Origin of the sequence: Methylobacterium sp. Leaf106, assembly GCF_001422895.1 — a bacterium.
In the GTDB taxonomy this organism is placed as follows: domain Bacteria; phylum Pseudomonadota; class Alphaproteobacteria; order Rhizobiales; family Beijerinckiaceae; genus Methylobacterium; species Methylobacterium bullatum.
In genome coordinates this window covers 114,498-228,542 of record NZ_LMNB01000033.1, presented here as the reverse complement: position 1 = coordinate 228,542, position 114,045 = coordinate 114,498, and the positions used below count along the sequence as shown (strand labels likewise).

Genomic DNA, 114,045 nt, shown 5'->3' with positions numbered 1-114,045 from the left:
ATGAGGAACACCACCGGCGCCAGGGTCCAGACGCTCTCCACCGCGAACGGGTAGAGGGCGAGAGCCGCCGCCGCCCAGACCAGGGTCAGCCCGGCCGCCGGCATCAGGGCGCGGTCGGCGGCCCAGGCGCAGACGAGGTTGCCTGCCGTGAGGCCGAGGCCGAACACGGCGAGCACCAGCGGGATCGCCACCGGCGCGGCATGGGTGACCTCGATGAGCGTCGAGGCGAGATAGGTATAGACCGAGAACAGGCCGCCGAAGCCGATGGCGCCGACGGCGAGGGTGAGCCAGACCTGCCCGCGCCGCAGCGCCCCGAGTTCGCGGAGCGCACTGGCGCCCGACGCCGGACGGCCGAGGGGCGCCAGGACCCGCACCGCCACCGCCGTCAGCAGCGCCAGGACGGCGACGAGCCCGAAGCTCCAGCGCCAGCCCACGAGCTGGCCGATCCCGTTGGCGAGGGGCACGCCGGCCACCGTGGCGAGGGTGAGACCGAGGATCACCCGCGAGACCGCCTGGGTCCGCCGCTCCCGTGGGACGAGGGAGGCGGCGACGAGAGCGGCCACGCCGAAATAGGCGCCGTGCGGCAGGCCCGCCAGGAACCGGAACAGCAGCATCCCGTGATAGTTCGGGGCCAGGGCCGACAGGACGTTGCCCAGCGCGAACAGAACCATCAGCCCGACGAGGAGCGTCCTGCGGGCCATGGTGGCCGCCAGCACCGCGATGACCGGCGCGCCGACGACGACGCCGAGGGCGTAGGCGCTGATGACGTGGCCGGCCGTCGGTGCGTCGATGCCGAGATCGGGCGCGAAGGCCGGGAGCAGGCTCATCGTGGCGAATTCGGTGGTGCCGATGGCAAAGCCGCCCATGGCCAGGGCGGTGAGGACGAGGCCGGGATGCCGGCTGGGCGCCGCATCCGGCAGGCTGAGAGTGCCGGAACGGGTATCGAGGGTGGTGCCGGTCATCGGGCCGCTTTCAAGTCTCGTTCGCGGTCGCCACGCAGGGAACAGGCCGCGTGAAGCAGGGCGAGATGGCTCAGGCCCTGCGGTGTGTTGCCGAGATGGTCGCCGGTGTCGGGATCGACCATCTCGCTCATCACGCCGACGCCCCGGGTGACGGCGCTCAGCGTGCCGGTGAAGACCGCCTCGGCCTCGTCCTGCCTTCCGAGCTCGGCCAGGGCCTCCACCAGCCAGAACGAGCAGGCGACGAAGGCGCCCTCCTCCCTCTCGGCTCCCGAATAGCGATAGAGAAGCGGGCCGCGCCCGAGTTCCTCGCGGATCGCGTCGAGGGTGGAGGACAGGCGGTCGCGCCCGTCGAAGCCGAACCGGACCGCCAGGGTCAGGGAGGCGTCGAGGCGGTCGGTGCCGGGATAGAACGTATAGGCTCGGCGCGTCTGCGACCAGCAATGCTCCTCGATCCAGGCCTGGATCCGATCCCGCTCCCGCGACCAGCGCGGCACGCAGGTCGCCGAGATATGGCCGGCCTCCGCCAGTTCGACGGCGCGGGCCAGCGCCTGCCAGGCGCTGATCTTCGACATCGTGTAATGCTGCGGGACTTCCAGTTCCCAGATCCCGGCATCCTTCTGGCGCCAGCGGTCGGCGCATTCGTCCGCGAGATCCGCCAGGACCGTCGCGCTCTTCTGGTCGAGGATGTTGCCGTCGGCGACGAACAGGGTCGCGGTCTCGAAGATGTCGCCGTAGATCCCGTGCTGGTGCTGGCGGGCCGCCGCGTTGCCGACCCGGACCGGGCGCGACCCGCGATAGCCGGCCAAGTCGAGGGAGGTCTCCTCCGGCACCTTCCCCCCGCGCAGGGTGTAGAAGACCTGCGCCCCATGCGCGCCGAGATGCTTCATCAGCCAGGAGAAGGCGGCCTTCGCCTCCGGCATCGCGCCAATGCGCAGGAAGGCGTTGACGGTATAACCGGCATCGCGGATCCAGGCGTAGCGGTAATCGTAGTTCTTCGGCCCGCCGATCCGTTCGGGCAGGGAGGTGGTGGCCGCCGCGGCGATGGCACCGGTCGGCGAGTAGAGCAGCAGCTTCAGGGCGAGGCCGCTGCGCCGCACCTCGGAACGGTGCGGGCCGTCGTAATGCAGCCCCTCCGCCCAGTGCCGCCAGGCGTCGTCGCTGACATCGATGCGCTCGTCGATCTCCGCGATGGTGGGGATGCCGAGCGGCTCGTCCTCACCGGCCAGAAGCGCCACCAGCGCGCGCTCCCCCTCCCCCAGCGTCACCGTCGCGGCGATGGTGCGGTCCTCTTCCTCGAGGATGCGGATGTTGTCGCTGAACCGGATCACCCCGAGCACCGGTCCCACATGGAAGACGCAGCCGTTGGGGTTCGGCTGGAGCCAGGGCGAAAGCGAGTCGCCGCGCGTGCCGAAGACGGCGCGGATCCGGAACGTCACCGTGCCGGAGACGCCTTCCAGCCGGCGCGCGAGTTCGCACCAGGGCAGGCGGCCGGCGCGGCTGCTGTTGAGGGATTCGGTGATCCGCGCCGTGCCGGTCGCGGTGGTGACGATCGTCTCCAGCACGTTGCTGTCGGTGCGGTAGCGCCGCTCCATCGTGAACGCACCCTCGGGGCGAACCTGGAAATAGCCGCCGCTATCCGGCTCCAGGAGCCGGTCGAACAGGGGCGGCGAATCCATTTCGGGGACACACCACCACGCCACCGCGCCGTCCGGGCCGACGAGGACGACGGAACGGCCGTCGCCCAGGGCGGCATAGTCCTGGATCGGGTGTTCCGTGCCGTCCGGGTCGACGCGCCGGGCATCGACGGTGAGGTCGGTGCCCGCCTGGGCTCGGTCATTCATCGCGAGAACTTGTGGAGCGAGGGACGGGAACGGTCTCGAAACGGAAGTGCTAGTTCAGCGGAACCTTGTCCTTGCCCTTGCCGGGATTCGACGTGTTGACGAGCTCCGGCGCCTTCTGTGCCGGGAGCGTCTGCTCCTGGGCCTTCGTGTCGATGCGCTTGGTGCGGGTGAAGGGTTCGAGCGTCTGGGACGTCCCGGTCTGCAGGGCGCGGACGATGCCTTCGATCACACGAAGATCGGCCAAGCCTTCCTCGCCATCGGGCTCGGGCTCGCGGTCATGAAGGATGCAATCCGAAAAGTATTTCAGCTCGCCGCCGAAATGATCGGTGTTCTTGAAGCTGGCGTGGCTCTTGTCCTCGCCGATGGTGACGGTGTGCTCCAAAGGCTTGCCGTACATGTAGGCCGGGTTGACCTCGACGCTGCCTTTGGTGCCGACGACCGAATAACTGTCGAGGGTATTGCCGTAATAGGACAGCACGAACTGCGCGATGCGGTTCTGCGGGAACCGGAGCGTCACCGCGACGGTATCGTCGAAATCGCCGAGGCCGGCTTCGGGGTGACGGACGCCCACGGCCGAGACCACCTCCGTCGGCTCGTCGCCGAAGATGTAGCGGGCGGCATTGATCGGATACGGACCCATATCGAAGATCGGGCCCGCCTCGATGCCGCTCGTCGCCCGATGGTTCTCGGGCGAGACCATCTGGGTGAAGGTCGAGGAGAAGGTCAGGAGGTCACCGAGCTGGCCGGAGCGGATCAGGTCGATGGTCGCCAAGGTGCAGGGCTCGAAATGCAGCCGGTAGGCCACCATGAGCTTGGCGCCGGAGGCTGTCTGCGCCGCGATGATCTCCTGCGACTTCTCCGCCGAGATTTCCAGGGGCTTCTCCACGAGGACATGGATGCCGGCCTTCAGCGCCGGCACCGCGAACTCAGCGTGGCGCCAGTTCGGCGTGGCGAGATAGATCGCGTCGATCGTGCCCGAGGCCAGCAGCGTGTCGAACTCCTCGTAGCCGTAGGTATCGGTGACGCCGTATTGCGCGCCGACGCCGCGCGCCTTCTCCGGATCGCCGGTGACGAAGGCGACGATCTCCGAATTGCCGGTGTGCTTCACGCCGGGCAGCATGGCTTCCTGCGTGATGTCGCCGAGGGCGACGAAGGCGTAGCGGACCTTTTTCGAAGAGGTCAGGCCGAGGGCGGAGGCGATGCTCATGGGGATGTCCGTATCGGGCGGGCGTCGTTCGGTGCCGGCCTGGAATGCGCGGGAACCGGGCGAGGCGGCGATGACGGGCCGTGCGGCGACGACAGACGTGCCCCATCGCCCCGGTGACCACGCGCCGGCTTTCATGAGGAGGGAACGTTGCACTGCAACAGAGGTTGCCGCGTCGCCCGGTCGCGCCCGCTTGGCGGGCCGCGTCAGCGCGAGACGGCGAGCCGCAGGATGCGCGACAGGTCGGCCACCGAATAGGGTTTCCGCAGGAGCTCGAACCCATGGCTGCCCTCCTCGGCGAGGACGTGGCTGTAGCCCGAGGTGAGCACGATCGGCAGGTCCGGCCATGTGCGGCGGATCGCGTGGCCGAGATCGATGCCGTTCATGCCCGGCATGACCACGTCGGAGAAGACCACCTCGAAACCGGCGGAGTCGCGCGCCAGGGCGTCGAGGGCCTGCTGCGCATCCGTCACCCAATGCGTGACGTAGCCGAGTTCCTGCAGGGCCTGGGTCGCGAAGGCGCCGACTTCCGCGTTGTCCTCCACCACGAGCACGCGGGTGCCGTGCCGCTCGGCCAGGGGCGGGGGCTCGCGCACCGGCTCGGCCGCCACGGCCTCGCCCGCCGCGCGAGGGAGATAGAGGGTGAAGGTCGTGCCCTGGCCGAGGCGACTTTCCACCACGACTTCGCCGCCCGATTGCTTGGCGAAACCGAAGACCTGAGACAGGCCGAGGCCGGTGCCCTGCCCCACGCCCTTGGTGGTGAAGAACGGCTCGAAGATCCTGTCGAGCACCTCCGGCGCGATGCCCGAGCCGGTATCGGCGACGGAGACGGCGACGAAATCCCCCCGGATGCGGGGATGCGCGCGCACGGCCGGGATGATCGACGCGCGGCGAACCCGGATGGTGAGCCGGCCTTCGCCGTCCATGGCGTCGCGGGCGTTGACGACCATGTTGACGAGGGCCGTGTCGAACTGGCTCGGATCGGCGTCGATGAGGCAGGCCAGCGGCTGTCCCGCATCGTCCCGACCGGTCTCGATCTGGGTCACGACCTGGATGCGCGCACCGGTAAGGGTGCCGACCATGTCGGCCACGGAGGCCACGCCCTTGGCGACGTCGAAGACCTCGGGCGTCAGGGATTGCCGACGGGCGAAGGCCAGGAGCTGGCCGGTGAGCTTGGCCGCGCGCGTCACCGTATCCGAGATGGCGTCGACATAGCGCCGCCGGCGCTCCTCCGGCAGGTCGGGACGGCGCAGGAGGTCGGTGGAGGACCGGATCACGGTCAGCAGGTTGTTGAAGTCGTGGGCGACGCCGCCGGTGAGCTGGCCCACGGCTTCGAGCTTCTGCGATTGGCGGAGCTGCTCCTCCAGGGCCTTGCGCTCGGTCACGTCGCGGCCGGCGGCGTAGAAATGGTCGCCCTGGGGAATCGCGTTCCAGGAGATCCAGCGCTCGCTGCCATCGGCCGCCATCTGCCGGATGTCGAGGTTGTCGAGGATGGCGCCGCTCCGCAACTGGTCCATGGCCTGCTCGGCCGCCTTGCGGTCGTCGGGATGCACGAAGGCGTCGAAGCGCGCGCCGACCAGGGAGTCCGCGGGCCAGCCCAGCATCTCGTTCCAGGCCGGATTGACCGACCGGTAGAGTCCATCGAAGCCGCAGATCACGAGGAGGTCGCGGCTCGCGCGCCACACGAGGTCGCGCTCCGTGGTCCGCTCGCGCGCCGTCGTCCTCAGCACGGTCTCGGCTTCGCGCCGGTCGGTGATGTCGTTGAACAGGATGGCGACGCGCCGCTGGACGGGTTCTCCGATGCGCAGGGCGTGCACGTCGAACCAGCGGCCCAGCGTCACCGCCCCGCTCTCGAACCGCACGGGATTGCCGCTCAGCGCGACCTCGCCATAGGTTTCGAGCCAGCGGGGCTCGATGCCGGGAATGACCTCGCTCACCCAGCGGCCCTCGACGTCGCCGAGGCCGGCCTGCCGTTCGAAGGCGGGATTGACCTCGATGAAGCGGTAGTCGATGGCCTGGCCCGTGGCGTCGAACCGCATCTCGACGATGCAGAACCCGGCATCGATGGCGTCGAACAGCGTCCGGTAGCGGGCCTCGCTCTCGGCGAGCTTGCCCTCCTCGGTGCGAAAGCGGGTGACGTCGAGCTGGCTGCCGAAGAAGTAGCGCAGGCGCCCGTCCCGGTCGAAGACGGGGCTGACATAGAGTTCGTTGCGGAACGGCGTTCCGTCGCGGTGATAGTTGATGATCTCGACTACAACGTCGCGCCGCGCCGCGATGGCGTCGCGCACGCGCGCCACGTCGGCCTGGTCGGTTCCCGGCCCCTGCAGGAACCGGCAATTGTGCCCGACGAGTTCCTCGGCCGAGTAGCCGCACAGGTCCTGGAAGGCGCGGTTGGCGAAGACGATGGGATTGTCGGGCTGGTTCGGGTCGGTGATGATCTGCGGCATCCGGGTCTTCTCCGCCGCCGTGAACAGCAGTTCCGGCCCCGCCGCCGAGGTTTTCTGGCCGCTGTCCGGGGAATGGATGCCGGACGCGATCTCCGCCTTCAGCCGCGCGATCTCGGCTTCGAGATCGGCCTCGCGCTGCCGCAGCCGATCGATGTCATCCTCCATACCGCCCGTTCCCCTCCGGCCGCCGCGTTCATCCGGGCTCGAGGGAGCCCAACGGTCGAGACTGCGGTCGGCTCCCTAACCCATCGGGCGGGCGGCCGTCGCGCATCCGAAGGGTCCCCGTTCCGCCCTCACGATCGGGCGTCGCTCGCGACGAAAGTGCTGCCTCAGCCGTCCCGGTGACGCCATCGCGCGGAACGACGCAGAGGACGTCCGGAGCGGGGCCGCGATCAGCCGATGACGTCGTCGTCCCATTCCACCCGCGGATAGGAGACCGGCGGCTCGCGCAGAACCCAGAGCCCCAGGCATCCCACGGCACAGACCGAAGCGCTGATGTAGAGGATGAAGTCGAGCACGGACGAGGCCCTCGCGGCAGGCTGATGATGGGCCATTCTCCCGTGGCACGGCTAAGAAAGCCTGAACGTCCGCCAGACGACGGCCCGCGCCGTCCCCTCGTCATGTCGAAGCACCCACCAGGGCGCGTCCGCGTGGATGTGCGCCGGCGCAACCCGTCGGCCCGCCTCCCGGCGTAGAGCCTTCCTCTCTCCCCCGAGAAGGAAAAGGGCGATGTCCGCCAAATGGGTCCTCGCGTTGACGGTCCTGGTCTTCTTGACCACCGGCCGGGCGCCGGGAATGCGTGAGCTGCGAAATCCCGACGCCGAGTCCGGCCATTCCCGCATCGTCCACATGGTCAAGCGCGTGTCGGAGTGAGGATGCGCGGCCCGTCGTCCGCCACCCCATTCGCCGGCGCGGTGAGTGCTACGGGACGGCGGACCGCCGGGTGGCGGCGAGGGCCGCCGCCTTGCCCCCGGCCGCGTAGAGGTCGAGCCGGGAATACAGGCCGAAGACCGAGCCGTCGTCGAGGAAGCCGCCGGCCGGGCCGAGGGTGTCGGTGAGGATGGCGTTGGCCTCGGCAAGCGTCACCGCCGGATAGGCGGCGGTGAGGAGGTGTCCGGCCTCCGGCGCGACCCGCGCGACATCCACCGCCTGGCCCGACCGGTCCCGATGCACCACCGGCAGGCCGTAGGTCTGGGTGGAGGCGTAGAAGGCCCCGTTGGCGGCGGCATCCTTGAACCGGCTCCGGTCGGCGGCGGCGCAGGCGGCCACCGTGTCGCCGCAGCCCTCGCGAAGGAAGGCCTGGAGTTCCGCGCGCGCAGCCTTCAGGGCCTCGGGATAATCCGTGATGGTCACCGCGCCGTCGGTGGCGCGGCTCATCTCGTTGTCGATGGCCGGGTTCGCGCGGGTCTGGCCCACATAGGCGGGGTCGTTGGCCAGCAGATGGGCGACGGCGTGGAGCGCGACGCTCCGGCCTCCGAGCACGTCCATGGCGTAATGGGCGCCGACCACGATGCGGTTGTTGCCGTACTCGGCGCCGCGCGCGATCATCTGCTGGTAGCGCTCGGGCACCAGCAGGGCGAGGAGCAGGGATTCCGTGTAGCCGTAGGTGGTGTGCCCGCTCGGATAGGACGGGCTGTCCGTCAGGTTCTGTTTCGGCCCCCGCAGCCAGTCCATGCTGTGCGAGGCGGCGCCGAAATAATCCTCGCCGCGATAGGCCAGAAGGCTCGGCTCGGTCTGGAACGGGCGCGAATTGCCGAAGGCGTCGGCACCCGGCGTCCCGGCGGGACGGCCATAGGCCTTGCCGAAGACATCCGTCGTACCGCCGATCCTGGTCAGGATGGCGCGGGCGGGTTCGGAGACGGGGGCCTCGCCATTCGTCGTCGCATTGGCGAAGAAGTACTTCCCCGCATTCGAATCCGACTTGGTGATGTTGTTGGTGTAGCCGATCAGGCGGGCGAGGCTGCCAGAGACGCTGGTGAAGGTCTTGAAGTCCTCGTAGCGCGCCTTGGCCTGATAGGCCTCCCCGAGGGCGGTGCCGAGGCCGTCGGCGAGCTGCGCGGCGTTGCCGTCAGTGATGAAGCAATCGCGCAGGGCGAGGCGCTGCTGCTCGGGAAAGGGCAGCAGCAGCGGCTGGTCGTGCCGCCCCATCTGGATGTCGCCGGTGACCGTGAGGTTCGCCGCCAGCGCCGCCTTGCCCTCCGGCGTCGCCGCCAGGGCGCTCACCGGCGCCAGCCCGCGCAGAGCTTCCAGATTCGTCGCCGATTGTGCCAGCGCGTGAGCGGGCGCCAGGGCGAGGCATGCGATGAGCCCGAGCGTGCGGGCCGTGTTCGTGCGTGGTCTGGTCATGGCACCGGAATCAGGCTGTCGTGGCGGTGGCGCAGGCTAGCAGAGTGCTCGGCCCGCCGCCGCCGGATTTCGCGGCGGATCACGCGCATCATTCCGTGACGCCCGCGTGACCGTTCTCCGGCGGCCGGTCGAGGACCGCCCCTGGCGGCATGTTCCTCCAAGACATATCGGCGCTTGGCGCCAATGGTGCATCTCGGCTCCCACTGAGCCAAAGCCCATCGGGACCGATGACCGCCCAAAAGTCGCCCTCTACGTCTTGCTGCACGATTCCTTGCCGCAGAATTCCCCGCCGCACGATCCCCCGTCCTTGCCGGCCGTCGCCCGCCGCGCGCCGGTCATGTCCGTTCGGCGCCTGCGTCCAGCGTGGTCCGGCACGAGGGGAATCGGCGTGAGCGAGCTCGACGGCTGGGCCGAACGCCGCCGCATCGCCGAGCAGGCGCGCGGCGAGCGCGCATGGTCCCTGTGGGGGCCGTATCTCGCCGAGCGCCAATGGGGGACGGTGCGGGAGGATTACAGCCGCGACGGCAATGCCTGGCGCTCGCTGACGCATGAGGAGGCACGCTCGCGCGCCTATCGCTGGGGCGAGGACGGGCTCGCCGGCATCTGCGACGAGCGTGGGCAGATGTGCCTGTCCCTCGCCCTGTGGAATGGCCGCGACCATATCCTGAAGGAACGGCTCTTCGGCCTGACCAACGAGGAGGGCAACCACGGCGAGGACGTCAAGGAGGTCTATCACTACCTCGACGCGACCCCGAGCCATGCCTACCTGAAGTTCCTCTACCGCTATCCGCAGGCCGCCTATCCCTATGACGAGCTCGTCCGCGAGGGGCTGCGCCGGGGCCGGGACCAGCCGGAATACGAGATCGAGGACACGGGCGCCTTCGCCGAGGACCGCTTCTTCGACGTCACCGTGGAATACGCCAAGGAGGAGATCGACGACATCCATGCGGTGATCACCGCGACCAACCGTGGCCCGGAGGCGGCGGATCTGCGCCTCGTGCCGCAGCTCTGGTTCCGCAACATCTGGTCGTGGCGCGAGGGACCGCCGGAATCGCGCCCCAGGATGGCAGTGCAGCCCGATGGGAGCATCGCCTGCGAGCATCCGCGCCTCGGCCGCTACCGGCTCTCCTATGACGGCGAGCCGGAGGTGCTGTTCTGCGAGAACGACACCAACCTGCGCCTGCACGGCTACCAGCCCGACGCCCCCGGCCCGTTCAAGGACGGGCTCCACGCGGCCATCGTCGGGGGCGACGAATCCGCCGTGCGGCGGGATCGGGGGACCAAGCTCGGCCTGCATTACGCCTTCCGCCTCGAGCCCGGCGAAACCCGGCGGGTGAACCTCAGGCTGTCGGCGGGGTCGCGGCCCCGTCCGGTCGACCACGAGGGCGCCATCCTGCTGCGCCGGATCGCCGAGGCGGACGCCTTCTACGACGCCCTTCAGGACGGCATCGCCGATGCGGATTCGCGCGCCATCTTCCGCCAGGCCGCCGCCGGGCTGATCTGGTCGAAGCAGCTCTATTGCTACGACGTGCGGCTCTGGCTGAAGGGTGACCCGCTCCAGCCGGCCCCGCCGCGCGAGCGCGACGGCGGGCGCAACGTCCACTGGCGTCATTTCGCCGGGTCCGACGTGCTCTCGATGCCGGACAAGTGGGAATATCCCTGGTTCGCGGCCTGGGACCTCGCCTTCCACTGCCTGCCGCTAGCCCTGCTCGACCCGGATTTCGCCAAGAAGCAGCTCCTGCTCCTCACCCGCGAATGGTACATGCACCCCAACGGCCAGCTTCCGGCCTACGAATGGGAGTTCGGCGACGCCAACCCGCCGGTCCATGCCTGGGCCACCTACCGGGTGTTCGAGATCGACCGCGACCGGCGCGGCGGGCGCGGCGACCTCGCCTTCCTGGAAGGCGTCTTCCACAAGCTCCTGATCAACTTCACCTGGTGGGTGAACCGCAAGGACGCCGACGGCCGCAACGTCTTCCAGGGCGGCTTCCTCGGCCTCGACAATGTCGGGGTGTTCGACCGGTCGCGCCCGCCCCCCGGCTTCGGCCGCATCCATCAGGCCGACGGCACCGCCTGGATGGCGATGTATTCGCTCAACATGATGCGCATCGCCCTCGAACTCGCGCTCCACAACGACGTCTACGAGAGCACCGCCTCGAAGTTCTTCGAGCATTTCCTCCTCATCGCCGAGGCGATGACCGACATGGGCGGCGAGGGTTTCGGCCTGTGGGACGAGGAGGACGAGTTCTACTACGACGAGGTCGACATTCCCGGCGGCGGGATGCTGCCGTTGCGGGTCCGCTCCGTGGTGGGGCTGGTGCCGCTCTTCGCCGTCGAGGTGATCGAGCCCTCGGTGCTGCAGCGGCTGCCGGATTTCGCCCGGCGCCTGAACTGGCTCCTCGAGAACCGCCCCCACCTCACCTGCCTCGTCTCGCGCTGGGACGAGGGCGGCGTCGGCGACCGCAAGCTGCTGTCGCTCCTGCGCGGGCACCGGATGAAGGCGCTGCTGCGGCGCATGCTCGACGAGGCCGAGTTCCTCTCGGACCACGGCGTCCGCTCCCTGTCGAAGGCGCATCTGGAGCGGCCCTATTCCCTCAACGGGTTCGGCGACGCGTTCACTGTGCGCTACGACCCGGCCGATTCCACATCGAACATGTTCGGCGGCAATTCGAACTGGCGCGGCCCGGTCTGGATGCCAGTCAACTACCTCGTCGTCGAGGCGCTGCGGCGGTTCCATTCCTATTACGGGGACGACTTCCTGGTGGAATATCCCACCGGATCGGGCACGTTCCTGACCCTCAACGCCATCGCGGACGCCCTCACCGACCGCCTGATCTCCCTCTTCGCCAAGGGCGAGGACGGTAAGCGGCCGGCCTTCGGCGATCGCCCGCCCATCGCCTCGGCCCCCGGTGCCGACGACGCCCTGCTGTTCCACGAGTTCTTCGACGGCGATACCGGCCGCGGCCTCGGCGCCTCCCACCAGACCGGTTGGACGGCGCTGATCCTCAACCTGCTGCACCAGAAGGCGCGGCGGACGGAGGTGGAGACAGGTGAAACGGCGGCGTGACGGGCCATGTGATGGGCGACCTGCGGTTCCCGGGTAAGGTGGCATCCCGTTTGCCCGAGCTCGGAACCCTGATAGCTTTGAGTAATTGTCTGATCAGCATAACCCGACGTGCAACTCGATATTGAGCGGAGCGGGATCTCCCCTGGGTCTCGTGTTTGGCCCTGAATGGCGCTGTCATCCACACAGGGCAGCAACTGGTCGCTACGGCGAACGCTCAAGCCCTGCCAGGTTGGGCACGTCTCGGTCTTGGACTCCGCTGCTCGGCCTTATTGGAAGGGGGCCGCATAACGTTCCGCGCCAATGTATTGAATGTGGCGGGGCGAATTACTGGAACTGCACAGCTTCTCTACCGATCGTAGGATTTGCCGCGAGTGCTGATGCCGTACAGCATTGAAGAGTAGGGCAGTCGGGCAATGATGGTTGCCTGGCTCGCTACCCTACCGGCGACCATGCCTCGGCAAAGGAGGTTCACATTCCCCATTTCCCGCTCACAGAATGCATCTGGGCTGTCGATGAAGTTCAGATTCGTCAACCGTGAGATGATGACGGTTCGCCCTTCAGGTATGGCGCCGATAGGCTGGATGACGAAGATCGTGACGAACTGTGCAGCGATGACAAGCGCGACAGCCATAATAGCGAGGGTGGCTAGCGCTTTCTTCAAGAGACCGCTCCTCGAAGCATGGTCTCTAAGTCCTCACGGTTTTTGAATTTAATCGTTCGGCCATTGACGATTGCCACCACGCCACCGTCTGGCTCATTCCGGTAGGGCGTGCTGCCAATCACACCATCGGCGGCAAAGTCCACTGCTGACTCACGCACAGGGGTGAACCCCTTGCTGGCCAATTGAAGTGCTTTCTGCTTGTTGGCCTCTTCGCTCCCCTCGGCAGGTTTCATAATAAGCGCATGAGGCAACGCAACAATAAAGAGGGCCGCACCGTAGATCCACCACAGCGCGAACGACTGCCCTTTTTTCTGAGCAATGAAAGCTGGGATCAACCCAATTAGGGCTGCGATTACAAGGATTTCCACTTCCCGCCCCTAACTGCCTTCACCCGCATTCTACCGAAGGTGGTGGTATCCGCTAGGTACAAAGGCAGACAGACGGCTTGAGGGAATATATCCTATGGCATTAATGTCACAGGGTCTCGGCTCTGTTGTCGATGTTGATCGACCTCTCATCGGCAACTGTGCGTCCCGCGCGAGTACCGGTCGGGACAGGAACGCATGCCCGTTCCGATACTCTGACGGCTTGCCGTCGGGCTCGTCCCCTGGCAGGCGTGTTCCATGCCGGAAACCTCGCCCGCCCGCCGTCCCCTCTCCGCCCTGCGCAACGCCCTCCGGAGCGAGGCGAGCGGCGGATTGATCCTGATGGCGAGCGCCGTGCTCGCCCTGATCGTCGCCAATTCCCCCCTCGCGCCGAGCTATTTCGCCCTGCTCGGCGCGTATGTCGGCGGCCTCAGCGTGCTGCATTGGGTCAATGACGGCCTGATGGCGCTGTTCTTCCTGCTCGTCGGCCTGGAGATCAAGCGCGAGGTGCTCGACGGGCGCCTGCGCACCTGGCCGGACCGTGTCCTGCCGGGGGTGGCGGCGTTGGGGGGCATGGTCGCCCCGGCGCTGATCTATGTCCTCGTCAACCGGTCCTCGCCCGAGACCCTGCGCGGTTGGGCGATCCCCACCGCCACCGACATCGCCTTCGCGCTCGGCGTCCTCGCCCTGCTCGGATCGCGCGTTCCGGTCTCGCTGAAGGTGTTCCTCACCGCACTCGCCATCATCGACGATCTCGGCGCGGTGCTGATCATCGCCGCCTTCTACACCGCCGACCTGTCGCTGCCGATGCTGGCGGGGGCCGGCGTCACCGTCGCGCTCCTGGTCGGGCTCAACCGCGCGGGCGTGAGCCGCCTCTCGCCCTATCTCGTCCTCGGCGCGGTCCTGTGGTTCCTCGTGCTGAAATCGGGCATCCACGCCACCATCGCGGGCGTGCTCCTCGCTTTGACCATTCCCCTGCGCCCGAGCCCCGCCAGACCCGACGATCCGGCCTCGCCGCTCCACAAGTTGGAACATGCGCTCCATCCCTGGTCGGCCTATCTCGTCCTCCCCGTCTTCGGCTTCGCCAATGCGGGCGTGTCGTTCAGCGGCATGTCGCCGGCGATGCTGTCCGATCCGGTGACCCTCGGCGTGGCCCTCGGCCTCCTCGTCGGCAAGCAGATCGGCGTGTTCGGCGCGGTCTTCGCCGCCGTGAAGCTCGGCCTCGCCCAGCGCCCGGCCCATGCCGGCTGGTGGCAGATCTACGGCCTGTCGCTCCTCTGCGGCGTCGGCTTCACCATGAGCCTGTTCATCGGCCTCCTCGCCTTCGCGGACAATCCCGGCCTGGAGACGGAAACCAAGATCGGCGTGCTCCTCGGGTCGGTGTCTTGCATGATCGCCGGAGCTATCGTTCTATTTCTCGCACCGCGTCCGGTGCGGGAGGCTGGCTCCGCGGCGTGAGGACGCGCCCCCGGTCAAAAACCCGCGGGGCAAGACAATCTTAATCGGAGCATCCTACGCTGCGCAGTCGGAGAGCGGGATGAATCGAAAGGCAGGCTCGGCGTTCGGCAAGGCGGCATTGACGGTTTCCGTGGCGGCAGCTGTCGGCTCGGGCCTCTTCGTCACCCATGGCATGACCGACGACGCCACCGCCTGGCGCAGCGCCTTCGCGCGCCCGTCCGCATTGGCCGTGCCCGACGGCATTCCCGATACGGAGGCACAGGTCGAGCTCGGCCGGACACTGTTCTTCGATCCGGTCCTGTCGCGATCCCGCTCCATCTCCTGCGCCACATGCCACGAGCCGTCGCGCCATTGGGGTGACGGGCGCATGCGCGGCATCGGCGAGCCCGGGATCGAGCTGAAGCTGCGCACGCCCACCCTGCTCAACGTCGGCTGGATCGCGCCGCTCGGCTGGGACGGCAAGTTCCCGGACCTCGAATCCGTCGCCTTCACGCCGATCACCGGCCCCAACCTCATGAACCTCTCGGAAGAGGAGCTCATCGCCCGCCTGCGCGCCGACCCGGATTACGTCGCCGCCTTCGCCGCGACCTTCGAGGATCGCGAGATCACGCGGGGCGGGATCGAGCGGGCGCTGGCCGCGTTCCAGCGCACCATCGTCTCGGGAAGCGCGCCGTTCGACCGCTGGCGCGACGGCGATGCCTCGGCGATCGGAGCCTCCGCGAAGGCGGGGTTCGCGCTGTTCAACGGCAAGGCCGGATGCCACGAATGCCATGGCGGCTGGGCGTTCACCGACGGGTCGTTCCACGATATCGGCGTCGGCCGGGACGACGATATCGGGCGGGGACGCCTGTTCCCCACGTCGAAGAGCCTGCAATACGCCTTCAAGACCCCGACCCTGCGCGATGTCGCGCAGCGCGGCCCCTACATGCATGACGGTTCGGTGGCGACCCTGCGCGACGTGATCGATCTCTACGATCGCGGCGGCATCGAACGCCCGAGCCGGTCGCCCAAGATCAGGCCGCTTCATCTCTCCGAGACCGAGAGAGCCGATCTCCTGGCGTTCCTGGACACGTTGACGGCTGCGGAGCCCAAGCAGAAGGCCGCATCGAAGTGAGTCTCCGGCGCGGACTTCGCCGTCTCGAAGCGCGCCGCTGAAGTCGCCGACGGGTTGCCGCTTCGGTTCTACCGGAACAGCGTCAAGCCGACACCGGCGAGCGACAGGCCCACGATCATCAGCGATCCGCCCCAGGTCTCGTAGGCCGCGGCCCGCGCCGCCACCCGCGTCGACGCATAAGCGAAGCTGCCGCCCGCGATCAGGGTGGACAGGCTGAGTGTTGTAATCACGCGAGAGCCTTTCTGCTTGATGCGAAGCGAGGGCTTGGGCGCCGCCCCTCCATGACTATCAGAGTTTGCCGAATGATCCCGTCGATAATCCCATCGATGATCTCGACGCACGGCGACGCTGTTGCTCGGGGGTGACGCTGTGGTCCCTCTTCAGCCAGAACGCATACGCCGACCGGGCTTCATCCGCGAGAGTCCACCGGCGGCCGGCACCGGAATCATGGCAGGAGCGACACATCGCCGACCATGCTGACGCTGCTGAAGATTCATTAACGAAATCCTTTCAGGATCGCCAGAAACTACGTAGAACAATGTCGCTGCCGCCGGCCGTCGGCGTTTCAGCTTTCGCCGAGGCTTCATCACATGAGTCTGCGTTGTCGGTTGCCCGGCCCCCGTGCATTGTCCGCCGCCCTGTTTGTGCTCGTTACGGGCTCCACTGGGGCCAGTGCTCACGTCAAATGGTTCTGTGCTTTCGACGTCGCTGGTTCGCCAGTCGGTCTTGCCGAGGTACTGTGCGATAGCTTCGAGCAACTCGTCATCGTCTCGCTCCTGGCCCTGTTCGTCGGCGCGCTGCTCGAGCGGACGATCCTCGGCGAGGCGATGATGCGCTCCCTCGACCGGGTCACGGCCTGGGCGCGGGAGAACACCGAGCTGATGTTCCGCGCGGTCTGCGGCGGCTTCTTCGTCTCGCTCTGGACGCTCGGCGGCGTCATCCTCACGCCCGAGCTCACCACCACCAGCACCGCCCTGCCCTGGTTCCAGCTCGCCATCGCCGCCGGATTCCTGTGGCGGCAGACGATGCCGCTCTCGGCTCTCGGCATCGTCGTCCTGTTCGGGATCGCGGTGGCGAATTACGGCGTGTTCCACCTGGCCGATTATCCCGTCTTCCTCGGTGTCGCCGCCTATCTCGCCCTGACGGGCCTCCGGCGGGAGCTGTTCGGGATCCGGCCCCTCGACATCGTCCGCTACTCGGCCGCCGTGACGCTGATGTGGGCCTCGGTGGAGAAATGGGCCTATCCGCAATGGTCCTACCCGCTCTTCATCGACCGCCCGGAGCTGACGATGGGGTTCGACGGCGCCTTCTTCATGAAGGCCGCCGGCGCGGTGGAATTCGCCCTCGCCTTTGCGCTGATCTGCACGCCCCTGGTGCGCCGCCTGGCGGCGATCGTGCTCGCGGCGGCCTTCGTCTCCGCGATCTTCGAGTTCGGCAAGGTCGACGCGATCGGCCATTCCCCGATCATCGTGGCGATGGTGGCCATCGCCGCCGACGATGTCAGGGTCCCCCTGCGGGTCCGCCAGCTGGCGACCCTCCCCTTCGGATACGGGGCCGCCCTCGCGAGCTTCATCGGGCTCTATTACGGCGCCCATGCCGCGCTGTCGGCGGCCGGCGCCCTGTAGCCCGGGCCGGCATCCGGGACGCGTCGCGGTCAGTTGCCGTCGACGCGGACCGCCAGCTTCATCTTGGGGTGGATGCCGCACAGGACGGCGAAGGTCCCGCTCACGGGGAAGACGATCTCGGCCTTGCCGCCCGGCTCCTGATCGCCGGAATCGTAATGGAACGTCGGCGAGTCGACATAGGCGTGATGCAGGAGATCGCCGTCGTCGTTGACGATCTGGACGGTCTCCCCCTTCTTGATCACCAGGGCGCTCGGCTGGAACGCCCGGCCCTTCTGCGAGACGCGGTAGACCTGTCCGGCCGCCGAGGCATGGAGGGCGAAGGCGGCGACGCCGGTGGCAACGAGGGCGAACGCGAGACCGAGTGAAGTGATGCGTCTCATGCCGTCCGCCGATACGATTTCGTCCTTTTGCATCCTTGCCGGTGCAAGTAAACAGGCTGTTAATTGGCCAAAATTTACAAAGATTTCAAGCCCGACTTAACTATTGCAGGCGAAGAATTTCCGATGGCCGGATGAGACGAACTGGATGAAATCTATCTACGGTTGGAAATCTGCCAAGGCTGGCGAGAGGAACTGGCCGAGGCCCATCACCGCGGTCGCCTCTTTCGCGGGCACCATCCGCGGCCGGATTCTGGTCGCCTTTCTCATCATGAGCGCCATCACGGGCATCCTCGGATTGTCGGCGGCGTCAGGGATTCGCCGGGCCGACGAACTCGTGAGCCGGACTTTCGATCAGTCGCTCATGTCCATCAACTATGCGCGGGCCGCCGCCGCCGATTTCGCCAACATGCGCTCCCTGGAGGCCCGGCGGCGGATGAGCGCCGACCCTGGCGCGAAGGCGCAGCTCGAAGGCAGGCTCGACAGCCTTCGCCATGTCTTCGCGGAGGATCTCGCCGTGGCGGTCGAGCGCGCCCAGTCGAGCCGTGCGACCCAGGCGGCCCAAGCCGTGGAGCGGGCGGTGAAGGATTGGGACGCCGCCCGCTCCGTCCTCGCCGGCCGCGACACCCGGGATCCCGATTGGGACGCGGTCGACCGGCATGCCGGCGCCGTCGAGGAGCATCTCGACCTCTTCATCAACCACACCGCCGGCGACGGTTTCATCTACCGGCAGCAGGCCCGGGCCATCGTCGCCCGCGAGACCCAGATCAACCTCTTCGGCACCCTGCTGGCGCTGCTGATGTCCGCCTCCGTCGCCTTCCTGCTGGCCCGGCGCATCATGCGGCCGGTGGCGGACGCCTCCATGGTCGCCTCGCGGATCGCGGCCGGGGACCTCAGCGTGACGATCCCGTCCGGCAGCGCGGACGAACTCGGCGCCCTCCTCGCCTCCATGGGCGTCATGCGCGACAACATCCGCCGGGCGATGGAGCAGGAGGTCGCCCAGCGCATCTCGGCGGAGGCCCATCTCGCCGACGCCCTCGAGACCTCCCTCGAAGGCATCGTCGTGGTCGACGAATCCGGCCGGATCGCGCTCATCAACGGGCAGGCGGAGGATTTCCTCGGGTTCGGTCACGAGCCGCTGCCGCGGGACACGTCGATGGCCCGCGTCGCGTTCGAGGGCAACGCGCTCGCCCGCACCCTGCTCTCCGAGGACGACGACTGGACGGCGCCGCGCGAGACCCAGCTCTTCGACGGGCGCTGGCTCCGGATCAGCCGCAGCCGCACGCGCTCCGGCGGCTTCATCGCGGTCTGCAGCGACATCACCCTGCTCAAGGTCCAGGAAGCCCATCTCCAATCGACCAATCTTCGCCTCGACACCGCCCTCGACAACATGTCCCAGGGCCTGTGCCTGTTCGACGCCGAGGGGCACCTCACCGTGGTCAACCGGCGCTATTGCGAGCTGTTCGACCTCTCGCCGGACGACCTGCCCCTCGGCACGCCCTACGAGGACGTGGCCTCGCTCTATCTGGCCTCGGCCGAGGAGGGCACGGTCTTCGAGATCGAGGGCCGGCAGATCTCGGCCGCCGGTTCGGGCTTCCGCCAGATGGGCAACGGACGGGTCCTCGCCGTCACGCACAAGCCCGTGGCCGGGGGCGGCATGGTCTCCACCTACGAGGACGTGACCGACCGGCGCCAGGCCGATGCCCGCATCGCCTACATGGCGCGCCACGACGTCCTCACCGGCCTGCCCAACCGGGCCATGTTCGGCGAGCGGATCGAGGAGGCCCTGGCCCATCTCGGGCGCGGCGGCATGTTCGCCGTGCTCTGCCTCGATCTCGACCGGTTCAAGGAGGTCAACGACACCCTCGGCCACCCGGTGGGAGACGAGCTCCTGAAAGCGGTGGGCAACCGCCTGACCGCCTGCCTGCGCGAGGTCGACACCGTGGCCCGGCTCGGCGGCGACGAATTCGCCATCATCCTGGCGGGCGTGACCTATCCGGAAGAGGCCACCATCCTGGCGCGGCGGATCGTTGACGTGGTCAGCAACACCTACGAGCTCGACGGCCAGCAGGTCGCGGTCGGCGTCAGCATCGGCATCTGCCTCGCCCCCGGCGACGGCACCAGCTGCGACAAGCTCCTCAAGAACGCCGACGTCGCCCTCTACCGCGCCAAGGCCGACGGGCGCGGCACCTGGCGCTTCTTCGAGGTGGAGATGGACATCCGGCTCCAGGCCCGCCGCGCCCTCGAACTCGACCTGCGCGAGGCGGTGGCCCAGGGCGCGTTCGAGATGTTCTACCAGCCGATCTACGATTTCCGCGGCCGCCGCGTCGGCGGGTTCGAGGCGCTGATGCGGTGGCGCCATCCCGAGCGCGGGCTCGTCTCGCCCGCCGAGTTCATCACGGTCGCCGAGGAGATCGGCCTGATCGTGCCGCTCGGCGACTGGGCCCTGCGCACGGCCTGCAGCGAGGCCATGCGCTGGCCCGACGGCATCCGGGTCGCGGTCAACGTCTCGGTGGCCCAGTTCCGGGACGGCATCGTCATCCAGTCCGTCAAGGACGCGCTGAGCGTGAGCCGCCTCCCCCCCGCGCGCCTGGAGCTCGAAATCACGGAATCGGTCCTGCTCAGGGACAACGCCGCCACCCTCGCCACCCTGCACGCCCTGCGCCGCCTCGGCGTCCGGATCGCCATGGACGATTTCGGCACGGGCTACTCGTCGCTGAGCTACCTGCGCAGCTTCCCCTTCGACAAGATCAAGATCGACCAGTCCTTCGTCCGCGACATCACCGCGGCCGACGAATCCGCCTTCATCGTCCGCGCCGTCATCGGCCTCGGCCTCAGCCTGCACATGCGCACCACCGGCGAGGGGATCGAGAACGAGATCCAGTTCGAGCGCCTGCGCCAGGAAGGCTGCGACGAGGGCCAGGGCTACTATATCGGCCGCCCCGATGACGCCGGGAGCATCCCCGATGTGCTGGACCGCTGGTCCGGACGGCGCGGAGCCACCAAGCACGCCGTGGCGTGAAGGGTTGGTCGGCGACCACGCCTACGCCTCTCCCCGCCGGGCGGGGAGAGGACGTCGTCCTCCCCTTGCCGGGAGGCGACGTGAGCCCGTCAGGGCGAGGGTGAGGGGGGCTCTCCGGGTGTGGCTCCACCGGCCGCGCCCCCTCACCCCCGGCTGCCGCCTCGCCGCGCCGACGACGGGGTCGTCGCGGCCCTCTCCCCGCGCGCGGGGAGAGGGGAATGCGCGCAGGCCTTCGGGGCCGAGAGCCGGAGGACACTTTCCTATTCGAAAAAGGCTGGTCCCCCTCTCCCCGCCGGGCGGGGAGAGGACGTCGTCCTCCCCTTGCCGGGAGGCGACGTGAGCCCGNGCCGAGAGCCGGAGGACACTTTCCTATTCGAAAAAGGCTGGTCCCCCTCTCCCCGCCGGGCGGGGAGAGGACGTCGTCCTCCCCTTGCCGGGAGGCGACGTGAGCCCGTCAGGGCGAGGGTGAGGGGGGCTCTCCGGGTATGGCTCCTCCGGCCGAGCCCCCTCACCCCCGGCTGCCGCCTCGCCGCGCCGACGACGGGGTCGTCGCGGCCCTCTCCCCGCGTGCGGGGAGAGGGAGTGCGCGCCTGCCTTTCGGAACAGAACCCGTAGGGCATAGTCTTCNGGGGGCTCTCCGGGTATGGCTCCTCCGGCCGAGCCCCCTCACCCCCGGCTGCCGCCTCGCCGCGCCGACGACGGGGTCGTCGCGGCCCTCTCCCCGCGCGCGGGGAGAGGGAATGCGCGCAGGCCTTCGGTGCCGAGAGCCGGAGGACACTTTCCTATTCGAAAAAGGCTGGTCCCCCTCTCCCCGCCGGGCGGGGAGAGGACGTCGTCCTCCCCTTGCCGGGAGGCGANCGCGGGGAGAGGGGAATGCGCGCAGGCCTTCGGTGCCGAGAGCCGGAGGACACTTTCCTATTCGAAAAAGGCTGGTCCCCCTCTCCCCGCCGGGCGGGGAGAGGACGTCGTCCTCCCCTTGCCGGGAGGCGACGTGAGCCCGACAGGGCGAGGGTGAGGGGGGGCTCTCCGGGTGTGGCTCCACCGGCCGCGCCCCCTCACCCCCGGCTGCCGCCTCGCCTCGCCGCGCCGACGACGGGGTCGTCGCGGCCCTCTCCCCGCGCGCGGGGAGAGGGGAATGCGCGCAGGCCTTCGGTGCCGAGAGCCGGAGCACACTTTCCTATTCGAAAAAGGCTGGTCCCCCTCTCCCCGCCGGGCGGGGAGAGGACGTCGTCCTCCCCTTGCCGGGAGGCGACGTGAGCCCGACAGGGCGAGGGTGAGGGGGGNCCCCGCCGGGCGGGGAGAGGACGTCGTCCTCCCCTTGCCGGGAGGCGACGTGAGCCCGACAGGGCGAGGGTGAGGGGGGCTCTCCGGGTATGGCTCCTCCGGCCGAGCCCCCTCACCCCCGGCTGCCGCCTCGCCGCGCCGACGACGGGGTCGTCGCGGCCCTCTCCCCGCGTGCGGGGAGAGGGAATGCGCACCGATTTCTATTGCGGCGCGGGGGTCGGCGCCGGGTCCGCGGGTACGGGATCCGCCGCGCTCGCCGTCTCGGTGGATTTGGCCAGTTCCGGATAGGCCTCGATCATCGATGCGCCGTTGAGGGGCTTGCTCTGGCCGTTGTGGCAGGTGGTGCAATTCACCTTCGGCACGTCGCCCAGCACGCCGAGGCGGGCGGTGGGGAAGGTGGAGGTCAGCGGCTCGAGGAAATTGCCGTTGATGTCCCGCACCATGCGGATGCCGTGCCAGGCGGTGGTGCGCTGGGGCGTGCTCTGCGACCAGTTCGAGATCGCCCGGGTGTTGTGGCAGAAGGTGCAGTTGACCCCGAGACCCTCCGACATGTGGATCATCAGGCCGTAGGTCTTCTCCGCATCCTGGATCGGCTTGCCCTTGGTGGTGGGAAGCGCCGTGGTGGCGTTCACCCGGATGGCGTTGTTGTCGATGGTCTTGTCGGCGAGGTATTCGGTCAGGGTGTCGTAGGGCAGCGAGGCGAGGCCCACCGAGGCCTTGGCCAGGTTCTGCCCGTTGTTCCGGGCGGTGAAGCCGCCGGGCCGGTTCGGGCCGGGATCGGTGAACCAGACATGGGCCGGCACCGGCTGGCCGCGATGGCAGGTGAAGCAGGTGACGCCCGTGGCGCCCACATGCTTGTCCTTCCAGCTCTCGTTGATGTGCTGGGTCATCTGCAGCATCCGGCGGGCGACCTTCTTCTGGTAGAGGCTGTCGTCGGCCATGTTCTCGGTGTTGTGACAGTAGGTGCAGCCCTGTTCGGGGCTGACCCATTCGGTCATCGAGACCATCAGGCGGTTGAACTCGTTGACGCTGACGTTCTTGAGGACCTGGACGTTCTCGTAGGTGGCGCCGGCGAGTTCCTCGCCGGGCTCGGCCGGGTCGGCCGGCGCCGGCGCGACATTGGCCGCCTTCGTCTCGGCCGCCCCGGCGCGGGTATGGATCTGGTCCATCGCCGTGCCGCGAAAGCCGCTCTGATGGACCGCCAGGGGCGGCCGGTCCCAGTCGGTCAGGCCGAACATCGCGATGGTGAGGAAGAAGGCGATCGAGGCGCCGAGAACTGTGACGAACGTCTTCATGGGACCGCCCCCGGCATGCTCAAGGGATCGACGACCGGCGCATAGACCTGCGGATAGGACGGGGCGACGCCGTGCTTGACCGCCCAGAGGTACCAATTGTCGACCACCGTGCCGGTGAGCAGGATGCCGATGCCGCCGGTGAGGGTGGTCAGCACCGCGAACCACCAGGCCCAGCGGTGGATCGATTCCATCGTGGCGTTGAAGCCCATGGTCCAGCGCCAGAACAGGGCGGCGCGTTCGGTGGCGGTGCCGCGATCGACGATCTGGTCGATCTCGCGCTCACCGCCGAAGCGGCTCACCGCCAGGATGGTGGCGCCATGCATCGCGAAGAGCAGCGTCGACCCGTAGAGGAAGACGATCGAGAGCATGTGGAACGGGTTGTAGAAGAGATTGCCGTAGCGGAGCGAGAAGGCGGCGGTCCAGTCGAGATGCGGGAAGATGCCGAAGGGCACCGCCTCGCTCCACGACCCCATCAGGACCGGCCGGATGAAGCCGAGGACCAGGAACAGCCAGATGGCGGAGGCGAAGGCCCAGGGCACATGGGTGCCGAGGCCGAGCGCCCGGGCGCGGCGATAGAGCCGGACCCACCACAGCAGGATCGAGGCGGTGAGGAAGAAGCCGGCGATCAGCCACCACCCGCCCTCCTGCAGCGGCGGCAGGATCTTGAGCCCGTATTGCGGTCGCGGCGGCTCCAGAGCGAGCCAGGGCAACTGGCGCACGAACTGGACCGGGTCCCAGTTCACGCTCGCCCACATGTTGAGGCCGACGATCTCGAAGGCGATGAGGAAGCACACGCCCGAGAGGGCGCCGAGATAGCCGATGTAGATCGGACCCACCTGGGCGTTGCCGAACAGGCCGAACAGGTAGCTGTGGAACGGCGTGCCCCAGCGCCGGTCGACATCGACGGGAACGCCGAGTTCCGGAATGGTGGAGCGGACTTGGACCTCGGTGAAGATGTTCTGATAGTAGGCCATGGTCGTGCCCCCCTCTAGCGCCAGACCGGGAGATTGAGCCACCAGCCCCACCATTCCGGCCAGCCACGGGTCCAGAACGGGCCACTGATGATGATGCAGACGGCGCTCCAGAAGCCCGCCGAGAGGGCGAGGAACAGGCCGAGCCGGTGGATGCCCAGCGTGCCGATCGAGTAGCCGATCGTGTCGCGGAAGAAGGTGTCCTCGTGCTCGGGCGTCTTCACCACCTGGCCCTTGCCGGGATTGGTGGCCGAGAGGATCAGGGCGCCGTGCAGGGACAGGGCGAAGGTGGTCGTGAAGAAGAACGACACCGCCAGCATGTGCGCCGGATTGTAGTGGAAGTGCAGGTACTGGTAGCCGGTGTTCGAGACCCAATCGAGATGGGAGAGGATGCCGTAGGGAAAGCCGTGGCCCCAGGCGCCCATCAGGAACGGCCGGATCACCACCAGCGAGACATAGGCGAAGATCGCCACCGCGAAGGCGAAGGGCACGTGGTAGCCGATGCCGAGCTTGCGGCAGATCTCGACCTCGCGCAGGGCCCAGGAGACGAACGACCCGATGGCGCAGAAGGTGATGATCTGCCAGAGGCCGCCCTCCTTGAGGGGGGCGAGCGCCAGCCCGTATTTGAGGTCGGGCGGCGCGATGTTGATCTGCCAGATGTTCCAGGTCGGCCCGAGTGCGGCGCCGTAGATGATCAGCGCGGTGCCGAGCACCGAGAAGAACAGCGTCGTGACGCCGAAGAACCCGACATAAAACGGCCCGACCCAGAAATCGAACAGGTCTCCGCCGAGGAGCGTGCCGCCGCGGACGCGGTATTTTCGTTCGAAACTCAGCATCGCCATCGCGAATACCTCCCGGCTTCACAGGTCACGATTCTTGATGGATGCGCGCATCCGCCCTTATCGGCAGAGCGCGTCCCTCTCCCCCTTGTGGGGAGGGGCTAGGGGTGGGGGTGGCGCCGCCAGCCTCCGCAGCAGGAGGGTCGCCCGACCACCCCCACCTCCAACTCCTCCCCGCACCCATCTCGGGCTTGCCCGATATGGGCACCGGAGATGCGGGTCTCGGGCGAGCCCGAGACCCGGAGGGGGAGGAGAGTGATCCGCATCCCGCCGGTCAGGCGGGCATCGTCGGCAGGACCAGCGTCTGCGCATTGGCGGCGCGCGGGGCCTTGGGGCCTTCCAGCCAGTTGAACCGGTCGGTGCTGAGCAAGATGAAGTGGATCAGCAGCGCCAGAATGAACAGGAAGGTGAAGAGCGCCACCAGCGTGCGGCGCGGATCGAAGAGAAGCCAGACCTTGTGCATGGGTGCGTTCCTCCTCAGGAGATCATCGAGACGAGGCCGTGCGCGGCGCTCGTGACGGTGTCGAGGGCGGCGTAGCCCTTCGGGCCGGGCAGCCACGGGCGCCACATCCAGACGAGGATATGCGCGACCACGGCGATGGCCGTGAAGATGATGAAGCTCGTCAGGAAGATCGCGTGGAACTCCTTGGCTTCGGGTTCGGTCAGCCCGGACAGGCTGCTCGCTTTTTCGATTCCACTGGACATGATGTGAGCCTCCGCTTTCGTCTGGCCGTGCGTGCTCCACGCGCGGCGGGTGAGGTCGCGGGGGCCGGCAGCGGCGCTCGCGACGGTCGTTCCCCCCTCGTCGGACGGGAGGTCGTTCGGGTTCCGGATCGGGCGGGCATCGGCCCGGGGCGATCCGGCCCCGGAAAGCGTCAGCCCATGAAGACGAAGGGGATCGCCGACACGGCCATGGCCTTGGCCTCGCCGAAGACCGAGCGCCGGGCGATGAGCCCGTGGCCCGCCGGAGCCCGTGCCGGGACGAGGCGCTGGAGCGCCGCCGCCGCGAGGAAGAACGGGTAGGTCGCCACCAGGAGGAGGCGGAACTGCAGCTCGTGCCGCTGCAGGCGCGACGGGGCGGGACGCGACAGAGCCTGGCGGGAGGGCATGGTCCGGGGGAACATGGTCATCGACTGCATGGCGGAGATCTCCTGTCCGCGATCCGCGGCGGTCGGCCTCGCGAGGAGGCCGGTTCTCGACGGAAACGGCGCCGCGCCGCTCCAGCCGGAAAGAGGGTGTGGGGCGGGGGCGCTCATGCCGCCGCTCCGAGGGTCAGGTCCGCATGGGCGCGCTCGACCTCGGCCGGGGAGACCCGCTCCTGTCCGGCATTCCGGGTCGCCCGTTCGGCGGCGTCGCGCAGGCGCTTGGCCACCGAGATCCGCACCAGCACCGGATGGGCCTCGACGAGGTCGTCGAGGAGGGTGCGGGCGGCCTCGTCCCAGGGCAGTTCGCGATGGATCCGCGCCGGCGTCGCCTCGACCCGGTCCATGTCGCGGGCCAGGGGCAGGATGTGGAAGAGCATGTCGAACAGGGCGTTGCAGACCTCCTGGATGAGGTAGGTCGCGCCCGAGAAGCCCATGAACGGCGTCCCGGTATGGCGGCGGATGATGGCGCCGGGGAAGGAGGCCGGCACGAACACCGCCCGCGATCCGCATTCGGCCGCGTACATGCGCTCGTTGAACGAGCCGAACAGGACGAGGGGCGGGTTGGCCTTGATCGCCTCGCGCACCGCCGCGTTGTCGGTCTTGGCGCCGGGCCGGCGCGAGATCGCGAAGGTGCAGGGCAGGCCCATCTCGTCTTCGAGGAAGCGGCGGACGCCCCGCGCATAGGTGTCGGAGGCGACGATGCCGAAGCTCGCCGTGCCGAAGAAGTCCTGGGTCACCGAGCGCCACAGATCCCAGACCGGCTTGATCGTGGTGTGCCGCTCGCGCTCGATGAAGGGCTCCGGATCGAGGCCGAGGATCTCGCCGAGCTTGCGCAGGAACTTGGTGGTGGCGTGAAGCCCGATCGGCGCCTGCAGGTAGGGCCGCTCCAGGGCTTCGCAGAGCAGGCGGCCGAACTCGCGGTAGAGGCAGATATTGGCGTCCGCGTTCACGAGTTTCGGCACGTCGGCGAGATGCGAGCCGAGCGGAAAGGCGAGGTTCACCTCGGCCCCGATCCCCTCCACGAGGCGGCGGATCTCGGCCAGATCCGAGGGCATGTTGAAGGTGCCGTAGGCCGGGCCGATGATGTTGACGCGGGGGCGCTCGCCCTCCTTGCGGGGAGGCCGTGCCGGGATGCCCTTCTTGGCGAATTTGCGCGCGCCGTATTCCTGCCAGAGCCAGGACATCGCCCGGTCGGCGGTCTGCCACTGGTCCTCGTCGATGGTGCGCGGCAGGAAGCGCTGGAGGTTGGTGCCCTCCGGGGTCACGCCGCCGCCGATCATCTCGGCGATGGAGCCGGTGACGACCACGCTCGGCATGCCCGGATCGAGGGTGGCGTGCGCCCGCTTCATCGCGGCCTCGGTGCCGTGGCGGCCGAGCTCTTCCTCGGCCAGCCCGGTGACCACGATGGGCAGTTCGTGCGGCGGCAGCGCGTCGGTGTAGTGGAGCACCGAGGTGACCGGTAGGTTTTCGCAGCCGACGGGACCGTCGATGACGACCTGCAATCCCTTGATGGCGGTGAAGACGTAGACGGCGCCCCAGTAGCCGCCGGCCCGGTCGTGATCGAGGACGAGCATCAGGCCATCTCCCCGATCGGGTTGTGGGAGGGTTTTCCGCGCGTCGCCGAGGCGACGTTCTGGCGGACCTTCGGCACCTCTTCCCAGATGCCGGCGGCATGTCCCTCGCCGACCCCGTCGAAGAAGTCCCGCATGGCGTCGAACCGGTGGCGGTTGCCGAGCGCCGTGTTGATGACCTTGGCCAGCGACCCGGCGCCGGCGACGCCCATGAGCGGGCGGGCCGAGATCAGGTTGGTGAAGTAGAGGGCGGGGATCGCCCGCTCCTTGGCCGCCTGCACCACCGGCGTGGTGCCGATGGCGAGGTCCGGGCGGAACTCGCGCATGGCGGAGAGGTCGTCCTCCAGCGAGGCGCGAAAGCGCACCATGACGCCGCGTGATTCCAGCCAGTCGCGGTCGGCCTCCGAATAGGGCGTGCGCGGGCAGGCGGTGCCGACATAGGCCAGATCCGCCCCGCTCTCGACGAGGAGCCGGCCCACCAGCAGTTCCGAGCCCTCGTAGCCCGAGAGCGTGATCCGGCCCTTGATCGGCGTGGCGGCGAGCGCCCCCCGGATCATCGGGAGGAGCCGGTTCTTGGCGGCCTCCACAATGGCGCGGGGCACGGCGCAGGCCTCGCCGATCCGGTCGAGCCAGTCGGCGGTGCCGTCATGGCCCACGGGGGCGGAGCCGACGATGGGGCGGCCGGCGAGTTCGAATTCGCGGATCGAGGCGGTGTAGAACGGGTGGATCGCCGCCACCGCCGCGCAGTCGAGGGCCGCGTAGAGTTCGCGCCATTCGCGGGTCGGCACCACCGGGCCGGCGCTGAGGCCCAGCGGCTCCAGCAGGCCGCCGATCACCACCGGGTCGGCCGGGAACATCTCGCCGAGCAGCGTCACGCTGGGGCGCTCGGAGCGGCCGAGACGCGGGGCCTGGACCGGACCCTGCTCGGCCTCGGAGCGGGCGAATTTCAGCATGGCCCCGGCGAGCACGTCCTTGGCTTCCGCATGGGTCGGCACGCCGAAGCCGGGCACGTCGATGCCGATGATGCGGACCCCGTCGATCTCCTTCGGCAGGAGGCGCAGCGGCACGCCGGAGGCGGTGGGGACGCAGAGGTTGATGACGACGACCGCGTCGTAATCGGCGGGCTTGGCCACGTCGAACACCGCCTCGCGGATGTCCTCGAACAGCTTGCCGGTGACCAGGGTCTCGGAATTGAAGGGGACGTAGCCGACGCTGCGCTTGGCCCCGTAGAAATGCGAGGTGAAGGTGAGGCCGTAGACGCAGCAGGCCGAGCCCGACAGGATCGTCGCCGTGCGGCGCATGCGCAGGCCGACGCGCAAGGAGCCGAAGGCCGGGCACATGCTCTGGGGCTGGTCGTGCGGCCCTTGGGGGTAGTCTTGTCTGAGCTGCTCCAGCGTCTCCGACATCCCGGCGGCTTCGGCGGCCGCCCGCATCGCGTCCTTGCCGGAATGGCAGCCGAGCCCGTCGGTCTCGGTGGCGGCGAGATTGACCGCCTCCGCGGGCAATGCGGCGGGAGCCAGGGTCGAGGCGGGGCGCTCCTTGCGGGCGCGCAGATCGGCGATGTCGAGGGAGACGGCCATGCGCGTCAGACCTCGTCGTAGACGACTTCGAGGGACGGCTTCACGACCAGGGCCGTGCCGCACATATCCTCGAAGGTGGCGGGGACCAGGGTGACGCCCCGGCCGACGGCCTCGCCCTTGAACAGGCCGAGGAGGCCGTCCTGGGAGAGCGGTGTCGGATGGTTGGCCGCCGCGTCGTGGACGTTCTGGGCCAGATCCGCGAAGAGCGAGCCCCATTGGCTCTCGGGCCTGCCGATGATCTCGTAATTCGCGCTCTTCTTGCGGATGTCGTCGTCGGCCGGGATCGAGGCCAGGACCGGGATGCCCACGGCGGCGGCGAAGGCCTGGGCCTCGCCGGTTCCGTCGTCCTTGTTGATGACGAGGCCGCCGACACCGACATTGCCGCCGAGCTTGCGGAAGTATTCCACCGCCGAGCAGACGTTGTTGGCCACATACAACGATTGAAGATCGTTCGAGCCGACGACGATGACCTTCTGGCACATGTCGCGGGCGATCGGCAGGCCGAAGCCGCCGCAGACCACGTCGCCGAGGAAGTCGAGCAGGACGTAGTCGAAGCCCCATTCGTGGAAGCCGAGTTTCTCGAGCAGTTCGAAACCGTGGATGATGCCGCGTCCGCCGCAGCCGCGCCCGACTTCCGGTCCGCCGAGCTCCATGGCGTAGACGCCGTCGCGCTTGAAGCAGACATCGCCGATGGCGACCTGCTCGCCGGCGAGCTTCTTCTTGGTGGAGGTCTCGATGATGGTCGGGCAGGCGCGGCCGCCGAACAGGAGCGAGGTGGTGTCGCTCTTCGGGTCGCAGCCGATGAGCAGGACCTTCTTGCCCTGCTGGGCCATCATGTAGCTGAGATTGGCCAGGGTGAACGACTTGCCGATGCCGCCCTTGCCGTAGATCGCGATGATCTGCGTCTCCTTGGTGGCGGAGACGGGGGCCGCATCCGGCTCGATGGCGGCTTCGGCGCGCAGGAGTGCGGCTCCGTTCAGCTGCATGTTCATGAAGCGGCTCTCCAATCGAGGATCATCTTCAGGCATTCGGGCTCGCCGAACGCCGTGCGATAGGCGGACGGCGCGTGCGCCGCCGGTTCACGATGGGTGATCAGGCCGTCGAGGGAGAGACGCCCCCCCTCGATCAGGGTGAGAACCGCGGCGAGATCGTCCGGCCGCCACTGGGCGGCGACGCGGATGCGGGCCTCGCGCAGGAAGGCGGGCGGGAAGGCGAAGGAGAGCGGCGCCTCGTAGAAACCGGCGAGCACGATCTCGCCGCCGGGCCTGAGCCGCCCGATCAGCGTGTCGAGGATCGCGGCGTCGCCGCTGACATCGGTGATGGCGCCGTAATCGCGGGTCTCGTCCGCATCCGGATGCAGGACCTCGTAGCCATGCGCGCCCGTGGCCCGCACCGGGTTCGTCTCCCACACCACAGGCTCGCCGCCGGCGATCCGTGTCAGGCGGGCGAGAAGCCGCCCGAGGACCCCGTGGCCGACGATGAGCGAGCGGCCCTCCGGGCGGGCGTGGAGAGCGTGGTAGGCGGTGGCCGCCAGGGCGATCAGGATGCCGTGTTCGCGCAAATCCGCATCGATGGGAACGAGGCGGGCGCCTTCGCTCACCAGGCGGGAGGCCGCGCCGCCGAACAGGCCGCGCACCGGGCCGAAGCAGCGGGCGCCGGGGACGAAGACCCGCTGCCCGACCGCGAGGCCGGAGGCGGGGCCGGCTTCCACCACCTCTCCCACCGATTCGTAGCCGGGGACCAGCGGATAGCCCATGCCCGGGAAGGGCGGCATCCGGCCCGTCCAGAGCAGGCGCTCGGTGCCGGTGCTGATGCCGCTCCACAGGGTCTCCACCACCGCGTCGGCCGGGCCCGGAGCATCGAGGGCGAGTTCGGCGAGCGACAGGTGTTCGGGGCGTTCGAAGAGGACGGCCAGCGCGTGCATCGTGTTCGACCCTCCCCTGTCTCGTGCCTCGACCCGATGGCGACGGGTGCGGCGCTTGTTCGATGTGTCATCCTAGATTGACACTTTTATTCGTCAAGCCTTACTTGCGCTGCAGCGTGTCAATTCGTCTGGACACCAGCAGGCGGGTCAGGAGCGGGCGCCGCGTCGGGATCTCGCGGCAGTCGCGGAAACCGGCCTCCTGGAGGAGCGCGGTCAGCTCGGCGGGGCGGCGGCAGCGGCCGCTTCCCATCGCCAGCAGGTAGAAGCCGAAATAAGCGTCGGTGACCGGCTCGGCCCCCGCCGTCCCGGCCATCGGCTCGGCGATCAGGAGCGTGCCGCCATCACCGAGCGCGTCGTAGGCGGCGCGCAGGAGCAGGCGGACGGTGTCGTCGTCATGGTCGTGGACGACCCGGACGAGGGAGATGACGTCGGCACCCGTCGGCAGGGGCGCGGTGCGAAAACTGCCGCCATGGGCTTCGGCGCGGTGGGACAGGCCCTCGGCCGCGAAACGCTCCGTGGCGCGGGCGGCCACCGCCGGCAGGTCGAACAGCCGGACGGCGAGACCGGGCGTCGCCCGCATGGCCGCGCGCAGGAAAGCCCCCTCGCCGCCCCCCACATCCATCAGCAGGCGGTGCCGGTGCATGGGATAGGCGTCGAGGATGTCCTCGGCGATGAGGGATTGGGAGGCGGCCATGAGGGCCGAGTACTCCGCCACCGCCTCGGCCGGGATCGCCGCGTCGCCGGCCGCTCCGGCATAGGGCCAATAGGCGGCGAGCCGGCTCGTGCCCCCCTCCCCGCGCAGGAGCGCCACCGGGTCGCGCAGATCCTCGTAGAGGAGCGCATGGTGCTCGATCATGGCGGCGATGGAGGGGTTGCCGATCAGCGCCGCGCCGAGATCGGCCAGGGCGAAGCGCCCGTCGGGCAGGCGCCGCAGCAGGTCGAGCGAGGCGGCGGCGTCCAGCAGGCGCAACGCCCGCTCCGGCCTCAGGCGGGTCCGCTCGGCCAGGGCCTCGAGCCCGAGCGGGCCGGGGGCGAGGATGGCGAACAGGTCGAGCCTGATGCAGGCGAACAGGGTCTGCGAATAGACGAAGCCGGCGCAGAGATCGAACAGCGCGCGGGTGTTGCGCCGCGCGATCCCCCGCGTCAGCGGAAACGCGGCGGCCCAGCGCTGGAAGGCCGGGTTGGCGATGGTGCGGTTGCGGAAGGCGAGCCAGCGCTCTTGCCCGGTCGCGCGCTGTCCCCCTCCCCCCTCTGCGGGGGAGGGTGGTCGCGGAGCGACCGGGAGAGGGGGCGACCTCTCCGGAGACGGTGCTCCCCTCTCCCGACCCTCGCTGACGCGAGGGCCACCCTCCCCCGCACCAAGTCGGGCCTGCCCGACTTGGTCAGCCAAAGACGGATCTCGGGCAAGCCCGAGGTCCGTGGGGGGAGGGTTCGCGGCTGGCCTTACACGCGATGCGTTATCAGTTAGCGACACGGGTCTGCCCCGCTCACGCCAATTCCCGCGCCAGGCTCGCCGGCAGGAACAGGCGCGTCTGCGCCTCGATCTCGGCGCGGAGTTGATCGGCGCCGGGGCAGGCGGGGATCACCTCCACGGCTTCGCGCACGAGGCGCTTGAGCCGCGCGAGCGCGCCGGCCATGCCGAGCAGGGCGGCGGCGTTGGGCCGGCCCAGCGTGGCGTCGCGGCCCACCGGCTTGCCGATCTCTTCCTGGCGGCAGGCAACATCCCGCAGGTCGTCGGCGACCTGATAGGCCTCGCCGAGGCATTCCCCCAGCAGCCGCCACGGCAGCGCCTGCGCGCCCGCCGCCGCCGCGCCGGTGACCGTGGCCGCCGCGAACAGCGCGCCGGTCTTGGCCTGCTGGTACTCGGTGAGCCCCACATGCCGTTCCGATTCCCAGGCCTGCCCGGCGGCGATACCATTGGGCGAACCGGCCGCACGGGCGACGAGGCCGACGAGGGCGGCGAGCCGGGCCGGCGAGCGCGCAGCACCCCGCGCCAGGGTCTCGAAGGCCGAGACGATGAGCGCATCCCCGGTCAGCACCGCCAGGGGCTCGCCGAACGCGGCATGGACCGAGGGCTTCTGCCGCCGCATCGGCGCATCGTCGAAACAGGGCAGGTCGTCATGGACCAGGGAGGCGCAGTGGATGAGTTCGATCGCCGCCGCCGCCGCGTCGGAGGCCGCCGGATCGTCGTCGCCGCAGGCCCTCGCCACCGAGAGGCAGAGCCGGGGCCGGATGCGGTGGCCACCGGGAAAGACCGCGTAGCGGATGGCCTCGGCCAGGAGCGGCGGCGCGCCGGGCGCCTCCGCATGGGCGACGGCAGCGTCGAGAGCCTGCTCGATCCGGCGGTTGGCATCCATGGCGCCACTCCCTGGTGTCTTTTCGTATTGCCATTGCAAAGTGTCAGATAATATTGACACTCGTCAAGGCAGAAACGGGTGACACAGTGGCGGCAAAGCGGGTTGCGGTGATCGGAGCGGGGATCGGCGGGCTGGTGGCGGCCCTGCGCCTCGCCCATGCGGGGCTCGACGTCACCGTGCTCGAACGCGCGGCCGCGCCCGGCGGCAAGATGCGCAGCGTCGCGGCGGACGGGGCGCGGGTGGAGGCCGGCCCCACCGTCTTCACCATGCGCTGGGTCTTCGAGGAGATCTTTTCGGAATGCGGCGCCGACCTGTCGGACCGCGTGGAGCTCCGCCCGGCCTCCATCCTCGCCCGCCATGCCTGGGGGGCGGGGGAGCGCCTCGACCTGTTCGCCGATCCCGAAGCCTCGGCGGCGGCGATCCGCGCCTTCGCCGGCCCCCGCGAGGAGGACGGCTATCGCCGTTTCCGCGCCCGCGCGGCGGAGGTCTACGGCACGCTGGAAGGGCCGTTCATCCGGGGCGAGCGGCCGAGCCCGGTCGATCTCGGCCGCCGCGTCGGCCTGTCGGGCCTCGGCGGTCTGCTGCGCATCCAGCCCTTCACCACCCTGTGGGGGGCGCTCGGCGAATATTTCCGCGATCCTCGCCTGCGCCAATTGTTCGGGCGCTACGCCACCTATTGCGGCTCCTCGCCCTTCGAGGCCCCGGCGACGCTGATGCTGGTGGCGCATGTGGAGAGCCAGGGCGTCTGGCACGTGGAGGGCGGCCTCAGCCGCCTTGCCGCCATCATCGCCGATCTCGCCGAGGAGCGTGGCGCCCGCATCCGCTATCGCGCCGAGGTGGCCGCCATTGCGGTGGAGAACGGGCGCGGCATCGTCGGTGTCGACCTCGCCGATGGCGAGCGGATCGCGGCCGATCTCGTGGTGGCCAATGCCGATGCGGCGGCCCTCGGCGCGGGCCTGTTCGGATCGCGCGCGGCGCGGGCCGTGGAGGCTGTGCCGTCGAACGCCCGCTCCCTCTCGGCGGTGACGCTCTGCGCGAAGGCCAAAACTTCCGGCTTCCCGCTGGTGCGGCACAATGTGTTCTTCTCGGGCGATTACGCGAACGAATTCGCGGAGATCCGCGCCGGCCGGCTGCCGTCCGACCCCACGGTCTATGTCTGCGCGCAGGACCGCGCCGACGACGATTCGGCCCTCGACCGACCCGAGCGCCTGCTCTGCCTCGTCAACGCCCCGGCTCTCGGCCGGGAGCGCCCCCTCGCCCCCACGGAGATCGCCACATGCGAGACCAATCTGCGTCGCAAGCTGACGGAATGCGGGCTGACGATCGAGGCGACGCCCGGGACGGTGACCACCGATCCGGCGGGGTTCGAGCGGCTGTTTCCGGCGACGGGGGGCGCCCTCTACGGCCGGGCCTCGCACGGCTGGATGGCCTCGTTCAAGCGTCCGGGCGCCAGGACGGCGCTGCCGGGGCTGTATCTGGCGGGGGGCAGCGTCCATCCGGGGCCGGGGGTGCCGATGGCGGCGCAATCGGGGCGGATCGCGGCGGACAGCCTGCTGGCCGATCTCGCCGCGAAGGGCCGCGCTTCGACACGCCGGTGGCCCGGGACGGTTACGTCTGGTGGTATGTCGACGCCCTGAGCGAGGACGGCCGCCAGGGGCTCACGATCATCGCCTTCATCGGCAGCGTGTTCTCGCCCTATTACGCCCTGGACCTCAGCCGCGACCCGTTCGACCACTGCACCATGAACGTCGTGCTCTACGGGGAGCGCGCCAACCGCTTCTGCATGACCGAGCGCGGCCGGGATTCCCTCAGGCGGGACGCGTCGCAGATCCGGATCGGCCCGAGCGGTCTTGCCTGGGACGGCACCACCCTCACCATCACCCTCGACGAGGTGACGGCGCCGATCCCCTCGCGGGTGCGCGGCACGATCCGCCTGCGCCCCAACGGCTTCACGCGGGACACCTTCACCCTCGACGCGGAGGGCCGGCACCGCTGGTGGCCGATGGCGCCCTCCTCCCCCGTGGAGGTGACCCTCGACGCCCCGAGCCTGTCCTGGCGCGGCACCGCCTATTTCGACACCAACCACGGCGACACCGCTTTGGGCCGGGATTTCAGCGATTGGACCTGGTGCCGGGCCGACCTCAAGGACGGATCGGCGATCCTCTACGACGTGCACCGCCGCGACGGCAGCCTCCAGAACCTCTCCCTGCGCTTTGCCGCCGACGGCACCCGCCGCGACATCCGCCCGCCGCTCCCCGCCGCTCTGCCGCCGACGCGGTTCTGGCGCATGCCCCGCACCACGCGGAGCGACGACGGGACGTCCAGCATCGTCCGCACCTTCGAGGACACGCCGTTCTACGCCCGCTCGCTCCTCGCCTCGATCCTCGACGGCGAGCCCGTGCGCCCGGTCCACGAGAGCCTGTCCCTCGACCGATTCCGCAACCCGCTGGTGCAGTTCATGCTGCCGTTCCGGATGCCGCGTCGGGTGGGGTGATGAGGGAGGCGGCCCTCCTGCGTCGGGTTGGCCTCGAACATTGTCCCCATCGGAGAGGTCTCTCAGGCGACGGCCACCCCGCCATCCGCCATTCGGGTCACCGGCCGGACTGTGTCATTCGGGCAACACGCGCCTTGCTATGATACATGTCTGGAATGTTTCCAGGATTAAAATCGGAAACAATTTTTCCAAATGTTAAGAGAGCATTGGCTGCTTGTTTCGATTCATTCTTAGAATCAATAAAAAATAAAGACCAGGAAAGGTTAGTTCGCCCGCTTGCTATTCCGTCGACCGGTCATGAAGGGACTGTGCATGCCCATAATCTGAATTGAGGGCATAAAATCAGTACAACACGAACCCTCGATCGGGCGACACGACAATGAACACCGGAGCAGCATCGCGGTTCCTTGCAACCCTCCTGTGTAGCACGGTGCTGGCCCCGGCCGCGCGGTCGCAACCGGCCGTCCCCGCAGGTGACACCGCGGTGACCCTCGACCAGCTCAGCGTCGAGGGCCTGCGCGGCAACACGGTGGGCTACCTGAGCCGTTCCAGCCGCAGCGCGACCAAGACCGACACGCCGCTCATCGACACGCCGCAATCCGTGACGGTGATCTCGCAGCAGCAGATCCGCGATCAGGGCATGCAGTCCATCGGGGAGGCCGTCCGCTACGTTCCGGGCGTCATCCCGCACCAGGGTGAGGGCAACCGCGACGACGTCGTCATCCGCGGGCAGCGCTCCAACGCCGATTTCTACGTCAATGGCGTGCGCGACGACGTGCAGTACTTCCGCGACCTTTACAACACGCAGCGCATCGAGGTGCTGAAGGGTCCGAACGCCCTCGTGTTCGGCCGTGGCGGCGGTGGCGGCGTCATCAATCGCGTCCTGAAGGAGGCCGACGGCGTTCCGGTCCGCGAGATCGTGGCCCAGGGTGGTCAGTTCGGCAACAAGCGCGTCGCGGTCGATGTGGGCGACCGGGTCAACGAGAACGTCTTCTTCCGCCTGAACGGCATGGTCGAGGATACAGGCACTTACCGCGACTTCGTCGACGTCCGGCGCTACGGCGTCAACCCGACCATGACCTTCCTCCTGAGCCCGGTCACGACGCTCAAGCTGTCCTACGAGTATTTCCACGACGAGCGGAACACGGATCGCGGTATTCCCTCCCAATTCGGGCGCCCATACCGCTACAAGCAGAACGTGTCGACGTATTTCGGCAATCCGGACCTGAGCTACGCCCACATCGACGCCAATATCGCCACCGCGACCCTCGACCACCTATTCGAATCCAGCGTGGCGCTCCACAGCACCCTGCGCTTCGCCGATTATCAGAAGTTCTATCAAAATGTGTTTCCGGGCGGCTCGGTCAATGCCGCGGGCACGGCCGTCAACATCACGGCGTACAACAACGCGACGCCGCGGACGAACTACTTCAGCCAGAACGACTTCACCTACAAGTTCGAAACAGCGGGCTTGCGGCATACGCTGCTGGCCGGGTTCGAACTCGGTTATCAGGAGGGCCGCGCCTTCCGCGAGGAGGGGTTCTTCGCCAACGGGACGCAGACCCTCGTGGTCAACCCGCTCAGCCCCGTCACCCGCGCACCGGTCAGCTTCCGCAACACCACCGGCAACAACACGCGCTACGACCTCGGGCTGGCGGCGGTCTACGCCCAGGACCAGATCGAGATCGGACCGCACCTGCAGTTCATCGGCGGCCTGCGCTACGACCATTTCGACTTCACGTCGAACAACCTGAACGCGCGGGCTCCGGTCCCGGTGCAGACCAACCGCATCGACGACCTGCTATCGCCGCGCGCCGGCGTGGTGGTGAAGCCCTTCGAAAATCTCGCCATCTACGGCAGCTACAGCGTCTCCTACCTGCCCTCGGCGGGGGACCAATTCGGCTCCCTGTCCCCGGGCCTCGCCATCGCGCAGCCCGAGCGGTTCGAAAACGCCGAATTCGGCGTCAAGTACGATGTCTCCCCCGTGCTCCAGCTCACGGGCGCCTTGTACAACCTGGACCGCTACAACCAGCGCATCGCCGATCCGAACCGGCCCGGCTTCTTCCTCACGTCAGGGCAGACGAACACGAAGGGCGCGGAGATCGGCGCCAACGGCTTCGTTACGGATTGGTGGCAGGTCGCGGGCGGCTACGCCTTCACCGATGCCCGCATCGTCAGCAACGTCTCGAGCACCATCGTGTCGGGCAACACCGTCGGCCTGGTGCCCTTCAACGCCTTCACGCTCTGGAACAAGTTCGAGGTCTCGCCGGAATTCTCCTTCGGCATCGGCTACATCCAGACCGGGCACGCCTTCGCCTCGTCGGACAACAGCGTGCGGCTTCCGGGCATCACGCGGTTCGACCTCGGCCTGTTCTACCGGGTGAACGAGTTCTGGCGGGCGCAGATCAACATCGAGAACCTGTTCGACCGGCACTACATCGCCACCGCCGACGGCAACAATAACATCAGCCCCGGCGCGCCGCGCCTGATCCGGGCGCAGATCATCGCGCGGTTCTGAGCGGACATAGCGTCGTCGACCGATGTCGTCGACGCTATGCGCTCGCAGGTCCGCTTGTAACGTGCGATTCCGCCGTATCCGGTAAGGTCCCCGGTGCGGTGGCAGGCGAGAGACCCTCGTTCCCGAAGGCCCTGAGTTCGTATGAGAGCTCGGGTCTTCGCCGGCCGTTCCGTCGCATCCGAACAATCGCTTGGGCCGCGCTTCGCGAAGCCCATTTGGCGAGGATGAACGGTATCGTCGTCGGGATCGACGAATTCAAGAATCGGCTGGATGGGATGTTGGGGGGCCCTGCAGCGCGAGCGCGCCGGTCGCTTCGACGTCGCGACAGAGCGTCTCGCCTGCGCCGCCAGCCTCATGGGCGCCAATGCCCTCGATGGGCGCCAATGCCCTCAACAATCCGGGACGAGGATAGGATCTCAAACAGGCTTCGACATAATGACGACCCAGCGTTCCGGGTTCTGGTTGGCCTTCGGGCCGTCGTTCTTGCCATTCTCATGGTGAACCGACCTACCGAAAGACGGGCCGTCGCTCACGGTCCCGCCAGCGAGGCCGGCCCACTCACCCCTTCCCCATCGAACCGCACCCGCGCCGCCTCGATCTCCGCATGGCTCCGTTCCGCCCAGCGGACGAGGGCCGCCAGGGGCTCCATGAGCGTGCCGCCGAGAGCGGTCAGGCGATACTCCACGCTGGGCGGCTTGGTCGGGTAGACCGTGCGGGCGATGTAGCCGTCGCGTTCGAGGTCGCGCAGGGTCTGGGTCAGCATCCGTTTCGAGAGGTCGGGGATCAGCCGGAGGATCGCGCTGAACCGGTGTGGGCCGCCGGCAAGCGCGGTGAGGATCAGGATCGACCATTTGTCGCCGGTCCGGTCCAGCACGTTGCGGACGGGGCAACGGGCGGCCTCGAACGCTTTCGTCCGCCAGCCCGCGAAGGTCTGCGCCAATTCGGCCTGAGCCGGTGCGGGGGCGGTTCCCTCGGCGTCACCTTGTCCCAAAATCCTGCCTCCTTCACAGCCGATGCGGTCTCAACTAGTTCCCTTGTACCGAAAGTGAACCCTGGGTAAGCCCGCCATGTCCGACACCCCTCATCCGACGATCTTCGTCACCGGCGCCTCCGGTCAATTGGGGCGCCTCGTCATCGCGGCTCTGCTGGAGCGTGTGCCGGCCGGCGCCGTCGCCGCCGGTGTGCGATCCCTGGAGAGCGAGGCCGCTCAAGGCCTGCGAGACCGGGGCGTCGTCGTGCGGGTGGCCGATTACGCGCGGCCCGAAACCCTGGCCGAGGCCTTCCGGGGCATCGAGCGCCTGCTGCTGATCTCCTCGAGCGAGGTCGGCCGGCGCGTCGCCCAGCATGGGAACGTCGTCGCGGCGGCGAAGGCGGCCGGGATCGGCCGGCTCGTCTATACCAGCCTCCTGCATGCCGACACCTCGCCGATCAATCTGGCCGGCGAGCATCGCGCCACGGAGGCCGCCATCGCCGCATCAGGCCTGCCGGCGACGATCCTGCGGAACGGCTGGTACACGGAGAACTACACCGCCTCGATCCCCGGCGCGCTCGCCGGCGGCGCGTTCCTCGGCAGCGCCGGTGACGGCCGGATCGCCTCGGCCGCGCGGGCCGACTTCGCCGAGGCCGCCGCCCTCGTGCTCACGGGCGACGGCCATGAGGGGCGGACCTACGAACTGGCGGGCGACGCGGCCTATACCCTGGCCGATCTCGCCGCCGACCTCTCCCGGCAGACGGGCCGCGACATCCCCTACCGGGACCTGCCGCAGTCGGACTATGCGGCGCTGCTCAAGGGCTTCGGCCTGCCGGACATCCTGGCCGAGGGGCTCGCCGCGTGGGATGTGGACGCCGCGCACGGCGCCCTGTTCGACGAGGGCCGCCAGCTCTCGACGCTCATCGGCCGCCCGACGACGCCGCTGTCGGCCAGCATCGCCGCCGCGCTGGTGTGAGGCCGGCCTCGGGCCAGACCATTTCCGAAGGATCGCTACGGTCTCCGGCGGGCGCGGGTCCCCTCTCCTTACAGGAGAGGGAACCTGTCGCGCTTCGTGCCGAACCATTTCGGATAAAGACCGGCCGTCCAGCGGATGAATGAATCAAGTCGCCTTGTGGGGAGGAACTGGATAGGAACGCCCTCACCCGGCGGGATCGTCCGGCGGGCGGCGGGTGGCGGCGTCCCGGTCCTTGGCGATGCTGCGCCGGACGACGATGAGCTGCCAGAGCGCCAGCCCCAGCGCGAGGGCGAAGACGAGGCCGATGTCGAAGGCGGCGAAGAGCCGGTCGCTCACGAGGGGGCGGGCGCGCGGCCGAGCGCCTCACGCTCGCGCAGGGTCTCCACCAGGTCGAGCACCTGCGCCACCTGCGCCGGCACGTTCCACCAGGGCGGAATCCGGGGCGCCATCGACGGAAGCGCGGCCACCGCCTCGATCAGGAACAGGATTTCCGGCAGGGGTGTTTCGCGCAAGGCCGCTCGGTCGTCCGTCGAGACCAGGGCGCGGGCGAGGAGCGTGAGTTTCCGGCGCCCGTCCACGCGGGCGCGGCGGGAGACCGAATCGTAGCCCGCCCGCTCCACCTCGCGGCCGATCTCGGCATAGATCAGCCGCGCCGCGCGGATCGCCGGGCGGCAGGCGGGGGGCAGGCCGGCGATGCCGGATTCCGAGCGCGCGTAGAGAAGCTCCGCCGCCGCCAGCAGGCGCGCCACGACGCCGCCGAGGGCGGGGGTGAAGGCGGGCTGGCGCAGGAACGCATCCGGGTCGATCCCCGCCTCCCGCAGCCAGGCGCGCGGCAGGTAGAGCCGGCCGGCCCGCGCGTCCTCGCCGACATCGCGGGCGATGTTGGTGAATTGCATGGCGATGCCGAGGTCGCAGGCGCGGGCGAGCACGTCGGGGTCGCGCACGCCCATGACCAGGGTCATCATCGCGCCGACCGAGGCGGCCACCCGCGCCGCATAGGCGGTGAGGTCGGCAAGCGTCTCGTAGCGGCGGCCGCCCGCATCCCAGGCGAGGCCCTCGATCAAGGCGGCGGGCAGGGCCTGGGGGATGGCGTGGTCGGCGACGATGTCGGCCAGCGCCCGGTCCGCCGGGGCGTCGCAGGGCTGTCCGTCATAGGCGCGGGCGAGGCGCATCCGCAGCCGCGCCACGGCGGGGCGGCGTCCGCTTTCGGCGACGTCGTCCACCGCGTCGTCGGAGAGGCGGCAGAAGGCGTAGAGCCCGTAGGCCGGCCGGCGGATGGAGGGCGGCAGCAGGGCGGAGGCGGCAAAGAAGCTGCGCGACCCGGTGCGGATCGCCGCCCGGCAGGCGGCGTGGTCGGCCGCCTCCGCATGGGGGATCGCCCAGAGGGGCGGCCGAAGTAAGTCAAGCCGGGAAAGGTTAGGCGAAGACGCGCGCATCCGGCACCACGGTATCGAGAATTCGGGCGGAGGAGAGGACGCCGGGCAGGCCGGCGCCGGGATGGGTGCCGGCCCCCACGAGGTAGAGCCGCGCCACGTCCTCGGAGGCGTTGTGGGGCCGGAACCAGGCCGATTGGGTCAGCACCGGTTCGAGGCCGAAGCCCGAGCCGCGAAAGCTCAGGAAATCGGCCGCGAAATCCCCCGGATGCGTCACCTTGGAGGTGACGATGCTCTCCGACAGGCCCGGCATCACGGTGGCCTCGAGATGCTGCGCGATGGCGCGGCGATAGGGCTCCGCCTCTGCCGTCCAATCCTGGCCGCCGGCGAGGTTGGGCACCGGGGAGAGCACGTAGAACGCGTCGCAGCCCGGCGGCGCCAGCAGCGGATCGGTGGCGGTGGGGCGGTGCAGGTAGAGGCTGAAATCCTTCGACAGAACCTTGCGCCGGAAGATGTCGTCGATGAGCCCGCGATAGCGCGGCCCCATCAGGATGGTGTGGTGGGCGATGTCCGGAAAGGTCCGGTTCGTGCCGAAATACCAGACGAACAGGCCCATGGAGGAATGCGACCGGTCGAGCCGGCGGTCGGTCCAGCGCCGCCGCACCCCGTCGGGCAGGAGGGTGCGGTGGGTGAAGGCGGAATCGGCGTTGGAGACGACGATGTCGGCGGCGATGCGCTCGCCCGAGGCGAGGGCGACGCCGGTGGCGGCCCCGTCCTCCACGAGGATGCGCGAGACCTCAGCGCCGCAGCGGAGCGCCCCGCCCTGCCCCCGGATCAGCCCGGCGAGCCCGTCCACCAGGCGGCCGGTGCCGCCCAGCGCGAAATGCACGCCCCAGCGCCGTTCGAGATGGGCGATGAGACAGTAGATCGCGCTCGCCCGGAACGGGCTGCCGCCGATGAGGAGCGGGTGAAAGCTGAAGATCGTCCGCAGGCGCTCGTCGCGGATGTAACTCGCCACCACGTCGTAGACGCTGCGATGCCCGCCCAGCCGCACCAGATCGGGCATGATCCGCAGCATGTCGGCGACCGACGTGAAGGGCACGTGGCCGAGCCGCTCGAACCCGACCTCGCAGATCGCCCGCGAGCGCTCCATGAAGCGCTCGTAGCCGGCCACGTCCCCGGGCGAGAACCGCGCGACCTCCTTGCGCATGGCGTCGAGATCGCCGCTGTAATCGAAGGTCGCGCCGTCCTCGAAGCGGATGCGGTAGAACGGCAGCATCGGCGCGAGCACGACGTCGTCCTCCATGCGCCGCCCGCACAGGGTCCAGAGTTCCTCGAACAGGAACGGCGCGGTGACGATGGTCGGCCCGGCATCGAAGGTGAAGCCGTCCTGCCGATGCACCCGCGCCCGCCCGCCGGGCTGCTCCAGCCGCTCCAGCACCGTGACCCGGTAGCCCCGCGCCCCGAGCCGGATCGCGGCGGCCAACCCCCCGAAGCCACTGCCGATCACCACCGCATGGGGGCGCTTGGCCGGCCGGGACGAGGAGGTCGGCACATCGCTGAGTGTCAACATAGGGTGACACTATCAGGGGTGAAATTGGGGATGCAAGTGGTGATTCACCGGTGGAGCCTTCAAGCTCGCGATTGGGCGCTCATGGCCCTCCATGGCACCAACCACGATCCAGGCCGCTGGCACGCGCCGGAGCGCTTCGACCCGGACCGGTTCCGCGATGAGGCCATCGATCCGTTCGACCTGATCTCCCTGGCGGCGGCTCAGCCACGGACGGACATCGCTGCCCCGGCGAGGGCCTCACGCAGACCCTGCTCGTCACCGCCGCCCACCTCCTGGCGACGTCGATGCGCTACGGACTCCCCCCTCAGGACCTCACCCTCCACCTCGCCGACATCCCCGCCCGCCCCCGGAGCGGATGCGTTCTGCGTGGGGTGCGGCCTGTTTGAGGGTGCGGCTCGGGGGCCGGAACTCCTCGAACGGGAACGGCGCGGTGATGAAGGTGAAGCCTTCTTGGTAATGCACCCGCGACCCAAGGTGATGGCGACGACAAGACCTCCGAAGCTGCTGCCAATCACCATCGGATGAGGCGGACAACCGGCCGGAGCAAGGGGGGCGCCATTCGGATGTTAAGCTATTTTGATGCCTTCTTTCGAGCAAGCTCGAAGTTTCTCGTAAGAAGCGCAATCTATGCACGCGATCTGGAGGGGGTGGTCAAAATAAACTCGAATTAAAACTTGCTATATATCACAAATTTATTAAATTATAAATATAACCTGCTTTCTTTGTTTGGCGACTGTGTTGGTTTGCTTGCAATTTTAATCACCAACACAGTCGAAAAAGAATTTATCTATATATAGTTAGGGAAGCGTACGATAATGTTTTGCTATTATGTGTAATCATAGTAATAGATGCGCGACGGCTATGCTTGGTCGACGATTGTCTTGTTAACCTGAGATAAATTCATCTGCAGCATTCTTAATGATCCTTGACCGTACGTCCTTGATATATGGAACTACCATTAGTTCGCTCCTTTTTGCCTGCACAACTGCGCCGACAGTTGGAAAGCGGGCTCTAACACGGTCCCTCAAACGTTCACTAAGCGAAAGTGAGTCGACAGATTCTTCTAGAAGGGAACTAACAATCGATTTTTTTACTACAAGGGCGCCACACTCAGAGCAATATTTAGCATCTGCTTTAAGAGATGCCGTGCATTCCATGCATGTTGATGTCGGAGAAAGCAATTCACTCAAATAATTATCAATCTGACTATCGGATGATGAAAACTCGCGATAATCAGTTAAGCTTAAGCGTGATATAGCATCTGAAACACGTGGAGTATCAAAAGCTTTCTCTGTAGCCATTACACTAAGATTAACTAAGTACCTCGGGCCAGTGTGACCGCCGGCGATCTTTACGGTACCCATCTGAGAAGTCATTCCCGAATAGCATAGTATATCTAGGGCAAGTTTCAAATTTGGCGACATATCCCGTTGAAGTGTAAAGAAAGCAGACTGGTACTCACTCTTGGTCTTGCGATGATTTTTTGCGCGAATCTCTGGAATCAAATAACCCCGAAGCAAATCAAGTCCAACGCGGATATGCGCGGCATACGTCGGCAAGCGCTTAGACAAACTCTGATGATATGGTAATAGAGCTTGGTCAACATACTCTTGAACCGCGAGGTTTACAGAACGGTCTGACAATGATCCACTACTCAAGGCACTATTAATAATATGTAGTAGGGCTCGCGGATTGCCGTTCGAAAGATCAATGCAGAGATCAAGTTCTGCCCCTTTAGTGAAGATCTTTTTTCTTACGCCGCTCGTTTTGGGCAGTCTTTTTTCAAGAATAGCCCGAAAATGCTCTCGATTCTCTTTTCTTCCTGCCTCCCCAGGATCGAATCGAAAAACCGATAGTATAATTGCGTCTTGACCAACCTCAAAATTACGCCCATAATGAGTAACGGTGGGATAAACGGCCGCCTTGCAAGCTATTTTTCCTCCATGAAGTAGTTTGAATATTTCAAAAAAGATCGTTTGCTGTTCAGGAATGAACGTATGTGCAGCTTCGTCAAAAAAGAATACTATTTTATTGAGCTTAAATCGCTCGCACGCATCCCTAAATACAGTAGCTAGAAAGCTTGTGTCTTGAGCCTTAGAAAGAAAATCAGATCCTATTTCGGTGATAACTTCTGCTTTATCTTTGCTGAATGCGAGTTTTTGAAGTAAATGGATTTTATCCTCAATGAGTGACTTTGTCTCCTCTACGGAGGCTACTCCAAAAACTCGATAGTATGGATCTTGTGCCCCACCTTTTGCTATAAGCTTAAGTGACAGCAGTTTTTCGTGGAACGCTTCCAATAGTTTTATATTTACCCATATTTGAAATGCATCTCTTTCGTCTGCCTTTACGCCTTCCAGCAACGTGCTCGTTTTAAAGTTTACATAGACTGCGAGTTTACGATCCTTTGAGAACGCCGCATCCAATTCAATTTCGGCCATGCGTAGAAGCATGGATTTTCCGACGCCGCGCGCGCCTTCGAGTAGATTTGCCCCACTTCCTTTTAGCGCATCGATCAGCTTTCGCTCAAAGTCTCCAAGTACAGAAACTTGACTGATTTGCTCGTATAGTAAATCTTCGCACCTTGCGGTCTGAAGTAAGTCTTCACCAGTTAGCGTATTTGACATAAATAGGTCCTATCCGTCTTTATTCAAGAAGCGCGGAATGTTGGAACGCGCGACGACCATGCAGCAGTGATCATTTTTAAGACAGTCTGGATGTCGCCTAATTCTTTAATAGTTTTTGTTTTTTCGGCATCAAAGCGGGCGGGAGAGAGCATCGGCAGGTCTGAATGCTTGCCATGAACGGTATTGCTCAGCTGTCTATAAAGTTTTTGACATTCTTTTATTGACAAAGGGGCGGCTGCACTGGCGCCTTGTTGCGATCGTAGTAGTTCCATGTAAGGTTCTGACGATAAGTGAGCTATCATTTCTGAAAAACTAAAATCCGCATCACATTTGATCCACCCCCAATATGCGTGAGGTAAATCCCAAATGTAGACGCTGGCAATCCCAAGTTCAAAAGCCCTGCGTGTAGACATGCGGCCTGGTACAACCAAGCCAATACATTGCAGGTACATTGCCTGACTTAAATCAGAAAAAGCTTCTCGTAGTAAGCTTGCTCCGCCCTGGCGGTGAAGATCCCCACTATTTATGTCAATTTCCAGAAACTCTGCCAGTCTTGCCAGAAGTCTTAAATCTGTATCGATATTGTCAAGAACTTCAACAACTTCCGTATTCAAAGATCGTAAATTGCGTCCGAACTTCTCATGTAAGGCCTTAAGTAGGCCTGGCATTGTCTGTCTTAAAGCATGCGACATCGTTAGCCAATCGGGTGCTCAGTATGGTATGGTTAGGTCAGAGACGTGCCGAAGGGCTCTCTCGCTGGTCTACCATACTTTTGGCTTGTACGGAGTGACTTGGACACCATCAAGAGGCCCTTCTTGCATCTCGGATGCCAAAAGGGATTCTGGACGCAATTTTTTATTCGATCCCAGCTTTTTTCCATAGATTACAGCTCAAAGTGCTCATCGCGTGCCCAGCGCTGACTCAACGGCCTAGTTGAGAACCAAAAACCAGCAGCCCGTCTTCACGTCGGCACGATCGCCTTCACATCCTGTCCTATCGCCGCAAAAATCACCTCTGCCACCTTCTCCGGCGCTTCCTCATGGGCGAGGTGGCCGAGGCCGCGCAGGAGTTCCACGCGGGCGTGGGGCAGGCGCTTCTTCAAGGCGAAGGCGGTGTCGGGGGAGATGGCCTTGTCTTCGCTGCCGACCACGAGGAGCGTCGGGGTGGCGAGGCGGGGGATGGCGCGGTCGAGGGTGGCGAGGTCCCAGTTCGCCATCATGCCGAGCGCCCCGGCCACGTGGCCGGGTGTGCGGAACAGGCGTCGGTAGAGATCGAGCCCCTGCGGGTCGAGGCGGGAGCCCGTGCCGCGAATCAGGCGCTCCACCGCCGGGCGGTCGGCGGTCCAGGCGAAGAGTTTGGGGGTCACCGGGTTGAGGAAGAGCAGCCGCGCCATGCTCGGGAACAGCACCGAGGCGAGGCCGGGAAACGGGGTGAGCGCGCCGTTGAGCGCCACCAGGAGATCGGGCGCGATCCGCCCGTCGAGGCAGAGCCGGACCAGGAGCGCCGCCCCCGCCGAATGGCCGACGACCAGGCTCGGGCGGAGGGCGAGGCTGTCGAGGAGGTCGCCCACGGCGGCGGCCATCCCCGGCAGGGAGAGTTTCGCGGCGGGGAGCGGGTCGGTGAAGCCGTGGCCCGGCAGGTCCGGGGCGACGATTCGGAAGCGCGTCGCCAAGAGGGGCATCAGCCCGCGCCAGGAATGGGTGGCGGCCCCCGTGCCGTGGAGGAGCAGCACGGTCGGCGCCCCGTCCTCCCCCATCTCCTGGATGTGCCAGTTGAGGCCGGAGGCCGTGACGAAGCGGCTCGCCTCCCGGTGCGGCCAGTCGGCGCCCTCGCGTTCCCAGCGGGGTCGTTCGGCGGGCGCGCGCATGCTGGAACCCTTTATTCCCTCGCCGACCGGATCGCGGCGCTCATTGCCCCCGCATCGGCATGGGGCAGGGGCAGATAGCGCGCGCCCATGGCGGCGGCGAGGCGGCGCGCCGAATCCTGCGGGCGCTGGGCGGTGTCGATGAGGATGGCGCGGACATCCGCCTCGCGGAAAAGGCGGGCGGCTTTCAGCGAATCCTCGCCCGCGCGCTCCCGCCCGGCGATGCCTGAGCGGGCGACGTTGGCCCGTCCATCGGTGAGCATCACCACCACCGGCGTCCCGCCACCGCGCCTGACCCCGAGGGCCACCTGGCCGGCGGCGTCGATGCCGGCGGCGAGCGGCGTCCCGCCGCCTCCGGGCAGGGCCGCGAGCCCGCGCCGCGCCCGCACCAGGGAGCGCGTCGGCGCGAGGACCAGCTCCGCGCCCGCACCCCGGAACGCCACCAGGGCGACCTTGTCCCGCCGCGTATAGGCCTCGGCCAGAAGCAGTTCGACGGCGCCCTTGGCCTCGGCCAGCCGCTCCAGGGCGGAGGAGCCGGAGGCGTCCACGGTGAAGATCGTCGTGGTCTCGGTCCGCTGCCGGAACCGGGTGATTCGGATGTCGTCGGGGCGGATCATGAGACAGGTGCCGCCCCCCTCCGCTCGCCGGCGGAGGCCCTGCCAGGGGGCGGCGGCGCGCAAGGTCGCGATGAGATCGAGTCGGCCCCGTCGCGGATCGCCCGGCCGCGCGCCCATGGGCCGGCCGGAGCGGGCGGAGGCGGCCTTCGCCCCGGCCTTGCCGGCCCTCGGCATCCGCAGGCGCGGGCCGTCCCGCAGCAGCATCGCCAGGAGCCCGGCGGGAATCGCCGCGCGGGCGGCCTCGACGATGCGGTCGTCGGGGGTGGACGCGGTGCCCTCCTCCGGGTCGGGGCGGGGGGCCGCACCGTCCGGGGGCGGCGGCGTCTCCGGCGCGCCCTCGCCCCGCTCCTCCTCCTCCTCGGGGGACGACTCGCGTTCCGGCAGGCGGGTGGCGCGGTGGCCGAGGACGAGGCGGGCGGCCTCCCGCGCATCCGCCTCGGCGATCTCGGCGCGCCCGTCGAGGCGGGCGAGGAGGCGGGCCACCCGGAGGGCGAGGAGCGGCGCGCGCAACGAGGCGATGCCGAGCCGGGCCGCGACCTCGCTCAGCTCGGCGACGGGATCGTGGTCGCCCCGCCCACCGCCATGCGGCGGCTTGTCGGATTCCGGCGAAAGGCCGTCGCATGGCGGTCGAAGCACCCCTCGCATGGCGCTCGGCGGAACGGTCGTGAGGTCGAGATGGAAGGCCAGCCGATCGGCGAGAGCGGCCGGGGCGGCCTCGTCCTCGCCGATCCCCTCGTCGAGGAGGATGAGCCCGAACCTCGCCGGCCGGGTCTCCGCCAGCCCGTCCCGCTCCACCCTCAGCCGCCCGGTATCGAGGGCGGCGGCGAGATGTCCGGCGGTGCCCTGCCCCATCCGCTCCGCCATCGCGGCCACGAGAAGTCCCCCATCGGCCTCGGCCAGCAGCCCGGCCTGGGCCACAGGCCGCCCGGCGGCGAGCGTCGCCGCGAGGTCGAGCCCGCCGACGAGCCGGTCCTCGGCGATGCCCGCCGGCATCCGCCGTAACGGCTTGCCGGGGTTGAGGTTTTCGCGAAGGATCTCGAGCCAGCGGTCGCGCACCGGGCCGGCCCCGGCACGCACCACCACGCCGCCGCAGCCATGCGGGTCGGCGGCCAGGAGCCGGGCGACAAGCAGGGCGTCGGCCCAGATCGCCGGACCCCCGCTCACGCGCCCAGCACCTCCTCCACCGCTCGCGCGACGCGGGCGGTGGAGCCGGATTCGTCGAGCGGGTTGCGGCGCAGGCGGTGGCGCAAGGCCGATGGCGCGACCTGCCGGAGATGGTCGATCCCCACGGTGTCGGCCCCCTCATAGGCGGCCAGCGCCCGGGCGGTGCGCATCAAAGTCAGCTCGCCGCGCAGGCCGTCGGTGCCCAGAGCGAGGCAGAGCCGGGCCGCGGCCTCCAGGGTCGCATCGGGCATGTCGAGCCCGGCAAGGCGCGCCCTGGCGGCGGTGAGGCGCTTCTGCAGCGCCCGGTCGGCCTTGGCATAGCCGGCGCAGAACCCCGCGGGGTCGCGCTCGTAGGCGTCGCGCCGGCGCACCACGTCGATGCGGGTGGGCAGGTCGGTGGGCGTCGTCACCTCCACGGCGAGGCCGAACCGGTCGAGGAGCTGGGGCCGCAGCTCGCCCTCCTCCGGGTTGCCGCTGCCCACCAGAACGAACTTCGCCGGGTGCCGGACGCTCAACCCCTCGCGCTCCACGGTGTTGATCCCGGAGGCCGCCACGTCGAGGAGGAGATCGACGAGGTGGTCGTCGAGGAGGTTGACCTCGTCGATGTAGAGGAAGCCGCGATTGGCCCGGGCCAGCAGGCCGGGCTCGAACGTCTTCTCACCACGGGTGAGCGCCCGTTCGAGGTCGAGGGCGCCCACCACCCGGTCCTCGGTGGCGCCCAGCGGCAGGTCCACCACCGGCACCGGCGCGAGGTGGCTTCGCCTCGCATCGGTGCGGCCGGAACAATGCGGGCATTCGCCGGCGGGTTTGCCGGGGTCGCAGGAATAGGGACAGCCGACCACCGCCTTCATCGGCGGCAGCAGGGCGGCGAGGCCCCGAATCGCGGTGGACTTGCCGGTGCCCCGGTCGCCGAAGACGAGGACGCCGCCCACGGAAGGGTCCACCGCCGCGATCATCAGAGCCCGCCGCATCTCGTCCTGGCCGACGATGGCGGAGAAGGGGAAGGTGATGGGCGGGGCCGTGAAGGACGGTTCGGGGTCGCCTCGGGGCCTCCGGAGGGCCTCGTCGAGGCCCTCCTTGCGCTCCTGCGCCTCGGGACGAGAGCGAGGATGGGAGGCTGATCCGGGAGACACCGTTCGGGTCGTTCCATTCAGGACCATAGGCCGTCTCCCGGTGTCTCGACATGGTGTGGGCCTCTCCCTCTCCCCTCTGCGGGAGAGGGTGGCCCGCGACGCGGGTCGGGAGAGGGGAGCCCCGGTTCCGGAGGGGGCGACCCCTCTCCCGCCTGCTCCGCAGGCACCCTCCCCCGCGGAGGGGGAAGGGTTCTTGCCTTCACTCCGCCGCCGCCTGCTCCACGCCCATCCGCGTCCAGATGGCGGACAGCGCCCCGACGAGATGGTCGATGTCGGCGTCCGAATGCAGCGGCGACGGGGTGATGCGCAGGCGCTCGGTCCCGCGCGGCACGGTGGGGTAGTTGATCGGCTGGACGTAGATGCCGAACTCGTCGAGCAGCGTGTCGCTGATCGCCTTGCACAGGACAGGGTCGCCGACCATGACGGGCACGATGTGGCTGTCGTTGGGGAGGTAGGGGATGCCGGCGGCGTCGAGCCGGGCGCGGACCTGGGCGACCCGCTCCTGGTGCCGGGCGCGCTCGGTGCCGCTGGCCTTCAGGTGCTTGATGCTCGCAGCGGCCCCCGCCGCCACGGCGGGCGGCAGCGAGGTGGTGAAGATGAAGCCGGAGGCGAAGCTGCGGACGAAATCGCAGAGCTTGGCCGAGCCGGTGATGTAGCCCCCATGCACCGCGAAGGCCTTGCCGAGGGTTCCCTCGATGACGTCGAGGCGGTGGGCGAGGCCCTCCCGCTCGGAAATGCCGCCGCCGCGCGGGCCGTAGAGGCCGACCGCGTGGACCTCGTCGAGATAGGTGAGCGCGCCATGCGCTTCGGCGACGTCGCAGATCTCCGCGATGGGAGCGATGTCGCCGTCCATGGAATAGACCGACTCGAAGGCCACGAGCTTGGGCCGCGCCGGGTCGATCATCCGCAGCTTGCGGTCGAGGTCTTCCGGGTCGTTGTGGCGGAAGATGTGGCGCTCGGCGCGGGACGCCTTGATGCCTTCGATCATCGAGGCGTGGTTCTCGGCATCCGACAGCACGACGCAGCCCGGCAGCTTGCCGGCGAGCGTGCCCAGCGCCGCCCAGTTCGAGACGTAGCCGGAGGTGAAGAGCAGGGCCGCCTCCTTGCGGTGGAGGTCGGCGAGCTCCTGCTCCAGAAGCACGTGGTAATGGTTGGTGCCGGAGATGTTGCGGGTGCCGCCCGCCCCGGCGCCGCAGCGGTCGAGCGCCTCGTGCATGGCACCGAGCACGGCCGGGTTCTGGCCCATGCCGAGATAGTCGTTGGAGCACCACACCGTCACCGGGCGCTGCCCGCCCGGGCTGTGATGGGTGGCGTGGGGAAAGCGGCCGTTCCGGCGCTCCAGATCGGTGAAGACGCGGTAACGGCCCTCGCGGTGGAGACCGGACAAGGCATCGCCGAAGAAGTCTTCGTAGTTCATGGCCGTCCCCTTCCCTATGGATCGCGATGTTTCGCGTTGGCTGCTTGAGACTCGTCGTGCTGGAGCGTCAGAGAGCGCTCCCTCCGCCCTCTGCGGGGGAGGGTGGCCCTCGTGTGAGCGAGGGTCGGGAGAGGGGAGCCGCCTCTCCGGAAAAGCCTGTGCCGACCCCCCTCACGCCCGTTCCGCAGGCACCCTCCCCCGCATAGGCGGGAGGGTTCGGGGTGCCCGCAGCCTTCGGCAGGCTCCAGGCCCACAGGGCCGCCGAGGGCAGGGGCAGCATCAGGAAGCCGTGTTCCAGGGTCGCCAGCGCCATCAGCGTGGTGACGATGGTGAAGCCGGCCACCTCGTGGGCGCCGATCCCCTCCCCCATCGCGGCCCACGCGAGCAGGATCGTCACGAGGGCGGCGATGCCGACCGAGAACGGGAAGAGCGCGTTCATGCGCCGGTTCCTGAGGAAGCAGGCGAGGTAGCCGAGGCGTTCGGGCAGGAACTCGGCGTTGAGGTTGCGCACGCCGAGGAACATGTTGAGCCGCGCCGAAAGGTTCATTCCCCAGAGGATCAGGTAGGTCCACAGGGCGAATTTGTTGGGCTCAGCCCAGGTCAGGGCGAGAATGCCGGCCATCCCGGCGACGATGGCCGCCTCGTGCCACAGGCTCGTGGCCGCCGCCGCCCGGAATAGGGCGAACCCGGTCGTCGTGGGAGGGCAGCCGGTTTTGCGCGGCCCCGCGACGTAGCCCATGTAATAGCTCATCTCCTGCCAGCCCCAGACGAGGAGTGAAGCCGTGAACGCCGTGTAGGCGCCCGCCTCGCTGGTGTCCCCGGCGCTGGCGCCGATGGCGTAGAGCGCGGCCACCAGCACCAGGGTGCCGGCCGCCATGCTCCAGGGATGGGTATGGCGGGGGCGGTGATCGAGCAGGATGATGAGACCGGTGGAGAACCACCAGATCAGCACGGCATAGAGCGCGGGAACGGCGTGGGCGGCCATCCTCCCGCTTCCTACCAGACCGGCTCGAGGCGGATTTCGGCGGGCATCGGGTTGTCGATGGTGGGCAGGGCATAGAGCCGGACGAAGTTCACCGCCGAGGCCGCGATCCAGGCGCCCTGTTTCAGCCTACCCACGATCCCGCCCTGCGCCTTGGCGTCGGCGAGCTTGTTGGAACAGACGAGAAGCCGGTCGAGAGCCGCCTTGAACTTCGGATTGTCGAGATCGAGGGTGAGCGGGAAGGTCTGTTTCGAGATGTCGGAGGTGATCCGGAAGACCTTGAAGTCGTAATCGGTCGGATCGACCCCGAGCGCCTTGTGGAAATGCGGCCGGCAGTGATCGCGCACATACATGGTCGCGAAGACGGCGAGCAGGAAGAACTTGATCCAGTAGCGGTTGATCCCCGTGGTCAGCTTGGGGTTGGCGCGCATCAGCAGCGCGAAAGCCTCGCCGTGGCGGAACTCGTCGTTGCACCACTTCTCGAACCACTTGAAGATCGGGTGGAAACGCCGGTCTGGGTTGCGCTCCAGCTCCCTGAAGATCGTGATGTAGCGGGCGTAGCCGATCTTCTCGGAGAGATAGGTGGCGTAGAAGATGAACTTCGGCCGGAAGAAGGTGTACTTCTTCGACTTCGTCAGGAATCCCAAGTCGACGCCGATACCGAAATCCTTGAGCACGTCGTTGATGAAGCCGGCATGGCGCGCCTCGTCCCGGCTCATGAAGCCGAACAGCTCGCGGATGTCTGGGTTCTTGGCGCGCTTCCTCATCTCCGCATAGAGCACGCAGCCCGAGAACTCGGCGGTGATCGAGGAGACGAGGAAATCCATGAATTCCTTGCGCAGGTCCGGGTCGAGGCCGGACATGTCGAGGTCGAACTCCTCGTTGCGGGTGAAGTGGCGCTTGTTCGGGTCGGCGCGTAGTTCCGCGATCAGGATGTCCCATTGCTTGCGCACGGGCTCCACATCGGTGCGGTCGAGTTCCTCGAAATCGGTGGTGTAGAAGCGGGGTGAAAGGAAGGTCGTCTCCTGGGCGGCCTTGGTGCCCTCGTTCATGGGCAGCTTGGGCGTGACGCCCTTCGGGCCTTGGTGCTGGATCGAGACGTTCACAGGCGCCTCCTCTCTGAGAAGCTGACTTCGTAGAGTTCGGTGAGCTCGAAATGGCCGGTGAACTTGGTCCAGAGCCGCTCCAGGATGCCGGCACGGGTGACCGTGGCGGTGCGGCGGACCACGAGGCGCTCGCCGTAGGGCACGGATGTCGGCGCGTCGTGGACCTGGACCTCGTCGCCCGGCTCGATCTCGAACGCGGCGTCCAGGGTCACATGGGCGTGGAGCGTCTCGGGGGTCTGCTCGATCTCGACGGTGCAGGGCACCTCGACAATGCGACGTCCGAACGACGCGATCATCGGACCGCTCCGCTGTCGGTGAGCCTCGTCTCGGGGAGGAGCCTCGTGAAGGCGACGAAGTTCGACGGGCCGAAGGCGCCGAGATTGACGGCGCGGCCCGTCGACGGGTCGGAGAGTTCGAGGCCGCCGTCTGTCAGGCGCGTCAGGCGGAAGGGCTGCTCCCGGCCGAGGCCGGCGCGCAGGCGGGCCTGGCCGAAACCGCGCAGGGTGGCGCGGACGAAATTGTCCTGGCCGGGCTCGACGGTGGTGATGACGTCCTGGGTCCGGGCATCCCGGATGACGATGGCGCCGTCGGCACGGTCCTCCGGGGTCAGATCGACGGAGCGGACGATCCGGGCCGGCGGCATGTGCGAGAGGCCGATCCCCTCGCTGCGGCCGACCCCCACCACGACGGTCACGAACCCCATGAGCCCGAGCGCCCCGATGACCAGCGGTCGCGGAATCCGGGCGGCATCAGCCTTCGCCGTCATCGCGTCTCCTCCCTGATTTCAACTCGCGTTGGCGAGGCGCGGCGGGCGAACGGGCCGTTGCCGCGCGATAACCATAGGAGTCCCAGTTTCCTCGGTTGTGTCAAGTGTGCTTGACAGTGCGCGGGCAAGGATTTCGGCGGCGCGCTTCGCATCCGCCACCGATCGCATCATCGGTTCGGGGTTGGTGACGGCCCAGGGACGGGCGTGAGGCCACAGGTGAAGGTAGGCGACGCGGTTGCCTCTGCGCAGGCGTAAAGGCAGGTCACCACTCCCGTCCGTAAAGACCTTGCACCCCGCACCCTCGATCAGGCTGAAGGGCAGGTTGAGGGTCATCGGCAGGGCGATGCCGAGGCGCATCACCACCCGGCGGTTGGTGATGGTGTAGGTGGTCGAGCGCGCCGAGAGCCAGCCGAGGAGGCCGAGGAGCGCGACCGCGCCGGCACCGACGAGGAGGGTGGGACCGGCGAGAAGCACCGCCTGTCCGAAGGCACCCTCGCTGAGGGGCGGGATCGCCGCCCACAGGGCCAGCCCGACGAACCAGAGGCCGACGAGGCGGGCATGCAGCGCCCGCGCGGCGATGCCGAAGGCGCAGGGATGACCCTGCCAGAGGATATGTTCTCCGGGAGGCAGCGGCGCGGGCAGGCCGGGCGGCGCGTCGAAGGCGTTGGCGGGCACGCCGAGGGGGGATTTCGCGGCGCGGCTCACAGGAACGGCTCCTGGCGTTCGGCCGTGGCGTAGAGGGTGCCGGCGCCGAAGAAGGCCATGATCCGCTCCTCCTCGTAGAGGGTCACCGAATCCGGGTCCTTCTGGCCGGGGATGTCGGCGAACTGGTGGGCCAGCAGGGCCTCGGTCTTCACCGTGCGCGAGAACCGCCCGGTCCGGCAGAAGGTGTTGGGCATCAGCACCCGGCGCCCGCCCGAGCCGAGCTCGACCTCGATGTAGCGGACCATGGATTCGCCGCGGTCGATCCAGAGATCGGTGACGGTGCCGGCCACCTGCCGGTCGGCGCCGAACACGGTCATGCCGATCGGGTTCGGGCCGTCCTCGTGGACCACGAAATGCTCGGCGACCCGAAGCGGAACGATCCGCTTCTCGTCGTCCCAGGTGCGGTCGTGGTGATCGTCGCGATCGGCGTAGGAGCCGGGGCCGATCTGGTCGTGCAGGCCGTCGCCGTCCGGCTCAAGCGGCGAGCCGGGCCAGACCTCGCGCTTGTGGCCCTTGTAGTTCCAGGCCGGCTGCATGTCGGTCTGGGGGGCGGTCTTCACCAGGCCGTTGGAGAGCAGGAACTGCTTCGGGCTCGGGATCAGGATCGGGTCGGGGCGCTTGAGGCGGCCGGCCGCTTCGCTCTCCAGGGGATAGCCTTCGCGGCGGTCCTCCTGGCGCAGGTAGAAGACGAGGCCGGCGAAGAAGATCCAGAACGCGTAGAGCACGACCTGGGCGACATCGACATAGCCCGTGATTTCACCTCTTGGCATGATCAGGCTCCTTGACCGGGAACAGGGGACGGCAGGAGGGCGCGTGCCTCCCTGCCGCGTGTGGCGGTGTCACGACTGCCGGTGTCGCGGACCAGCGGTCCGATGGCGACGAGGGTCGCGAACAGCAGGGCGATCTCGATGTGGTAGACGATGAGGTAGCCGACGGACGGATCGCTCATGGCCTCGCCGAGCGCACCTGATGCCGAGAGGCTGGAGCCCACGTCCCGCAGGATGCCGCTCGCGGCGATGGCGATGCCGGCCGCACTGGCCTGGACCGCGCCCCAGGCGCCGAGCGCCAGGCCGGTATCCTCCGGCCCGGCCTTCGCCATGGAGGCGGTGAGCGTGCCGTGGGCGAACAATCCGCCGCCGAGGCCGATGAGGGTGACGCCGGTGGCGAAGAGCTGGGCCGAGGCGAGGGGGGCCGCGAAGATCACCGCCGAGAAGGCCATGATGCCGACCCCGCTGCCGGCGGCCGCCACCCGGAACGGATCGCCGCCCCGGTTGAGCCAGCGCGCGGCCAGAAGCAGGCCGACCCCACCCCCGGCCGCGAGCATGGCGGTGAGCGCCGTGGTGGCGGCGACCGGCAGGTGCAGGATCTGGCCGCCATAGGGTTCGAGCAGGATGTCCTGCATCGAGAAGGCGGCGGTGCCCAGCCCCGTGGCCACGAGGCGCCGGCGGGCGAGGCCGCTGCCGGCATAGGCGGCCCAGGATTGCGAGAAACTCGGGCGCGGCAGGTCCGTCGCCGTGCGTCCGGGCCGTCGCGCCTCCTGCTTCCACAGGGCGATGCCGTTGAGAACGATGGTCACGACGGCGGCGCCCTGGATCACCTGGATCAACCGCAGGGCCGAGAAGTTCGCCAACAGCAGACCGAAGGCGATGGCGCTGACCATCATACCGGCCAGCAGCATGGCGCAGAGGAGCGCCACCACCCTCGGCCGGGCATGGGCGGGGGCGAGATCGGTGGCGAGCGCCAGCCCGACGGTCTGGGTGGTGTGGAGGCCGGCCCCCACCATGACGAAAGAGAGCGCCGCCGCCACATGGCCGGGCCAGACCGGACCGGTGGTGTCGCCCGACAGGATCAGAAGGGAGAACGGCATGATGGCGAGCCCGCCGAACTGCAGCAGCGTGCCGAACCAGATGTAGGGGACGCGGCGCCAGCCGAGCACCGAGCGGTGCCTGTCCGAGCGGAAGCCGACCAGGGCCCGCAGGGGGGCGAAGACCAGGGGCAGCGACAGCATCACGGCCACGATCCAGGCCGGGACTTCGAGCTCGACGATCATCACCCGGTTCAGCGTACCGATGAGGAGCACGGCGGCCATGCCCACCGTCACCTGGAACAGCGACAGCCGCAGCAGGCGTCCCAGCGGCAGTTCCGGCGTCGCCGCATCGGCGAAGGGCAGGAACGGCATCAGGCCGGGGCCGAGGCGCGTGAGCAGGCGGGCGGTGAGATCGGCGGGTTTCATGACAGGCGCCCTCCCCCTTGCGGGAAGGGATGGGGAGGGTCGAGGCGCTTTAGCTCGACGGCGTTCGAGAGGTAGAACCCGCTGTTGACCCGCTGCGTCCGCCCCACGGCGAACCCGGCGAGCGCGGCCTCCCCGCCGATCCTGCGGCGCAGGCCGCCTTCGGTGATCGGCACGATGGCGGGCGCCCGATCGCCGCGCGGGAAGAGCCGGCCCGCGGCGTGCATCAGCGTGAGGAGCGCCGTGCGCGGGGCCACGGTGAAGACCAGGGACCCGTCGGTGCGCAGGCCGAGTTCGGCGAGGGCGCGGACGATGTCGCCAGCGCTGTAATGGATGAGCGAGTCCATCGCCACCACGTGGTCGAAGTGCCCGAGCCGGGGGTCGAGCATGTCGCCGACGCGGAAGTCGATGCGGTGGCCGCCGAGAAGCTCGGCGCTGCGCTTGCGGGCCAGATCCACCAGCGTCGGCGAGACGTCGATGGCGACCACCTCCGCTCCCCGCCGGGCGGCCTCGACGCTGAGGGCTCCCGTCCCGCAGCCGGCATCGAGGATGCGCCGGCCGGTGAGATCGTCGGGCAGCCAGGAGAGCAGGTTCGCCCGCATGGCGTCCCGCCCGGCCCGCACCGTGGCGCGGATCTTCGAGACCGGGGCGTCGGTGGTGAGGCGCGCCCAGGCCTCCACCGCCGTGCGGTCGAAATAGGTTGTCAGTTGCGACCGGCGCGCCGCGTAGCTGGTGCTCGTCATGGCGCTTAACCCTCAATCGAACCCGAGGAACTCGAACAGGTCGCGGTCCTTCATCGGCATCGCCGAGAGCGGCTTGCCGCCGGCCCAGAGATGGGCGGCCAGCCGCATGTACTCGTCCGTCACCGCGATGAGTTCCGGCGTCGGCTCCATCTCGAACAGGGTCGATTTCTTGAGGCGCGAGCGCCGGACCACGTCGAGATCGGGGAAATGCGCGATACGCTCCAGGCCGACGGCGGCGTTGAAGCGGTCGATCTCGTCGGTCTTGGCCGAGCGGTTGGCGATGACGCCGCCCAGCCGCACCGGATAGTTCTTCGACTTCGAATGGATCGCGGCCACGATCCGGTTCATGGCGAAGATCGAATCGAAGTCGTTGGCGGTGACGATCAGTGCCTGGTCGGCATGCTGGAGCGGCGAGGCGAAGCCGCCGCAGACCACGTCTCCCAGCACGTCGAAGATGACCACGTCGGTGTCTTCGAGAAGGTGATGCTCTTTGAGGAGCTTCACCGTCTGGCCGACCACGTAGCCGCCGCAGCCGGTGCCCGCGGGGGGGCCGCCGGCCTCGACGCACATGACGCCGTTATAGCCCTCGGCCACGAAATCCTCGATCCGCAATTCCTCGGAATGGAACTGCACCGCCTCCAGGGCATCGATCACCGTGGGTGCGAGGCGCTTGGTCAGCGTGAAGGTCGAATCGTGTTTCGGGTCGCAGCCAATCTGCAGCACGCGTTTCCCAAGCTTCGAGAACGCCACCGACAGGTTCGACGAGGTGGTGGACTTCCCGATTCCGCCCTTGCCGTAGACGGCAAAGACTTTGGCGGTGCCGATCTTCAGCGCCGGATCGAGCTCGACCTGGAGGCTGCCTTCCTCGCGGCGCGAGGCCACGGGATTACGGATGGCGATGTTCATGCGGCGACCCCTGCGGTGATGCCTTCGAGACGGTCTTCGAGCTCCTCCTCGGCACGGTCGAGCGCGTCGCGCGTGGCCGCGTCGGGAGTCCAGAAGCCGCGCTGGTGCGCCTCGATCAGCCGATGCGCGACCTTGGCGGACGCGGTCGGGTTGAGGGCGGCGAGGCGCTCGCGCATCGCCGGATCGAGGAGGTAGGTTTCGGTGATGCGCTGGTAGATCCAGGGCGCGACGGCGTTGGAGGTGGCCGACCAGCCCATGGTGTTGGTGAGATGCGCCTCGATCTGGCGCACGCCCTCGTAGCCGTGGCCGAGCATGCCCTCGGTCCATTTCGGGTTGAGCATGCGCGTCCGGGTCTCCAGGGAGACCTGCTCGGAGAGGGAGCGCACGACGCCCTCCCCCCGTGTCTGGTCGCTGATGAAGATCGGCACGGCCTCGCCCTTGGCGCGGGCCACCGCCCGGCCCATCCCGCCCAGACCGTCGAAGTAATGGTCGACGGAGGTCACCCCGACCTCCACCGAATCGAGGTTCTGGTAAGCGAGATCGACCTTGGCGAGCACGCTGCCCATGAGGGCCCGCTGGGCGGTGGGCCGGCCGTTGCGGCCATAGGCGAAGGATTTACGCCGCGAAAAGGTCTCGCTGATCTCGTCCTCGTCCTCCCAGCGGCCGGATTCGACGAGGTTGTTGACGTTGGCGCCGTAGGTGCCCTCGGCGTTGGAGAACACCCGCAGGGCGGCGGTCTCCATGTCGATGCCGTGCTCGTCCATGTGGGCGAGGGCATGCTTGCGCACGAAGTTCCGCTCCAACGGCTCGTCGGCGGTGGCCGCGAGATAGGAGGCTTCCGCCAGCAGCTTGGTCTGGAGAGGGAGCAGATCGCGAAAGATGCCCGACAGGGTCACCACCACGTCGACGCGTGGGCGGCCGAGCTCTTCGAGGGGGATCAGCGTCGCGCCGCAGAGGCGGCCGTAGCCGTCGAAGCGCGGGCTCGCGCCGATCAGGGCCAGGGCCTGGGCGATGGGGCCGCCCTCGCTCTTCAGGTTGTCGGTGCCCCAGAGGACCAGAGCGATGCTCTCGGGCAGGGGCGCGCCCTCGTCGCGGTAGCGGGCGAGGATGCGGGCGACCTGCCGCGTGCCGTCGGCCACCGCGAAGGCGGAGGGCAGGCGGTAGGGGTCGAAGCCGTGGATGTTGCGTCCCGTGGGCAGTACGGACGGGTTGCGCAGGAGGTCGCCGCCGGCGACCGGGGCGATGAAGCGGCCGTCGAGCGCCCGCAGCAGGGCGGGAAGCTCGTGGTCGTGCGCCAGCAGGGCGTCGGTGTCGCGCAGGGCGGCGAAGGCGGCGCGGTGCTCCTCGTCGAGGGGCAGGCCCGCTTCGGCCAGCGCCCGGTCGAGGGGGGCTCCCGCCACCAGGGCTTCGATGCCGGCGCGGTCGGGCTTCAGGCCGCCCGACGCGTCGGCCAGGGCGAGCAGCAAGTCGATCCGCTCCTCGGGGGGCGTGCCTTCCCCGACCACGTGCATCCCGTGCGGGATCAGGGTGTGTTCGAGTTCACTGAGTGCGAGGCCCAGCGCCAGGACCCTGCCGGACATGTCCCCGAACCAGGCCGGCTCGGCCGATGTCAGGTCGAGGGCGGAACCCTGCGCCTGGATCATCTGGCCGAGGTCGCGGCGCTCGGCTTCCGCCTCGGGCTCCAGGCCGCGCCAGCGCTCGATGGAAGCCTTGAGGTCGATGAGGCCCCGGTAGAGCCCGGCCTGGGTGAGACTCGGGGTGAGGTAGCTCACCATGGTGGCGGCCGAGCGGCGCTTGGCGATCATGCCCTCGGAGGGGTTGTTGGCGGCGTAGAGGTAGACGTTGGGCAGCGGCCCGATCAGGCGCTCGGGCCAGCAGGAATCCGACAGGCCGGTCTGCTTGCCGGGCATGAATTCGAGCGCCCCGTGGGTGCCGAAATGCAGAACGGCGTCGGCGCGGAAATCCTCGCGCAGGTACCGGTAGAAGGCGGAGAAGGCGTGGGTCGGGGCAAAGCCGCGCTCGAACAGCAGCCGCATCGGGTCGCCCTCGTAGCCGAAGCCCGGCTGCACGCCGACGAAGACGTTGCCGAACTGCGCGCCCAGCACGAAGATCTGCGAGCCGTTGCTGTTCTGGCGCCCCGGCGCCGGACCCCATTGCGTCTCGATCTCGGAGAGATACCGCTCGCGCCGGACATGGTCGTCGGCCGGGATGCGGTGATGGACGTTGGCGCTGGTGCCGAAGCGGGCGGCGTTGCCGGCCAGCACCGCGTTGCGCAGGTCGTCAACGCTGCCCGGTACGGCGACGTCGTAGCCGTCGGCCTTCAGGCCCTTCAGGGTGTTGTGGAGGGACTGGTAGACCGAGAGGAAGGCGGCGGTGCCGATGCTGCCGGCATTGGGCGGGAAGCCGAACAGGACGATGGCCACCTTGCGAGCGGCCCTGTCCTTGCGGCGCAGGGAGACGAGGCGCTCGACACGGGCGGCGAGCATGTCGGCCCGCTCGGAATGGACGCTCATGTCTCGGGCATTGGCTCCGGGCGAGCGGCTGGAACGGCCGCCGAACACCATCGGCGCGGTGGCCCCGTCGAGTTCGGGGATCGCCACCATCATGGTGGCTTCCACGGGGGAGAGGCCGCGGTCGGAGGCCTCCCACTGCTCCACGGTCTGGAATTCGAGGGCGTGCGCGGCGAGGTAGGGGACGTCGAGGTCGCGCAGGGTGGTCTCGGCGGCGGCCGCGTCGTTGTAGGCGGGGCCGCCCACCAGGGAGAACCCAGTGAGCGAGACGAGGGCGTCGATGGCGGGCCGGCCGTTGCTCCGGAAGAACGCCTCCACCGCCGGACGGTTGTCGAGGCCGCTGGCGAAGGCCGGCACGACACTGAGCCCGCGCGCCTCGATGGCGGCGATGACGCCGTCGTAATGGGCGGTGTTCCCGGCGAGCACGTACGAGCGCATCACCAGCAGGCCGACGCGGCCCTTCACCCCTGCGGACGGAACCGGCAGCCGCGAGGGATCCTCGCCGATCCGGCCCTTCATGCGCGGGTGGTAGAGACCGGTCTCGGGGTAGCTCAGGGGCGCCGGCGCGGCGGCGATCCGGCGCCAGCTCTCGCGCGGCCCGGCGGCGTAGCGGCCGACGAGGAAGCGTACGAGGTTGGCGATGTTCTCGTCCGAGCCCGAGAGCCAGTATTGCAGGGTGAGGAAATAGGCCCTGACATCCTGGGCCGAGCCGGGGATGAAGCGCAGGATCTTGGGCAGCCGGCGGATCATCGCCATCTGGCGGGCGCCGTTGCCCTGGGCACCGGTCTTGCCGCGCAGCTTCTTCAGGAATTCGAGGGCGCCGCTTTTGGTGCCGTCCATGTCGAAGCGGTTGAGGCGGGTGGTCTTGACGATCTCGCTGGCCGAGAGGCAGCCGATCATCGCGTCGCAATGCGGGCGGCGGGCGAGCAGTGCCGGATGGATGGCGCGGACGTGCTCGTCCATGAACAGCATGGTGGAGACCACGATGTCGGCGCGGGCGATGTCGGCCTTGCAGGCGGCCAAAGCCGCCGGGTCGGTGTCCCATTCCGCCGCCGCGTGGAAGCAGAGCGTGAGCCCCGGCATCTCGTCGCGCAGCCGGTGACGGGCGCGCTCCAGGGCGCTGGCCATGTGGTTGTCCATCGTCACGACGACGAGGCTGAGGGCGGGACGCTCAGCGTCCGAAATGCGCTTTGGCATCGTACAGCGTCTCGACGGTGATGAGGGGGAGCGCCCGCTCCCGGGCGAAGCGTTCGGTGTTGGCGCGGGCTTTGCCCCGCACGAAGAACGGGATTTTTTTCAGTTCTTTCTCGGCATCGGGAGCCCACGTGCTGTGTGCGGAACCGGAGCACCCTCCCCCCTCTGCGGGGGAGGGTGCCTGCGGAGCAGGCGGGAGAGGGGGCGACCTCTCCGGAACTGGCACTCCCCTCTCCCGACCCTCGCTGACGCGAGGGCCACCCTCCCCCGCAGAGGGGGGAGGTAGCGGCTGGTGACCGGGGCCGAGATGGGAGGGCGCGGCGTCGGCGTGGAACTCGGAATCCTCGCGGAACATGCCGAGCAGATGCTCTTCGAGCCCCATCATCAGGGGATGGACCCAGGTGTCGAACAGGACGTTGGCGCCCTCGAACCCCATCTGCGGCGAGTGCCGGGCGGGGAAATCCTGGACGTGGATCGGGGCCGAGATCACCGCGCAGGGCAGGCCCAGACGCTTGGCGATGTGGCGCTCCATCTGCGTGCCCAGCACCAGTTCGGCGGCGCTGGCCTGGATCGCCGCCTCCACCTCGAGGTAATCGTCGGTGATCGTCGCCTCGATGCCGTGGAGCGCCGCCTCGGCCCGGATCTCGCGGGCGAATTCGCGGGCATAGCTGCCGAGACCCACCACCTTGAAGCCGAGTTCGGTGGCGGCGATCCGGGCCGCGGCGAGGGCATGGGTGGCATCGCCGAAAACGAAGACGCGTTTCCCCGTGAGATAGGTCGAATCGACCGAGCGCGAATACCAGGGTAGCCGCGAGGGCGCGCCGGACAGGACCGGGGCCGGATCGACACCGGCGACCGCCGCCACCTCCTCCACGAAGCGGATCGTGGCGGCGACACCGATGGGAACGGTCTCGACCATCGGCTGGCCGAAGGTCTTTTGGAGGTGCTGCCCGGCGGCGCGCGCGATCTCGGGATAGAGCACCACGTTGAAATCGGCCTCGCCGAGGCGGCCGAGATCGGCGGGGCTCGCGCCGAGCGGCGCCACCACGTTCACGTCGACGCCGAGGGCGTCGAGAAGCGTCCGGATCTCCACGAGGTCGTCGCGGTGGCGGAAGCCCAGGGCCGTGGGGCCGAGGATGTTGCAGGACGGGCGCCGTCCGGCCTTCCCGACCGTCTCCGCCTTCGGGCCGCACAGGGTCCGCACCAGCCGGTAGAAGGTCTCCGAGGCGCCCCAGTTCTCCTTCTTCTGGTAGGCGGGCAGGTCCAGCGGGATCACCGGGATCGGCAGGGCCAGGGCCTTGGCGAGACCGCCGGGATCGTCCTGGATCAGCTCCGCCGTGCAGGAGGCGCCGACGATCATCGCCTCGGGGCGGAAGCGCTCGTAGGCGGCCGCGACCGCGTCCTTGAAGATCGCGGCGGTGTCCGAGCCGAGGTCGCGCGCCTGGAAGGTGGTGTAAGTCACCGGCGGGCGGGCATCGCGCCGCTCGATCATGGTGAACAGCAAATCGGCATAGGTGTCGCCCTGGGGGGCGTGCAGCACGTAGTGCAGGCCGCGCATCGCGGTGGCGACGCGCATGGCGCCGATATGGGGCGGTCCCTCGTAGGTCCAGACGGTGAGCTGCATCGGGCTACACCTCCAGCCGGGTACGGCGGACGAGGGGGCGCGCGAACAGCTCGGCGAGGTCGCCGGCCTGGTCGTAGCCCTGGATCGGAGTGAACAGCAGCTCGATCGACCATTTGGTCGCGAGCCCTTCCGCCTCCAGCGGATTGGCGAGGCCGAGCCCGCAGACGGTGAGGTCGGGCCGGGCCTGCCGGCAGCGGTCCATCTGGTCGTCGAGGCTCTGCCCTTCCACGATCCGGGTGCCGCGCGGTAGCAGGGCCATCTCGCGGTCGAGATGCCCGCGATGGAGGTAGGGGGTGCCGACTTCCACCAGTTCGGCGCCCATCTCCCGCGAGAGGAAGCGCGCCAGGGGGATTTCCAGCTGCGAATCGGGAAAGAAGAAGATCCGGCGCTGCGCCAGCATCGCCCGGTAGGGGGCGAGCGCCTGCTCGGCCCGGCGCAGCCCCGGCGCGGTGGCGGCCTCGAACCGTCCGGCCGACACGCCGAAGGCTTCCGCCGCCGCTTTGAGCCAGCCCGTGGTGCCTTCGGCTCCCAGTGGGAACGGAGCGGCGAGCCGTGTGGCGCCCCGCTCTTCCAGCGCCCGCGCCGTGTCGGCGAGGAAGGGCTGGGCCAGGAGGTAGCGGGTGTTTTCCCCGACAGGGGGCATTGCGCCGGCCCGGCGCGCGGGCAGGAACCGCACGGGGCCGATTCCCATCTCCGAGAAGATCCGGGCGAACTGGTCCTCGACCACGTCGGCGAGCGCGCCGACCACGAGGAGCGAGGTCTCGGCCTGCGCCGCCTCGGCCGGCATCTCGGGCACGAGGGAGGCGAGGCAGGCATCCTCCCCTTGCGTGAAGGTGGTCTCGATGCCGCTCCCGGAATAGCTCAGCACCCGCACGTCGGGCGCGAGGCTGCGCGACAGCCTCTGGGCGGCGCGCGACAGGTCGAGCTTGATCACTTCCGAGGGGCACGACCCCACCAGGAACAGGAGCTTGATCTCGGGCCGGCGCGCCACGAGGCGGCCCACCACCGCGTCGAGTTCGTCGTTCATGTCGGCGAGGCCGGCGAGATCGCGCTCGTCCATGATGGCGGTGGCGAAACGCGGCTCGGCGAAGATCATCACCCCGGCGGCCGACTGGATGAGATGCGCGCAGGTGCGCGACCCCACCACGAGGAAGAAGGCGTCCTGGATCTTGCGGTGAAGCCAGACGATGCCGGTAAGCCCGCAGAACACCGCCCGCTGGCCGCGTTCCTGCCGGATCTCCAGGCCGTGCTCGTTCTCGAACGCCGTGACGGGAGCGTGGGCATTCATCGCGCGCCCTCCGTGAAGAGGACGGCGTGGGGCGACGCCTGCAGGCGGGCGGCCCGCAGCTTCAGCAGGAATTGCGCGGCGTTGACGGCGTAGGAGGCGTAGGCGGCCAGCGCCAGGAGCATCAGCCCCGTCGTGTCGAGGGCGCCCGTGGCCAGCGCCACGAGATAGGCGGTGTGGAGGGCCAGCACGAGCATGCTGACCATGTCCTCCCAGTAGAAGGCGGGGGCGAACAGGTAGCGCCCGAAGACGTCCTTCTCCCAGATCGAGCCGGTGACCATGATCGCGTAGAGGACGAGGGTCTTGACCACGATGGAGGCGTTGGCGGCCGACGCGCCCTCCCCCGTCGCCAACGTGCGCAGGACCAGGCCGAGGCTGACGAGGAAGACCAGGAACTGGAGCGGCGCGAGGATGCCCTGAACCAGAGTCCAGGCGGAGGCGTCTCGCCGGGCGCGCTCGGCCGGCGAATAGAGAGGTCGTCTCGGCTGGCCTCCTCTTGCAGGCATCGGCTCCACCCCGTCTTGAACCCGGCCCCGCATGGTCGGAGGCCCGTTGAGAGGAGGTTAGGAACCCGCCGGAAGAGTGTCAAGCTAGCTTTACGTCGTTTTCATTTTACAGATTTGATGCATAATAATGTGAGAGGCGGGATTGCCAAATCGTTGGTAACCGGTATCGTCATCGTCAAGGCCCGCTTGTAACCATTTTCATGTTGCTCGCAGCGTCAAAGGCATTCGCAAGTCGATGATGCGAAGTTCGACACTCAAGATCGAGCTGGATCAAGAAGCCGTCAGCAACATTGGGAGGTTCCAATGGATGACGTCAGTTCGCTTCGGGCGGCCTCGATGTTTGAGAGGTCGTCCAGCGAAGTCCATCCGCAACGTAATACTGCATTATATCCCGATCGGCCGTTTCAGGATCGGAGCCCGGCCTGGGACCGTGACCTCGCCAGCGTGGTCGAAGCCGAGATCATCCCGCGGTTGATGCTGGCCCACCGGGCCGACCCCCGCTCCGAGCGTCCCGGAATCCTGCCGACGCCGGACCAGATCGCCGAGTTCGCCGCCCTGGTGCTCGCGCCCGATTGCGACGATGTGGAGAGCCGGATCGTCGTCCTCATCGACGACGGCCTCGCCCTCGACAGCCTGCTCCTCGACCTCCTCGCCCCCACGGCACGCCATCTCGGCCACCTGTGGGAGGAGGATCTCTGCGATTTCGCGGAGCTCACCATCGCCATGGGGCGCCTCCAGCGCATCATGCACGACCTCACCGCCCGGTTCCGCTCGGAGCCGGCGCCGGACCCGCACGGGCGCAGCATCTTCCTGATGGCCTGCCCGGGCGAGACGCACAGCTTCGGCCTCTCCCTCATCGAGCGTTTCTTCCGCGATGCAGGATGGGACGTCACGAGCGCGGCGCACGAGCTCCACCCCGACCCGATCCGGACCGCCCGCACGGGCTGGTTCGACGTGATCGGGGTGTCGCTCGGCTCCGAAACCCTCCTTCCGGCCCTCGCGAACATGGTGGCGGAGCTTCGGCGCGCCTCGCGCAATCCGTCGGTTCGTGTCATGGTCGGTGGGCCGATCTTCACCGAAAACCCCGACCATTCGGTTCTCGTCGGCGCTGACGCGACGGCGAGCGATGCCCGTCTCGCCATTTCCATTGCCGAGAGCTTGCTTGATCCGCGGGCCAGACCCTGCTGAAAGACCGGCTCGACGTCGTCACATCGTGGTGATCCTTGACCAGTCTGGCACTCCCTGCAGCGGCGGAAACGTTCGCAGCGCTTCGCAAAACCCTCGGTCCCCTCGATGCGGAGGCGGCCGGGCTCCTCGTCGCCGCGGCGACGGACCTCGCGTTGATCGTCGACGCGGACGGGGTCATCCGCGATGCGGCCTTCGGCAATGCCGATTTCACCGACGAGGGCTGCGAGACCTGGCTCGGCCAGCTCTGGGTGGACACCGTCACCGTCGAGAGCCGGCCCAAGATCGCCGCCCTCCTGCGTGACGCGGCCCCCGGCGCGGTCACGCGCTGGCGCCAGGTGAACCATCCCTCCGCCACGGGCATCGACCTGCCGGTGCGCTACTCGGCCATGCGCCTGGAGACCGGCGGCCCGGTGATCGTCATCGGCCGCAACCTGCGTGCGATGGCGGCGCTGCAGCGCAAGCTCGCCGAGACCCAGCAGGCGCTGGAGCGCGACTACCTGCGCCTGCGCGGCGCCGAGACCCGTTACCGCCTGCTGTTCCAACTCGCCGGCGAGCCGGTCCTGGTGGTGGATGCCGCCACGCGCCGGGTCACCGAGGTGAACCCGGCCGCCGCCCGCCTCATCGGCCGCGTGGAGAAGCGCATCATCGGTCAGGACGTGGTGGACCTGTTCGATGCGGGCAGCACCCGCGAGCTCGAATCGCTCTTCGCCGGCCTGCGCGTGACCGGACAGGCGGGCGACCTCGTCGCCCGTCTCGGCAACGGTCGCGGCGAGACCCGCGTCGCCGCCTCGCTGTTCCGGCAGGAAAACGCCACCAGCGCCCTCCTGCGGCTGTCGGCCGAGCCCACCGACGCGGCTTCCCCGAGCCGGAGCGGGGCCTCGGCCCTCGACGTGATCCAGAGCCTGCCGGAGGGCTTCGTCGTCACCGATCCGCAGCGGCGCATCCTCGCGGCCAACTCCGCCTTCCTCGATCTTGTGCAACTCGCCACCGAGGAGCAGGTGCGCGGCGAACCCCTCGACCGCTGGCTCGGGCGCGAGGAGACCGAGGCCGCCGCCCTGTTCTCCACCCTCGGCCACCACGGCTCCGTGCGCCACTACGCCACGAGCCTGCGCGGCGAGTACGGGTCGGTGGAGGAGGTCGAGGTCGCCGCCGTGGCGGTTCCCGGCGGCGGTCAGCCCTGCCTCGGCTTCACCATCCGCTCGACCCCCCGCCGCACCGCCGCCGCGCCCGGCGGGCGGGAATTGCCGCGGTCCGTCGAGCAGATGACCGAGCTGGTCGGGCGGGTCTCCATGAAGAACCTGGTGCGCGAATCGACGGACCTGATCGAGCGCCTCTGTATCGAGGCCGCCCTGCGCATCACCCGCGACAACCGCGCCTCGGCCGCCGAGATGCTGGGCCTCAGCCGCCAGGGGCTCTACGCCAAGCTGCGCCGCTACGGGATCGGTGACCTCGACGGGCCGGATCTGGCCGACGACGAATGAGCCTCGGCGACGGGCGGCCTGCGTCCGACTGTCGCCCTTATTTGTCGGCCCAAGTGTAAATCAAACTTGACACACCGAGGCGTCGGAACCTAGCTTCGACGTCATGGCAACGTCGGTCTCCTCCGCTCCTTCCGCCATCCGCGGACTGCCCGCTCCCAGCGCCCTGCTGGAGCTGCTGAAGCCGATCACCTGGTTCGCGCCGATGTGGGCCTTTGCCTGCGGGGTGGTCTCTTCCGGGGTTCCGGCGAGCGGGCACTGGCCGGTCATCGTCGCCGGGATCGTGCTCGCCGGCCCCCTGGTCTGCGCCACCTCGCAGGCGGCCAACGACTGGTACGACCGCCATGTCGACGCGATCAACGAGCCGAACCGGCCGATCCCGTCCGGCCGGATGCCCGGCCGCTGGGGCCTCTACGTGGCGCTGGCCTGGACCGCCCTCTCCCTCTCCGTCGCGGCCGCCCTGGGGGTCTGGATCCTCTATGCCGCCCTGTTCGGGCTGGTCCTCGCCTGGATCTACAGCGCGCCGCCCTTGAGGCTGAAGCAGAACGGGTGGTGGGGCAACGCCGCGGTGGGGCTCTGCTACGAGGGCCTGCCCTGGTTCACCGGTGCCGCCGTGATGGCCGGCGCCCTGCCCGACCACCGCATCCTCACCGTGGCCTTTCTCTATTCCGTGGGCGCCCACGGCATCATGACCCTCAACGATTTCAAGTCCGTGGAAGGGGATGCGCGCCTGAATCTCCGCTCGCTGCCGGTCCAGCTCGGGACCGACCGGGCCGCCCGCCTCGCCTGCCTCGTCATGGCCCTGCCCCAGCTGGCGGTGATCGCCCTCCTCTACGCCTGGGACCGGTCCGGGCATGCGGTCTTCGTCGCCGGCCTGCTCGCCGCGCAACTCGTCCTGATGTCCCGCCTGTTGAAGAACCCTCGCGAAAAGGCGGCCTGGTACAACGGCACCGGCACCACCCTCTACGTGCTCGGCATGCTGGTGGCGGCCTTCGCCCTCAGGGCCCTCGCGCAGCAGGGAGCCGCGTGATGGCGCCGACCTTGGGCTGGCTCGCCATCGTCCGCCTCGGCCTCGTCCAGACCGCTTTGGGTGCCGTGGTCGTCCTCATGACCTCGACCCTCAACCGGGTCATGGTGGTGGAGCTCGCCTTGCCGGCGATGATTCCCGGCGCCCTCGTGACCCTCCATTACGCCGTCCAGGTCCTGCGCCCGCGCTGGGGCTACGGCTCGGATATGGGCGGGCGACGCACGCCCTGGATCGTCGGCGGCATGGCCGCGCTGTGCCTCGGCGGCTTCGGCGCGGCGGCGGCGACCGCCCTCATGGAAACCCATCTTTCCGCCGGCATCGCTCTGGCGATCCTGTCCTTCCTCACCGTGGGCATGGGGGCGGGTGCCGCGGGCACCTCCCTCCTCGTGCTCCTGGCCGGCGGCGTCGAGGCGCGCCGCCGGGGGGCTGCGGCCACCATCGTCTGGGTGATGATGATCGCGGGTTTCGCCATCACCGCGCCGATCGCCGGACATTTCCTCGATCCATTCTCCGGCGCCCGGCTGGTGGCCGTGTCGGGCACGGTCTCGCTCGTCGCTTTCCTCCTGGCCGTGCTCGCGGTCGGCGGCATCGAGCCGGGGCGGGCGCCGTCCAGCCATGCGGAGGGCGCCCCCAAGCGGCCGTTCCGCGAGGTGCTGGCACGGGTCTGGGCCGAGCCGGCCTCGCGCCGCTTCACCGTTTTCATCTTCGTGGCGATGCTGGCCTACAGCGCGCAGGAGCTCATCCTCGAACCCTTCGCCGGCCTCGTCTTCGCGATGACGCCCGGCGTCACCACCAAGCTCTCGGGTCTGCAGCATGGCGGCGTGCTCGCCGGCATGCTCACGGTGGCCGGCCTCACCATGGGGATCGGCGGCCCCTATCTCGGCTCGCTGAAACTGTGGACCGCCACCGGCTGCGCCGGTTCGGCCCTGGCGCTGGCGGGGATCGCCGGAGGCGGCCTGATCGGCCCGGACTTCCCCCTGCGCGTCGCGGTCTTCGCCCTCGGCCTGTTCAACGGCATGTTCGCCGTGGCCGCCATCGGCTCGATGATGGGCCTGGCGGGTGCCGGCGGCGAGGCCGAGCGCGGCACCCGGATGGGGGTCTGGGGCGCGGCCCAGGGCGTCGCCTTCGGGGCCGGCGGCTTCCTCGGGACCATGGCGGTGGATCTCGCCCGTCTCGTCAGCCCCGAGCCGGTCCATGCCTATGCCGCCGTGTTCCTGGCCGAGGCCGCCCTGTTCCTGGTGGGCGCGCTCCTGGCTCTCAGGATCGAGCACGCGGGCGCGACGCTGCTGCGCCGTGCCGCCCGCCCGCGACGGCCCGTGCTTCAACCCCGCTATCGCTGAGGTGAGTCCCATGCCGGAGCCGGAGACCTTCGACGTCGTGGTGGTGGGGGGCGGCCCGGCCGGGGCCACCGCCGCCACCGATCTCGCCCGGATGGGGCGCCGCGTCCTGCTCCTCGACAAGCCGGGCCGGATCAAGCCCTGCGGCGGCGCGATTCCCCCGCGCCTGATCCGCGACTTCGCGATTCCCGACCATCTGCTCGTCGCACGCGTGCGCTCGGCGCGGATGGTCTCGCCCAAGGACAAGCGTGTCGACATGCCCATCGGCGACGGTTTCGTCGGCATGGTCGACCGCGAGCATTTCGACCCCTGGCTGCGCGACCGCGCGGCCCTGGCCGGGGCCGACCACCGCCCCGGCAGCTTCACCCGCATCGTCCGAGACGACGACGGCGGGGCCACCGTTCATTACCGCTCCGGCGAGGCCGAGCACCGGGTCCGCGCCCGCCTCGTCATCGGCGCTGACGGGGCGAGTTCCGTGGTCGGGCGGGCCGAGATTCCCGGCCACGCGGCCATGAAACAGGTCTTCGCCTATCACGAGATCGTCCGGCGTCCGGCGGATGGGAGCGGCGACGTCGAGGGGACGCGCTGCGACGTCTATTACCAGGGCAAGCTCTCGCCGGATTTCTACGCCTGGGTCTTCCCCCATGGCGACACGATCAGCATCGGCACCGGCAGCGCCCGCAAGGGCTTCTCCCTGCGCGGGGCGATCCGGGCCTTGCGCGCCTCCACCGGCCTCGATGCCGGGGAAACACTGCGCCGCGAGGGCGCGCCGCTGCCGCTGAAACCGCTCAAGCGCTGGGACAATGGCCGCGACGTGCTGCTCACCGGGGACGCCGCCGGCATCGTCGCCCCGGCCTCGGGCGAGGGCATCTACTACGCCATGCTCGGCGGCCGTCTCGCGGCGGAGGCGGCCGACACCTTCCTCGCCACAGGCAAGGCCGCCTCCCTGGCCCTGGCCCGGCGTCGCTTCATGCGCCTGCACGGCCGCGTCTTCCTGATCCTGCGCATGATGCAGTGGGTCTGGTACCGCAACGATGCCCTGCGCGAGCGCTTCGTCTCGATCTGCAAGGACAAGGACGTCCAGCAGCTCACCTGGGATTCCTACATGAACAAGGAACTGGTGCGGGCAAAGCCCGCCGCCCATGTGCGGATCTTCTTCAAGGACCTGGCGCACCTGTTCCGCTGGGTCTCCCCATGATCGGCGGGTTCGAGACCGGCCCGGTCGTGACCGCGGCGGCCGCCGCCCTCGTCACCGCCCTCGCCGGCGGGCTCCTGACGACCACCGGCCCCTGGTATCAATCCCTGCGGCGGCCCTCGTGGAAGCCGCCGGACTGGGCCTTCGGCCCGGTCTGGACCACGATCTTCACCCTCACGGCGATTTCCGCCGTGATCGCCTGGCATGCGGAGGCCGGAACCTCGGCGCGTGGCGCATTGCTCGCCACCTACGGCGTCAACCTCGTCCTCAACATCGCCTGGAGCGGCATCTTCTTCCGCCTGCGCCGGCCGGACTGGGCCTATCTCGAGGTGATCGCCCTGTGGCTCTCCATCGTGGCGCTGATCGCCGTGACGGCCCAGGTCTCGGGGATCGCGGCCCTCCTGCTCGCGCCCTACCTCGCCTGGGTCAGCGTCGCGACACTGCTCAACCGGGCGATCGTGCGGCTGAACGGGCCGTTCGGTGAGGCGCGCTCCGCTCGCAGTATCGGAAGCCGGGCATGATTCCGGATGCGGCGACCCTGGCGGCATTGTTCGCCTCCGGGCGGATCATCGACCTGATCCTCGGTCTCGTGGCCCTGGAGGCCGCCGCCCTCGTGGCATGGCGCCTCTACGGGGGGGATCGCCCGCTCCTTGCGCCCCTTTTCTGCAACCTCGCCTCGGGCGCGGCGCTGATGCTGGCGATCCGCGCCGCGCTGATTGGCTCGGATTGGACGGTGGTGGCGCTCTGCCTCATCGCCTCTCTGATGGCGCATCTAGGGGAGGTCGCGTTGCGCATGTTCGGGGGGTCGCGTTCCGCATCCGATCCGGCCATGCCCGACCTTGGCCAACCGGGCAGAACGGTCACGAGGCGTGCCTGAATTGCAGCTGTACAACCTTCGGCTTCATGAGTGGAGAACCGGCTTCATGCGTCGCATATCTGCCCTCCTGCTCGGTTCGGCCGGCCTCATGGCCGCCGCGACCTGTGCCTCGGCCCAAGATGCGGAACAGATCAAGCGGGGTGAATACTTGGCGACGGCGGGCGATTGCGTCGCCTGCCATTCGGCGCCGGGGGGCAAACCGTTGGCGGGGAACTACGTCCTCAACACGCCGATCGGGAAGATCCGCACGCCGAACCTCACACCGGACGACGAGACCGGGCTCGGCAAATGGACCGCCGACGACTTCTACCGCGCCCTGCACGAAGGCATCGACAACGAGGGCAGCTATCTCTATCCGGCCTTCCCCTTCGCCTGGTACACCAAAGTCACGCGCGACGATTCCGACGCGATCTTTGCTTACCTGCGCTCCCTCGAACCGGTGAAGGAGCCGCGCAAGCCTTCCGAGATCCCGTTCCCCTTCAATATTCGCACGGCGCTCATCACTTGGCGCACCGCGTTCTTCACCGCGGGCGAGTTCAAGCCGGATCCGAACGCCAGCGCCGAGGTCAATCGCGGCGGCTACCTCGTGGAGGGGCTCGGCCATTGCGGCATGTGCCACAACGCCAACAAGATCGTCGGAAACAGCGGATTGGCCGGAAAACTCGGCGGCGGCGTCATCGACGGCTGGTACGCCCCCAACATCACCCCCGACGACCACACCGGCATCGGCTCCTGGAGCGACGATCAAGTGGTCGAATACCTCAAAACCGGCGCCGCTCCGGGCAACCAGCCGGGCGTCGCGGCAGGGCCGATGCGTCAGACCATCGAGGAATCCCTCTCCAAGCTGACCGACGCCGATCTGAAGGCGATGGTCGCCTACCTGCGCACGCAGAAAGCGAAAGAAAGCTATAAAGTCAAGGATCTTCAGGCGTTTAACCAGACCGACGCGCCGGGTGCCGCGACCTATCTCAGTTATTGCTCCTCCTGCCACAAGCCGGACGGCAAGGGGGTCGAGGGGGCGATCCCGGCGCTCGCCGGCAACACGTCCGTCCAGGCGGAAGGTCCGGAGACGGTGATCCGCGTCGTTCTCGGCGGGCTCGCCGCCCAGAACGGCTACGCGCCGATGCCCGCGGTGGGGGCGGGCATGACCGATCAGGAGGTCGCCGACGTGACCGATTACATCCGCAACGCCTGGGGCAACAGCGCCCCCGTCATCGCCGAGCGCGGCATCGTCGGCACCGCCCGCGCCGCCACGCAGACCATGCTGGCGGGAACGGCATCCTGCGCCGTCATCGCCCAACCGGATGTGGCCAAAGCCATCGCCAATACCCCCGCCGCGACGAGCCTGAAGGGGTTGGCACAGGAGAACTTCATCCCGGTCGTCGACGCTCTGCTGCCCAAGGTGAAGGCCGCGGCCGGCGGCGCCAAAGATGACGACATCGTCAACGGACTGACCACAGCGTTCTGCCAGGCCGCCCGCAACGACCCGGCCTACGGCAAGCCCGGATGGCACGCGGTGATCGGAAGCTTCTCCAGCATCGTCTACAGCCAGATCAGGAACCCCGAAAAACGGGTCGCTTTGCCGGCTCCCGCGGGTACCGCGCCGACGCCGTGATCGATACGGGCCGACGTTGCCTTCTTCGGCGCAGGTGGAGACTGCAAGTATTCCATTAATAGATTTGCAGGCGCATTGGATGAAATCACCGCATGTAATAACACGAATATATATACTGTAAGACAAAATGAGGATCGATTGATTTATCATTCGTTGTCTTGACCATCGAACGGCGGGCTATGCAAATGTGACCTTTGGGTGACAACGCCGCTACGATTGAGGGACGGAGGGAATGGGATCCGGTGCTGGTGCGTCGATGAGGGAGAGCTTGCTCGAATGCGGCGCTTTCCCTGTCGCGCTCCCGGAAGAGGCACTGGATGATTCACGGTTTTCGCTACGCAGCCTCCACGCTCGGTCTCACCCTGTGCGTCGGCCTCGGCCTGACGACCCTCGCCTCCGGGCCGGCCCAGGCCGGTTCGGCGGCGCAACCCGGGCAGACGGTCGGCCTTCCGGTCGGCGCCCAGCTCCCCGTCGGCCTCTATTTCGTCAACACGTCAAGCTTCGGCATCCGCAACACCCGACCGTTCGATTCCGAATCGAACATCAACTTGCCTACCTTCCTCTGGGCGACGCCGTGGAGCCTGCTGGGCGCGCGGCTCAACCTCGTGGCGATCCAGCCAGTTGTGGCATCGAGCCCGCGCGGCACGCCCTACCAGAGTGGTATCGGCCAGCCTCTGCTCGCCGCCCAGCTCGCCTGGAATCTCGGCAACGATATCGGGGTGAGCTATCTCTTCGGCGGATACCTACCGATTGAGACGAGTTTCCTGACTCAGAACGCGTCGCTGAGCCACCGTTTTGCCGCGACGTATAGTGGCAACGGTTTCAACGTCACCGCCAATCTGCTCTACGGGGTCTTCGTCGATCCGGTGACCGCGCAGGGCGTAGTCTATCCCGACTATCTCAACCTCGATCTCACTGCGACGAAGAAGTTCGGAAAGTGGGAGGTCGGCCCTGTGGCCTTTGCCTCCACGGATCTGCCCACGCGTTTCCCGGGCTATCGCCGCCAGGGTCAGGTCGCGGTGGGCGGCCTCGTCGGCTACAATTTCGGGCCGGTGAACGTCCAGGCCTACGTCACCCGAGACGTGGCCGAGCGCAATTATGGTGGCCGCGAGACACGCGGCTGGCTGCGGCTCATCGTGCCGATCTACAAGGAAAGTATCAATTCGGCGGCGCCCTCGATTCCGCTGAGCTGGCGGCAATCCCTGCGGTAGGGCATCGTCACAGGGCGGCGACAGGCGCGCGGCATGCGATCCGTCTCCCTGCTCCGCAGGCAGTGGGTGATCCTTCGAGACAAGCCCGGCGTTTACCGTAAACCGCCCATTAATCCGACTCGTCGAAACCTAGCGATCGTTGGGGCCACAGCGGCGTTCGCTGGTCCCCACGTGTGGTTTCAAAGGTAACGGTGTATGCGTAGCGTTCACACGGCGATCGACAACGTGGTTCCTTTCCGGCGTCCTGGTAGGCCCCAGCCCCAGGCTCCTGTCGTCTCGCCCTCCCTCGCCGCGAGGCGTGTGGACCAGCGCGCGCTCATGGATGCGGTCTATGCTAGCGGGACGCTCGCGGTCGCGGCCGGTGACCGCGAGACCAAGCTGATCGCTGCCCGTCTGCAGGTCTATGGCTTTCTCACCGTGGAGGAATTGGGAGAGGATAGCGCATTACGGCGCCTGCGTCCGTCTGAGGCCATCCGCGCGCAGGTCGATCGTCCATGGCGCCTGTCGAAGGCCGCCTACGGTTCGGGCCTGTCCGTCACGGTCCCGGCCGCCGATGATTTCCTGTTCGATTCTTCCGCCGGCGCCTCGGCCTGATCTCTCCCCGCAAACCGGCCTTCTCACGGCAGGCTAGTTGGCGCGTCCTGCTGGGGTGGATTGACAACCGGGTCATCGAGCACAGTCAACGCTCCACGACCCGGTAGAATATCTCGCGATCAGCAATGATCCTCTCCTCAGCCTGCCGACACTTGCAGCCTGATCCTTCCGGCCCAAGCCGATGGTGGTGGCCCTCCTCAAGCTACACCACGTCCAAGGACACGACCCGGCCGCCGGAGGAAATCTTAGCGGTCGCGCTTGTCTACCACGGCGCATCCGGTCATCGGTCCGCGGCTTCCGTTCATCACCGAGCACGTGACGAGGGCTGTCGCCGCGTCTGCGTGACTGTGTCGGGTGACGACCGCCTGCTCGCGGGCGCGTCGCGCGGCCGCCTCGATCAGGTCGGCCCCGATGCCGGTGGCGATCCGCCCGGCCCGGCCGAACAGGTCGTAATAGGCATCCCCGGGCGTCTCGCCCTTGAACTGCACGCCGACCGCTGACGGGTCACCGCAGGCGAGCGTCAGCGTCATCCCGCCTGTCGCCGACATCTCGGCGAAATCGATGGTGCGATTGACGAGCGTGGCTTTCGTTTCCGCGACCACGCTGTCGATGAGATCACCGCAGGAATCGGCGCGTGCCGACAGGGCTGAGAGCGAGAGCACGGCGGCGGTCAGGATGATGAGGCGCATCGCCTGTAAAATAGGCGCGCCGCCCGCCCTGTCGAGGTGGACCATTGCATACACCACGACAGTCATTGAATGATCGTTCATTGACTCGTGAATGAACGTTCAATAGATATTGAGGCAACGGGAGGGCGGCATGGGCGAGTTCAGTTGCTATGACGATGCCGACGCGCCGCGCGGGTGGGATGCCGGGCGCGTCCTGGCTTCGATCCGTTCCGCCTGTGGGCCGTCAACCCTTCTGCCGGGGCTGCTGATCCTGGTTGGTTGGCTCGCTTTCCTTGGCTGGACCGGTGCGGGCTCCGACGGTTGGCAGGCGCGCGTCTGCGCCGATCACGCCGAGCAATTCTGGTCCTGGCAGGCACGGTCCTGCGGAATGACCCAACCGGAAGGTTCTAGTCTCGGCGCGGACGGGAGGTCGGCATCGTGAGCGCCGGTGCCGCCATCGCAGTGAAGTCCGGCCCCTCGGCCAGGCGCCAGGACATCCTCGATGCCGCCGAGACCTGTTTCGTGCGGAACGGTTTCCATCGGACGACGATGCAGGATCTTGCGCGCCAGGCCGGCATGACGGCCGGCAACATCTACCACTACTTCAAGTCGAAGGAGGCCGTGGTCCTCGGGCTCGCCGAGCGTGAGCGCGGGCATGGCATGACCCTCGTCGAGGAAATGGAGCGGGCCGGCGATCGCCGCGGCGCCCTGATGAGGATCCTCGAACGCTACTTCGCCCAGGCGACCCGCGAGAGTGCGGTCCTGCGCGTCGATCTCTGGTCCGAAGCTACCCGCAATCCCGACATCGCCGCCATGATCGATCGGGGCGAGACCGAGGCCCGCCTCTGGTTCGTCGAGACCCTCGCGTCCCTGGCCACCTCGCCGGCCTGCGATGCCGCCGCCCTCTACGACGAGACGCTGAATCCGCTGATGAAGGGCATCCTCGTCAACCTGGCCCTCCGACCGGCCTTCGATCCGGCCCCAGCCGTGGCGCATCTGTGTGCTCTGATCGAAGCGGGTTTGGCCGGACGGCTACCGACGGCGTCACTCGAATCGGAATCCGGCGCCCTGCTCGCCTCCCCCGGTCATCCATCACGAACCGGCTTGGAGAGCCGCCGATGAGTGCCGTCCTCAAGGTCGTCCGTCCCGCGATCCTCATCCTCGGCCTCGGCCTGCCCTCGGGGTCGGTCATCGCCGAAGTGACGCCCACCCCGGTCAGACTGGCGCCGGCAGTGAGCACCGTCGAGGCCCGGCGCCGCGAGATCGTCGAGCAGGTCGTCGTTACCGGAACTCTCGTCCCCCGCGACGAGATCCTGGTGACCCCCGAGATCGAGGGCTATCGGGTGACCGAAGTCCTGGTCGAAGAGGGTATGCGCGTGGAGAGCGGTCAAGTCCTCGCCCGGCTCTCGCGCGACCTCATCGACCGCCAGATCGCTCAGCAGAACGCCGTCGTCGACAAGGCCGCCGCCGTCGTGCCGCAGGCTCAGAGCAGCATCGAGCAGGCGCAAGCCGCCGAGATGGAGGCGCGCCTCTCCCACGACCGGGCGAAGCAACTCATGCAGAGCGGCAACGGCACGGCAGTGATCATGGAGGGACGCATCTCCACCCTGCGCCAGGCCGAAGGCAAGCTCGCCTTCGCCCGCAACGGCCTCGTCATCGCCAGGGCAGAGCTCGCCCAGGCGAGGGCCTTGCGCGACGAACTCGATCTGCGTCTCGCCCGCACCGAGATCCGTGCACCCGAGGCCGGGATCGTCAGCCGCCGCGTCGCCCGCGTGGGCATGGCCGCCTCGTCCTCCACCGAGCCCCTGTTCCGGTTGATCGCGCGCGGCGAGATCGAACTCGAAGGCGAGGTCATCGAGACCAAGCTGCCGCTGCTGCGCGAGGGCACGCCCGCCTCAATGGAGCTCCCCAATGGTGAGCGGGTGCGGGGCAGCGTGCGCGCGGTCTATCCGGAAGTCGACAGGGCGAGCCGCCTCGGCAAGGTCCGCGTCCGGCTCGATCCCGATCCCCGCCTGCGCATCGGCACCTTCGCCCGTGGCGCCATCGAGATCGCCCGGACCCGCGGCGTAACCGTGCCCCAGGCCTCCGTCCTCTATGGCGGGCCGAAGCGTAGCAGCGTCCTTGTGGTGACGGACGGGGTCGTTGAGGCACGCGAGGTCCGCGCTGGCCTCTCCGACGACGACGACATAGAGATCCGGGCCGGTCTTGCCGAAGGCGAGGCCGTGGTCGCGCGCGCCGGCAGCTTCCTGCGCGACGGCGACCGGGTCCGCGCCGTCCCCGTCGCGCTATCGGCACCGGCCATGGTGACCGCTCCGTCGCGCAAGGAGACCGCGGAGGCGGGCCAGCCCTAGGGCTTGCGCCTGCCTTCCCCCCCTCCCGCACCATCAGAACGGGTTGCCGCGATGCGCCTCAACATCTCCGCCTGGGCGATCCGCAAGCCGATCGGCCCGCTGGTCCTGTTCCTCGTCCTGATCGTGCTCGGCCTTGTCAGCTTCCGGGGGCTGCCGGTCACGCGGATGCCCAACATCGATGTTCCCATCGTTTCCGTGGCGATCACGCAGTCGGGGGCGGCGCCCTCCGAGTTGCAGACCCAGGTCACGAAGTGGGTCGAGGATTCGATTGCCGGCGTGCGCGGGGTGAAGCACATCACCTCGGCCATCACCGAGGGCTCGTCCGTGACCACGGTCGAGTTTCGCCTTGAGGTGAACACCGACCGCGCCGTTAACGACGTGAAGGACGCGGTCTCCAAGATCCGCATCAACCTGCCCCGTACCATCGACGAGCCGGTAATCAGCCGCGTGGAGATCGCGGGCCTGCCGATCCTGATCTACGGGGTGAAGGCGCCGGCCATGACCCCCGCCGAGCTGTCCTGGCTGGTGGAGGACAAGATCGCCCGCACGCTCCAGGGGGTGAAGGGCGTCGGCGGCGTCGAGCGCGTGGGCGGCGTCGCCCGCGAAATGCGAGTTGTGCTCCAGCCCGACCGTCTCCTGGCGCTGAGCATCACCGCTGCGGAGGTCAACCGCCAGCTGCGCCTCACCTCTGCTGACATGGCGGGCGGGCGCGGCGAGGTCGGCGGGCGCGAGCAGTCGATCCGGACGCTGGCCGCCTCCCGCACCGTGCGCGATCTCAAGGCGACCTCCATCGTCCTCGCCGGCGGCCGCAAGGTGCGTCTCGACGATCTCGCCCTGGTGCAGGACGCCATCGAGGAGCCGCGCACCTTCGCCCGCTTCAACGGCGAGCCGGTGGTGGCCTTCGCGGTGTCGCGCGGCTCGGGCGCCAGCGACGCCGAAGTGGCGGCGGGCGTCGAGAAGCGGATCGCGGAGTTCCGCCGGACCTATCCGGACCTCGAATTCGAGACGATCGATTCCTCGGTCTCGGCCACCATCGGCAGCTACGATTCGGCCATGCACACGCTGATCGAGGGCGCCGTGCTCGCCGTCATCGTGGTGTTCCTGTTCCTGCGCGACTGGCGCGCCACCCTCATCGCCGCCGTCGCTCTACCGCTCTCGGTCTTCCCAACCTTCTGGGCCATGGACGCGATGGGTTTCACCCTCAACGGCATCAGCCTGCTGGCCATTACCCTCGTTACCGGCATTCTGGTGGACGACGCCATCGTCGAGATCGAGAACATCGTTCGGCACATGCGGATGGGGAAATCCGCCTATCGCGCCGCCCTCGAAGGCGCCGACGAGATCGGGCTCGCCGTCATCGCCATCACCGCGACGCTCATCGCGGTGTTCGCACCGGTCTCGTTCATGGGCGGCATCGCCGGTCGCTACTTCATGCAGTTCGGGCTTACCATTGCCGTCTCGGTGTTCATGTCGCTGCTGGTGGCGCGGCTGATCACGCCGATGCTCGCAGCCTACTTCCTGCGCGACCACGGCCACCACGATGAGCGTGAGGGATGGGTGATGCGCGCCTATGGCCGGCTGGTGGGCTGGTCCGTGCGCCACCGGGTGATCACGCTGATCGTCGGCCTCGCGCTCTTTGCCGCGTCGCTGGCCTCCACCGGGTTGCTGCCCTCGGGCTTCGTGCCGAAGCAGGACAACGCCCGAACCCTCTTCATGGTGGAACTCGCCCCCGGCGCCCGGCTGCCCGACACGATCGCCGTGTCCGACCGCCTCGTCGCCCGCATCCGCTCCCTGCCGGAAGTCACCTCGGTCTTCGTCGATGGCGGACGCCAGATCGGCGGCAAGAAGGAAACGCGGCTCGCCACCCTCATCGTCAACCTCACCCCGAAGAACGGCCGCGCGAAGAAGCAGGCGGCCGTGGAGACCGACATTTCCGCCCTTATCGCCGAGGAGCCCGATATCCGCTCCTGGTTCCTGCGCGATTCCGGCCAGCGCGACCTCGCCTTGGTGGTCGGCGGCCCCGATGCCAAGGTGGTGACCGAGGTGGCCGCCCGGCTCCAGCGCGACATGGCGGCGATACCCCACCTCGTCTCGGTGATGTCCACCGCTCCCCTCAACCGTACGGAGGTTCGGATCCGCCCCAAGGAGGGCTCGGCCGCCGATCTCGGCGTCTCCACCGACACCATCGCCGAGACGGTGCGGGTCGGCACCATTGGCGACATCGGTTTGAATCTCGCCAAGTTCAACGCCGCCGACCGCCAAATTCCGATTCGGGTTCAATTGCCCGAGAGCGCGCGGGGCGCGGTCTCGCGCCTGGAGAATCTCAAGGTTCCGGCCAAGAACGGCACCGCGGTCCCCCTCGCCGCCGTGGCCGACATCGAACTCGACCAGGGCCCCGGCGCCATCGAGCGCTACGACCGCGTGATCCGCGTGGCGGTGGAGGCCAACATGGAGGGGTCGGACGCCCTGGGCTCCCTCATCGCCCAGGCCCTGGAGACGCCGACCGCGAAGTCGCTGCCGCCGGGCGTCACCATCCGCCAGACCGGCGATGCCGAGATCATGGGCGAGGTCTTCTCGGGCTTCCTCCTCGCCATGGGAGCCGGGATCATGATGGTCTACGCCGTGCTGGTGCTGCTGTTCGGCAACTTCCTGCAACCGCTCACTATTCTGTTCTCCTTGCCCCTCTCCATCGGGGGGGCGATCCTCGGCCTTCTCATCCTCAACATGCCGATCTCGATGCCCGTGGTCATCGGTATTTTGATGCTGATGGGACTGGTGACGAAGAACGCGATCATGCTCGTGGACTTCGCCGTCGAGGAGATGGCGCGGGGCGTCGATGGTGTCACCGCCATCGTCGATGCAGGGCGCAAGCGGGCGCGCCCCATCGTGATGACCACCATCGCCATGGCCGCCGGTATGGTGCCTTCGGCGTTGGCGCTCGGTGTCGGTGGCGAGTTCCGCGCGCCGATGGCGGTGGCGGTGATCTCCGGTCTCATCGTCTCGACCCTGCTGTCCCTGGTCTTTGTGCCGGCGGTGTTCCTGCTGATGGACAGCCTCGGCGCGCTTATCGGGCGCCTGTTCGGCCGCTTCGTCGGCGCCCGCGACGAGGCGGTACTCGACCCCGCCCCGAGCGCTGCCCGCTGACGCGGCGGCGAGGCCGGGATCAGGAACTTTCCCGAACCATCCGTCGGGCGAGATCTCCGGCCTGCCGATCGCGGGACATTTGGAAGCACATTTCGCGCGCCCTCGCCTATAGTTCGGCTTGTCAACACGTCTATCGGCCCGTTGCCGATGCGAGGGCGAAATGAAGAGCCTCAACCTCAAACACAACCGTTGCCGCAATGCGTGTCTCGCCGATCTCGGCGGCGCTCATCATGGGACGATTCTGGCGAATGAGGTTGATGGTCATGGGTTATCACGACACACGATTTGAAGCGGTCGGGTCCGGTCCCGCATTTGCTTTCGGCGGCGCCATCGCGCCCAGGCACTTTCGCCGCGCCTATGGCAGGGCGGCGGTGGCGGCTGCCATCGAGAACGGGCTGATGCCCGAGGAACTGTCCGAAGTGCTGGGCGGCCGCCGCGTCGTCGAAGCCTTTCCGGTCGATGGCGGAGAGAGCGTCAACGACTACGCCCACCGGGCGGTGGCCGAGATGATGGTCGCCTATCTCAGCTACGCCCCGGCCTGACCCGCCGCCAGCCTCCTCGACATTCCATCGATCCATGAAGGCGGGCCGCTCGCGGTCCTGGAGACGACCATGACCGAAGACCTGCTGTCCCGTCGCCGCCTGCTGAGAGCGGGCGCGACCGTCGCGGCCGCCCTTCCCCTCGGCCTCACCGCGACGGCGGGGCGTGCCTGGGTTCCCGGCCCCGCCGCGCCCTTCGATCCCGGTCCCCTCTGCGCGCCGGCGGCGGCCACCGAGGCGTGGAGCGGCCCGCTCCGGCCCATCAAGCTCGCCTGGAACGCCAATGCCGTCTGCACGGCCGCCGCCCCGGTCGCCAAGGAGCGGGGGATCTTCGCCGCCCATGGGCTCGACGTGGAGTTCATCAATTTCGGCGGATCCACGGAGGCCCTGCTGGAGGCCATCGCCACCGGCAAGGCCGATGCCGGGATCGGCATGGCCCTGCGCTGGCTGAAGCCCCTCGAACAAGGCTTCGACGTCAAGATCACCGCTGGCCTGCATGGCGGCTGCCTGAGGCTGCTCGGCGCGAAATCCGCCGGCATCAGTGACATCGCCTCCCTGAAGGGCAAGACCATCGCCATCAGCGACCATGCGAGCCCGGCCAAGAACTTCTTCGCCCTGCTGCTGTCCGATGCCGGCATCGATCCCGACCGGGAGGTGGAGTGGCGGCAATACCCGGCCGATCTCCTCAACCTCGCCGTGGAGAAGGGCGAGGCCCAGGCCCTGGCCGATGCCGACCCGCGTACCTTCATCTGGCTCAAGGACCCGCGCTTCACGGAAGTGGCCACCAATCTGACGGGCATCTTCGCCACGCGCTCCTGCTGCGTCGTGGCCCTGCGCGGCAGTCTGATCCGCAACGACCGGGCGGTGGCCACCGCCCTCACCCGCGCCATCCTGGAGGGCGGCCACCGCGTCGCCACCGATCCGCTGGACGCCGCCGGCATCTTCTCGAACTACGGCGGCAAGGGCTCTGTGGAGGATCTGGCGGCGATGCTGCGCAGCCATACCCACGATCACCGGCCGGTGGGTGTCACCCTCAAGCAGGAAATCGCCCTCTACGGCGACGAGTTGAAGCGCGTGAACGTGATCCGCCGCTCCACCGACACGGCGAAGTTCGCCGACCGGGTCTATGCCGACGTTCTGAGCTGAGGGGCATCCATGTCGAGTTCATTGACGGGGGCGTTCGGCGGCGGCTTCCGCCGGGCGGCCGATGCGGAGGACACGTCCTCGAACGGCTCAGCATGGCGGATCCGTCTCGCTGCCCTGTGGTGGGTCGGCCTTGTCGCCAGTTCCCTCTGGCTCGCCCTCGCGGGCCTGACCCTCGTTCTGCCAGAGAACGGCGACTTTCCCTATTCCGCCACGTTCGGCCATGGCGCCGGACTGAACGGGGCCGTCCTCCTCCTGGCGAGCGTTATGCTCCCGGTCCTCGGCCGGGTGGGAGCCCGCCTGCGCCATTGGGGGCCTTGGATCGTCGCCCTCGCCTTCGGCTTCATTGCTTGGGAACTGGCGACGGCCAAGCTCGAATGGCTGCCGATGCCGTTCTTCCCGCCGCCCCAGGCGATCCTCGAAGTCTTCGCCGAGGATTGGCCGAAGCTGGGCGGCAGCATCGTCAATTCGCTGATCCTGCTGTCGGGCGGCTACCTGATCGGGGCCGCGGTCGGCTTCGTTCTCGGCGTGGCGGTGGGCTGGTCGCGCGCGGCCGGGTACTGGGTCCATCCGGTCCTGCGCTTCGTCGGGCCGCTGCCGGCCACCGCCTGGCTGCCGCTGGCCTTCTTCGTGTTCCCCTCCTCCTGGTCCGCGAGCACCTTCCTCGTGGCTCTGGCGACGGGGTTCCCGGTGACGGTGCTGACCTGGTCCGGGATCGCAGCGGCCAACAAATCCTATTACGACGTCGCCCGGACGCTCGGCGCCTCACAGAGCTTCCTCATCCGCAAGGTCGCGATTCCGGCGGCCCTGCCCCATGTCTTCGTCGGCCTGTTCATGGGGCTCGGCGCCTCCTTCGCGGTCCTCGTCGTGGCCGAGATGCTTGGCGTGAAATCCGGCCTCGGCTGGTACCTGCAATGGGCGCAAGGGTGGGCGGCCTATGCTAATATGTACGCTGCCCTCATCGCCATGGCGCTGATGTGCTCGACCCTGATCACCCTGCTGTTCCGCCTGCGCGACCGCGTGCTGTCCTGGCAGAAGGGGCTCGTCCAATGGTAGCGGCCACCCTCGAAGCGCCGACCGGCGCCTCCGCTTCCAGCCGGCGGGGAGCCCTCGCCGTCAGGAGCGTCTCCCACGCTTTCGACATCGGCGGCACGCGCCTGCCCGTCCTCGACGACATCGACCTGACCATCGCGCCGGGCTCGTTCGTCGCCCTGCTCGGCCCCTCGGGCTGCGGGAAGTCGACGCTGCTGCGCCTCGCCGCCGGTCTCGAACCTCCTGAATCCGGTATCCTCGCCCTCGACGGGGAGACGATCACCGGACCCGATCCGGAACGGCTCCTCGTGTTCCAGGACCCGACGCTCTATCCCTGGCGCACGGTACGGGGGAATGTCTCGCTGGGCCTGGAGGCGCGCGGGTTGCTGCGCCGTCATCGGCACCGCATCGACGAGGCGCTGGACCTCGTCGGGCTCGCCGACTTCGCCGAGGCCTATCCGCATCAGCTCTCCGGCGGCATGGCCCAGCGCACCGCGCTCGCCCGGGCTCTCGTCAACGACCCGCGCCTGCTCCTCCTCGACGAGCCCCTGGGCAAGCTCGACGCTCTCACCCGCCTCGCCATGCAGGGCGAACTCGTCCGGCTCTGGCAGGAGAGCCGCTTCACGGCGCTCCTCGTCACCCACGATGTCGAGGAGGCCCTCATCCTCGCCCAGCGGGTGATCGTGCTGAGCGACCGGCCAGCCCGGATCAGGACCGAGATCGCGGTGGATGCCCCCTATCCGCGCCGCCGCGACGACCCGAAGCTCCTGAGCCTGCGCACCGAGATCCTCGGCATCCTCGGGCAGAAGTGACCGCCATCGGAGGGGGCAAACGACCGCCATCGGAGGGGGGCTTCATGCGCCATGCGACGGGCTTTACTCCAAGGCGGAGGATCCGCCGGATTCTCCCTCTTTCGCGCTCGAAACCGGCCGGGATTCACGTAGGCGGAGGGTTGTGTGAGCCATAGGTCCAGAACGGGGAGGATTGCCCCGCCCGGCCATGGAGGACGCCCTCGTCCACCCCATCGTCCCGCGCTCGGTACGGTCTGCGACAAACTGGGGACAGGCCGGGATTCGACGGAGCGGAGTCGCGTCGGCCCACGTTTGCCGACTCCCGACACCAGTGATGGGCAGCGCACTCCCCGATGGCAAAACGCCGGACTAGGACGTCTCCCGACAGCGCCTCCGAAGAGGTCGTCGCTCCCCTCGTTCCCACCGGCGCCCTGGCCGTGGCGCTCCTCGACCTCGTGGCCCTGAACAAGCCCCTGATCCACATGGTGCGCGAGACGCACCGGCAGGAGGCCATCGCGGCGATCCTGCGCGCCCTGGCCCCGGATCGCAGCGTCGCGATCTACCCGGAATGGGATTGCCTGCCCTTCGACCGGACCTCGCCGTCGCGCGGCGTCATGGGGCAGCGCACGGGCGTGTTGCGCTGGCTCACGGACGCCGCCGCCCTGCCCGACATCGTCCTGACGACCGCCCCTGCCCTGATCCAGCGGGTTCCGCCGCCCGAGACCTGGGCGGACGCCCATCTCGAGATCCGGGTCGGCGATGATTTCGATCCTCACGCGATCACCGCGACGTTGCAGCGCCTCGGCTACATCCTCGACGACCGGGTCGACGAGCCCGGCGAAGTCGCGATCTGGGGCCGAACGGTGGACGTGTTCCCCGCCGCCGCGCCGCGCCCCTGCCGGATCGAGCACGAGGACGGCCGGGTCACCGCCATCCGGTCCTACGATCCGGTGTCCCAGCGCTCCCTGGCGGAGGCCGAGCGCCTGGTCGTCGACCCGGCCACGGAGATCCTTCTGCCCGAGGGATCCGAGACCGGGCTGCGGCCCTTCACCGGCCAGGAGCACCAGCTTTCCCGCTTCTACCCCGCCCTGACGACGGTGCTCGACTACGTCCCCGATGCCCGCCTCGTGGTGGAGACCGGCGCCGAGGAGCGCGCCGCCGCCTTCTTCGAACAGATCGCCGAGGGGCAGGACACCGGCAGTCGTAACGGCGGCAGTCGTAACGGCGACTTGGGCGAGCTCTACCTCGATCCCCGGAGCTGGGACTCGCTTCAGGAGGCGCGCCGCGTCGCTACGGCCTCGGCGGACGAATCCGAGGATCTCGCCATTCCGGCCTTCGTGCGGAAGGCCCGCCCCAACGCGGCCCTGGCCGAGAGCCTGCGCCGGCACCTGGAGGCGGGCGACCGCATCCTGCTGACGGGTCCGGAGGAGCCCCTCGGTCGCCTGATCCGCGTCGCCGAGCGTGTGTTGGGTCGCAAGGCACGAAAGGTGACGAACTGGACGGAGGTTGCCCGCGCCAGGTCCGGCGCGATCCTGGCGCTGGCCGCTCCCATCGAGGCGGGGTTCAGGGTGCCGGGACAGGGTGTCTGCGTTATTGCGGCCGCCGACCTGTTCGGGAGCCGCGCCGCCGCTGCGGCCGAGGGTGAGCCCGTCGCGAGCCTTCCCATCGGCGAGGTGGAGCTGCGCGTCGGCGACGTGGCGGTGGATCGCGACAACGGTCTCTGCGTCTTCGAGGGGCTGGAGCGCGTCGTCACCGGAGAGGATGGCGGTGAGGACGCTCTTCGGCTGCGCTTTGCCGGGAACGCGATCCTGATGGTCCCGGTCTCCCAGGCCGACCGGATCTGGCGCTACGGCTCGGAGGCCGAGGCGGTGACCCTCGACAAGCTCGAGGGCGGGTCCTGGGGCCGTCGGCGCCTCGAAGCCGAGGCCTGCATGGCAAAAGCCGCCCGCATGATGCTCGCCGCCGCCGAGGCGCGCCGGGCGGTCGAGGCGCCGGTCCTGTCGCCCCCGCTGCGGGAGATGGAGCGCTTCGCCGCCGGGTTCGGGTTCAACCTCACCGCCGATCAGGCGAGGGCGGTGAACGGGGTCCTGGGCGACCTCGCCTCGGGGCGGCCGATGGACCGGCTCGTCTGCGGCGATGTCGGCTTCGGGAAGACCGAAGTGGCCCTGCGCGCCGCCGCTGCGGCGATCTTCGCCGGTCGCCAGGTGGCCGTGGTGGCGCCCACCACCGTTCTGGCCCGGCAGCATGTGCAGACCTTCACCCGGCGCTTCGCCCGGTTCGGCATCGAGGTCGCCCATCTCTCCCGCCTCGTCTCGCCGGCCGAGGCGAAGCGCGTGAAGGCGGGGCTCGCCGACGGCAGCATCCGCCTCGTCATCGGCACCCATTGCCTCACCGCCAAGGGTGTCGCCTTCTCCGATCTCGGCCTCGTGGTGATCGACGAGGAGCAGCGCTTTGGGGCCAAGATGAAGGAGGCCCTGCGCAAGACGGCGGGAGACGGCCACGTCCTCACGCTCACGGCGACGCCGATCCCCCGCACCCTGCAATCCGCCCTCGTCGGATTGCAATCCCTGAGCGTCATCGCCACGCCGCCGGCGGTGCGCCAGCCCATCCGCACGGTGATCGCGCCGTTCGACGCCGATGGCCTGCGGGACGCGCTCCTGCGCGAGCATCGCCGGGGCGGACAGAGCTTCGTCGTGTGCCCGCGGATCGAGGATATCGGCCCCATGGCGGAGCGTCTCGCCAAGCTCGTCCCCGACCTGCGCACGATGATCGCCCATGGCGAGCTCAAGGCGGCGGATATGGACGACGTGATGGTGCGCTTCGCCGATGGCGAGGGCGACGTGCTGCTGGCCACCAGCATCATCGAGAGCGGCCTCGACGTGCCCCGCGCCAACACGATGCTGGTCTGGGACGCGGAGCGTTTCGGCCTGTCGCAGCTGCACCAGCTGCGGGGCCGGGTCGGGCGCGGCCAACGCCGGGGCGTCGTCTACCTGCTTCACCAGCCGGAGAAGCCGCTCAGCCCGGCGACGGAGAAGCGGCTGCGCACCCTGGAGGCCCTCGACCGGCTCGGTGCGGGCTTCGCCATCAGCGCCCGCGACCTCGACCTGCGCGGAGCCGGCGATCTCGTGGGCGAGAACCAGGCCGGCCATGTGAAGCTGATCGGGCTCGGCCTGTATCAGCACCTTCTGCATCTCGCCCTGAGGGCCGCGAAGGGGGAGACCGCCCAGGATTGGACCCCCGAGATCCGGATCGGTCTCTCCGGCGGCGTGCCTGCGGATTACGTACCGGAGCCGGAGGTGCGACTGAGCCTCTATACGCGGCTCCTGCGCCTCACGACCCCGGACGGAGTCGAGGCCCTCCGCCACGAGGTGGCCGACCGGTTCGGTCCGCCGCCGGAGGCGTTCGAGGCCCTCGTCACCCTGGCCCGCCTCCGGGTCGGTTGCCTCGAACTCGGGATCGCGCGGTTGAGCGGCGGCCCGCAGGGGCTGGCGGCGGATTTCCGTGTCAATGCCCCTCCGATCCTGCTGCCGGTCAACGCGCATATCGAGCGCCGCGACCGCCGCGTGCTGCTGCGCGCCGGCTGCGACGATGCGGTCGAGCGCGGTCGCCTCGCCGCCCGGTTCCTCGAACGGCTGCGGGAGGCCAGCACGCGGCGCCCGGCGGGGTGAGATCGCCGCTCGGGTCTTCACCGGGCGGCGCCGGCGGAGATGGGGCTACGGCGCCCGCGAGGCTGCGGGGCGGCGGTGACGGGGGCGCTGAAGGCCGAGATTCTCGCGCAGGGTGGTGCCCTCGTATTCCGTGCGGAACAGGCCTCGCCGCTGCAATTCGGGGATCACCAGGGTGGCGAAATCGTCGAGCCCGCCCGGTAGCGTCGGGGGCATGATGTTGAACCCGTCGGCGCCATAAGCTTCGAACCGCTCCTGAAGGGCGTCGGCGATCCGGGCGGGTGTTCCGATCAGGGTCCAGTGGCCGCGCGCTCCGGCGATGCGCAGGTAGAGCTCGCGGATGGTCAGGCCTTCGCGCCGGGCGATGGTGACGAGGAGGTCCTGCCGGCTCTTGCCGCCCTCCGTCCCGCTGGCCTCCGGAACGGGCGCGTCGTCGGGATGGCCGGAGAGGTCGAGTCCCGCGAGCTGTTCCAGGAGCGAGCGGCCGACGACGGGGTGGATCAGCTCCTGCAACGCGCCGTACTTGTCCTCGGCCTCGGCCTGCGTGCGGCCGACCACCGGGAAAGCGCCCGGCAGGATCTTGAGCGCGTCGGGCTCGCGGCCGTGCCGGCCGAGCCGGCCCTTCACGTCGGCGTAGAATGCGATCGCATCCTCCAGGGTCGCCTGGGCGGTGAAGATCACCTCGGCGGTTCGGGCCGCCAATGCCTTGCCGGCCTCCGAGGAGCCCGCCTGCACGACGACCGGGTGGCCCTGGGGCGGACGGGGCACGTTGAGCGGCCCGCGCACGGAGAAATGCTCGCCCTCATGGCCGAGCACGTGCAGCTTGGCCGGGTCGAAGAAGCGCCCTTCCTCGCGGTCGCGGACGAAGGCATCGTCCTCGAACGTGTCCCAGAGCCCGGCGACCACGTCCACGAATTCCTCGGCGCGGGCGTAGCGGCTCGCATGGGCGAGATGGCTGTCGCGGCTGAAGTTGTAGGCCTCGCGCGGGTCCGCCGAGGTGACGAGGTTCCAGCCCGCCCGGCCTCCGCTGAGATGGTCGAGGGAGGCGAACTTGCGCGCCACGTGGAACGGCTCGTTGTAGGTGGTGGAGGCGGTGGCCACGAGGCCGATGCGCTCCGTCACCGCCGAGAGATGCGAGAGCAGGGTCAGCGGCTCGAATTGTCCGACATAGCGGATCGCCGTGCGGCTCAGGGCGTCGATATCGTCGCCGCGGATGCTGACCCCGTCGGCGAGGAAGATCAGGTCGAACTTCGCCGCCTCTGCCACTTTGGCGAGGCGCCGGTAATGGGCGGGATCGATCCCCGCATCCGCCTGCGACGAGGGATGCCGCCATGCCGCGACGTGATGACCGCCCGGATAGAGAAAGGCACCAAGGCGCATCGTGTCCCGGCGACGTGACATGGGTCTGTCCTCGATCTCGCGTTCCGTTGGACTTGCTTGGCAGGCGGCGCTTCAGGCCGAACCGACCCGGTATTGGCGTGGCGGGGCGGTGCCGTTCACGGCGAAATCGCCCACCGCCCGGTCGCGGTAGATCCGGGGATTGTGCGAGGCGATGGTGCGGGCGTTGCGCCAGTGCCGGTCGAGGCCGAGCCCGCTCTTCACCGCCGAGGCGCCGAGCGCATCGAACAGGGTCGTGGTGGCGTCGAGAACGAGGTTGGTGACTACCGTCACCGCCTGGTTCACCTCGATGTCGGCGATGCCCGCCGCATGGTCCGCCGCTTCTCCGTTGCGGTGAACGTCGTAGGTCCGCTGCAGGGCCTCCGCCGCCTTGAGGACGATGGCGCCCGCCGCATAGGCCGCGCCGCGCACGCGCCCGACCACTTGTTGGATCTGGGGATCGTCGCCGGCCCGGCTGCCGTTGCCGTGGCTGTAGACCCGCTTGCGCTCGGCCACGAGTCGCGACACGTCGATGGCGGCCGAACGGCCGATGCCGGCCAAAGTCGCCAGATGGACGAGCTGGAAGAACGCCATCGCGTAGGGGAAACGCTCCGGATCGGGCTTGATCAGCTCCGGCCCGATGAGGACGTCCGTGAAGATCGCCGTGCCGCTGGCGGTGAGCGACTGGCCGAAACCGTCCCAATCGTCGACGATCTCGACACCCGGCGCCCGCACCGGCACGGCCGCCACCAGGGACGCGCCCGCCTCGTCCTGGGCCGAGACGTGGATCCAGTCGGCGAAGAGCGAGCCGGTGGTGTAGAATTTCCGGCCGTTGAGCAGCCATTGCCCGCCGTGGGGCCGCAGGACCGTGTCGAACTGCCCGACCTTGGCCTCGCCGGTCTCGGACACGCCGCTGCCGACGGTCTGGCGATCGCCGATCCGGGCGGTCCAGCGCGCCCGCCATTCCGGTGAGGACGAGCACAGCATGTCCTCCGTGAACCCGAAATGCGCGCGCAGGGCGTTGGTGACGTTGGGGTCGGCCTGGGACAACTCGATCAACAGGTTGAACAATTCGGGCAGGCTCGCGCCGTGGCCCCCCTCCTCGCGGGCGAGGCGCAGGGTGGTGAAGCCCGCCTCTCTCAGCCAGCCGATCTCGTCATGGGGGAGCGTGTGCGCGAGATCGCGGGCGATGGCGGTGGCGCGGATGCGCGCGAAGACCGGCCGGAAACCGGCCGCGAGCGCCTCGTAGCCCGCGCTCGGTCCCGCGCCCCATCCCGCTTCCGTCTGAGACATTCCGTCGATTCCGTGCCTGTGATGCCGTCACGCCGAAGGGGCTCGCGCTCGATGGCCCCCGGCCCCGTGGTCGTCCTGATCGACAATCCGGGCAGGGCAGACAAGTATAAATTAGGGTCGGATATGCGATTTAGCGATGTTATGCTCTAATTAATCGTAAAATAGACGATGTATGCTTGAAAGGGATGATCGTTGAAAGATCATTCTCGTTGACCGGATAGGATCACCGGCTAGGCTCATGCGTAGGAAGGCCTCGCGCATCGCGTGAACGAGGCCTCTCTCTCCATCACACGATATCGTCGCCCCGGATTGCCTGGATCTGCCATGAGCGCACGCCGCGAATTGAGGCTGAACGCCTTCGAGATGGGGGCGCCGGGCCATACCTGGGCCGGGCTGTGGCGGCACCCGCGCGACGCGGCGGCGCGCTACAATACCCTCGAGTACTGGGTGTCGCTGGCCCGCACCGCCGAGCGCGGCCTGTTCGACGGGATCTTCCTCGCCGACGTGGTCGGGGTCTACGACGTCTACGGTGCCAGCCCGGCCACCGCCGTCGCCCGGGCGGCGCAGGCGCCGAACCTCGACCCGTTCCTGCTGGTGCCGGCGATGGCCCATGCCACGACGCATCTCGGCTTCGGGGTGACGGCGAACCTCACTTACGAACACCCCTATACCTTCACCCGCCGGCTCTCGACCCTCGATCACCTCACCAACGGTCGGATCGGCTGGAACGTGGTCACCGGCTATCTCGAGAGCGGCGCGCGCGGCATGGGCCTGCCGCAGGCCCGCGAACACGATGCGCGCTACGATGCCGGCGAGGATTTCCTGGAGGCCGCCTACAAGCTCTGGGAGGGAAGCTGGGAGGACGGCGCGGCCCTGCGCGACCGGGCGTCCGGCCTGTTCACGCAGCCGGGCAGGGTCCACCGCGTCACCCATGACGGGCCGAGCTACCGGGTCGACGGGCAGCATCTCAGCGAGCCGTCGCCGCAACGGACGCCCGTGCTCTATCAGGCCGGCGCCTCGTCGCGCGGACGTCTCTTCGCCGCCCGCCATGCCGAGAGCATCTTCCTCAACGGCCAGACCAAGGCCGTCGCGGGCAAGGCCGTGCGCGCTACGCGGCAGGCGGCCAAGGAGGCGGGCCGCGATCCCTACGACATCCGGATGTTCCTCGGGGCCACCGTGATCGTCGCCCCCACCCGCGCCGAGGCGTTCGATCTGCGCGACGAGTACGCGCGGTATCTCGACGTGGAAGGCCAGCTCGCCCTCGTCTCCGGCTGGACCGGGATCGACCTGTCCGAACTCGATGCCCATGAGGGGCTCGCCTACGTCAAGACCAATGCCATGCAGTCGTTGCTCGAGAACCTGACGCTGCCCGGCGAACGCTCCTTCACCCGTGCCGACTTCGCCGAGTTCGGCCCGCGCGGGGCACGGGCTCCCTTCATCGTCGGATCGCCCTCGGACGTCGCCGACGCGCTGCTCTCCTGGGCCGACGAGGCCGATCTCGACGGCTTCAACCTCACCCGCGCCGTCGCGCCCGAGACGATCGAGGCCTTCGTCGACCTCGTCGTGCCCGCGCTGCAGGACCGGGGCGCGTTCAAGACGCGGTATCGCGAGGGCACGCTCCGCGAAAAGCTGTTTCCGGAGGGCGGCGCCCACCTGAAGGCGACCCATCCCGGCGCCCGCTTCCGCCGGGGCGGCGGCGAGTCCCGCGCCTCCGCCGCCTGACGGCTCCCTCTCCCCTCCCCGATCACAGGCTTCCCCGATGCTCCCGCTCCGTACCCGCCGCAGCCTCCTCGGCGTCGCGGCTGTCCTCTTCGCTCTGGCGACCGGCCCCGCCTTCGCGGAAAAACCCCTGCGCATCGGAGCGACGCCGGGACCGGTGGGGCAGACCCTGGCCTTTGCCGCCGATCTCGCCCGCAAGCAGGGGCAGAATGTCGAGATCGTCGAGTTCACCGATTGGGTGACGCCCAACGAGGCCGTGGCCTCGGGCGATATCGACGCCAACCTGTTCCAGCACGTGCCCTACCTCCAGAGCGCCATCCGCTCGCGGGGCTACAAGCTGGTGGCCGTGGAGGGCGCGATCGTCCTGCCCGTGGGCTTGTTCTCGAAGACGGTGACCAGCCTCGACACGGTTCCCGACGGCGCCTCGGTGGCCATCGCCAACGATCCCGTCAACGCGGCGCGGGGCTTGCGCCTGCTGGAAACCGCCAAGCTGCTCACCCTGAAGCCGGGCGTCGGCGACGAGGCCTCCGTCGCCGACATCGTCGCCAATCCGAAGCACCTGCGGATCATCGAGCTCGAAGCGGCGCAATTGCCGCGCGCGATGGACGACGTGACCCTGGCGCAGGTCAGCTTCACCTACCTGATCGCCGCCGGCGGCGACCCCAGGACCTCCCTCATCACCGATGGAGCCGGGGACCGGCGCTACACGCTGAGCTTCGTCGCCCGTCCGGACAATCGCGACGATCCGCGTCTGGCCGCCTTCATCCGCAGCTTCCGCTCGGCGCCGGTGCGGGACTACATCGAGCGGACCTACAAGGGTTTCCTCGAGCCGGTCTGGTAGCGCGGTCTTCGATTCGAACCGCCGCCGCCACCCGTTCGTCCAAGCGCGAGCCGGCCGCCCGAACGAGCCTGCGCCAGGCTCGAAGGTCTTCGCCCCGGCACTCCCGAACAGAGAGCATCCATGCCCCTGAACCGTCGCGCCCTGCTGGGCGGCACCCTTCCCCTGCTGGGCGGCACCCTTGCCCTCATCACGGCCTCCACGGCCCGGGCCGCAACACCTCTCAAGGTGGTCGCCTCCTCGGTGCCGCATGCCGAGATCCTGACCTACGTGCTGGACACGCTCGCTCCGGACCTGCCCCTGCGGATCATCGAGATCAGCGGCGACATCCGCCCGAACCGCCTCGTTCTCGATGGCGATGCCGACGCCAACTTCTTCCAGCACGTGCCGTATCTGCGCAGCGAGGAGGCCGAACTCGGCGTCCGCTTCGCCGTGACTGCGAGCGTGCATGTGGAGCCCCTCGGGCTGTATTCGCGCCGCGTCCGCAGCCTCGCCGACCTGCCGAAGGGGGCGACCATCGCCCTGTCCAACAACGTCACCAATTTCAGCCGGGGGCTGAAGCTGCTGCAGGAGAACGGCCTCATCCGTCTCAGGCCCGGCGGCGACGGCACCTTCGCCACGGCCGGCGACATCGCCGAGAATCCGAAATCCTTCAGCTTCGTCGAGGTGGCGCCGCCGCAATTGCCGCGCTCCCTCGACGACGTCGCCCTGGCGGTCATCAACGGCAACTACGCCCTCGAATCCGGCCTCGACCCGGCCAAGGATTCCCTCGGCCTGGAGCGGGCGGAGGGCAACCCCTACGCCAACGTGCTGGTGACGACGCAAGGCCTGGCCCAGGATGCGCGCATCCAGACGCTCTCCTCCCTCCTGCAATCGGCGGAGGTCGCCGGCTTCATCCGCGAGCGCTATCGCGGCGCGGTGATCCCGGTGAGAGGCGCCTGACCGGAGCGCGCCGGCACGTCGGGGCGGCTGTCCGTGGTGAAGCCGTCCCGGTTCGGCATCCGCACCTTCGGCAGGGAGGCGGCATCGAGTTCCGCCCCCTCCGGCAGGATGCCGTTGAGATGCAGCACATAGGCGCTGAGGGCGTAGGTCTCGTCGGCGCTCAGGGATTGCGGCGCGTCGTAGGGCATGGCGCGGCGGATATAGTCGAACAGGGTGGTGGCATGGGGCCAGAAGCTTCCCACCGTCCGCACCGGCTTGCTTGTCGCGAGGCTGCCCTGGCCACCCGCGAGCCTATCGGCGGATGCACCCTCCCCCTGCGCCCCGTGGCAGGCGGCGCAGCGCGCCCCGAACAGGGCCTCGCCCTGGCGCACGCTGCCATGGCCGGCGGGCAGTCCCTGACCGTCGGCCCGCACGTCGATGTCCCAGAGGGCCAGGGTCTGCGGGGTCACGGGGCGGCCGATCCCGGACAGGGAGACCGGCCCGGACGGGTCCGCCAGGGCGGCGCCCGTCACCGTCAGGCAGGCGAGAAGGCCGAGGCCGCTAAACCGCATGGCTCACGCCTCCCTCGGCGGCGATGTGCCAGCCGGCGATTCCGTTGTTGTGGTAGAAGGATTGGGTGCCCCGGACCGAGACCAGCGCCGCGCGCGGCGGCTGGACGTAGCCCGTCTCGTCGGTGGCCCGGCTGAGGAGATGCGCCGGGCCGCCCTCCCAGCGCCAGGGGAGCCGGAACCGCGTGAGGCATCTGGGCAGGATCGGACCCTCCAGAACGGCCGCCTGCCAGCGCGCGCCGCCGTCGGTGGAGACCTCGACGCCCGCGATGCGGCCGCGCCCCGTCCAGGCGAGGCCGCGGATCTCGCGAAAGCCGGGCGCGCGCAGTTGCTCGCCGCCGGACGGCGTGGTGATGACCGATTTGGCCTCCATCACGAAGGTGAACTGGCGCGCCGACCCGTCCGGCATCAGGTCTGTGTATTTCGAGGTCTCCTCGCGGGTCTGGAACGGCTGGTCCCCGACCTTGAGCCGGCGCAGCCACTTGATGCTGAGATTGCCCTCGACCCCCGGCACGAACAGCCGCAGCGGGTAGCCCTGTTCCGGGCGGAGCCGCTCGCCGTTCTGGGCATAGGCCAGGATCGCGCCGTCCCGCGCGAGGTCGAGGGGGATGCTCCGGCTCATCCCGGCCGCGTCCGCGCCCTCCGCCAGGATCCAGGCGGCGCCGGGCTTCACCCCGACCTCGTCGAGGAGGGTGCTCAACTCCACGCCGGTCCATTCGGCGCAGGAAAGGAGGCCGTGGCTTTCCTGGAGGGTCCAGCCCGGCTTGGCCCCGAGCCACGGCGTGTTGCCCGAGCATTCGAGGAAATGGATGCGCGAGACCGACGGCATCCGCACGAGATCGTCCATGGTGAGGATGAGGGGCCGTTCCACGAGGCCGTGGATCGCCAGCCGGTGGCGCTCCGGGTCGATGGCCGGCACCCCGGCATGGTGGCGCTCGAAATGCAGCCCGTTGGGCGTGATGATGCCGTGCAGGTGCTGGAGCGGCGTGCCGGTGGAGGAGGCGCCGGGAAAGGCCGGCGGCGTCCGCGATTTCCGGCCTAGGTTCTCGTAGGGCGAGGGCCGGCCATAGGGCGGCGATGCGGACGGCGCTCCGGGCGTACGGCTCCATTCGGGGATGGCGAGGGGATCGCCCGCCTCCAGGGCGTGGGCGGCGGTGGCGATCCCGCCCGCCGCGCCGCCGGCCAGCCGAAGGAAGCCGCGCCGGCTCGAAGACCGGCGCGGTGCGCGCGATGTGTCAGACGGCATGACAACGGGGTCCGAATGGGCGTTCGGAGGAGAACGCGAAGCGAGATGTCGGGGGCGATGGCGAAAGAAGAGCGTGGCTGCGTCTCTTTCGATGATTGTCATTGGACCGTATCCGGCCTTCGCAATCAACGGCATGGATTTTTCAATTCTTGCGGGGACGCGAATACATCTTCTCTCGAACCGGGACGCCGAGGGACGATTTTTCGGATTACGTAACGCCGCTTGGGCGATGCCGGGATTGCCCTGCCCGACGCCGCGCATGCGGCCCGTCCCGAATGCCGGGCGACTTGAATGTTGGGCAACTTGGAGGATCGTTCTCTCGCGGTAGGGCTGCGGGGATCGATCTTGCTTGAAGGGCGAAGAATTCGGCAGCCGATTTCATTGAATGCGACAAGTATAGGTCATAGAATCGCAGGATAGATGTTCATCGTTCCGTTCCACCGCCCGGCGCCTGCGCGTGCCGGGCGCATGAGGTTTGGCGAGTGCCTGGAATTCAGATCGACCGCGGCGGCGATGCCGTCCCGCCGCCGCCGGATGCGCTGATCCGTTTCGAGCAGGTGGCGAAGACCTACTCCACCCGCGACGGCGCCGGCGTCTCGGCGTTGAGCGGGATCGACCTGTCGGTGACGGCCGGTTCGGTGCTGGGGGTGATCGGCCGCTCGGGCGCGGGGAAATCGAGCCTGATCCGGCTCATCAACGGCCTGGAGCGCCCGAGCGCGGGTCGTGTCCGTGTCGGGGATGCGGAGGTCTCGTCCCTCGACGAGCGCGCGCTGCGCCGGATGCGCCGCGGCATCGGCATGATCTTTCAGCATTTCAACCTGCTCTCGTCCCGCACCGCCTTCGGCAACATCGCCCTGCCCCTGGAGATCGAGGGCCAGGGCAAGGCCGCGATCCGCGCCCGTGTCGAGGAATTGCTGGCCCTGACCGGGTTGGAGGAGCAGCGCGACCGCTATCCCGCCGAACTCTCGGGCGGCCAGAAGCAGCGTGTCGGCATCGCCCGCGCGCTGGCCACGGGGCCGAGCGTGCTTCTCTCCGACGAGGCCACCTCCGCCCTCGACCCGGAGACCACGCGGTCGATCCTGGCGCTGCTGCGCCGCATCAACCGCGACCTCGGCCTCACCATCGTGCTCATCACCCATGAGATGTCGGTGATCCGCGCCGTGGCGGACCGCGTCGCCGTGCTGGAGGCGGGCCGCATCGTCGAGCAGGGCGACGTGTTCGAGGTCTTCACCCGTCCACAGGCCGAGATCACCCGGACGCTGCTAGCGGGAGAGATGGGGCTGGCGCTGCCGGCCGGACTTCGCGCCGAGATCGACACCCGACCGATCGCGGGCGGCACGGCGGTTCTGCGGATCGCCTTCCGCGGGCCTCACGCCAACGACCCGATCGTCGCGCGGCTCGCGCGCGAGACCGGCATCGAGGCCAACATCCTGTCCGGCACCGTCGACGAGATCGCCGGCCAGCCCTTCGGCTCGCTGACGGTGGGGCTGCCCGCTGGGCCGGACGTGGTCGGCCGGGCACGCGCCTTCCTCGACGCTCACGGCCTCGTCTCCGATCTCCTCGGCTACCTGCCGGCCCACAGCGTGGAGGCTCGCCGTGTCGCCTGAAATGATCCGCCTGTTGCTGCAGGCCACCGGCGACACGCTTTCCATGGTGGCCGTGGCGGCCGTTCTCGGCACGCTGTTCGGCCTTCCGCTGGGCGTCTTCCTGGCGACCAGCCGGCGCGGGGAATTGCTCGCCGCGCCCTGGCTCAACGGCGTGCTGGGCCTCGTCGTCAACGCCACCCGCTCGACGCCCTTCATCATCCTGGTCGTGGCCATCATCCCCTTCACCCGGCTCATCGCCGGCACTTCCATCGGGATGTGGGCCGCCACGGTGCCGCTGACGGTGGCGGCGACGCCCTTCATCGCCCGCCTCGTGGAGGCGGCGATCCGCGAGGTCGATGCCGGGCTGGTGGAGGCGGCGCGCGCCTTCGGGGCCGGCCCGCTCACCATCATCCGCAAGGTGCTGATCCCGGAGGCCCTGCCCGGCATCCTCCTCGGCCTGACCCTCGCAGTGGTGTCGCTGCTCGGCTATTCGGCCATGGTCGGCGCCGTCGGCGGCGGGGGGCTGGGCGATCTCGGCATCCGCTACGGCTACCAGCGCTTCCGCCCCGAGATGATGCTGGCCGTGGTCGTCGTGCTGATCGTCCTGGTCCAGGCGGTCCAGACCATCGGCGAGCGTCTGGCCGGCCGGCTCAACCGGCGCATCCGCCGGGCGTAATCCCGCTCCGGCAGGTTTCATCGGGGCACTCACCGCTTAACCCGCCCGGAATGTCCCATAAAACGAACGCCGGGCGTGATGAGATAAATCGACGGTCTCCCACATATCGTCGCTCGGCCGGAAATATTCTTCGCCTTACTGCGACGGGCTCGATAACGACTACGATCCGTCTGTTCTAGAGACGGATCATCTCCTTTGTCCGTTCTATAAAGAGAACGATTTCATTGACGGCGAAGGCGCCGCCGAGCAGATTCGGAGGACACTTTCTCACCCCGGCTCCGCGTCCCGCGTCCGAGTTACGACAGCAGGTTTCCCCATGACGACCCGACGCCCGACTCTCTCGCGCCGGAAAGCGGCGGCTCTTCTGGGCGGCTTCGCCCTCTCCCTGGCGAGCCTCGGCCCTGCCGCCGCCGCTGAGGGCCAGCTGCGCATCGCCAAGCAATTCGGTGTCGTCTACCTGCTTCTCAACGTCGTCGAGGACCAGAAGCTCATCGAGAAGCACGGCAAGCAGGCGGGCCTCGACATCAAGGTGGAGTACGTCCAGCTCTCCGGCGGTTCGGCGGTCAACGACGCACTGCTGTCCGGCAATATCGAGATTGCCGGTGCCGGTGTCGGCCCGCTCTTCACCCTCTGGGACCGCACCCGGGGACGGCAAAACGTCAAGGGCGTCGCGTCGCTCGGCAACTTCCCCTACTACCTCGTCACCAACAATCCCGACGTGAAGACCATCGCCGACTTCACCGAGAAGGACCGCATCGCGGTTCCCGCCGTCGGCGTCTCGGTCCAGTCGCGCATCCTGCAGCTGGCCTCGGCGAAGCTCTGGGGCGACAAGGACTTCGCCAAGCTCGACAAGATCAGCGTCGCGGTCCCGCATCCGGAGGCCGCCGCCGCGATCATCAAGGGGGGCACCGAGATCTCCGGCCATTTCGGCAACCCGCCCTTCCAGGAGCAGGAGCTGGCCGAGAACCCGAAGGCCCGGATCGTGCTCAATTCCTATGACGTGCAGGGCGGCCCGGCCTCCTCGACCGTGCTCTACGCCACCGAGAAATTCTACAAGGACAGCCCGAAGACCTACAAGGCGTTCCTGGGCGCGCTCGATGAGGCCGCGACGTTCATCACCGCGAATCCGGAGAAGGCGGCCGAGATCTACGTTCGGATCAACGGCAGCAAGATCGACCCGGCCTTCCTGACGACGATCATCAAGAACTCCGCCGTATCCTTCAAGGTGACGCCCGAGAACACGCTCGGTCTCGGCACGTTCATGCACCGGGTCGGTGCCATCAAGGCGGAGCCGAAGACGATCGGCGACTACTTCTTCGATGACCCGCGCATCAGCAACGGCAGCTGAGCGGCGCGCCATGATCTCCACGGCTCCCCGCTCCGAATTCGCCATCACGGGGCTCCCCGATCCCCGCGCATGGGGATCCGCGCGGCGTGAGGAGGCGCGCGCCCATGCCCCGGTCGCGGCCGAGGCATCGCCGCTGCTGCGGATCAAGGGCGTGACCCTCGAATACCGCACGCCGGAGCGGGTGGTGCGCGCCACCCATCGCATCGACCTCGATATCCATGAGGGGGATCGGTTCGTCCTGCTCGGGCCGTCCGGCTGCGGCAAGTCCACCCTGCTCAAGGCCGCGGCCGGTTTCCTCCGCCCCGTGGAGGGGGAGATCACCCTCGGCGGCGTGCCCGTGCGCGAGCCCGGCCCCGACCGCATCGTGGTGTTCCAGGAATTCGACCAGTTGCCGCCCTGGAAGACGGTGGCCCAGAACGTCGCCTTCCCCCTGCGCGCGGCCCGTGCGCTGGGCCGGCGCGAGGCCGCCGAGCGGGCGCGGTACTACATCGACAAGGTCGGGCTGACGCGCTTTGCCGACAGCTACCCGCACCAGCTCTCGGGCGGCATGAAGCAGCGCGTGGCGATTGCCCGGGCGCTGGCGATGCAGCCGAAGGTCCTGATGATGGACGAGCCCTTCGCGGCCCTCGACGCCCTGACCCGGCGCCGGATGCAGGAGGAATTGCTGTCCCTGTGGGACGAGGCCCGCTTCACCCTGCTCTTCGTCACCCATTCCATCGAGGAGGCCCTGGTGGTCGGCAACCGGGTGGCGCTGCTCTCGCCCCATCCGGGCCGTGTACGGGCCGAGATCAACAGCCATGCGTTCGATCTCACCAGCATCGGGAGCCGCGATTTTCAGGACGCGGTGCAGCGTCTGCACAGCCGCCTGTTCGAGGCCGCACCCGAACGCCGCGCATCCACGGAGGCGTCCGCATGAGCGATGCCAGTCTCGCGGGCCGGCCCCTCGTGCCGCCGATCCGCCCCGAATACGACCATGTGCTCGCCCCCTTCGTGGAAGCCCCGGTGGAACGGGTGCTGCCGTTCTCGACCCGGCTCTGGCAGCAGGATTGGCTGCGCAAAGGGCTCATCATCGTCGCCCTCGTCCTCGTCTGGGAGGGGCTGGCGCGCTGGCAGGACAACGACCTGCTGCTGCCCGGCTTCGGCGCCACGATGGCCGCACTGGTGGACGGCCTCGTGAACGGCGAACTGCTGGACCGGGTGCGGATCTCCCTCGTCGTGCTGCTGCAGGGCTATGTCTGCGGCATCGTCCTGGCCTTCCTGCTGACCACCCTGGCCGTCTCGACCCAGTTCGGCCGCGACCTGCTCTCGACCCTGACGGCGATGTTCAACCCGCTGCCGGCCATCGCCCTGCTGCCGCTGGCCCTACTCTGGTTCGGCCTCGGTTCCGGCAGCCTGATCTTCGTCCTCATCCATTCGGTGCTCTGGCCGATGGCGCTCAACACCTATGCGGGCTTTCAGGGCGTGCCCGAAACCTTGCGCATGGCCGGGCGCAACTACGGTCTGCGCGGCCCGTCCTACGTGATTCAGATCCTCATCCCCGCCGCGCTGCCGGCGATCCTGTCCGGCCTCAAGATCGGATGGGCCTTTGCCTGGCGCACGCTGATCGCGGCGGAACTCGTCTTCGGCGCATCCTCGGGGCGCGGGGGGCTGGGCTGGTACATCTTCCAGAACCGCAACGAACTCTACACGGACCGCGTCTTCGCCGGTCTCGTCCTCGTCGTCGTCATCGGTCTCGTCATCGAGAACGTGGTGTTCGCGGCCTTCGAGCGGCTCACCGTGCGGCGCTGGGGCATGGCGCGATAATCCCGACCGATGTCGGAGGCCAAGCTGCCCCGCGCGAAAGGTTCTGCTTTCACGAGCGGACGGCAGAGCAGGTTTCGATCGTTCCGCCTCTATCTTTAAAAGATCATATTATCGACTTTTGCTGATTGCGGCGATTATAAAAGCTATCGCAAAAGCTTTTATTCAGTATTTCGTCCGCCGGCGGGACTGGGGTGCCGGCCGGATGGCCCCGCTTCGATCGCATCGCCGTCCCGTCTCGCCCTCGACGCCATCGGGCTCCGGCATGGCGCCGGGCCCATCCTCGACCTCTTGCGCCTGCCATGAGGGCGTGAGCGACCGCTTCACCGATGCCGCACCTTTTCGCCGGGCGGATGCAGATTCAAGGGAGATCAATCCGTGACGATCACCAGACGCCGCGTGCCGGGCCTGCTCCTCGCGCTCGGAGCCGGCCTTTCCGCCCTCACCGGTGCCGTCGCCGGGGAGGCCGCGCCGAAGGAGTTCCGGATCGGCTACCAGAAGATCGGCCTCATCGTCGTCGCCCGGCAGCAGGGGGTGATCGAGAAGCGCCTGGCCGCGCAGGGCACCAAGGTGCAGTGGGTCGAGTTCCAGGCCGGGCCTCCCCTGCTCGAAGCCTTGAGCGCGGGCAGTATCGATTTCGGCTATACCGGCGACGCGCCGCCGATCTTCTCGCAGTCGGCGGGCGGCAACCTCGTCTATGTCAGCGCCGCGGCGCCCTCCGGCGACGGCGAGGCGATCCTGGTCAAGGAATCTTCGCCGATCCGGTCGGTCGCCGATCTGAAGGGCAAGAAGGTCGCGTTCGGTCGCGGCACGAGCGCGCACAACCTCATCATCGCCGCCCTGGAGAAGGCCGGCCTCACCTTCTCGGACATCACGCCCGCCTACCTGACGCCGGCCGATGCCGGCTCGGCCTTCGCCAACGACAGCGTCGACGCGTGGTCGATCTGGGATCCCTACTTCGCCGTGGCGCAGGCGCGGAGCAAGACCAGGGTCCTGGCGACCTCCGGCCAGACCCTCGACGTGTCGGCCTATTTCCTGGCCAACAGGACCTTCGCCGACACGCATCCGGGCGTCATCGTCCATAGTCTGGCGGGTCTCACCGAGGCGGCCGCCTGGGCCGACGGGCACCGCGACGAGGTGGCCAAGGCGCTGAACGCCGTGACGGGCATCCCCTACGAGATCCAGAAGGTCGCGGCGGACCGTACCCGGTTCGGGGTCCGGCCCCTCACCGACGCGATCCTCTCCGGGCAACAGGCCACGGCCGACCGCTTCCATCGTCTCGGGCTCATCCCCCGCGCCATCCAGGTGCGTGACGCCGTCTGGACCCCGCCGCGCACCTGATCGCGTCGACCCGCAAGATCCCGTCGACCTGAAAGATCCCGTCGACCCGCAAGGCCCGGAGCCCCCACATCGTGACCACCCTCGACCCCCTCGCGAGTCTGTCCCTGCCGGGAGCGGGCGTCCCGCCCCGGCGGGCGCTGCCCAAGGCCGTTTCCCCCTCCCCCTCGCGCCACACGGCCCGGTCGGGCTTGGGCCCCTACGGTCTCTTCGTGATCTCGTGGCTCGCCCCCGTCGCCCTCGTGGCGGTCTGGGAAGTCCTCGCCCGTGCCGGCTGGATCTCGCCGCAGGTGCTTCCGGCACCGAGCAAGGTCCTGACGACCGCCTGGAAGCTGACACTGAACGGTTCGCTGCTCCTCGATCTCGGCACCAGCCTGCTGCGCGCGGCGGTCGGCTTCGCCATCGGCGGCGGAATCGGTTTCGCCCTCGGCACCCTGGTCGGGTTTTCCCGTCTCGCGGAGGCGGCCATCGACCGGAGCGTCCAGATGATCCGCGCCATCCCGTTCCTCGCCCTGCTGCCCCTGGTCATCGTGTGGTTCGGCGTCGGTGAGAGCCAGAAGATCTTCCTCGTGGCGCTGGGGGTCGCCTTTCCGATCTACATCAACACGGTGCTCGGCATCCGGCAGGTGGACCCGAAGCTCGTCGAACTCGGCCGGGTCCGGAACCTCGGTCCGATCCAGCTGATCCGCCGCATCATCCTGCCCGGCGCCCTGCCCTCGATCCTCACGGGCGTCCGCTATGCCCTGGCGACGGCTTGGCTGGCCCTGGTGGTGGCCGAGACGATCGGCGCGCAATCCGGCCTCGGTTTCCTCGCGATGGATGCCCGCGAGTTCCTGCGCACCGACGTGATCGTGCTGGCCATCGTGCTCTACGCGCTGATCGGCATCGCCGCCGATTCCATCGCCCGTCACCTGGAGCGCTCGCTCCTGGCCTGGCACCCGAATTTCGGGGACCGCCGATGAGTCGCGCCCATGCCGGAGCGGCCGTTGCCGCGCCCGCTCCCTCGCCTCCCGCCGTCGTCGTCACCGACCTCACCCGCGCCTACGGTCCGCGCGTCGTCATCGACGGCCTGAATCTCGTCATCGAGCGCGGTGAGTTCGTCGCCCTGCTGGGCGAGAGCGGTTGCGGCAAGACGACCTTGCTGCGGGCCCTGGCGGGGCTCGATCCCGTCGATCACGGCCGCATCGACGCGCCCGGAGAGGCCGCCGTCGTGTTCCAGGAGCATCGGCTGCTGCCGTGGGACAGCCTCTGGCGGAACGTGGCGCTGGGCCTGCCGGACCGGGGGGCTCGGGAGCGCGCCGCCGCCGCGCTCTCCGAGGTCGGGCTCGGACACCGTCTCGACGATTGGCCGCGCAATCTCTCCGGCGGTCAGGCGCAGCGCGTGGCTCTCGCCCGCGCGCTCGTGCAGGAGCCGGAACTGCTGCTGCTCGACGAACCCTTCGCGGCGCTCGACGCTCTGACCCGCATCCGCATGCACGGGCTGGTCAAGGAACTCGTGGCCCGCCACCGGCCGGGCGTTCTCCTCGTCACCCACGATGTCGACGAAGCCATCTCGCTCGCCGACCGCGTGCTGGTGATGCGGGCGGGGATCATCGCCGCCGAGCACCGGCTCGACGGCTCCGGCGATCGGGTGGCCCTCCGCCTCCGCCTCCTCGCCGAACTCGGCGTTCACGCCGAATCCGAGCCCGCCTGAACTCTCCCTCCTAGTCGATCGGCCAGAGACTCCCATGACGACCTCATTCCGCTCCCCGTCCTCCGGCCCCTCCCGCCGCCGTTTCCTCGAGACGTCCCTGCTCGGTGCCGGTGCCCTCGCGGGTGGTCTCGCGGGCCATTCGGCCGGCGCCGCCACCGGCCGCACCACCGACACGCTGCGCCTGACCTGGGGCTATACCGGCCTCACCTTCATCGCCAAGGAGCGCGGCGAGCTGGTGAAGACCCTCGCCAAAGACGGGATCAAGGTGGAATGGGTCGGCCCGTTCCCCAACCACGCGCCGACCCTCCAGGCGGTCACCGGCGGCACCGCCGATTTCAGCTTCGGCGGCAGCACGACCCCTGCGCTCGCCGCCATCTCCGCCGGCTCGCCGCTGGTCTTCACCCAGTTCCTCATCTACAGCCCGCGCACCACGGCCATCATCGCCAAGGACGGGTCCGGCATCGACAAGGTCGAGGATCTCGTCGGCAAGTCTGTGGCGGTGAACCGGTCGGGGCTCGGCGAGTTTCTGGTGGTGGCGGCGCTGGAAAAGCACGGCATCGACCGGTCCAAGGTCAAGTTCGTCTATCTCAACCCGCCCGATGCCGCCCCGGCGCTGGCCTCCGGCAAGGTCGATGCGTGGTCGATGTGGAGCCCCGGCGTGGACATCGCCCGCTTCGACTACAACGCCCACGACATCTTCCTCGAGGAGCGCGACCTGCCCTTCCAGATCGATTTCACCTCCTACCTGACGCGGCGGGATTTCGTCGCGAAGAACCCCGATCTCGTCCGCGCCTTCCATGCGGCGCTGAAGAACGACGCCGATTGGGCGTCCGCGAACACGGAAGAGGCCGAGCGGCTCACACAGGCCAAGGCGGGCTACAGTGACCGGGTGCGCGACCACTTCATCGGCCTGCGCAAGCAGTACAAGCTCTACGCAACGGACGATCAGGCCTTCCTGGCGGAGTTCCAGAAGGCGGCCGAGTGGCTGGTCACGCGCAAGGTCCTGCCCGAGCCGGTGACCGTCACCGATCACCTCGTCCGGGTCTGACGGGATCGTCGCCCCGTTCCAGGCCCCGATCCTCGCGGCCCTGAGGCGGACCTCGTATCTTACCGGAACGGGACGGGAGCCGATGCTTCCCCTCAGCCGGAGCTATTCCGAACGTCTCGCACTCCCGAGCAGCGCGCGGGCGGCTTCGTGACGGATCTCGCCCGTCTCACAGGTCTTGCAGATCGCCCCGAGATAGCGACCGTCGATCACCGTCGCGGCGAACAGCCCGGACTTGAAGCGGTTCGCGGCCTGTGTCTCCACGGCGTACCAGAGGCGTGTCCCGAACCGCACCTTGCCGAATTCGCCGCGCAACGTCGCGTCCCTGCTCGTGCTTTTCAGAGCGCTGCGGATGCGGGTGTAGCGGGAGGTGGGCGAGGCGTAGAGCCCGTCGAGACGGGCCGTGTCGTCGCCTTCGCCGTCGACGGGATCGCGTCTCAGGAACACGGTGCAGACCTCCAGGGTGCGCTTGCAGGGGAGCGTGCCGCAGACGAGACGCACGGTCATCCGGCCCGTGGCGTCACCGGTCGCCTCGGCGGGATCTTCCAGGGTCCATCCCTCCGGGAGATCGATGACGAAGCCCTGGTCCAGACGGACCGTCCGTGTCCTCGCGGTCTCCCCGCTCCAGGCCGCTCCCGCGACGGTCAGTGCCGGGAACACGCATGCGAGGGCGAGCCAGCCGGAGCGGCGTTTCGGAGCACGGCTCATGACGGTCCGCCGTCCGAAGGCAGATGGCGCGCCGCGAGCGCCTCGAAACGGGCGAGTGCGTCCGGATCGAAGGCGCGTGTCGGGAGTGGCAATACACTGCCCCAGCGCATCGGCAGGACGATGAGTTCGCCCAGGCGCTCGCAGCCCCGGAAGTTCGTCCAGCCGAGGCGTGCCCAGGCTCCTCCTTGGGCGACCGAGAGGCTCCGGGCGTCGGCATGAGCATAGGACGTGCCGGGCCGTGCCTCCCGCGCGAGATCCCGTCCGAGCTCGCGCGCTGCCCAGCGACGGTTCCAGGGACCGAGCGCGAGGACGAGCAGGACCACCGCCGCGGCCCCTAGGGCCGGCTTCAGGAAATCGGTTCCCGCCATCTCGAGGAAGAGCGGGAACGCGATCGAGAACGGGACGCGGTAGGGGTCCACCGCCCACACGAAGGCGACGATGCCGGGAACGAGCAGGCTCAGACCGGCGAAGAGCAGCACTGCCCCGCGCATCCGTGCTCGCTGCATCGCCGGCCGGTCGAGGGTCCTGGTCACGAGCGCCGCCCGATCCTCCGCCGTGAGCGTGAAGGCGATGCGCACCGCATCTCCGGCTTCGTCGGCGAAGGGATCGGTGTCGTCGGGCGGGTGGGGCGACAAGGGCCGCCCGGCGGCGGTCCAGGCCCGAACGCCGTCGGCCTGCGCCGTCGTGAGATCGGCCTTGGCGAGGACGATGGGTTCGCCCTCGACATCCGTCAGGACGAAGAGGTGGAGACGGTCCTCGTCCAGCCCCTTGATGAGATGCCAGGGCAGGAAGGCCTCCAGATCCGCACTCGTCTGCGTGATCCCGGCATCGTCGAAGCGGTAGGTCATCGGCACGGGCGTGTCTTCGCCGGGGGGGCCGATCGCGGCGACGAGCCGCTGCTGCAGCAGCCACGGGTAGGCCGCGTGAAGGGTGAGGCAGGCAAGTGTCACGACCGCGAGGAGCGCGGCCAGCGGCCAGAGCGACAGGTCGGGGAGGTCCTGCAGAAACCCGGATATGGTCTTGCCTTTACGCCCTCCCTCCGTCGCCCAGGTCGAGACGAAGCCGAGCAGGGCGAAGAACCATAGCGCGGGTAGTCCGACCGTCAGGATACGCCGCCGGAATGCCGCCGAGCGAGGTCGGTGCATCCAGGCGATGCCGGCGAGTCGATGGGTGAAGCGAAGCGGGGCGGCGAAGACGAGGGGCGCGCCGGGGGATAGCGGACGTGCCGAAATGGATGGGACGACGGGCAGGGTTGCATCTCCTACGACGCGCGGCGCGCGCTCATGGCGCTACGCGGGTTTCGCAAAAGTGGTCGCTGGTTTTGCGGCCGAAAACCTGCGACGCTCCGAGGGCCAATGCGGACCCGCACAGGCCTGGCAGGCCTCCATCGTGCCCGGACCGGGCGGCTGAGACAACCGCCGACGACACGGGGTGGTTGAGAGCATCGCCGGATTCGAACGCCCGCGCGCCAAATTTGCCGCAGGCGGCCGCTTCCGGGCGTGCCGACACGCGAGCGTTCGAGGCCCGATCCGACGAGACCGGGCCGCGGGCCGATTTCGCTCGGAAACCGAGCGGTCCGAAGGGGTCCTGGCTCACCGAGCCGGGGCTAGACCTGCCCGGCCGCGTCTTTCATGGCCGCCGCCGCCGCTGCCAGTCCCCAGCGGACCATCTCCTCCGCGTCGGCGGCCGTCCCCGCCTCCGCGTAGCAACGCAGCTCGGGCGCATTGCCGGACGCCCGGAAGTGGATCGTGCGTCCCCCGTCGAGTTCGACCCTGACACCGTCCTGTTCGTCCACGGATTGCGGCGTGCCGAGCGGGCGGAAGAAATCCGCGCGGAACGCCTCCCGGCCGAGCTGGCGCAGCAAGGCGCCGCTCCGCTCCGCCGGGGTTTCGGGCAGGCGGTCGCTGGCGGTCTCGCCGACCTTCAGGGAAACGACGAGTTCCGCGAGCGTCATTCCGGCGTCCCGTGCCGCCGCCAGGGTCGCCACGATCGGAAGGATCGCATCGCGCGTGGGCAGGGCCGCGAGGATCCCGTCGCCGACGGCAATGTCCGAACCGAGGAGGAAACCGCCATTGGCTTCGAAGCCGACGACGCTCGTGGCTCCGTCCCTCTGCGCCTGGCCCATCCCGGCGATGACGAAGGGCGAGCCGACCTTGGTGCGCAGCACGCGCCGGAAGCCGCCCGCATGCTCGATGGCCGAGCCCGCCGTGACGGGGACGACGACCGTGTCGACGCCGAGATAGCGGGCGGTGATCAGCCCGAGGACATCGCCCCGGACGATCCGCCCGGCGGCGTCCGCGAGCAGCGGCCGGTCCGCGTCGCCATCGGTCGTCACCAGCGCGTCGAAGCCGCCCGATGCCATCGCGTCGCGGATGAACGCGATATCCTCGGGGCGGTGGGCCTCCGTGTCGATGGGCACGAAACTGTCGGAGCGGCCGATGGCGACGATGTCGGCCCCGAGGGCGGCCAACACGTCGGCGAGGAGATCGCGCGCCACGGAACTCTGCTGATAGACCGCGATCCTCTGGCCGGCCAGGATGGTGGAGGGGAAGGCCTCGGTGTAGCGCTGACGGTAGCGGTCGATCGCCCCCGGCTCCCGCGTGGCGGCGTCGGTCGGCGGCATGTCGCCGACCCGGGAGATGTCGCCCAGGGCGGCGAGGATCGCGACCTCGTCGGTCTTGGTGATCTCGCCATCGGGGCGATAGAATTTCAGGCCGTTGCGATCCGAGGGAATGTGGCTGCCGGTGACCATGACGGCGCAGGCCCCGCGCCGGATGCCTTCGAGCGCGAGGGCCGGTGTCGGCAAGGCACCGCAATCGAACACGGTCAAGCCGGCCCCCGCCGCGGCGGCGGCCACCGTCGCGGCGATTCCCTCGCTGCTGTCGCGCAAGTCCCGGCCGATCACGACGTCGCGGCTGCCGCCGGTCGTGGCGGCGATCGAGCGGAAGAACGCGCTGGCATAGGCGTAGCTCGGCCATCCCACGAGGTCTGTCACCAGTCCGCGCAGGCCACTGGTCCCGAATTTCAGACTGCTCATGAGCTTTCCACTTGCGATGGGCGCGACGGTGCGACGAGCCCCGCTTTTAGGTGGAGTGGGCCGCCGCCTCAATCGGTTCCCGTCGGGGCGTTTCCCCCGCCTTCAAGCGCCGGGGCGGATTGCCATGCGATCACCGGGCGTTCGAAGTGCCACGCGACGCTCACCGTCACTTCAGGTCGGTTGTGGCCGCAGGCTTGAGGCCGCCTCACGCGATCGCGGTGATCCGATGCAGAAGCGACATCAGATCGGATTGGCGCCGCGTCTGCGTCTTCGAGAAGATCGACGCCAGATGTGTCCGCACGGTCCACAACGTGATGCGCTTGTCGGATGCGATTTCCGCGAGTGTCTTTCCAAAGCAGATCTGCTTGGCGATGCTGGACTCGGTCTGCGTAAGGCCGAACATCTTCTGCATGACTTCGTTGCTGGGGTCCGGGTTCTCGTTCAGATCGACAATCGTCACGAGCGTATAGCCGTAAGCGTCCGTTTCATCGCCAGCGGGCATGGCGTGAATGGCCAGGGAGCGCTTTCCGTGGCGCGGCACCATGATCCACGACTCGGACCTGTGCCGGAATCGTGTTCCCCCCGCTTCGAGCACGTTCTTGAAGCCGGCCCTCAGGTCCACGGACTTGGGCGTCTCCTCGTCGTTGAATTCCTGGATGGCCCGGATGGCCGCCTGATTGGATTCCACCACATCCCCGTCGGAATCCAGAAGCAGAGCGCCACAGTTCATGCGATCCAAAACGCCGAAGAAACGGCTATTGAGCGACACGATGTGCTCCCCAATACAGATTTGTTCAGTATTCTCGTGTCCGACGCTTGCTACGTCTTCGGCGCTACCGGGACGAAGCCGGCCTGATTTGCCTCGCGAGCGGACAGGCATGCAAGGCGATATGAAATCTCCAAGGTCCGCATTCCCTTGTCCAACTACTCAAGTAGACGTCGTGGCGGCTCGCCAAAAACTTCGAGCGCCGCGAACTCATTCACACATGCCTTATAGCGATTGTTTCCAGAACGAAACATGCATGTCCATAATTCTCGCGCGCTCCGCCGGCTGCTAGTCCAGATTACGGGGCGGGCCGATATTTTGCCTTTGCCATCATAACTAATTGACCAGCGTGGGAAATTCTCGATTTTCAAAAAATCGGGGATCGCAGCCCGATCTCTGCTCGAGGCATGATTTCGGTTTGTCATCACCCATATGAGGGAGGCCGCCGAGATTTTATTTGTAGGTCATGCCCGCGAACGCGCGTTGTGAGACGCTTCCCCAGGGGCTGAACGAGAAGCTGTCTTTTTTCGAGGTAACGACCGGTGATGGGCTCCCTTTGGCGTGTCGCCTCCGCCGGTCCAGCCGGCGCGCTCATCCCGCGTGGTGCAACCCCTCCGGGGCGAGGGTGCGGAGGCAGGGAAGGGACGGTGGCGGCATCCCGACCTGAAACGAGGGATCGGCGCGGAACAGCCGCTTCAGGAACCCCGTCACCGCCTGGATGCGGGGGGAGAAGCGCAGGTCCGTATGCACGTTGAGCCAGAGATCGCGGCTGGTCGAGGCGGTTTCATGGAGCACGGGGACGAGCTCGTCGCGACCGTTCACGGCGAAGCTCGGCAGAAGCACGAGGCCGAGACCGCCGGCGGCGGCGTTCTTCTGGGCGATCATGCTGTTGGAATGGAACACGATGTGACGGTCGAGCACCACGTCGTCGAGCCAGCGGACGCAATCCACCTGGATCAGATCGCTGATGTAGGAGACGAAGGCGTGATGGCGCAGCTCGTCGATGCTCTGCGGCATGCCGGCCCGGGCGAGGTAGGCGGGGGCGCCGTAGAGGCCGAGCCGGAAGCGTCCCACCTGTTCGGAGACCAGCCCCTGGCCCGGCGGTTTGAAGAAGCTCAGGAAGAGGTCGGCCTCGCGCCGGTTGACGTAGACGGTCTGAGACGAGGTGACGAGTTCGATCGCGAGATCCGGGTGGGTCTCACGCAGGCGCACGAAGCGTTCCGCGAGGTAGAGCGAGGCGATGCCCTCCATCGTCGCGAGCCGCACCCGCCCGCTGGCCTGCGCCGCCGAGGGAGAAACCTCCTCGCCCATGGCGATGACCGCGCTCTCGACCCGCTCGGCATGCCCGAGGAGGCGCTGGCCCGGCTCGCTCAGCCGAAGCCCTGACGGCACGCGCTCGAAGAGCGCGATGCCCAGCGCACTCTCCAGATGGGCGAGGCGGCGGCTCACCGTCGATTGATCGACCTTCAGGCGCTTCGCCGCCCCGGCGAGG

Annotated in this window: 97 protein-coding genes (2 of these 97 running past the window's edge); 41 read left to right on the top strand and 56 right to left on the bottom strand. The window is 68.4% G+C overall.

Annotated features, from left to right (window positions below):
* The 5 genes from ASF34_RS18635 to ASF34_RS23675 form a co-directional block, all read right to left on the bottom strand.
* Positions 1-962 carry the 5' portion of an MFS transporter gene (locus ASF34_RS18635; RefSeq protein WP_056163363.1) on the bottom strand. 277 nt of this gene lie to the left of the window's left edge, so 962 of the gene's 1,239 nt are visible here — the first part of the coding sequence; it begins with the start codon at positions 960-962; its stop codon lies beyond the left edge, outside the window.
* Positions 959-2,803, bottom strand: a complete 1,845-nt coding sequence (locus ASF34_RS18630; protein WP_082494230.1) for a glycoside hydrolase family 15 protein — start codon at positions 2,801-2,803, stop codon at positions 959-961. Before ASF34_RS18630 ends, ASF34_RS18635 begins: the two co-directional genes overlap by 4 nt.
* Before the next feature lie 49 nt (positions 2,804-2,852).
* Positions 2,853-4,010: a Gfo/Idh/MocA family protein gene (locus ASF34_RS18625; protein WP_056163360.1), complete on the bottom strand. Its 1,158-nt coding sequence runs from the start codon at positions 4,008-4,010 to the stop codon at positions 2,853-2,855.
* A 203-nt stretch (positions 4,011-4,213) separates the two neighbouring features.
* A complete protein-coding gene (locus ASF34_RS18620) occupies positions 4,214-6,619 on the bottom strand; it encodes a PAS domain S-box protein (RefSeq protein ID WP_056163357.1) in 2,406 nt (801 codons plus the stop codon).
* A gap of 227 nt (positions 6,620-6,846) precedes the next feature.
* Complete coding sequence (locus ASF34_RS23675) at positions 6,847-6,972, bottom strand: hypothetical protein (protein WP_274533767.1); 126 nt, start codon at positions 6,970-6,972, stop codon at positions 6,847-6,849.
* Between the two features lie 211 nt (positions 6,973-7,183).
* Between ASF34_RS23675 and ASF34_RS23195 the strand changes: the two genes are divergently transcribed.
* A complete protein-coding gene (locus ASF34_RS23195; protein WP_018043307.1) occupies positions 7,184-7,327 on the top strand; it encodes a hypothetical protein in 144 nt (47 codons plus the stop codon).
* Between the two features lie 48 nt (positions 7,328-7,375).
* On the opposite strand, the gene ASF34_RS18615 is transcribed toward ASF34_RS23195, so the two are convergent.
* Complete coding sequence (locus ASF34_RS18615) at positions 7,376-8,800, bottom strand: phosphatase PAP2 family protein (RefSeq protein ID WP_056163354.1); 1,425 nt, start codon at positions 8,798-8,800, stop codon at positions 7,376-7,378.
* A gap of 337 nt (positions 8,801-9,137) precedes the next feature.
* On the opposite strand from ASF34_RS18615, the gene ASF34_RS18610 reads away from it, so the two are divergent.
* Complete coding sequence (locus tag ASF34_RS18610) at positions 9,138-11,867, top strand: MGH1-like glycoside hydrolase domain-containing protein (protein ID WP_056163710.1); 2,730 nt, start codon at positions 9,138-9,140, stop codon at positions 11,865-11,867.
* Between the two features lie 346 nt (positions 11,868-12,213).
* Here ASF34_RS18610 and ASF34_RS18605 read toward each other — a convergent pair whose 3' ends face one another.
* Positions 12,214-12,528 carry a hypothetical protein gene (locus tag ASF34_RS18605; RefSeq protein ID WP_018043304.1) on the bottom strand — a complete coding sequence of 105 codons (315 nt, stop codon included), beginning with the start codon at positions 12,526-12,528 and terminating at the stop codon, positions 12,214-12,216.
* On the bottom strand, positions 12,525-12,896 hold the full coding sequence (locus tag ASF34_RS23190) for a hypothetical protein (protein ID WP_018043303.1): 372 nt from the start codon (positions 12,894-12,896) through the stop codon (positions 12,525-12,527). The genes ASF34_RS18605 and ASF34_RS23190 overlap by 4 nt, the downstream gene beginning before the upstream one ends.
* 255 nt (positions 12,897-13,151) lie before the next feature.
* Here ASF34_RS23190 and nhaA point away from each other — a divergent pair, with 255 nt between their 5' ends.
* Both nhaA and ASF34_RS18590 read left to right on the top strand, forming a co-directional pair.
* Positions 13,152-14,351 carry a Na+/H+ antiporter NhaA gene (nhaA, locus tag ASF34_RS18595; RefSeq protein ID WP_056163351.1) on the top strand — a complete coding sequence of 400 codons (1,200 nt, stop codon included), beginning with the start codon at positions 13,152-13,154 and terminating at the stop codon, positions 14,349-14,351.
* Positions 14,352-14,430: 79 nt separating this feature from the next.
* Positions 14,431-15,465, top strand: coding sequence for a cytochrome-c peroxidase (locus tag ASF34_RS18590; protein WP_056163348.1), 1,035 nt, complete (start codon positions 14,431-14,433; stop codon positions 15,463-15,465).
* Positions 15,466-15,533: 68 nt separating this feature from the next.
* Here the strand turns inward: ASF34_RS18590 and ASF34_RS23185 are convergent, their stop codons facing one another.
* On the bottom strand, positions 15,534-15,695 hold the full coding sequence (locus ASF34_RS23185; protein WP_018043300.1) for a hypothetical protein: 162 nt from the start codon (positions 15,693-15,695) through the stop codon (positions 15,534-15,536).
* 360 nt (positions 15,696-16,055) lie between these two features.
* On the opposite strand from ASF34_RS23185, the gene ASF34_RS18585 reads away from it, so the two are divergent.
* A complete protein-coding gene (locus tag ASF34_RS18585) occupies positions 16,056-17,090 on the top strand; it encodes a hypothetical protein (RefSeq protein ID WP_238253928.1) in 1,035 nt (344 codons plus the stop codon).
* Between the two features lie 29 nt (positions 17,091-17,119).
* On the opposite strand, the gene ASF34_RS18580 is transcribed toward ASF34_RS18585, so the two are convergent.
* The gene (locus ASF34_RS18580) at positions 17,120-17,470 is read right to left on the bottom strand and encodes a hypothetical protein (protein WP_018043298.1); all 351 of its coding nucleotides are present in this window, start codon (positions 17,468-17,470) and stop codon (positions 17,120-17,122) included.
* 145 nt (positions 17,471-17,615) lie between these two features.
* Between ASF34_RS18580 and ASF34_RS18575 the strand changes: the two genes are divergently transcribed.
* Positions 17,616-20,489, top strand: coding sequence for an EAL domain-containing protein (locus ASF34_RS18575; RefSeq protein ID WP_056163346.1), 2,874 nt, complete (start codon positions 17,616-17,618; stop codon positions 20,487-20,489).
* A 1,484-nt stretch (positions 20,490-21,973) separates the two neighbouring features.
* Here the strand turns inward: ASF34_RS18575 and pufC are convergent.
* The 12 genes from pufC to ASF34_RS18515 form a co-directional block, all read right to left on the bottom strand.
* Positions 21,974-23,068, bottom strand: a complete 1,095-nt coding sequence (pufC, locus tag ASF34_RS18570) for a photosynthetic reaction center cytochrome PufC (protein ID WP_056163343.1) — start codon at positions 23,066-23,068, stop codon at positions 21,974-21,976.
* Positions 23,065-24,042: a photosynthetic reaction center subunit M gene (pufM, locus tag ASF34_RS18565; protein ID WP_018043295.1), complete on the bottom strand. Its 978-nt coding sequence runs from the start codon at positions 24,040-24,042 to the stop codon at positions 23,065-23,067. Before pufM ends, pufC begins: the two co-directional genes overlap by 4 nt.
* 14 nt (positions 24,043-24,056) lie before the next feature.
* Positions 24,057-24,881, bottom strand: coding sequence for a photosynthetic reaction center subunit L (pufL, locus tag ASF34_RS18560; RefSeq protein ID WP_018043294.1), 825 nt, complete (start codon positions 24,879-24,881; stop codon positions 24,057-24,059).
* Between the two features lie 271 nt (positions 24,882-25,152).
* Positions 25,153-25,341, bottom strand: a complete 189-nt coding sequence (gene pufA / locus ASF34_RS18555) for a light-harvesting antenna LH1, alpha subunit (protein WP_018043293.1) — start codon at positions 25,339-25,341, stop codon at positions 25,153-25,155.
* 14 nt (positions 25,342-25,355) lie between these two features.
* On the bottom strand, positions 25,356-25,583 hold the full coding sequence (gene pufB, locus ASF34_RS18550) for a light-harvesting antenna LH1, beta subunit (protein WP_018043292.1): 228 nt from the start codon (positions 25,581-25,583) through the stop codon (positions 25,356-25,358).
* Positions 25,584-25,753: 170 nt separating this feature from the next.
* Positions 25,754-26,017 carry a hypothetical protein gene (locus ASF34_RS18545; RefSeq protein ID WP_018043291.1) on the bottom strand — a complete coding sequence of 88 codons (264 nt, stop codon included), beginning with the start codon at positions 26,015-26,017 and terminating at the stop codon, positions 25,754-25,756.
* 113 nt (positions 26,018-26,130) lie between these two features.
* On the bottom strand, positions 26,131-27,597 hold the full coding sequence (gene bchZ, locus ASF34_RS18540) for a chlorophyllide a reductase subunit Z (protein WP_018043290.1): 1,467 nt from the start codon (positions 27,595-27,597) through the stop codon (positions 26,131-26,133).
* Entirely contained in the window at positions 27,597-29,174 is a 1,578-nt protein-coding gene (bchY, locus tag ASF34_RS18535; protein ID WP_056163339.1) for a chlorophyllide a reductase subunit Y, read from the bottom strand. The genes bchZ and bchY overlap by 1 nt, the downstream gene beginning before the upstream one ends.
* A gap of 5 nt (positions 29,175-29,179) precedes the next feature.
* Positions 29,180-30,166, bottom strand: a complete 987-nt coding sequence (locus ASF34_RS18530; RefSeq protein ID WP_018043288.1) for a chlorophyllide a reductase iron protein subunit X — start codon at positions 30,164-30,166, stop codon at positions 29,180-29,182.
* Positions 30,163-31,098 carry a chlorophyll synthesis pathway protein BchC gene (gene bchC, locus ASF34_RS18525; RefSeq protein ID WP_056163336.1) on the bottom strand — a complete coding sequence of 312 codons (936 nt, stop codon included), beginning with the start codon at positions 31,096-31,098 and terminating at the stop codon, positions 30,163-30,165. The genes ASF34_RS18530 and bchC overlap by 4 nt, the downstream gene beginning before the upstream one ends.
* Positions 31,099-31,198: 100 nt before the next feature.
* Entirely contained in the window at positions 31,199-32,287 is a 1,089-nt protein-coding gene (locus ASF34_RS18520) for a methyltransferase (RefSeq protein ID WP_056163707.1), read from the bottom strand.
* Positions 32,288-32,585: 298 nt separating this feature from the next.
* Positions 32,586-33,455, bottom strand: a complete 870-nt coding sequence (locus tag ASF34_RS18515) for a polyprenyl synthetase family protein (protein ID WP_056163332.1) — start codon at positions 33,453-33,455, stop codon at positions 32,586-32,588.
* A gap of 86 nt (positions 33,456-33,541) precedes the next feature.
* Between ASF34_RS18515 and crtD the strand changes: the two genes are divergently transcribed.
* The 3 genes from crtD (at position 33,542) to ASF34_RS18500 (ending at position 38,467) form a co-directional block, all read left to right on the top strand.
* Entirely contained in the window at positions 33,542-35,092 is a 1,551-nt protein-coding gene (crtD, locus tag ASF34_RS18510) for a 1-hydroxycarotenoid 3,4-desaturase CrtD (RefSeq protein ID WP_056163329.1), read from the top strand.
* Complete coding sequence (locus ASF34_RS18505) at positions 35,050-35,949, top strand: carotenoid 1,2-hydratase (protein WP_200913328.1); 900 nt, start codon at positions 35,050-35,052, stop codon at positions 35,947-35,949. The genes crtD and ASF34_RS18505 overlap by 43 nt, the downstream gene beginning before the upstream one ends.
* A 379-nt stretch (positions 35,950-36,328) precedes the next feature.
* Positions 36,329-38,467, top strand: coding sequence for a TonB-dependent receptor (locus ASF34_RS18500; protein ID WP_056163326.1), 2,139 nt, complete (start codon positions 36,329-36,331; stop codon positions 38,465-38,467).
* A gap of 529 nt (positions 38,468-38,996) precedes the next feature.
* Here ASF34_RS18500 and ASF34_RS18495 read toward each other — a convergent pair.
* Positions 38,997-39,458: a winged helix-turn-helix transcriptional regulator gene (locus ASF34_RS18495; RefSeq protein ID WP_056148884.1), complete on the bottom strand. Its 462-nt coding sequence runs from the start codon at positions 39,456-39,458 to the stop codon at positions 38,997-38,999.
* 76 nt (positions 39,459-39,534) lie between these two features.
* Between ASF34_RS18495 and ASF34_RS18490 the strand changes: the two genes are divergently transcribed.
* A complete protein-coding gene (locus tag ASF34_RS18490) occupies positions 39,535-40,413 on the top strand; it encodes an SDR family oxidoreductase (RefSeq protein ID WP_056163323.1) in 879 nt (292 codons plus the stop codon).
* A 183-nt stretch (positions 40,414-40,596) separates the two neighbouring features.
* Here ASF34_RS18490 and ASF34_RS23180 read toward each other — a convergent pair whose 3' ends face one another.
* The 22 genes from ASF34_RS23180 to bchF form a co-directional block, all read right to left on the bottom strand.
* Complete coding sequence (locus tag ASF34_RS23180) at positions 40,597-40,749, bottom strand: hypothetical protein (protein WP_200913326.1); 153 nt, start codon at positions 40,747-40,749, stop codon at positions 40,597-40,599.
* Positions 40,746-41,849 (bottom strand): phytoene/squalene synthase family protein, encoded by a 1,104-nt coding sequence (locus ASF34_RS18485; RefSeq protein ID WP_056163320.1) that lies wholly within the window; start codon positions 41,847-41,849, stop codon positions 40,746-40,748. The genes ASF34_RS23180 and ASF34_RS18485 overlap by 4 nt, the downstream gene beginning before the upstream one ends.
* Positions 41,830-43,359: a phytoene desaturase gene (locus ASF34_RS18480; RefSeq protein ID WP_056163317.1), complete on the bottom strand. Its 1,530-nt coding sequence runs from the start codon at positions 43,357-43,359 to the stop codon at positions 41,830-41,832. Before ASF34_RS18480 ends, ASF34_RS18485 begins: the two co-directional genes overlap by 20 nt.
* Positions 43,360-44,243: 884 nt before the next feature.
* Entirely contained in the window at positions 44,244-45,986 is a 1,743-nt protein-coding gene (locus tag ASF34_RS22450; protein WP_082494227.1) for an ORC-CDC6 family AAA ATPase, read from the bottom strand.
* Between the two features lie 23 nt (positions 45,987-46,009).
* Positions 46,010-46,654, bottom strand: a complete 645-nt coding sequence (locus ASF34_RS22920) for a hypothetical protein (RefSeq protein WP_156465772.1) — start codon at positions 46,652-46,654, stop codon at positions 46,010-46,012.
* Positions 46,655-46,947: 293 nt separating this feature from the next.
* Complete coding sequence (bchO, locus tag ASF34_RS18475; RefSeq protein WP_056163315.1) at positions 46,948-47,853, bottom strand: alpha/beta fold hydrolase BchO; 906 nt, start codon at positions 47,851-47,853, stop codon at positions 46,948-46,950.
* Positions 47,854-47,864: 11 nt separating this feature from the next.
* Positions 47,865-49,631 carry a magnesium chelatase subunit D gene (locus ASF34_RS18470; protein WP_056163312.1) on the bottom strand — a complete coding sequence of 589 codons (1,767 nt, stop codon included), beginning with the start codon at positions 49,629-49,631 and terminating at the stop codon, positions 47,865-47,867.
* The gene (gene bchI / locus ASF34_RS18465) at positions 49,628-50,602 is read right to left on the bottom strand and encodes a magnesium chelatase ATPase subunit I (RefSeq protein ID WP_056163700.1); all 975 of its coding nucleotides are present in this window, start codon (positions 50,600-50,602) and stop codon (positions 49,628-49,630) included. The genes ASF34_RS18470 and bchI overlap by 4 nt, the downstream gene beginning before the upstream one ends.
* A gap of 361 nt (positions 50,603-50,963) precedes the next feature.
* Positions 50,964-52,181 carry a 5-aminolevulinate synthase gene (gene hemA, locus ASF34_RS18460; RefSeq protein ID WP_056163309.1) on the bottom strand — a complete coding sequence of 406 codons (1,218 nt, stop codon included), beginning with the start codon at positions 52,179-52,181 and terminating at the stop codon, positions 50,964-50,966.
* A 67-nt stretch (positions 52,182-52,248) separates the two neighbouring features.
* Positions 52,249-53,166, bottom strand: coding sequence for a putative photosynthetic complex assembly protein PuhE (gene puhE / locus ASF34_RS18455; protein WP_018043266.1), 918 nt, complete (start codon positions 53,164-53,166; stop codon positions 52,249-52,251).
* Between the two features lie 11 nt (positions 53,167-53,177).
* Positions 53,178-54,215, bottom strand: coding sequence for a magnesium-protoporphyrin IX monomethyl ester (oxidative) cyclase (gene acsF / locus ASF34_RS18450; RefSeq protein ID WP_085984256.1), 1,038 nt, complete (start codon positions 54,213-54,215; stop codon positions 53,178-53,180).
* A gap of 50 nt (positions 54,216-54,265) precedes the next feature.
* Positions 54,266-54,565, bottom strand: coding sequence for a hypothetical protein (locus ASF34_RS18445; protein WP_018043264.1), 300 nt, complete (start codon positions 54,563-54,565; stop codon positions 54,266-54,268).
* Positions 54,562-55,035: a photosynthetic complex assembly protein PuhC gene (gene puhC / locus ASF34_RS18440; RefSeq protein WP_056163305.1), complete on the bottom strand. Its 474-nt coding sequence runs from the start codon at positions 55,033-55,035 to the stop codon at positions 54,562-54,564. Before puhC ends, ASF34_RS18445 begins: the two co-directional genes overlap by 4 nt.
* Before the next feature lie 18 nt (positions 55,036-55,053).
* Positions 55,054-55,740 carry a photosynthetic complex putative assembly protein PuhB gene (gene puhB / locus ASF34_RS18435; protein WP_056163302.1) on the bottom strand — a complete coding sequence of 229 codons (687 nt, stop codon included), beginning with the start codon at positions 55,738-55,740 and terminating at the stop codon, positions 55,054-55,056.
* Entirely contained in the window at positions 55,737-56,510 is a 774-nt protein-coding gene (gene puhA / locus ASF34_RS18430; RefSeq protein WP_018043261.1) for a photosynthetic reaction center subunit H, read from the bottom strand. Before puhA ends, puhB begins: the two co-directional genes overlap by 4 nt.
* Positions 56,511-56,512: 2 nt before the next feature.
* The gene (locus ASF34_RS18425) at positions 56,513-57,973 is read right to left on the bottom strand and encodes a BCD family MFS transporter (protein WP_056163299.1); all 1,461 of its coding nucleotides are present in this window, start codon (positions 57,971-57,973) and stop codon (positions 56,513-56,515) included.
* Positions 57,970-58,713, bottom strand: coding sequence for a magnesium protoporphyrin IX methyltransferase (gene bchM / locus ASF34_RS18420; RefSeq protein WP_056163295.1), 744 nt, complete (start codon positions 58,711-58,713; stop codon positions 57,970-57,972). Before bchM ends, ASF34_RS18425 begins: the two co-directional genes overlap by 4 nt.
* 12 nt (positions 58,714-58,725) lie before the next feature.
* Positions 58,726-59,619: a ferredoxin:protochlorophyllide reductase (ATP-dependent) iron-sulfur ATP-binding protein gene (bchL, locus tag ASF34_RS18415; protein ID WP_018043258.1), complete on the bottom strand. Its 894-nt coding sequence runs from the start codon at positions 59,617-59,619 to the stop codon at positions 58,726-58,728.
* On the bottom strand, positions 59,616-63,326 hold the full coding sequence (locus tag ASF34_RS18410) for a magnesium chelatase subunit H (RefSeq protein WP_056163291.1): 3,711 nt from the start codon (positions 63,324-63,326) through the stop codon (positions 59,616-59,618). Before ASF34_RS18410 ends, bchL begins: the two co-directional genes overlap by 4 nt.
* Positions 63,301-64,947, bottom strand: coding sequence for a ferredoxin:protochlorophyllide reductase (ATP-dependent) subunit B (gene bchB, locus ASF34_RS18405; RefSeq protein WP_018043256.1), 1,647 nt, complete (start codon positions 64,945-64,947; stop codon positions 63,301-63,303). The genes ASF34_RS18410 and bchB overlap by 26 nt, the downstream gene beginning before the upstream one ends.
* Before the next feature lie 4 nt (positions 64,948-64,951).
* Positions 64,952-66,235, bottom strand: a complete 1,284-nt coding sequence (locus tag ASF34_RS18400) for a ferredoxin:protochlorophyllide reductase (ATP-dependent) subunit N (protein ID WP_056163289.1) — start codon at positions 66,233-66,235, stop codon at positions 64,952-64,954.
* Entirely contained in the window at positions 66,232-66,738 is a 507-nt protein-coding gene (gene bchF / locus ASF34_RS18395) for a 2-vinyl bacteriochlorophyllide hydratase (RefSeq protein ID WP_018043254.1), read from the bottom strand. Before bchF ends, ASF34_RS18400 begins: the two co-directional genes overlap by 4 nt.
* Before the next feature lie 444 nt (positions 66,739-67,182).
* Here bchF and ASF34_RS18390 point away from each other — a divergent pair, with 444 nt between their 5' ends.
* From ASF34_RS18390 to ASF34_RS18345, 10 genes are all read left to right on the top strand, one after another.
* Positions 67,183-67,926, top strand: a complete 744-nt coding sequence (locus ASF34_RS18390; protein WP_018043253.1) for a cobalamin B12-binding domain-containing protein — start codon at positions 67,183-67,185, stop codon at positions 67,924-67,926.
* Positions 67,927-67,961: 35 nt separating this feature from the next.
* Positions 67,962-69,407 carry a transcriptional regulator PpsR gene (gene ppsR, locus ASF34_RS18385; RefSeq protein WP_018043252.1) on the top strand — a complete coding sequence of 482 codons (1,446 nt, stop codon included), beginning with the start codon at positions 67,962-67,964 and terminating at the stop codon, positions 69,405-69,407.
* Between the two features lie 103 nt (positions 69,408-69,510).
* Positions 69,511-70,434 carry a chlorophyll synthase ChlG gene (gene chlG, locus ASF34_RS18380; protein WP_018043251.1) on the top strand — a complete coding sequence of 308 codons (924 nt, stop codon included), beginning with the start codon at positions 69,511-69,513 and terminating at the stop codon, positions 70,432-70,434.
* Positions 70,434-71,771, top strand: a complete 1,338-nt coding sequence (locus tag ASF34_RS18375; protein ID WP_018043250.1) for a BCD family MFS transporter — start codon at positions 70,434-70,436, stop codon at positions 71,769-71,771. Before chlG ends, ASF34_RS18375 begins: the two co-directional genes overlap by 1 nt.
* 10 nt (positions 71,772-71,781) lie before the next feature.
* A complete protein-coding gene (locus ASF34_RS18370; protein WP_018043249.1) occupies positions 71,782-72,966 on the top strand; it encodes a geranylgeranyl diphosphate reductase in 1,185 nt (394 codons plus the stop codon).
* On the top strand, positions 72,963-73,484 hold the full coding sequence (locus ASF34_RS18365; RefSeq protein ID WP_018043248.1) for a TspO/MBR family protein: 522 nt from the start codon (positions 72,963-72,965) through the stop codon (positions 73,482-73,484). Before ASF34_RS18370 ends, ASF34_RS18365 begins: the two co-directional genes overlap by 4 nt.
* A complete protein-coding gene (locus ASF34_RS18360) occupies positions 73,481-73,840 on the top strand; it encodes a hypothetical protein (protein WP_018043247.1) in 360 nt (119 codons plus the stop codon). Before ASF34_RS18365 ends, ASF34_RS18360 begins: the two co-directional genes overlap by 4 nt.
* A gap of 46 nt (positions 73,841-73,886) precedes the next feature.
* Entirely contained in the window at positions 73,887-75,455 is a 1,569-nt protein-coding gene (locus ASF34_RS18355; RefSeq protein ID WP_056163286.1) for a c-type cytochrome, read from the top strand.
* 317 nt (positions 75,456-75,772) lie between these two features.
* The gene (locus tag ASF34_RS18350; protein WP_056163284.1) at positions 75,773-76,666 is read left to right on the top strand and encodes a transporter; all 894 of its coding nucleotides are present in this window, start codon (positions 75,773-75,775) and stop codon (positions 76,664-76,666) included.
* Positions 76,667-76,861: 195 nt separating this feature from the next.
* Positions 76,862-77,260: a hypothetical protein gene (locus tag ASF34_RS18345; protein ID WP_026175835.1), complete on the top strand. Its 399-nt coding sequence runs from the start codon at positions 76,862-76,864 to the stop codon at positions 77,258-77,260.
* A 245-nt stretch (positions 77,261-77,505) separates the two neighbouring features.
* Here ASF34_RS18345 and ASF34_RS18340 read toward each other — a convergent pair whose 3' ends face one another.
* Positions 77,506-78,015, bottom strand: coding sequence for a hypothetical protein (locus ASF34_RS18340; RefSeq protein ID WP_244479043.1), 510 nt, complete (start codon positions 78,013-78,015; stop codon positions 77,506-77,508).
* 64 nt (positions 78,016-78,079) lie between these two features.
* On the opposite strand from ASF34_RS18340, the gene ASF34_RS18335 reads away from it, so the two are divergent.
* The 4 genes from ASF34_RS18335 to ASF34_RS18320 are packed head-to-tail and all read left to right on the top strand — an operon-like array spanning position 78,080 to position 83,423.
* Positions 78,080-78,370: a hypothetical protein gene (locus tag ASF34_RS18335; RefSeq protein WP_056163278.1), complete on the top strand. Its 291-nt coding sequence runs from the start codon at positions 78,080-78,082 to the stop codon at positions 78,368-78,370.
* Positions 78,367-79,050 (top strand): TetR/AcrR family transcriptional regulator, encoded by a 684-nt coding sequence (locus ASF34_RS18330; RefSeq protein WP_056163275.1) that lies wholly within the window; start codon positions 78,367-78,369, stop codon positions 79,048-79,050. The genes ASF34_RS18335 and ASF34_RS18330 overlap by 4 nt, the downstream gene beginning before the upstream one ends.
* Positions 79,047-80,279: an efflux RND transporter periplasmic adaptor subunit gene (locus ASF34_RS18325; protein WP_056163271.1), complete on the top strand. Its 1,233-nt coding sequence runs from the start codon at positions 79,047-79,049 to the stop codon at positions 80,277-80,279. Before ASF34_RS18330 ends, ASF34_RS18325 begins: the two co-directional genes overlap by 4 nt.
* Before the next feature lie 51 nt (positions 80,280-80,330).
* Positions 80,331-83,423 (top strand): efflux RND transporter permease subunit, encoded by a 3,093-nt coding sequence (locus ASF34_RS18320; protein WP_056163268.1) that lies wholly within the window; start codon positions 80,331-80,333, stop codon positions 83,421-83,423.
* 130 nt (positions 83,424-83,553) lie between these two features.
* On the opposite strand, the gene ASF34_RS23670 is transcribed toward ASF34_RS18320, so the two are convergent.
* Positions 83,554-83,688: a hypothetical protein gene (locus ASF34_RS23670; protein ID WP_274533766.1), complete on the bottom strand. Its 135-nt coding sequence runs from the start codon at positions 83,686-83,688 to the stop codon at positions 83,554-83,556.
* On the opposite strand from ASF34_RS23670, the gene ASF34_RS18315 reads away from it, so the two are divergent.
* The 5 genes from ASF34_RS18315 (at position 83,687) to ASF34_RS18295 (ending at position 90,596) form a co-directional block, all read left to right on the top strand.
* Complete coding sequence (locus tag ASF34_RS18315; protein ID WP_043764538.1) at positions 83,687-83,965, top strand: hypothetical protein; 279 nt, start codon at positions 83,687-83,689, stop codon at positions 83,963-83,965. The two genes, ASF34_RS23670 and ASF34_RS18315, sit on opposite strands and share 2 nt — an antisense overlap.
* A 69-nt stretch (positions 83,966-84,034) precedes the next feature.
* Positions 84,035-85,108, top strand: a complete 1,074-nt coding sequence (locus ASF34_RS18310) for an ABC transporter substrate-binding protein (protein ID WP_056163265.1) — start codon at positions 84,035-84,037, stop codon at positions 85,106-85,108.
* Between the two features lie 9 nt (positions 85,109-85,117).
* Positions 85,118-86,161: an ABC transporter permease gene (locus ASF34_RS18305; protein WP_156465771.1), complete on the top strand. Its 1,044-nt coding sequence runs from the start codon at positions 85,118-85,120 to the stop codon at positions 86,159-86,161.
* Positions 86,155-86,949 carry an ABC transporter ATP-binding protein gene (locus ASF34_RS18300; RefSeq protein ID WP_056163262.1) on the top strand — a complete coding sequence of 265 codons (795 nt, stop codon included), beginning with the start codon at positions 86,155-86,157 and terminating at the stop codon, positions 86,947-86,949. Before ASF34_RS18305 ends, ASF34_RS18300 begins: the two co-directional genes overlap by 7 nt.
* A 332-nt stretch (positions 86,950-87,281) precedes the next feature.
* Positions 87,282-90,596 carry a DEAD/DEAH box helicase gene (locus ASF34_RS18295; protein ID WP_056163259.1) on the top strand — a complete coding sequence of 1,105 codons (3,315 nt, stop codon included), beginning with the start codon at positions 87,282-87,284 and terminating at the stop codon, positions 90,594-90,596.
* Positions 90,597-90,641: 45 nt separating this feature from the next.
* Here the strand turns inward: ASF34_RS18295 and ASF34_RS18290 are convergent, their stop codons facing one another.
* Positions 90,642-91,994, bottom strand: a complete 1,353-nt coding sequence (locus ASF34_RS18290; protein ID WP_056163256.1) for an LLM class flavin-dependent oxidoreductase — start codon at positions 91,992-91,994, stop codon at positions 90,642-90,644.
* A gap of 51 nt (positions 91,995-92,045) precedes the next feature.
* Positions 92,046-93,263 (bottom strand): acyl-CoA dehydrogenase family protein, encoded by a 1,218-nt coding sequence (locus tag ASF34_RS18285; RefSeq protein ID WP_056163253.1) that lies wholly within the window; start codon positions 93,261-93,263, stop codon positions 92,046-92,048.
* Positions 93,264-93,587: 324 nt separating this feature from the next.
* On the opposite strand from ASF34_RS18285, the gene ASF34_RS18280 reads away from it, so the two are divergent.
* From ASF34_RS18280 to ASF34_RS18270, 3 genes are all read left to right on the top strand, one after another.
* Entirely contained in the window at positions 93,588-94,985 is a 1,398-nt protein-coding gene (locus tag ASF34_RS18280; protein ID WP_056163250.1) for an LLM class flavin-dependent oxidoreductase, read from the top strand.
* A gap of 37 nt (positions 94,986-95,022) precedes the next feature.
* A complete protein-coding gene (locus tag ASF34_RS18275; protein WP_056163247.1) occupies positions 95,023-95,823 on the top strand; it encodes a MetQ/NlpA family ABC transporter substrate-binding protein in 801 nt (266 codons plus the stop codon).
* Between the two features lie 120 nt (positions 95,824-95,943).
* A complete protein-coding gene (locus ASF34_RS18270) occupies positions 95,944-96,762 on the top strand; it encodes a MetQ/NlpA family ABC transporter substrate-binding protein (protein WP_082494225.1) in 819 nt (272 codons plus the stop codon).
* Here ASF34_RS18270 and ASF34_RS18265 read toward each other — a convergent pair.
* Positions 96,726-97,313 carry a c-type cytochrome gene (locus ASF34_RS18265; RefSeq protein ID WP_056163244.1) on the bottom strand — a complete coding sequence of 196 codons (588 nt, stop codon included), beginning with the start codon at positions 97,311-97,313 and terminating at the stop codon, positions 96,726-96,728. The genes ASF34_RS18270 and ASF34_RS18265 overlap by 37 nt on opposite strands.
* Positions 97,303-98,556 (bottom strand): sulfite dehydrogenase, encoded by a 1,254-nt coding sequence (soxC, locus tag ASF34_RS18260; RefSeq protein WP_056163241.1) that lies wholly within the window; start codon positions 98,554-98,556, stop codon positions 97,303-97,305. Before soxC ends, ASF34_RS18265 begins: the two co-directional genes overlap by 11 nt.
* A gap of 482 nt (positions 98,557-99,038) precedes the next feature.
* On the opposite strand from soxC, the gene ASF34_RS18255 reads away from it, so the two are divergent.
* The 9 genes from ASF34_RS18255 to ASF34_RS18215 all read left to right on the top strand — a co-directional run bounded on the left by ASF34_RS18255 (position 99,039) and on the right by ASF34_RS18215 (position 108,045).
* On the top strand, positions 99,039-100,163 hold the full coding sequence (locus tag ASF34_RS18255) for a methionine ABC transporter ATP-binding protein (RefSeq protein WP_056163238.1): 1,125 nt from the start codon (positions 99,039-99,041) through the stop codon (positions 100,161-100,163).
* Entirely contained in the window at positions 100,153-100,818 is a 666-nt protein-coding gene (locus ASF34_RS18250) for a methionine ABC transporter permease (protein WP_026175832.1), read from the top strand. The genes ASF34_RS18255 and ASF34_RS18250 overlap by 11 nt, the downstream gene beginning before the upstream one ends.
* 316 nt (positions 100,819-101,134) lie before the next feature.
* Positions 101,135-102,166, top strand: a complete 1,032-nt coding sequence (locus ASF34_RS18245) for an ABC transporter substrate-binding protein (protein ID WP_056163236.1) — start codon at positions 101,135-101,137, stop codon at positions 102,164-102,166.
* 10 nt (positions 102,167-102,176) lie between these two features.
* A complete protein-coding gene (locus tag ASF34_RS18240) occupies positions 102,177-103,082 on the top strand; it encodes an ABC transporter ATP-binding protein (protein ID WP_056163233.1) in 906 nt (301 codons plus the stop codon).
* The gene (locus ASF34_RS18235) at positions 103,079-103,969 is read left to right on the top strand and encodes an ABC transporter permease (protein ID WP_056163230.1); all 891 of its coding nucleotides are present in this window, start codon (positions 103,079-103,081) and stop codon (positions 103,967-103,969) included. The genes ASF34_RS18240 and ASF34_RS18235 overlap by 4 nt, the downstream gene beginning before the upstream one ends.
* 375 nt (positions 103,970-104,344) lie before the next feature.
* On the top strand, positions 104,345-105,307 hold the full coding sequence (locus tag ASF34_RS18230; RefSeq protein WP_056163227.1) for a sulfonate ABC transporter substrate-binding protein: 963 nt from the start codon (positions 104,345-104,347) through the stop codon (positions 105,305-105,307).
* Positions 105,308-105,495: 188 nt separating this feature from the next.
* Entirely contained in the window at positions 105,496-106,266 is a 771-nt protein-coding gene (locus ASF34_RS18225; protein ID WP_238253955.1) for an ABC transporter permease subunit, read from the top strand.
* On the top strand, positions 106,263-106,997 hold the full coding sequence (locus ASF34_RS18220) for an ABC transporter ATP-binding protein (protein WP_056163225.1): 735 nt from the start codon (positions 106,263-106,265) through the stop codon (positions 106,995-106,997). Before ASF34_RS18225 ends, ASF34_RS18220 begins: the two co-directional genes overlap by 4 nt.
* A 34-nt stretch (positions 106,998-107,031) precedes the next feature.
* Complete coding sequence (locus ASF34_RS18215; protein ID WP_056163223.1) at positions 107,032-108,045, top strand: NrtA/SsuA/CpmA family ABC transporter substrate-binding protein; 1,014 nt, start codon at positions 107,032-107,034, stop codon at positions 108,043-108,045.
* Positions 108,046-108,147: 102 nt separating this feature from the next.
* Here the strand turns inward: ASF34_RS18215 and ASF34_RS18210 are convergent, their stop codons facing one another.
* The 5 genes from ASF34_RS18210 to ASF34_RS18190 all read right to left on the bottom strand — a co-directional run.
* Positions 108,148-108,750: a hypothetical protein gene (locus ASF34_RS18210; RefSeq protein WP_056163218.1), complete on the bottom strand. Its 603-nt coding sequence runs from the start codon at positions 108,748-108,750 to the stop codon at positions 108,148-108,150.
* A complete protein-coding gene (locus ASF34_RS18205) occupies positions 108,747-109,895 on the bottom strand; it encodes a YcxB family protein (RefSeq protein ID WP_056163216.1) in 1,149 nt (382 codons plus the stop codon). The genes ASF34_RS18210 and ASF34_RS18205 overlap by 4 nt, the downstream gene beginning before the upstream one ends.
* A gap of 461 nt (positions 109,896-110,356) precedes the next feature.
* A complete protein-coding gene (locus ASF34_RS18200) occupies positions 110,357-111,787 on the bottom strand; it encodes a phosphomannomutase (RefSeq protein WP_056163213.1) in 1,431 nt (476 codons plus the stop codon).
* 205 nt (positions 111,788-111,992) lie between these two features.
* Complete coding sequence (locus ASF34_RS18195; protein WP_162240048.1) at positions 111,993-112,556, bottom strand: helix-turn-helix transcriptional regulator; 564 nt, start codon at positions 112,554-112,556, stop codon at positions 111,993-111,995.
* Between the two features lie 588 nt (positions 112,557-113,144).
* Positions 113,145-114,045, bottom strand: partial view of a LysR family transcriptional regulator gene (locus ASF34_RS18190; RefSeq protein ID WP_056163206.1) — the 3' portion only. The gene runs 68 nt beyond the window's last position; 901 of the gene's 969 nt are visible here — the last part of the coding sequence; its start codon lies off the right edge, out of view; the stop codon is at positions 113,145-113,147.

What these genes read in the sequence shown, in the direction of transcription:
- nhaA (WP_056163351.1), top strand. Translation starts at nt 13,152, where the DNA reads ATGCCGGAAACCTCGCCCGCCCGCCGTCCCCTCTCCGCCCTGCGCAAC.
- bchI (WP_056163700.1), bottom strand. Translation starts at nt 50,602, where the DNA reads ATGCGGCGGGCTCTGATGATCGCGGCGGTGGACCCTTCCGTGGGCGGC.
- ASF34_RS18485 (WP_056163320.1), bottom strand. Translation starts at nt 41,849, where the DNA reads ATGCGCGCGTCTTCGCCTAACCTTTCCCGGCTTGACTTACTTCGGCCG.
- ASF34_RS18205 (WP_056163216.1), bottom strand. Translation starts at nt 109,895, where the DNA reads ATGCACCGACCTCGCTCGGCGGCATTCCGGCGGCGTATCCTGACGGTC.
- ASF34_RS18210 (WP_056163218.1), bottom strand. Translation starts at nt 108,750, where the DNA reads ATGAGCCGTGCTCCGAAACGCCGCTCCGGCTGGCTCGCCCTCGCATGC.
- ASF34_RS18240 (WP_056163233.1), top strand. Translation starts at nt 102,177, where the DNA reads ATGATCTCCACGGCTCCCCGCTCCGAATTCGCCATCACGGGGCTCCCC.
- ASF34_RS18365 (WP_018043248.1), top strand. Translation starts at nt 72,963, where the DNA reads ATGATCGGCGGGTTCGAGACCGGCCCGGTCGTGACCGCGGCGGCCGCC.
- chlG (WP_018043251.1), top strand. Translation starts at nt 69,511, where the DNA reads ATGGCAACGTCGGTCTCCTCCGCTCCTTCCGCCATCCGCGGACTGCCC.
- ASF34_RS18290 (WP_056163256.1), bottom strand. Translation starts at nt 91,994, where the DNA reads ATGTCACGTCGCCGGGACACGATGCGCCTTGGTGCCTTTCTCTATCCG.
- ASF34_RS18375 (WP_018043250.1), top strand. Translation starts at nt 70,434, where the DNA reads ATGGCGCCGACCTTGGGCTGGCTCGCCATCGTCCGCCTCGGCCTCGTC.
- bchB (WP_018043256.1), bottom strand. Translation starts at nt 64,947, where the DNA reads ATGCAGCTCACCGTCTGGACCTACGAGGGACCGCCCCATATCGGCGCC.
- ASF34_RS18215 (WP_056163223.1), top strand. Translation starts at nt 107,032, where the DNA reads ATGACGACCTCATTCCGCTCCCCGTCCTCCGGCCCCTCCCGCCGCCGT.
- ASF34_RS22450 (WP_082494227.1), bottom strand. Translation starts at nt 45,986, where the DNA reads ATGTCAAATACGCTAACTGGTGAAGACTTACTTCAGACCGCAAGGTGC.
- ASF34_RS18575 (WP_056163346.1), top strand. Translation starts at nt 17,616, where the DNA reads ATGAAATCTATCTACGGTTGGAAATCTGCCAAGGCTGGCGAGAGGAAC.
- pufA (WP_018043293.1), bottom strand. Translation starts at nt 25,341, where the DNA reads ATGCACAAGGTCTGGCTTCTCTTCGATCCGCGCCGCACGCTGGTGGCG.
- ASF34_RS18360 (WP_018043247.1), top strand. Translation starts at nt 73,481, where the DNA reads ATGATTCCGGATGCGGCGACCCTGGCGGCATTGTTCGCCTCCGGGCGG.
- ASF34_RS18280 (WP_056163250.1), top strand. Translation starts at nt 93,588, where the DNA reads ATGAGCGCACGCCGCGAATTGAGGCTGAACGCCTTCGAGATGGGGGCG.
- ASF34_RS18545 (WP_018043291.1), bottom strand. Translation starts at nt 26,017, where the DNA reads ATGCAGTCGATGACCATGTTCCCCCGGACCATGCCCTCCCGCCAGGCT.
- ASF34_RS18580 (WP_018043298.1), bottom strand. Translation starts at nt 17,470, where the DNA reads ATGAGACGCATCACTTCACTCGGTCTCGCGTTCGCCCTCGTTGCCACC.
- ASF34_RS18490 (WP_056163323.1), top strand. Translation starts at nt 39,535, where the DNA reads ATGTCCGACACCCCTCATCCGACGATCTTCGTCACCGGCGCCTCCGGT.
- puhC (WP_056163305.1), bottom strand. Translation starts at nt 55,035, where the DNA reads ATGACGGCGAAGGCTGATGCCGCCCGGATTCCGCGACCGCTGGTCATC.
- bchC (WP_056163336.1), bottom strand. Translation starts at nt 31,098, where the DNA reads ATGCACGCGCTGGCCGTCCTCTTCGAACGCCCCGAACACCTGTCGCTC.
- ASF34_RS18590 (WP_056163348.1), top strand. Translation starts at nt 14,431, where the DNA reads ATGAATCGAAAGGCAGGCTCGGCGTTCGGCAAGGCGGCATTGACGGTT.
- ASF34_RS18315 (WP_043764538.1), top strand. Translation starts at nt 83,687, where the DNA reads ATGGGTTATCACGACACACGATTTGAAGCGGTCGGGTCCGGTCCCGCA.
- ASF34_RS22920 (WP_156465772.1), bottom strand. Translation starts at nt 46,654, where the DNA reads ATGCCAGGCCTACTTAAGGCCTTACATGAGAAGTTCGGACGCAATTTA.
- ASF34_RS23195 (WP_018043307.1), top strand. Translation starts at nt 7,184, where the DNA reads ATGTCCGCCAAATGGGTCCTCGCGTTGACGGTCCTGGTCTTCTTGACC.
- ASF34_RS18335 (WP_056163278.1), top strand. Translation starts at nt 78,080, where the DNA reads ATGGGCGAGTTCAGTTGCTATGACGATGCCGACGCGCCGCGCGGGTGG.
- ASF34_RS18355 (WP_056163286.1), top strand. Translation starts at nt 73,887, where the DNA reads ATGCGTCGCATATCTGCCCTCCTGCTCGGTTCGGCCGGCCTCATGGCC.
- ASF34_RS18515 (WP_056163332.1), bottom strand. Translation starts at nt 33,455, where the DNA reads ATGGATGCCAACCGCCGGATCGAGCAGGCTCTCGACGCTGCCGTCGCC.
- ASF34_RS18285 (WP_056163253.1), bottom strand. Translation starts at nt 93,263, where the DNA reads ATGTCTCAGACGGAAGCGGGATGGGGCGCGGGACCGAGCGCGGGCTAC.
- puhE (WP_018043266.1), bottom strand. Translation starts at nt 53,166, where the DNA reads ATGGCCGCCCACGCCGTTCCCGCGCTCTATGCCGTGCTGATCTGGTGG.
- pufM (WP_018043295.1), bottom strand. Translation starts at nt 24,042, where the DNA reads ATGGCCTACTATCAGAACATCTTCACCGAGGTCCAAGTCCGCTCCACC.
- soxC (WP_056163241.1), bottom strand. Translation starts at nt 98,556, where the DNA reads ATGCCGTCTGACACATCGCGCGCACCGCGCCGGTCTTCGAGCCGGCGC.
- ASF34_RS18500 (WP_056163326.1), top strand. Translation starts at nt 36,329, where the DNA reads ATGAACACCGGAGCAGCATCGCGGTTCCTTGCAACCCTCCTGTGTAGC.
- ASF34_RS18410 (WP_056163291.1), bottom strand. Translation starts at nt 63,326, where the DNA reads ATGCCAAAGCGCATTTCGGACGCTGAGCGTCCCGCCCTCAGCCTCGTC.
- ASF34_RS18245 (WP_056163236.1), top strand. Translation starts at nt 101,135, where the DNA reads ATGACGACCCGACGCCCGACTCTCTCGCGCCGGAAAGCGGCGGCTCTT.
- ASF34_RS18610 (WP_056163710.1), top strand. Translation starts at nt 9,138, where the DNA reads ATGTCCGTTCGGCGCCTGCGTCCAGCGTGGTCCGGCACGAGGGGAATC.
- pufL (WP_018043294.1), bottom strand. Translation starts at nt 24,881, where the DNA reads ATGGCGATGCTGAGTTTCGAACGAAAATACCGCGTCCGCGGCGGCACG.
- ASF34_RS18625 (WP_056163360.1), bottom strand. Translation starts at nt 4,010, where the DNA reads ATGAGCATCGCCTCCGCCCTCGGCCTGACCTCTTCGAAAAAGGTCCGC.
- ASF34_RS18350 (WP_056163284.1), top strand. Translation starts at nt 75,773, where the DNA reads ATGATTCACGGTTTTCGCTACGCAGCCTCCACGCTCGGTCTCACCCTG.
- ASF34_RS18320 (WP_056163268.1), top strand. Translation starts at nt 80,331, where the DNA reads ATGCGCCTCAACATCTCCGCCTGGGCGATCCGCAAGCCGATCGGCCCG.
- ASF34_RS18235 (WP_056163230.1), top strand. Translation starts at nt 103,079, where the DNA reads ATGAGCGATGCCAGTCTCGCGGGCCGGCCCCTCGTGCCGCCGATCCGC.
- hemA (WP_056163309.1), bottom strand. Translation starts at nt 52,181, where the DNA reads ATGAACTACGAAGACTTCTTCGGCGATGCCTTGTCCGGTCTCCACCGC.
- ASF34_RS18340 (WP_244479043.1), bottom strand. Translation starts at nt 78,015, where the DNA reads ATGACTGTCGTGGTGTATGCAATGGTCCACCTCGACAGGGCGGGCGGC.
- ASF34_RS23670 (WP_274533766.1), bottom strand. Translation starts at nt 83,688, where the DNA reads ATGACCATCAACCTCATTCGCCAGAATCGTCCCATGATGAGCGCCGCC.
- ASF34_RS18300 (WP_056163262.1), top strand. Translation starts at nt 86,155, where the DNA reads ATGGTAGCGGCCACCCTCGAAGCGCCGACCGGCGCCTCCGCTTCCAGC.
- ASF34_RS18530 (WP_018043288.1), bottom strand. Translation starts at nt 30,166, where the DNA reads ATGAACATGCAGCTGAACGGAGCCGCACTCCTGCGCGCCGAAGCCGCC.
- ASF34_RS18295 (WP_056163259.1), top strand. Translation starts at nt 87,282, where the DNA reads ATGGCAAAACGCCGGACTAGGACGTCTCCCGACAGCGCCTCCGAAGAG.
- ASF34_RS18480 (WP_056163317.1), bottom strand. Translation starts at nt 43,359, where the DNA reads ATGTTGACACTCAGCGATGTGCCGACCTCCTCGTCCCGGCCGGCCAAG.
- ASF34_RS18370 (WP_018043249.1), top strand. Translation starts at nt 71,782, where the DNA reads ATGCCGGAGCCGGAGACCTTCGACGTCGTGGTGGTGGGGGGCGGCCCG.
- ASF34_RS18630 (WP_082494230.1), bottom strand. Translation starts at nt 2,803, where the DNA reads ATGAATGACCGAGCCCAGGCGGGCACCGACCTCACCGTCGATGCCCGG.
- ASF34_RS18445 (WP_018043264.1), bottom strand. Translation starts at nt 54,565, where the DNA reads ATGATCGCGTCGTTCGGACGTCGCATTGTCGAGGTGCCCTGCACCGTC.
- bchZ (WP_018043290.1), bottom strand. Translation starts at nt 27,597, where the DNA reads ATGCTCGTCCTCGATCACGACCGGGCCGGCGGCTACTGGGGCGCCGTC.
- acsF (WP_085984256.1), bottom strand. Translation starts at nt 54,215, where the DNA reads ATGAACGAGGGCACCAAGGCCGCCCAGGAGACGACCTTCCTTTCACCC.
- ASF34_RS18270 (WP_082494225.1), top strand. Translation starts at nt 95,944, where the DNA reads ATGCCCCTGAACCGTCGCGCCCTGCTGGGCGGCACCCTTCCCCTGCTG.
- bchF (WP_018043254.1), bottom strand. Translation starts at nt 66,738, where the DNA reads ATGCCTGCAAGAGGAGGCCAGCCGAGACGACCTCTCTATTCGCCGGCC.
- bchY (WP_056163339.1), bottom strand. Translation starts at nt 29,174, where the DNA reads ATGGCCGTCTCCCTCGACATCGCCGATCTGCGCGCCCGCAAGGAGCGC.
- ASF34_RS18275 (WP_056163247.1), top strand. Translation starts at nt 95,023, where the DNA reads ATGCTCCCGCTCCGTACCCGCCGCAGCCTCCTCGGCGTCGCGGCTGTC.
- bchM (WP_056163295.1), bottom strand. Translation starts at nt 58,713, where the DNA reads ATGACGAGCACCAGCTACGCGGCGCGCCGGTCGCAACTGACAACCTAT.
- ASF34_RS18585 (WP_238253928.1), top strand. Translation starts at nt 16,056, where the DNA reads ATGAGTCTGCGTTGTCGGTTGCCCGGCCCCCGTGCATTGTCCGCCGCC.
- ASF34_RS18200 (WP_056163213.1), bottom strand. Translation starts at nt 111,787, where the DNA reads ATGAGCAGTCTGAAATTCGGGACCAGTGGCCTGCGCGGACTGGTGACA.
- bchL (WP_018043258.1), bottom strand. Translation starts at nt 59,619, where the DNA reads ATGAACATCGCCATCCGTAATCCCGTGGCCTCGCGCCGCGAGGAAGGC.
- ASF34_RS18425 (WP_056163299.1), bottom strand. Translation starts at nt 57,973, where the DNA reads ATGAAACCCGCCGATCTCACCGCCCGCCTGCTCACGCGCCTCGGCCCC.
- bchO (WP_056163315.1), bottom strand. Translation starts at nt 47,853, where the DNA reads ATGCGCGCGCCCGCCGAACGACCCCGCTGGGAACGCGAGGGCGCCGAC.
- ASF34_RS18400 (WP_056163289.1), bottom strand. Translation starts at nt 66,235, where the DNA reads ATGAATGCCCACGCTCCCGTCACGGCGTTCGAGAACGAGCACGGCCTG.
- ASF34_RS18305 (WP_156465771.1), top strand. Translation starts at nt 85,118, where the DNA reads ATGTCGAGTTCATTGACGGGGGCGTTCGGCGGCGGCTTCCGCCGGGCG.
- ASF34_RS18620 (WP_056163357.1), bottom strand. Translation starts at nt 6,619, where the DNA reads ATGGAGGATGACATCGATCGGCTGCGGCAGCGCGAGGCCGATCTCGAA.
- ASF34_RS18325 (WP_056163271.1), top strand. Translation starts at nt 79,047, where the DNA reads ATGAGTGCCGTCCTCAAGGTCGTCCGTCCCGCGATCCTCATCCTCGGC.
- puhA (WP_018043261.1), bottom strand. Translation starts at nt 56,510, where the DNA reads ATGCCAAGAGGTGAAATCACGGGCTATGTCGATGTCGCCCAGGTCGTG.
- ASF34_RS18265 (WP_056163244.1), bottom strand. Translation starts at nt 97,313, where the DNA reads ATGCGGTTTAGCGGCCTCGGCCTTCTCGCCTGCCTGACGGTGACGGGC.
- ASF34_RS18345 (WP_026175835.1), top strand. Translation starts at nt 76,862, where the DNA reads ATGCGTAGCGTTCACACGGCGATCGACAACGTGGTTCCTTTCCGGCGT.
- ASF34_RS18310 (WP_056163265.1), top strand. Translation starts at nt 84,035, where the DNA reads ATGACCGAAGACCTGCTGTCCCGTCGCCGCCTGCTGAGAGCGGGCGCG.
- pufB (WP_018043292.1), bottom strand. Translation starts at nt 25,583, where the DNA reads ATGTCCAGTGGAATCGAAAAAGCGAGCAGCCTGTCCGGGCTGACCGAA.
- pufC (WP_056163343.1), bottom strand. Translation starts at nt 23,068, where the DNA reads ATGAAGACGTTCGTCACAGTTCTCGGCGCCTCGATCGCCTTCTTCCTC.
- ASF34_RS18220 (WP_056163225.1), top strand. Translation starts at nt 106,263, where the DNA reads ATGAGTCGCGCCCATGCCGGAGCGGCCGTTGCCGCGCCCGCTCCCTCG.
- ASF34_RS18615 (WP_056163354.1), bottom strand. Translation starts at nt 8,800, where the DNA reads ATGACCAGACCACGCACGAACACGGCCCGCACGCTCGGGCTCATCGCA.